Source organism: Actinomadura napierensis (genome assembly GCF_039529375.1).
Classification (GTDB): Bacteria; Actinomycetota; Actinomycetes; order Streptosporangiales; family Streptosporangiaceae; genus Spirillospora; species Spirillospora napierensis.
In genome coordinates this window covers 57,672-171,152 of the sequence record NZ_BAAAMR010000004.1, presented here as the reverse complement: position 1 = coordinate 171,152, position 113,481 = coordinate 57,672, and the positions used below count along the sequence as shown (strand labels likewise).

Genomic DNA, 113,481 nt, shown 5'->3' with positions numbered 1-113,481 from the left:
GGCGTGGCCGCCGTCGATGAACAGCAGCGCGAGGGGGGTGCGCCAGAACGCCGCGACCGTCCGGGACTGCCCGACGACGGCGACGACGTGCTCCTCCAGGCCGGCGGCGCCGACCGTCTTGCGGAAGGTCGGCAGCGTGTCCATCCGGCCGGTGCTCGGGTCGACCAGGGACGGGTCGTGGTGCTCCCAGCCCGCCTGGTTCTCCTCGGAACCGTGGTGGTGGTCGACGGTGACGACGACCGTGCCGGCCAGCCGGGCGGCGGCGCCGAGGTAGATCGCCGACTTCCCGCAGTACGTCCCGACCTCCAGCAGCGGACCGGTGGCGGCGAGCCGCGCCCCGTACTCCAGAGCCGTCTCGTAGAGGACGCGGCCCTCGTCGTCCGGCATGAAGCCCTTGGCGCAGCGGGCGGCGCGCAGGAGGTCCGCCGGCATCGCGGGAGGGCCGGCCGGGCGGTCCGCGGCCCCGGTCGTCCCCGGGAGGGTGGACGCCTCGTGAAAAGCGGACGGGGTTCCAGTCATCGGGGCACACTATCCGACGCCGAATGAGACTCGGGTCTCGGCCCGGTCTTGCCACCTCAGAATGGAACGTGTTCTACTTTTCCGGGCGGGCGACCGGCGGCAGAACCCCGTTCGGTAGGTTGGGCGCCGAGCACCGGGCCGGCGGGGCCGCGCCGCCGTGCGGACCTCCCCGGGACCGCCCGCCCATCCGGGAACGCGAACGGAGTAGCCGATGAGAGTACGAGTCGACCCGCTGGTGTGCGAGGCCAACGGCGTCTGTGTCGGGCTCGCCCCCGAGGTCTTCGACCTCAACGACGACGACGAGCTGGAGATCCTCAAGCCGGACGTGCCGGCGGACGAGGCCGACCACGTCCGGCATGCGGTGCGCTCCTGCCCGAAGGCCGCCCTGAGCCTGGAGGAGTAGGCGCCCCGCGGTTCGTCAGCGGCCCGGTCCGCGTGCCATCCTGCTGCCTGTCCGTCAGGCGACTAGACGATCGTGGAGTGCGGGTGGCGTTCGCAGCTGCAGCGGGCCGTCTCCGGACGGCCCGGACGCTCGCGTCCGTTGTGGCGGCGGCGCTGGCCGTCCCCCTGGCGGTGCCGCCGGCGGCGCTCGCGGCCGCGCCGCTCACCGGGCGGCACATCCGCGACGTCCAGGGGGCGGCGCACCTCTCGCCCCTGAACGGCGCGACGGTCGTCAACGTCCCCGGCGTCGTCACCGCCGTGACCGGCAACGGCTTCTGGATGCAGGACCCGCACCCCGACCGCAACGACGCGACGTCCGAGGGCGTGTTCGTCTTCACCCGCACCCGGCCGTCCGCCGTGGCCCGGGACGCGGTCCGGGTGAGCGGGAAGGTCAGCGAGTTCCGGCCGGGCGGCGCCTCGTCCGCCGGGCTCGCCCGCACCGAGATCGACGCCACCTCGACCGCCGTCGCCGGGCACGGCGCCGCGCTGCCCGCCCCCGTCGTGCTCGGGCCGGGCGGGCGCCGTCCGCCGTCCGCCGTGGTCTCGGCCCGGAGCGGGGACGTGGAGAAGGGCGGCGCGCTCGACCCGAAGCACAGCGGCCTCGACTTCTACGAGTCGCTGGAGGGGATGCGCGTCCGGATCGGCGACGCCGTCGCCGTCGGACCGTCCAGCGACGGGCAGGTGCCGGTGCTGCCCGCCAACGGCGCCGGCGCCGGGACGCGGACCGGGCGCGGCGGCATCCTGCTGCGCGACGGCGACGCCAACCCCGAGCGGATCGTCCTGGACGACGCGCTCGCGCCGCTGCCGGGGATGAACGTCGGCGACCGGCTGCCCGGCGCGAACGACGGCGTGCTCGACTACTCCTACGGCGACTTCACGCTGCTGCTCACCTCCACCCCGCGGCGCGCCGGGGGCGGGCTGCCGCAGGAGGTCGCCCGGCCACAGAGGCCCGGCGAACTCGCGGTCGGCACCGCGGGGCTGGCCGGCCTGAACCCCGACAGCCCGCCGCAGCGCTTCCGCGACCTCGCCGGCGACATCGTCCAGGGGCTGGGCTCCCCCGACCTCGTCGCGGTCAGCGGGCTGCAGGACAACAACGGCCCGCGCGACGACGGCACCGTCGCAACCGACCAGACCGTCGCGCAGCTGATCACCGCGATCAGCGAGGCGGGCGGCCCCGCCTACGACTGGCGCTCGGTGAACCCGCGCGACGGCGCCGACGGCGGCGGGAAGGGCGGCAACAGCCGGATCGGGTTCCTGTTCCGCACCGACCGGGGGCTGGCGTTCGTGGACCGTCCCGCGCCCGCCGACCCGATGGCGGAGGACCCGCCCGCCGGGCAACCCGACCCGTCCGTCACGGCGGCGAAGGCGGTGCGGCGGACGGGCGGCACGGCGGGCCTGTCACTGTCCCCCGGCCGGATCGCGCCGCGCGACGCCGCCTGGAGCGGCGCCCGCAAGCCGCTGGCCGGCGAGGTCACCTGGCGGGGCCGCCGCATCATCGTCGTCGCCGACGACTGGTACCCGCGCAGCGGCGACGACCAGCCCGTCTTCGGCCGGTTCCAACCGCCGTCCCGGCCCACCGAGTGGCGCCGCGACGCGCAGGCCCGCGTGGTCGCCGGGTTCGTCAGGTCGGTGCAGGCGGCGGGCGGGAAGGCCGACGTGATCGTGACGGGCGGCCTCAGCGACGGCGGGACGTCCGCGCCGGTCCGGACGCTGACGACGGGCACCGGGCTGACCGACCTGCCCGCCAGGCTGCCCGCGAAGGAGCGCTACACCACCGTGTCCGGCGGGAACTCCGAGGACCTCGACCACATCCTGCTCAGCCGGTCCCTGCAGAAGCGCAAGCACGAGTTCGACATCGTGCACCGCGGCTCGGAGTTCGCGGCGCGCGCCGGGGACCACGACCCGACCGTGGTGCGCATCGACCTGTCCGGGAAGTGACGGGCGCCACCCCTTTTCCGGCGGCACCGAAAGATCGTCTGGGAACGATCCGGAAACCCGCTGGTGTTTGTCTCCCCGGCCCGGGGGCAGCGACCGGTCGTCACACCCCCTCAGGGAGGAGACGCCCCCCATGGCGTACAGATATCGGTCGCGCCACATCAGCCTGATCGGCCTGATCTATCTCATCATCGGCGTGTTCGTCGCGTGGGACCGCGGCTACATCGACGTCCCGCTGCTCCGCCAGGTCGGCAGCGCGCTGCTGGCCATATTCCTCTGGTTCCTCATCCTGCTCGGCGTGGACCTGCACATCCGCGGCTGAGCCCGAGACCGCACGGGCCGCCCGCGCGTCCCCCCGCCGTCGGGCGGTCCGTGCCCTCCACCCCCGGCGACAGGTCCCCGTCGCGCCGGGGTCATAGACCGCAAAGCACTCGTCGGGTTACTTTCCGCTCATGACGAAAAAAGACTGCAGTTGCGGACATGGCGGCGGATGCTCGTGCCCGAAGGGCTGCTCCTGCGGCTGCAACGGGTGACCCCCTGACCGGGCGCCGCCCTAGGGCTCCGTCCTCGGCGCGGCGCTCGGCGCCGGCGCGGGCGCCCGCCACAGCAGCGGCGTCTCGGCGCCGTCCCGGACGCTGACGCCGGTGGCGAGCACCGTGCCGCCGGCCGGCGCCATCGCGGTCAGCCGCTGATCGCCGCGCCCGCCGAGCCCCCGCGCGGGGACCCGGCGCCACGCGGCGCCGTCCGCCGAACCGAACACGGCCGCCTCGCCCGCCGCGGTCGTCGCGCCGGCCACGAACCCCTTCGGCGTCGCCGCCAGCGCGGTCAACTGCCGCGCGCCCGCCGGGGAACGTCGTGCCCACGTCCGCCCCGCGTCGGCCGACACCAGCAGGCCCGCGCCCGTCCCCGCCGCGACCAGCATGTTCCCGCGCGCCGCGACCTGCCCGAGCGGGCCGGTGCCCGGCGGCACGGCGGCCGCCTGCGTCCACTTCGCGCCGTCCGGCGACGTCCAGACGGCGGGCTTGCCGTCCCGGCCGCCGACCGCCGCGTACCCCGTGCCGGTCGCCACCACGTCGGCGAGGTTGCCCGCCACCGGCGCGCGCCTCCACGTCCTGAGGTCGGTCGACCGCCAGGCGGCGCCTCCGCCGACCGCGACATAACCCGCCGGACCGGACGCGACGGCGGCCAGCGGACCCGCGGGCATCGGCGCCCGCTGCCACACCGTCCCGTCCTGCGACGTCATCGCGAGCGCGCCGGGACGGGCACCGGACGTCCGGCCGACCGCCAGCCACCCGCGCGCGCCGAACGCCACGTCCGCCAGCGCCCCGGCGACGCCCGGGAACCGGCCGCGCGTCCATCCGCGGCCGTCGGGCGAGCTCCACACCGCCACGCCGCCGTTCGTGCCACCCACCGCGACCGCCCGGCCCGGCCCGGCCGCGAGCGACCGGACGGTCCGCTCGGCGTGCACCGCGCCGGGCACCGCCGCGAGGTTCACCCCCGACAGGTACGCGTCACCGCCCTGCCGTCCCGAGACCATGACCGCGCCGCCCGCCGCGACCGCGAGCCCACTGCTGACCACGGGGCCCACGACCGTCCCGGACGGCTGCCAGCCGCGCCCGTCGGCGCTGCGCAGCACCGTGCGCCGACCCTTCACGCCCTTGACCAGGACGCCGAGCCCGGCCGCGGAGCCGCCGAACCGCTCCACGCCGGCGTAACCGGGCGCGGAGAACTGGCCCTTCGCCTGCCACCTCAGGCCGTCCGGGGAGGTGAACAGCACTCCGAACCGGGTCGTCCTGCGGTGCTTCTTCGGGCCCGTCGTCCGCTGCCCCTCGCGCACCGTCACGAACCCGCCCGGCCCCGCGACCAGGCCGTTCGTCGAACCGTACGATCCTTGGGCCTGCGGGACGTTCACCGCCGTCCACGTCCGCCCGCCGTCCGCGGACCGCCACAGGCCGTCGCCCCGCACCGTCCGGGTGACCTTCTTCTTGCCCTTCTTGCGGGTCACCTTCCGGCTGAACGTCCCGTGCGTCACCAGCACGTCCCCGGCCGCGGCGAGCCGGTCCAGCCCGGTGATCCCGGCCTGCAGGCCGTCGATCCGCTGCCACGCCCGGCCGTCCGCGGTGCTCCACACGACCGCCCGGCCGCCCGCCGACCCCACCGCGGCGTACCCGTGCGCGGTCGCGGCCAGCGCGTTCACCTGGTCGCCCGGCTTGAACGCGGACGTGTCGAGGTGCCGCGTCCAGGTCGCGCCGCCGTTGCTCAGCCACACCACCGTGCCCGCGGGCGACTGGCCGAGCGCGATCCAACTCCCGGACCCGGCCGCGACGAGCCGCGGGCGCTCCCCGGCCGGGGGCTCCGCGCCGCCCGCCCCGCGCACCTTCGCCGCCTTCCACGCGTGCCCGCCGTCCGCGGACACCAGGAACCGCGTGCGCTCCTGCCCCGGCGTGCCGTCGCCCTCCGTCCCGGCCGCGACGACCGTCCGCCCGGACGCGGCCACCACGGCGAGGTCCTGGACGAGCCCGTCCGACGCGGCCGCCGGATCGGTGGCGAACATCGCCCCCGCCGGAACCGCCGCAGGCACCCGCGGCTTCTTCGCTCCGTCGTCACTCCGGTCGAGCGCGAACAACACACCACCCGCGACGACCACCAGCCCGGCCGCACCCGCAATGACGACCCGCACCCCACGCGTCCGCCGCCCCCCAGCGTCCGGGACGACCGGCTCAGGCTCGACACTCGCCGCCTCCCCGGCCCCCGGCTCTACCACCTCGGGCTTCGCCGCTTCCGTATGCGGCTCGGGCGCGGTTTCGGCGGGGGTGCGGCGCTTGCGCTTTCTTGTGTTCGGCTTCTTGTTCGCGGGCTCGGCGGCGTCCGCGGGGATCGGGGGTTCGGTGGGCGGGGCGTCTGCGCGGATGGCGTTGCGGCTCGGGGGCGTCTCGGGCGCGGTCGCGCGGTCGCGCGGGGGTGCTCCGTGGCCCCAGCGGATGCCGGCGGTGCGCCATGCCTCGTAGGCGCGCTGCCAGGGCGACACAGCCGCCGGGAGGTCGGCGAGGTCGCCGGCGACGCCGAAGGTCAGGCGGCGCCTGACCTGGCGGGATCCGGTCGGCCGGTCGTCGGCAGGGGGCTCCGCGCCGGCCGGGGACGCGGTGCCGTCCCGCTCCGGGGTCCTCGCCGTCACGCATGCTCCTTCACGGTCCTGGGGCCACTATCAAACCGCGCCACGCCGGTGCCTGTTCGGACATCTGCGGGAACGGCGGCCGATCAGGCCGCTGGAGCGTTCTATCACCTCACGCCGGGCGGATCCGATCTTTCGCCTCGATCTCCCCCTTGTAGGCGAATCCCTGGATGTGCACGACCGGGGCGTCGGGGCCCGGAGCGCCGTGCAGGTCGGCCGAGACGCCCATGCCGCCGGTCTCCACGCGGACGCCCGGCGGGACGATGACGTCGACCGTCGACTTGTAGGCCAGGACGCGGATCGTCGTGACGGGCCCGTCGAGTTCGGCGGCGCGGAGGTCGAGCAGGGCGTGCCCCTTGTAGACGACGGTGGTGAACCGTTCCGGCAGGCGCCAGATGCCGGTGCGCCGGACGGTGCTCTTGTAGGCCATCTGGAAGCGCCCGGCGGGGCCGCGGTCGGTGGCGGGCGGGGACGCGGCGGCGCCCGGCAGGTCGGCCGAGACCTCGGCCAGGTCGTCCTCGGTGCGGGCGGCCAGGGCGAGGTCGATGCGCTGGTCCAGCTCGGTCTCGCTGAGCCGGCCCTCGGCGTAGGCGGTGTGCAGCCGGACGAGGACCCGGTCGCGGTCGCCGTCGGAGGCGCGCAGGCCCTTTCGCTGCTCGACGGTCATCTCGGCATCTCCTTCGCGGCGGTGTGCCCGCAGCCCGACTCGGGCTGAACGCGATGTATCTTAACTCGATCTCGCTCGGTTTGCGAGAGATTCGCCCGGATCCGACTCGCGATCATGGGATGCCGGGCTCGGGGGCGTCCGGCCGGTAGATTCGGAACCAGCCCGTTGATTGAGGGGGGACGGTCCATGGGCGGGACGCCGGGGCGCGCGCACGGCCCGTACACGCTGTACGACCTGGACGCGATGCCCGAGGAGGGCCGGCGTTACGAGCTGGCGGACGGCTGGCTGAACGAGCTGCCGGGCGACATGTGGCACGACCACGCCGCCGACACGCTGAAGTCGATCCTGAAGGACGCGGCCCGCCAGGCGGACGCGGACGTGCACGTGGCGGGCGCGCCGCAGGACGTCACCACCCCGTCCGGCGTCCGCAAGCCGGACGTCTTCGCCGTCGCCCGCGACGTGGCGCGCGCCGCGCTGGAGCGGCGGACCCGCACCTACTACGGCCCCGACCTGATGCTGGTCGCGGAGGTCGTGACGCCCCGCACCGTGAACGAGCAGATCGACCGCGTCCGCAAGGTGGACGAGTACGCGGCGACCGGCATCCCGCACTACTGGCTCGTCGATCTGGAGCCCCGCCCGTCGATCACGATGCTGGAGCTCACCGAGGGCCGCTACGAGCTGGCGGGCAAGGCCCGCTCCGGCGAGACGATCACGCTGGACGCGCCGTTCCCGATCAGCTTCGATCCCGTCCGCCTGTCCGAGATGGACTGACGCCGCCCCCGAATCGACAAGGCGACGGGTGGCCGGATTCTTTCAGTTGTTGGCGATCTCGCCACTTTTTGCCGCGGTGGCGGCGGGGCAGAGTGAGGGCGTCGCAACGGAGAGAGGGAGAAACGCCATGTCGGAGCGGATGCGGGCGGTCAGGCAGGACGTGCTGGGCGGCCCCGAGGTGCTGAGGCTGGTCGAGGTCGACCGGCCGGAGCCGGGGCCGACGGAGGTGCTGGTCCGGGTGCGGGCCGCCGGGGTGAACCCGACCGACTGGAAGCACCGGGCGATGAAGATCTTCCTCGGCGACCCGCCGTTCACGCTGGGCTGGGACGTGTCCGGCGTGGTGGAGGAGGCCGGGTTCGGGGTGACGGTCCACAAGCCGGGCGACGAGGTGTTCGGCATGCTGCGCTACCCGCACGGCGTGGGCTCGCACGCCGAGTACGTGGTGGCGCCGTCGCGGACGTTCGTGCGCAAGCCGGCCGGGATCGACCACGTGCAGGCGGGCGCGCTGCCGCTGGCCGCGCTGACGGCCTGGCAGGCGCTGGTGGACACGGCCGACCTGCGGGAGGGGCAGCGCGTGCTCGTCCACGCGGCGGCGGGCGGGGTCGGGCACCTGGCGGTGCAGATCGCCAAGGCGCGGGGCGCGCACGTCCTCGGGACGGCGAGCGGATCGAAGCACGCGTTCCTGCGGGGGCTCGGCGTGGACGAGCCGATCGACTACCGGAGCGTCGACTTCGCCGAGGCCGCCGAGGACGTCGACGTCGTGCTCGACACGATCGGCGGCGACTACGGGCCGCGCTCGCTGCGCACGATGCGGCGCGGCGGCACGCTCGTGACGGTCGCGGGCCGCGCCCAGCCCGAGGACATCGCGCAGCAGGCGGCCGAGCACGGCGTCCGCTTCGAGAAGCTGCTGGTCGAGCCCGACTTCCACGCGATGTCGCAGATCGCGGCGCTGGCGGCGGCCGGGCGGCTGCGCGCGGAGATCGACACGGTGCTGCCGCTGGAGGACGCCGCGAAGGCGCACGAGCGGGGCGAGACGGGACGGGTGTCCGGCAAGATCGTCCTCACCGTCTGATCACCGGCCGAGGCCGCGGAGGTAGGCGGCGCGGTCGAGCGGGTCGCCGCCGGTGCGGGGGCGCGACGGCGGCCTGCCGGTGACGGGGCGCTCGCCGGACGGCGCCGACCACCAGGTGCCCTCCCCGCCGGTGAGCGCGGGCAGGGACGTCTCGGCCTCGCGGACGCGCCCGGCGGGGATCTCCCCCTTGACCGTCCAGCCGCCGGGCCCCGGTGCGGGCTCGGCCGCCCCGGCGCCGAGCGCGGCGAGCGCGACGAGGACCCGGCTGAGCGCGTCGCCGGGGATCTCCGCCTCGAACGCGTGGCACGGCTCGTGGACGCGGGTGCCCGCCCGGGCGAGCGCGGTCATGAGGACGAGCGGGGTGAGGCCGCGGAAGTCGGCGGCGGTGCTGACCGGGCCGGCGTACCCGGACCGGGTCAGCACCACGGCGCAGTCGGTCACCGGCCAGCCGTGCAGGCCCTGCTCGAGGGTGCGGTGGACGGTCTCCTCGATCGCGCGGTCGAAGGCGTGCGGCAGCGCGCCCGGCTCGGTCTCGCGGCGGAACGCGTTGCCCGCGCCGTTTGGCGCGGGTTCGACGCGCAGGCCGACGGTCGCCCAGAAGTCCGGCACGCGGCGCCGCCAGTTCATCTCCTCGGCGGCCTCGCCGACGCCCGCGGGGCGTTCGAAGCAGACGGTGCGGCTCTCCTCGAAGACGGCCTCGATCCCGGCCTCGGCGAGCAGCCGCGCGCCGATGATCTCCTTCTGCACCTCCCCGTACAGCAGCACCGACGTCGCTCCGGACGGGGCGGGCCGCGCGCGGATCAGCGGGTCCTCGTCGGCGAGGTCGAGGAGCGCGGCGCGCAGCCGGCCCCCGTCGGCGGGGCGGCGGGCGCGGACGATCGTCTCCAGGGACGGCGGCGGGAACGGCGGGACGTCCCGGACGGGCGGGCCGATCCGGTCGCCGACGCGGACCCCGGCGAGCCCGCGGACGCGGGCGATGTTCCCGGCCGTCAGCGATGCGCCGGGGGTTCCGGCGACGTCCAGCCCGGTGATCTGCCCGCCGCGTCCCCCAGTGAAGACGACGTGCTGCCGCAGGCGCACCTCGCCGGAGAACAGCCGCAGGTAGGCGACCCGCTCGCCGGAAGCGGTGCGTTCCACGGCGAAGACGGAGCCGCGCGTCTCGCCGTCGTCGGAGCCGGGGCCTGCGGGCGGCAGCAGGGAGCCGATCCCGTCCAGCAGGTCGCGGACGCCCTCTCCGGTCGTCGCCGAGCCGAAGTACAGCGGCTGGACGGTCCCGGCGGCCGTCTGCGCGCGCAGCGACGCCCGCATGGTCTCCGGCGGGGTGTCGCGGCCCTCGACGAAGTCGGCGAGGAGGTCGTCGTCGCCGTCCGCGAGGATCTCCACCGACGGCCCGCACGGCACGGCGCGCCCGCCGCGGACCCGGTTCAGCGGCACCGCCCGGGCGCCGAGCCGGCGCCCGATCGCGGCGAGCACCGCGTCCGGGTCCGCCCCGGTGCGGTCGATCTTGTTCACGAAGACCAGGGTGGGCAGGGCCAGCGCGCGCAGCGCCCGCATCAGCACGCGGGTCCGCGCCTGCACGCCCTCGACCGCCGACAGCACCAGGACGGCGCCGTCGAGCACGCCGAGGGCCCGCTCGACCTCGGCGGCGAAGTCGGCGTGGCCGGGGGTGTCGATCAGGTTGACGTTCAGCGCGCCGAGCCGGAACGGCGCGACCGCGGAGCGGATCGTGATGCCGCGGCCGCGTTCCAACTCGCCGCGGTCGGTCTGGGTGTCACCGGCGTCGACGCTGCCGAGCCGGGCGATCGCGCCGCTGTCGAACAGCAGCCGCTCGGTCAGGCTGGTCTTTCCCGCGTCGACGTGCGCGAGGATGCCGAGGTTGAGCGTGGGCATGGGCGGTGGAGTCCTCGAAAGCTCTCGTCCGGAAGGGGCTCTGAGATTCCGAAGACCTGGCGCATTCCGCCTCCGCTGCTCGATGGACGTCCGGCAGGCCATGCTGCCAGCGCGCCCGCCGACGCGCGTACCGGTTTTTCTCTAGCCTGGGACGGTGCTGCTGCTGACGACGCTCGACGGCTGGCGCGCCCAGCCCGGGCCCCGGTTCGTCCTGTCCGACGCGGGCGCCGTGTGGGCGCCCGACTCCGAACCCGACCTGCTGGCCATCGCCGACGACGTGTACGGCGGCGGCGAGGCCGGCCAGCTCGTCGCGGTCGCGCTGGACCCCGAGCCGGGCCTGAGGCCGCCGCGCGGCGTCATCGACAAGGCGACCGCGACGGCGGTCCGGTACGTCCGGCGCGGGCCCGACGGCCGGCACGTCGCGCTGCTGGACCGTCCCGCCACCGCCGAGGCGCTCGACCTCCTCCCCCACCCCGAGGGCGGCTGGTACCGGGAGACCTGGCGGTCGGACGTGTCGTTCGCCCCGGACGGCTACCCCGGCGAGCGGGCGAGCGCGACCGGCATCTACTTCCTGCTGCCGCCCGGCGAGGAGTCGATGTGGCACGCGGTCCGCTCGGCGGAGATATGGCTGTGGCACCGGGGCGGCCCGCTGTCGCTCCTGCTCGGCGGCGCCGGCGACGAGCCCGGCTCCGACCCGGAGACGGTCACGCTGGGCGCCGACGTGGCGGCCGGCGAGGTGCCGCAGGCCGTCGTGCCGCCCGGCGTCTGGCAGGCGGCGCGCCCCGCCGGGCCCGACGAGGTCCTGGTCAGCTGCGTGGTCTCCCCCGGCTTCGACTTCACCGACTTCCGCGCCCGCCCCTGACGGATCGGCGCGAAGCGGCGCGCCGTCCCCGTGCGTGGCCTCAGGGGGGCGGCGCGCCGCAGGCTCGGGGGTCAGTCGGAGGAGAAGGCGGCGTCGAACGCGGCGGACGGCGGTTCCATCGCGTTCAGCGCCCGGACGAACTCCAGCGCCTCGGGGGCGCCCTGGAGGCGGTCCATGCCGGCGTCCTCCCACTCGATCGAGATGGGGCCGGAGTAGCCGATCGCGTTGAGGGCGCGGAAGACGTCCTCCCAGGGGACGTCGCCGCGGCCGGTGGAGATGAAGTCCCAGCCGCGCCGCAGGTCCGCCCAGGGCAGGTGGGAGGAGAGCCGGCCGCGGCGGCCGTCGCCGGTGCGGACCTTGGTGTCCTTGCAGTCGACGTGGTAGATCCGGTCGCGGAAGTCGAACAGGAACCCGACCGGGTCGAGCTCCTGCCAGACGAAGTGCGACGGGTCGAAGTTCAGGCCGAACGCGGGCCGGTGCCCGATCGCCTCCAGCGTGCGGACGGTCGTCCAGTAGTCGTAGGCGATCTCGCTGGGGTGGACCTCGTGCGCGAACCGCACGCCGACCTCGTCGAACACGTCCAGGATCGGGTTCCAGCGGTCGGCGAAGTCGGCGTAGCCGCGCTCGACCATCGCCTCGGGGGTGGGCGGGAACATCGCGACGGTGTGCCAGATCGACGAGCCGGTGAACCCGACGACGGTGTCGACGCCGAGGCGGGCGGCGGCGCGGGCGGTGTCCTTGATCTCCTCGGCGGCGCGGCGGCGGACGCCCTCGGCCTCGCCGTCGCCCCAGATCCGCTCCGGCAGGATCGCCTGGTGGCGCTCGTCGGGGATGTCGCAGACGGCCTGCCCCACGAGGTGGTTGGAGATCGCGAACACCTTGAGGTCGTGCTTGGCGAGCGTCTCCAGCTTCCGCGGGACGTAGGCGTCGTCGGCCAGGGCCCTGTCGACCTCGAAGTGGTCGCCCCAGCAGGCGATCTCCAGGCCCTCGTAGCCCCAGCCGGACGCCAGCCGGCAGACCTCCTCGAACGGCAGGTCGGCCCACTGGCCGGTGAACAGGGTGATCGGTCGCGCCATCACGGGCTCCCCTCGACGTCGGCCCAGCCGCCGGACGCGGCGCTCGCCTCCACGGCGGCGAGGACCCGCTGCACCCTCAGCCCGTCGGCGAACGACGGGCTCGGGTCGGCGCCGTCCGCGATCGCGGCGAGGAAGTCGGCCATCTGGTGGGTGAAGGTGTGCTCGTAGCCGAGCAGGTGGCCGGGCGGCCACCAGTGCCCGGCGTACGGGTGGACGGGCTCGGTCACGACGATCCGCCGGAACCCGGCGGTCTCGGCGTCCTGCGCGCCGTCGTAGAACCACAGCTCGTTCATCGACTCCAGGTCGAACGCCAGCGCGCCGGACGAGCCGCTGACCTCGATCCGGAGCGCGTTCTTGCGCCCCGTCGCCATCCGGGTGGCCTCGAAGGAGGCGAGCGCGCCGCCGTCGGTGCGGCCGACGAACAGCGCCGCGTCGTCCACCGTGACCTCGGCCGTCCCGCCGCCCGGCAGCGGGCGCTCCCCGACGAAGGTGTCCATCACGGCCGACACCCCGGCCAGCGCGTGGCCGGTGACGAACTGCGCGGTGTCGATGATGTGCGCGCCGATGTCGCCGAGCGCGCCCGTCCCGGCCCTGGCGCGGTCCATCCGCCAGGTGAAGGGGGCGGCGGGGTCGACCAGCCAGTCCTGCAGGTACTGGGCGCGGATGTGCCGGACGGTCCCGACGCGCCCGTCCGCGACCAGCCGCCGGGCCAGGGACACCGCCGGGACGCGCCGGTAGTTGAACCCGACCATCGACCGGACGCCCCGGGCCCGGGCGCGCTCGGCGGCGGCGGTCATCGCCTCGGCCTCGGCGACCGAGTTGGCCAGGGGCTTCTCGCACAGCACGTGCTTGCCCGCCTCCAGCGCCGCGACCGCGATCTCGGCGTGCGCGTCGCCCGGCGTGCAGATGTCCACGATCTGCACGTCGTCGCGGCGCAGCAGCTGCTTCCAGTCGCCCTCCGCCGCCGCCCACCCGAGCGTGCGGGCCGCGGCGGCGGCGCGCCCGGCGTCGCGTCCGGCGAGGGCGGCCATCACCGGGGTCAGCGGCGGGTCGAAGAACGGCCCGACGGTGCGCCACGCCTGGGAGTGGGCGCGGCCCATGAACGCGTGCCCGACCATCCCGACTCCGACGGTGGTCAATATGCTCACCTCTCTGTTGATCTCCGGGAGACGCCCCGGCCCGCGGCGGCGCGCCGCCCCCCGCTCAGGACTCGAAGCCGAGCGGCAGGTAGCGGCCCACGTTGTCCCTGGTGACGGTCTCGGACGCCAGGGTGAGCGACTGCGGCGGCTCCAGCTCCACCAGGTCGGCCATGCCCTTGCCCTGCGCCAGCAACCGGGCCAGCCGGACCGCGGACGCGGCCATCGTCGGCGGGTAGGTGACGGTCGCCTCCAGCACCCCGTTCCCCGACTTGATCTCGCGCATCGCGTTGGCGGACCCGGCGCCGCCGACCATGAAGAACTCCTTGCGGCCGGACTGCTTGATCGCGGCGAGCACGCCGATGCCCTGGTCGTCGTCGTGGTTCCACAGCGCGTCGATCTTCTTGTGCGCCTGCAGCAGGTTCGAGGCGACCTGGTTGCCGGTCTCCACGGTGAACTTCGCGTCCTGCTTGGCGGTGACGGAGTAGCCGTAGGACTTCAGCGCGTCCGCGAAGCCCTTGCTGCGGTCCTGGGTGAGCGGCAGCGTCGCGATGCCCTGGATCTCCACGATCACCGGGTTCGACACGCCCTTGGCCTTGAGCTTCTTGCCGATGTAGTGGCCGGCGGAGACGCCCATGCCGTAGTTGTCGCCGCCGATCCACGTCCGGTACGACAGCTTGTCGGGGAACACCCGGTCCAGGTTGATCACCGGGATGCCGGCGTCCATCGCCTTGCGCGCGACCTGGTTGAGCTGCTCGCCGTCGTTCGGCAGCATCACCAGCACGTTCACCTTCGCCGAGATCAGCGACTCGACGGCGGAGATCTGCTGGTTGATGTCGTTGGTCGGCTGGACGGGCTTGAACGTCACGTCCTTGTACTTCTTGGCCTGCGCCTCGGCGTTCTTGGCGATGGCCGCCGTCCAGCCGTGGTCGGCGGCGGGCGCGGAGAACCCGATGGTGACCTGCCTGCCGGGCTTGTCGTTGTCGCCGCCGAGCGCGCCGGCCTGCGCGGCGGGGGCGGGGTCGTCCTTCTCGCTGTTGCTGGTGCAGGCGGTGGCGAGGGCGCCGGCCGCGACGGCGGCGCCGCCGAACAGGACGCCTCTGCGGGTGGGGCGGGGGCTCTGGTCGCGCATGACGTGCTCCTGGTGTCTGGGGTGGGGGGCCGCCGGGCGCGCGCGTTCCCCGGGACGCGTGCGCCGGCGGTCGGACGGGCGGCGGGGGGCGGCGCGGCAGGACGGCCGGCGGGTCAGGTGGGCGAGCGCAGGCCGCGGCGCTGCAGCAGCACCGCGATCCCGATGATCACTCCCTTGGCGATGAGCTGGTCGCTGGTCTGCAGGCCGTTCAGGATGAACAGGTTGGTGATGACGGTGAACACCAGCACGCCGAGGATCGACCCGACGACGGTGCCGCGCCCGCCGGTCAGCAGCGTCCCGCCGATGATCACGGCGGCGATCGCGTCCAGCTCGTAGAGGTCGCCGTGGGTGCTGGAACCCGTGGTGGTGCGGGCCATGATGATGATCGCGGCGACGCCGCAGCAGAACCCCGACAGCGCGTACAGCAGCAGCGTGTGCCGCCGCACGTCGATGCCGGCGAGCCGCGCCGCCTCCGGGTTGCCGCCGACCGCGAACGTGCGGCGGCCGAACGTGGTGCGGTTCAGCAGCACCCAGCCCGCGATCGCCACGGCCGCGAAGATGTACACCACCAGCGGCAGCCCGAGCACCTTCGTGGTGGACAGCGACTCGATCGCGTCGTTCTCGGGCCGGACGAGCTGGGTCTTGCGGTCCGACATCCGCTGCGCCAGCCCGCGCGCCGACACCAGCATCGCCAGCGTCGCGATGAACGGGACCATCCGGCCGTAGGAGATCAGCAGACCGCTGACGACGCCCGCGCCCGTCCCGACGAGGATCGCGCACAGCGCCATCACCGCCGGTCCGTACGACTGGGTCGCGACGGTCGTCGCCCACACCGACGCCAGCGCCATCACCGAGCCGACCGACAGGTCGATCCCGCCGCCGATGATCACGAAGGTCTGGCCGACCGTGATCACCCCGATGGTGGCGGCCAGCGCCAGGATGCCGACCAGGTTGCCGGAGGTCGGGAAGTTGTCCGGCTCGGTGACGACGCCGACCACCGCCAGCAGCGCCAGCGCGGCGACGAGCCCGAGATGGCGGAACTCGCCGGGCCCGCGCCCCGCGCCCTCCCGCCGCAGCGGCCGCAGCGGCCCCTTCGCCCACGCTCCGCGTGCCGGGCCGCCGCGCACACCCGCATCCGTCTCGGTCACAGGGCGCTCCCTTCCATGATCATGTTGAGTACGGCGGCCTCGTCGAGGGCGGCGGCGTCGCCGCTGTGGACGACCCGGCCCTCGCGGACGACCAGCACCCGGTCGGCGAGGCCGAGCACCTCGGGCACCTCGCTGGACACCAGCAGCACCCCGATGCCGCGCGCCGCCAGGCCGCGGATCACCGCGTACAGCTCGGCGCGGGCGCCGACGTCCACGCCGCGGGTCGGCTCGTCCAGGATCAGCAGCCGCAGGTTTCGCGCCCCGGCCAGCCACCGGGCCAGCACGACCTTCTGCTGGTTGCCGCCCGACAGGGTCACCACCGGGCGGCGCGGGTCGGGCGGCCGGATGTCCAGCGCCTCGATCTGCTCGCGGACGTCCGCCAGCTCGCGGCGCCGGTTCAGCCAGCCGAGCCGCGCGTACCGGCGCAGGCCCGCGACCGTCACGTTCCCCGCGACGGTGTCGTTCAGCAGCAGCGCCTGGCTCTTGCGCTCCTCCGGCGCCATGCCCATGCCGCGCCGCACCGCCGCGCCCGTGTCGCCCGGGCGGACCGGGCGGCCGTCCACCAGCACCCGCCCGCGCGCCGGGCGCCGCGCCCCGTAGATCGTCTCCAGGATCTCCGAGCGGCCCGACCCGACGAGCCCGGCCAGCCCGACGATCTCCCCGGCGCGGACGGCGAAGGACACGTCCTCGAACGCGCCGGGCAGCGCGAGCCCCTCGACCCGCAGCACCTCGTCCCGGCCGCCGTCCGGCGCGGGCCGGTCGGGGAAGACGTACTCGATGTCGCGGCCGGTCATCAGCGACACGATGTGGTCGGTCTTCGTGGTCTTGGCGGGCAGTCCGTTCGCGACGGAGCGGCCGTCCTTCAGCACGGTGACCCGGTCGCCGATCTCGCGGATCTCCTCCAGCCGGTGCGAGATGTAGACGACCGCGACGCCGGCGGCGGTCAGCTCCCGGATGATCCGGAACAGGTTCGTCACCTCGTCGTGCGCGAGCGCGGCCGACGGCTCGTCCATGACGATGAGCCGGGCGTCGTGCGACAGCGCGCGGGCCATGCTGACGACCTGCTTGCCCGCCGCGGGCAGCCGGCCCGCCTCCCGGCGCGGCGGGATCTCGCCGTGCCCGAGCCGGGCGAGCAGTTCCCGGGCGGCCCGCTCGGCGTCGCCGCGCCGGGTGAACCCGAGCGTCGCGCGCTCGTGGCCGAGGAAGACGTTGTCGGCGACCGACAGCCCGTCCACCAGGTCGAGCTCCTGGTAGATGGTCGCGATGCCGGCCCGCATCGCGGCGGTCGGCCCGGCGAGGCGCACCGGTTCGCCGGCGAAGACGATCTCGCCCTCGTCCGGCTGGTGCGCGCCGGCCAGCACCTTGATCAGGGTGGACTTCCCGGCGCCGTTCTGGCCGAGCAGGCAGTGCACCTCGCCGGGACGGACGTCGAGGTCGACGCCGTCCAGCGCGCGGACGCCGGGGAACTGCTTGACGATGCCGCGCATGCGCAGCAGCGGTTCGGGGTCGGACGGGCCCATCGGGCCTCCACGGGTGAGGAGGGGCGCGGGTCGGGGACGGGGGTTCGGGGGACGCGGGGTCAGACGGGCCGCGGGTCGGGCGGCGGCGAGAACACGTGGTCGCTGATGAGCCGCGCGCCGCCCACCACCCCGGCGGCGCCGGCCAGTTCGGACAGCACGATCGGCAGGTTGCCGGTCGCCAGCGGCGCCGACCGGCGGTAGACGACGCTGCGGATCTCGGCGAGCAGGGTGTGGCCGAGCCCGGCGACGCCGCCGGCGATGATCACCAGGCCCGGGTTGAAGAAGCTGACGAGCCCGGCGAGGACCTGCCCGACGTGCCGGCCGCCCTCCCGGATGATCCGCACCGAGGCCGGGTCGCCGGCCGCCGCGGCCTGCGCGACGTGCTCGCCGGACAGCTCCCCGTGCGCCTCCAGCAGCGCCGCGAGCTGCGGCGACTCCCCCGAGCGCGCCGCCGCCCCCGCGTCCCGCGCGAGGGCCGCGCCGCCGAAGTAGGCCTCCAGGCAGCCGGCGTTGCCGCACGCGCAGATGGGTCCGTCGTCGTCGATCCGGATGTGCCCGATGTCGCCCGCGCTGCCGGAGACGCCGCGGTAGATGGCGCCGTCCACGACGATGCCGCAGCCGATGCCGGTGCCGATCTTCACCAGCAGGAAGTCGTCCACCGAGCGCGCGAGGCCGGCGTGCAGCTCGCCGAGCGCCATCAGGTTCACGTCGTTGTCGACCCGGACGGGGCAGCCGAGCTCCTGGCCGATCGCGTCGCGCACCGGGAACCGGTCCCAGCCCGGCATGATCGGCGGGACGACCGGCATGCCGTCGCGGAAGCTCACCGGCCCGGGGACGCCGATCCCGGTGCCGTGCACCCGCGGGATCAGGCCCTCGTCGCGCAGCTTGCCGAGCAGGTCCAGCGCCCGGTCGAGGACCGCCGTCGCGCCCAGCCGGACGTCGCACGCCTCGCTGACGTGGCCGAGCACCTCCAGCGCCCCGTCGGTCACCGCGACGTCGATCGAGGTGGCGCCGATGTCGAAGGCGACGAACCGCAGGCTCGGCGACAGCCGGACGATCCCGGACCGCCGCCCGCCGCGCGAGGCCGCGAGCCCCGCGCCCTCCACCAGCCCGAGCTCGACCAGCCGGTCCAGCTCGACGGCCAGCTTCGAGCGCGACAGCCGGACGACGTCGCCCAGCTCGGCGCGCGAGCGCGGGCCCTCGTCGCGCAGCAACCGCAGCAGGCGTGCCTGATGCACGTTCTGCGGGCGAGCCGGCATGCGCATCACGCCGTCCTCTCGGGTTCCGGTGCCGTGACCGGGCCGTGTGACCCCGGTCTCATGCGGAGACCGTAACCGGCTTTCGCCGCCTTGAGAAGACCTTTCGACCATCTCGATCGAACTTTTCACAGTCACAGGACAAAGTCGGCCGTGAAAAAGCCCCGGACCGGGTGTCCCCGGGCCGGGGCTCGTTCGCCGGCCGCCGTCCGGCCGGGTCTGGCGGGTGTCAGTAGGTGACGGCCTGCCGGGAGCCGCTCATCGTGCGCATGATGTGCTCGACGAGGGCGATGAGCACGCGCTTGGCGTCCTCGCGGTCGCGGACGTCGCAGTCGATGACCGGGATGTCGGAGGACAGGTCGAGGGCGTCGCGGACCTGGTCGGGCGTGTGCCGCCCGGCGCCGTCGAACCGGTTCACCCCGATGATGAACGGCACGCCGCGCCGCTCGAAGTAGTCCACCGAGGCGAAGCAGTCGGCCAGCCGCCGGGTGTCGACCAGCACGACCGCGCCGAGCGCGCCCTTGGCCAGCTCGTCCCACATGAACCAGAAGCGGTCCTGGCCGGGGGTGCCGAACACGAACAGCACCAGGCCGTTGGGCAGGGTGATCCGCCCGAAGTCCATCGCGACGGTCGTGGTGGTCTTGGACGACACCGCGGTGGTGTCGTCGATGCCGATGCTCTTCTCGGTCAGCGCCTCCTCGGTGCGCAGCGGACGGATCTCGCTGACCGCGCTCACCAGGGTGGTCTTGCCGACTCCGAAGCCACCGGCCACAAGGATCTTGACGGTCAGCGCGGAATCGCCCGCCTGGGCGGCCGCGTCAGAGCGCACGGATTCCATCGATCACTTCCTTGAGTACGCGCTCGCTGGGGAACTGCGCCACCGGCGCGGGGCGCCGGACCTGTATCAGCGAACGGTCGAGCAGGTCGCCGAGCAGGACGCGGACGACCCCGAGGGGAAGTTCCAGATCCGACGCTATCTCGACAACCGACAACGGGGTGCGGCAAAGCTCCAGGATCATGTCATGTTCCGGCTCCGGCGACCACGGGGACGCCGGAAGGGCCGGGTGCCGATCCGCGCCCTCCGGCGGATCGAGGGCCTCGATCAGCGCGACGAGGTCGAACTCGACGCCGTCGTAGTGGGTGCGGCCGCCGGTGAGCGCGTAGGGGCGCACGACCGGCCCGGCGGCGTCGTCGAACCATCCCGTGCCGCCCGCGGCGCCGACCGCCGCGCCGGCGTCGTGCCGGTGCGGCCACCCGGGCCCGGAACCCTCGGTCGCGTCCACCTCACACTCCGCCCTCGGCGGCGGTCACCCGCGGGTTGGCCGACAGGTGCTGGCCGACCCGGGTGACGAGCATCGCCATCTCGTAGGCGATCATGCCGAGGTCGGCGTCGGCGTCGGCGAGGACCGCCAGGCAGGCGCCGCGGCCGGCGGCGGTGACGAACAGGAACGCCGACTCCATCTCCACGATGGTCTGCCGGACCGGGCCGCCGCCGAACGACTCGCCCGCGCCGCGGGCCAGGCTCTGGAAGCTGGCGGCGACCGCCGCGAGATGGTCGGACGCCTCCTGGCCGAGCCCCCGGGAGGCCGCCATGCGCAGGCCGTCGCTCGACAGGACCACCGCGTTCTGCACCTGGGCGACCCGCTGGACCAGGCTGTCCAGCAGCCAGTTCAGCTCACCGCCGGCACCGCCCGCGGCATCCGCGCCGGAGTGCTGGGCTTCTGTCATGGGGCGTCGTCCTCCTGGTCACCTCGGTTGGGTGCGGCCTCCGCCTCGGCGTCGGCCGCGTCCCGCCTGCCGCGCTGCCAGCCGCGCTGCATGGCGGACATCATCGATCGCATGGTCTCGGGCGAGCGGGCCGCGTCCGGGACGTCCGGTGGAGCGGTCCCGGCACCGGGCGCGCCGGCGGGCGGCGCGGGGGGCGCGCCCGCGGGTTCGGCCGGCGCCATGTCGGCGGGGACGGGGGCGGCCATCGGCATGGACGGCTCCGGCGCGGACGCCGGTGTCTGCGGCCGGGGCGCGGGCTCCTGCGGTCCAGGGGCCTGGGGTGCAGAGCCTTGGGGTGCAGGGGCTTGGGGTGCGGGGTTCTGGGGTGCGGGGTTCTGGGGTGCGGGCGCAGTCCCGGCGGGCGGTGGCGCCTGCCCCCGCGCGGCCAGGTGCGCGTCCACCCGCTGTTTCAGTTGCGGTGCGAGGTGCGTCTGCCGGCGGCGCTTGGGAAGCTCGCCGTCCGTCAGCGGCGGCGCGGGCTCCTCCGCCTGGGCGGGTGCGGCCTCCGGCGGCGTGGCGTGCGCGGTGTCCGGTGCCGGCGTGGTGCCCGGTGCCGTCCGCGGCCGGTCGCGCCGCGCGTTCCTGCGCTCCGGCAGCGGCGTCGGCCCCGGCATTTCGGCCCGGACCGGCTCCGCCTGCACGGACTCGGCCCGAACCGGCTCCGCCCGCACGTGCTCGGCTTCGGCGACCAGCCGGACCACACCCTGCTCCACCGCGGGCGCGGCGGCCGCCGACAGGGCGCCGGCCGTGCTCGCGGCGGGCAGCCGCATCGGGCCGGTGTTGCGGCGCGAGACCGGCTCCTGCTCCGCGGTGTCCACGATGAGGGCGCCGGGGATCAGCGCGATCGCGGTGGTGCCGCCGTACGGCGACTGCCGCAGCGTCACCTTGATGTCGTGCCGCTCGGCGAGCCGCGCCACGACGAACAGGCCGAGCTGCGCGCTGTCGGACGGGTCGAACTCCGGCGGGTCCTCCAGCCGCGCGTTCGCGGCGCGCAGCGCCTCCTCGGTCATGCCGAGCCCGCGGTCCTCCACCTCGATGGCGAAGCCGTTGGCGACCGGGTGCCCGCTGACCCGCACCGGCGACTGCGGCGGCGAGAACGTGGTGGCGTTCTCCACCACCTCGGCGAGCAGGTGGATGACGTCGGCGACGGCGGAGCCGAGCAGCGCGATCCGCGGCAGCGGCTGCACCCGGACCCGCGGGTAGTCCTCGACCTCGGCGACCGCGCCGCGCACCACGTCCACCAGCGGGACCGGACGGCGCCAGCCGCGGCCCGCCGTCTTGCCCGCCAGGATGACCAGGCCCTCGGCGTGCCGGCGCATGCGGGTGGCGAGGTGGTCGAGGCGGAACAGGTCCGACAGCTCCGACGGGTCCTCGGTGCGGCGCTCCATGGTGTCGAGCAGGCTGAGCTGGCGGTGCAGCAGCGCCTGATTGCGGCGGGCGAGGTTGACGAACACCTCACTGATCCCGCGCCGCGCCGCGACCTCGCCGGCCGCGGCCAGCAGCACCGCCTCGCGGGCCCGGTCGAAGGAGTCGGCGATCTGCCGGATCTCCCGGATCCGGAAGTCGATGCCGGGCTCCGGCTCGGGCTCGGCGGGACGTCCCGCGCGGACCTGCTCGGCCAGCAGCGGAAGCCGCCGGCGGGTGAAGTCGACGACCGCGCCGGCCAGCGTGCGGCACTCGCGCAGCAGCCGCCGCGACACCCGGATCGCGATCAGCGCGGACAGCACGACCGCGACCAGGCCGAGGCCGCCGGCGATGCCGAGCCGGACGAACACGCCGACCGCGATGTGCTGGGCCCGGCCGGTGACGTCGTCGAGGCTGCGGTTCTCGAAGTCGTACAGGCGGTCGTCGGCGTTGTCGGCGACCGTCCGCCACTGGGACGGCTCGACGGGCTGCACCCGCGTGGTGCGCGCGGACCGTCCGGCCGTCGCGTTCCGGTTCCCCGCCACGGCGCCGGTCGCGGTCCCCGTGCCGGTGGCCGCCGCGCCCGTTGACGTCGTGTTCTTCTTCGTCGCCGCGGGCCGGGCCGGCTCGGTGCTCCGGATCACCTGGTCCTCGAGCTTGCGCAGCTGCGCGAACTGGGGGGTGGCGGTGAGGCGCTCGTAGCGGGCGCGGTCGACGGCGGGCAGGTTCGGGACGTTGTCCGCGTACGTCATCCGCTGCGCGCCGACGAGCTGCGCGAACTCGCCGCGCTCGGCGGCGCTCAGGTGCCCGGCGGCGAGCGCGCCGGTCAGCAGCGCGTCCTCGCGGGACAGGAACTCCCGGCCGCGGCCGACGGAGGTGAGCGTGCGGGCGTCGGCGGTGATGGTCCCGTTGGCCGGGGTCGTCGCGCTGTAGATCGCGAAGCCCGCGTCGATGACGGCGCTGTAGTCGGCGAGCACGTCCGCGCGGCCGGAGGCCCGGTCGTCCACGCCGCGCCGGGTCGCCTCCAGCGTGCCGAGCCTGGCCAGCAGGTCGTCCATCCGCTTGACGACGCCCGGCAGGATCGAGTCGCGCAGCCCGCCGTCCGCGAAGCCCTTCCGCACGTCCTTCACGGCGCCGTCGGTCGCCTGCCGCTGCGCGCGCAGCACGCCCGGGTCCACCGCGCGGGCCGAGCCGGCGTCCGCCATCGACAGCCGGCGCTCCTTCTGCAGCGCGTTCATCAGCCGCTGCGTGGGCAGCACCGCCTCCTGCTGGAACTTGCGGCTCTGCAGCAGCTGGTGGGCGTCCCCGTAGGTGATGCCGGTGAGGAACATCCACAGCGCGGCCAGCGCGAGCAGCGGCACGAGGACCAGAAGGGTGATCCTCGCCCGGATCGAGGAGAAGCGGGAGGCCATCACGGCTGGTGGACCATGCTCACATCGGTGGCTTTCGGCGATGGGGGGTGAGTCATGCGGGGGAAACCTCCCGAAGCGGGATGTACGGGGGTGTGCGGGACTCTACTACGTCGCGGGTCCGCGACGATCAGGTGACCGAGCGTCATCCGCGCGGCCGCCGGAGTCCGGCCAGCTCAGCACGTGCTCCATCAGCGCGATGAGCACCTGCTTGGACGAGTCGCGGCGGCGCGCGTCGCACAGCAGCACCGGGACGCCCGGGTCGAGGTCCAGCGCGATCGCCACGTCGCGGGGGTCGTGGCGCTGGGCGCCGTCGAAGCAGTTGACGGCCACCACGAACGGCAGGCGGCGCCGCTCGAAGTAGTCGATGGCGGGGAAGCAGCCGGTCAGCCGCCGGGTGTCGGCCAGCACGACCGCGCCGATCGCGCCCGCGGACAGCTCGTCCCACATGAACCAGAAGCGGTCCTGGCCGGGAGTGCCGAACAGGTAGAGGAGCAGCTGGTCGGAGAGCGTGATGCGGCCGAAGTCCATGGCGACGGTCGTGGTCGTCTTGGTGCGCACGCCGGTGACGTCGTCCACGCCGACGCCGCGGTCGGTCAGCGGCTCCTCGGTGTGCAGCGGCCGGATCTCGCTGATGGAGCCGACCATCGTGGTCTTGCCCGCGCCGAACCCGCCGGCGATGAGGATCTTGGTGGTGACCAGCGGGCGGGCGGCGAGCCCGGCCCCGGAGCCGGAACCTGGACCCGGCACGGGCCCCGCGCCGGGTCCCGTGCCGGGGTCAGAGGGCGCGTAGGCCATTGAGGACCTCCCTCAGCACGCCCCGCCCCGGGCGGCCGCCCGCGGGCGCGGCGGAGTCCACCACCGCGATCAGCCCCTCGTCGCGCAGGTCGCCGAGCAGCACCCGGACGACCCCGAGCGGCAGCCCGAACTCCGAGGCCAGGTCGACGACCGCGACGGGGCGGGCGCAGCCGCGCAGGATCCGCGCGTGGTCGGGGCTGTAGCGCAGCCGGTCGCCCGGCTGCGCGCCGGTGGCCGCGACCACCGCGATCAGGTCGAAGCCCGCACCCGCGGGACGGGTCCGGCCCCGGGTCCGCGCGTAGGGGCGGACGAGCGGGCCGGCCTCCCGGTCCAGCCACCGCTCCGCCGACGGGTTCATCGGTCAGCACCTCCCCGAGGGGCACGACCCCCCGCATCTCCCCGGACGGGCTCCGCCCGGGATCACCGCCCCTGCGGGACGGCACCCCCCGCACCGAATCCGCCGCCGAAACCGGCGCCGAAGCCGCCGCCGGCCGGCTCGGACCGCGGGGCGGCCTGCAGATGCTGCCCGACCCGCTTGACCAGCACCGCCATCTCGTAGGCGACCAGGCCCGCGTCGGCGTCCGCCTCGGCGATCACCGCCAGGCAGGTGCCGTCCCCGGCGGCGGTGACGAACAGCAGCAGCGCGTCCATCTCGATGATGGTCTGGCGGACGTTGCCGCCCGCGAAGTGCCGGCCGGCGCCGCGGGCCAGGCTCTGCACGCCGGACGCCAGCGCGGACAGGTGCTCGGCGTCCTCGCGGCCCAGCTCGCTGGACGCGGCGACCGCGAGCCCGTCGCGGGACAGGATCACCGCCTGCCGCACGCTCGTGACACGCTCGGCGAAGTCGTTGAGCAGCCAGTTGAGCTCACCGGTGACCGTGTTGTGCATCATCGGGTTCCCTCATCCTCCCCATCGGACGCGCGTCCGCGCCGCCATCCCTGCTGTACCGAGGCCATCAGCGAGCGCGCCTCCTCGGGGGACCTCGCGATCCCGCCGGCCGTGCCGCCGCCCACCGGAGGAGGCAGCGGCGGCGGCTCCTTGCGCAGCTGCGGTGCCAGGTTCTCCTGCCGGACCCGGCGGGGCAGCCCCGCGTGGGTCCCGGCGGGATGCCCGCCCTCCGCGCCCCGAGAGCGCTCGCCGCCGACGACGGTACCGTTCCCGGGCCCGCCGTTCACCGCCGCGTCATCGCCCGGACGCGCACCGTGCCGTTCCGTACCGTCCGGGAGCGCTTCGTCCGAGAGCGCACCGTCCGAGAACGCGCTGTCCGGGAATGCGCTGTCCGGGAACGCGCCGTCCCTCAGTGTCTCGTCGGGCCGTGCATCGTCCGGTGGTGTAGCGCGGACGCCGGACCCGTACGCGGGCGCGGGCTCCCAGCCGTCTGCGGCGGACCGGTCGTCCGCCGCGGCGCCTTCCATGCTCGCCGGCATGCCGTCTGCGAGGTCGTCGGACCACGGGTTCGCGGGCGCGCCGCGCGGCGCGCCGGGGTCGGTGGCCAGGCCCGGGTCCTCGGGGGTTCCCCACGGGTTCGCCGGCCCGGCGAGCTGCGGCAGGACGGGCGGCGCCTCGCGCAGCGGCACCGGCTCGGGCCATCCCGCGCCGGGACGCGCCGGCTCGCCGCGCGCCGGGTCCCGGCGGGCGAACACCCCGATGTCCGGGACGACCTCGGCGCGCGTGACGACCTCCGGGCGCGGCGGCCCGCCGAAGGGCACGTCGGTGTACGGGGTGCCCATGAACGCCGGCCCCGCGCCGGCGGGCCCCGCGTTGACCGGCTCGGCGTCGGCCGGTTCCGGAGCGGGGGCGCCCGGGACGTCTCCGTCCCGGTGGTCCGCCGGCTCGCCGGTGCCCGCGGGCGCCTCGACCGCCGGCGTGTCCGGCCCGTCGCCGTCGAGCGGGAGGTCCTCGTCGTTCATCCGGTCGGCCGGCACGACGAGCTCGTGCGGCATCAGCACGATCGCGGTCACGCCCCCGTACGGGGAGCGGTGCAGCGAGACGTCGATGCCGTGCCGGGCCGCCAGCCGGGCGACCACGAACAGCCCCAGCTGGTCGGTGTCGACCAGGTCGAACTCCGGCGGCTCGGCGAGCCGCCGGTTGATCCCGGCGAGCGCCTCCGGCTTCACGCCGAGCCCGCGGTCCTCGATCTCCACGACGAACCCGGTGCCGACGCGCTCGGCCATCACCCGCACCTCGGTGTTGGGCGGGGAGAACGACGCCGCGTTCTCCAGCAGCTCGGCCAGCAGGTGCACGACGTCGGTGACGGCGGAGCCGACCAGGCCGTCCTCGGACTCGGTCAGCACCACCGCCCGGGTGTAGTCCTCGATCTCGGCGATGGCGGCGCGCAGCACGTCGGTGATGTGCACCGGCCGCCGCCAGCCGCGGCCGGGGGTGGCGCCGGACAGGATGATGAGGCTCTCGGCGTGCCGCCGCATGCGGGTCGTGAGGTGGTCGATGCGGAACAGCGCCTCCAGGTCGTCGGCCTCGGCGCGGCTCTCCAGCCCGTCCAGCATCGTCAGCTGGCGGTGCAGCAGCGACTGGTTGCGGCGGGCGATGTTGAGGAAGATCCGGCTGACGCCGGCGCGCAGCTCGGCCTGCCCGACGGCGGCGTCCACGGCGGTGCGCTGCACCTTGGCGAACGACTCGGCGAGCCGGGCGACCTCGGTGGTGCGGCCGCGCGGCAGCGCGGGCGCCTCCGCCTCGACGTCCACCGGCTCGTTGCGGCGCAGCCGCTCGACGAGCCGCGGCAGCCGCTCGTCCGCCAGCTCCTCGGCGGAGCCGCGCAGCCCGACCAGCTCGCGGACGACGCCGCGGCCGAACCGCACCACCAGCAGCACCGACATGACGATCACCAGCAGGCCGGCGCCGCCGACGACGCCGAGCCGGACGTAGGCGTCCCGGCCGAGCCCGTTGGCGCGTTCCGCGGCCTGGTTCGTGTTGTCCATGATCATCTTGTTGACGGACAGCACCAGCGGCTGCGCGGTCTCCTGCCACTGCCAGGCGCTGATCGGCAGCGGCCCGCGGTCGTGCGCGGCGATCTGGTCCTCGATGTCCTTGTACGCGTGGTACTGGGTCGAGGCGAACACCGGCGCGGTCAGCCGCGCGTAGGTCTTCGGGTCGGCCAGCGAGCGCTGCCGCTGCCACTGCCAGCGCTGCTCGCCGAGCATCTCCAGGAACGTCCGGTGCTCGGCGGCGGTCATCCGGCCGTGCGTGACGAGCGCGCCGGCGACCAGCGCGTTCTCCCGCTGCAGCAGCTCCATCGCGCGCCCGGCGGCGCGGTCGGACAGCGTCCAGTTGTAGAGGGACGCGTCGTCGATGACGATCAGGCTGTCGTACAGCCGGTGCATGACGTCGACCATGCTGCTGTAGTCGTTGACGGCGGTCAGCCGGTCGATCCTGCGGCCGTCGACGGAGGCGCGCAGTTCGCCGAGGCCGCCGAGCGCCTTCAGCACGTCCGTGACCCGCGACCGCATCTCGGCCGTGGTGGCGCCGCGCGCGGCGTCGGAGGTGGAGGTGCGGCGGAAGGCGGCCACGGCCTTGTCGAGGCGGGCGCGCTGCGCGGTGAGGCTCGCGGGCGTGGCCGCGGCCCTGCGCGGCCCGCTGAGGTACACCACCGACGCCTGCCGCTCCTTGCCGAGCTCCACCAGCAGTCCCTGGCCGGACGCGGCGAACTGGTCGTTCAGCGTGTGGTACTTGCGCTGGGCGAGGGCGGCGCGGCCGGTGATGTCGGCGGCGTAGACCCAGATCGCGACCAGCGAGACGAGCGGAACGAGAAGGAGCGCGGCGACCTTGGACCGGATCGGGCGCGTGCGTGCGGTTCTCATGGGACCTCGGACGTTCCGGCACGTAGGGTGGCCCGATCATAGAGGCGCAACGCGACGCCTCCGCAACCCCTTGGCCACCTTTCGTCCATATTCCGAACTCGCATCAGTTAGCGACAAATCGGAACATCTGCGTCATTTCCCTCTGTTGCGGGGCGCCGATGGGCCATACTCTGCTGTTTCGCCCGCCGATCGCGGCCCGGCACGGGAGGGAGACCGACGATCAGTACAGGCAGCCACGGCGCGCCCGGATCGAACGGCCGGAGCGGGAGGCCGACTCCCGCCCCCGGGAGCGTTACCATTCCCGCCGTGAGTCCCGAAAGCCAGGCATCCGAGGCACTTCCGTCGCGACGCCGCCGCGCCCCCCGCGGCGGCCGACATCGCGGCGACGAATCCTTCCTGCTCCCCCCCGGATCCCCCGCGCTCATCCTGGCCGTACCCGGCCACGCCCGGCAGGGCGGCGCCGATCTCGCCGCCGAGCTCGCCAGGCTCGTCGAGATCGAGCACACCGGCCAGCCCGCCTACGTCGGGCATCTGGACGGCGACGAGGGGCACCTGCGCGCCCTCCTCGGCGGGATCCGCGCGCCGCAGGACGAGCTCGCGGCCGTGGTGGTGCCGCTGTCCACCGGGCCCGACCCGGCACTGGACGCCGCCGTCCGCGCCGCCGTCGCCTCCGCCCCGCTGCCCGCCGTCGCCGCCGAGCGGCTCGGCGCGCACCCGCTCATCGCCGAGGCGCTGCACGACCGGCTCGCCGACGCCGGCCTCGCCCGCGCCGACCGGATCCGGATGATGACGATGGTGACCGCCGCGACCGGCGTCATCGTCGCCACCCCCGGCGACGCCAACGCCGTCCGGCTGGCCGAGGTCACCAGCGTGCTGCTGGCCTCCCGGCTCGCCGCGCCCGTCTCCACCGCCTCCCTCGCCGACGAGGGCGGCGACCTCGCCGCCGCCGAGCAGCTGCGCGCCGCCGGCGCCGCGTCGGTCGCCGTCGCGCCGCACCTCATCGGCCCCGAGCCGGAGGGCCGTCTGGTGCCCGCCGCGGCCGCCGCCGTCGGCGCCGCCCACGCGTCCCCCCTCGGCGCCCACCCCGCCCTGGCCCGCCTGGCCGCCCTCCGCTACGTCGAGGCCCTCTCCATGGCCCTGGCCGACTAGCCCGGTTCGTACGCCTCCGGCCGGGTCCTTTCGGGGGCCCGGCCGGAGGTGTGGGATGGCTAGCGGTTCTTGAACTCGGGTGGGCGTTTCTGCAGGGTGGCGGTCATGCCTTCGGCGAGGTCCTCGGTGAAGAAGGCCAGGGCCTGGACGCCGGTCTCCGCGGCGATCTGCTGGCGCAGGCCAGGGACGTCCAAGGACATGTTCAGCAGTTCCTTGGTGCGGCTCAGCCCGTACGGGGACTTGGCCAGCAGCTCGTCGGCGAGGGTTTGCGCGGCGGCGAGGTCGGCGCCCTCCGCGCAGATCTCGGTGACGAGCCCGAGGGACTCGGCGCGGGCCGCGTCGAGGCGCTGCGCCCGGTAGGCGATCTCGGCGGCCTTCGCCGGGCCGACCAGGCGCGGCAGCAGCCAGGACAGCCCGCAGTCCCCCGCCGAGAGGCCGAGGTTGACGAATGGGACGACGAACCGGGTGGTCGGGTCGGCGACCCGCAGGTCGCAGGCGAGCGCCCAGGAGACGCCCATGCCCGCGACGGGGCCGTGCAGCGCCGCGATCACCGGCTGCGGGATCTCCCGCAGCCGCGCGGTGACCTCGCCGCCGCGGGCGATGCCGCGGTAGAGCCGCTGGGCGCGGCCCTCCTTGGTCTCCCGGCCCGGGTCGCCGCCCTGGATGTCCATGCCCGAGCAGAAGCCGCGGCCGTCCCCGGTGAGTACGACGACCCGGGTCTCCGGGTCGCGCGGCAGCTCGTTGAGGACGTCCAGCATCCGCTCGGTCAGCGCGCCGTCGACGGCGTTGAGCCGATCCGGGCGGGACAGGGCGATGGTGAGCACCCCGTCCCGCCGGTCGAGCCTGATCCCGTCCAACGGCTCAGGAGGTCAGCTGCTGGATGAGCGGGCCCATCTGCTCCATCGGGTTCTTGAACACCGCGAGGGGCTCGGCGGCGTTGATCGCGGCCCAGTTGTCCCGGACGGCCTCGACGGAGAGGGTCTCCTTCTGCCCGTAGCCGGGGCCCTCCGCCACGAAGATCTTCGCGATCCGGCCGCCGCCGACGGTGTAGACCTCGCCGGTGTCCTCGTTGGACTCGTGCACGAGGAAGGCGACGAGCGGGGTGACCTGGTCGACGCCGAGCTTGTCGGCGAAGTCGGCGGGCAGCAGGTCCTCGGTCATCCGGGTCCAGGCGACGGGGGCGATCGCGTTGGCCTTGATGTTGTACTTGGCGCCCTCCTGCGCGAGGGTCTTGGTGAGGCCGACGAGGCCCATCTTCGCGGTGGCGTAGTTGGCCTGGCCGAAGTTGCCGAACAGGCCGGCGGGCGACGAGGTGTTGACGATGCGGCCGTAGGCGTTGTCGCGCAGGTGCGGCCAGGCGGCGCTGGAGACCAGGAACGAGCCGCGCAGGTGCACGGCGATGACCGAGTCGAACTCCTCGACGGTCATGTTCTTGAACGACTTGTCGCGCAGGATGCCCGCGTTGTTGACGACGATGTCGAGCTTGCCGAACGCGTCCAGCGCGGTCTTGACGATCGCCTGCGCGCCCTCGGGGGTCGCCACGTTGTCGGGGTTGGCGACGGCCTCGCCGCCGTTCTTCTTGATCTCGTCCACGACCTCCTGGGCGGGGCCTGCGGAGGCGCCGACACCGGACCGGTCGCCGCCGAGGTCGTTGACGACGACCTTCGCACCGCGCGCGGCGAGCTCCAGCGCGTGCTGGCGGCCGAGGCCGTGGCCCGCCCCGGTCACGACCGCGACACGGCCGTCGTAGCGCAGTTCCGACATCTCTGTCTCCTCACATCGCACCGACTACGCCCCCAGGTAATCATCCGGGGGTTACCCAGTGGTACCACTAAACCGAATCCCGCTCGGCCGCGGCCCCCTCGGAGGCCTCCCCGCCGTGTGACGCGAGCAAGCGCCGGGGGCGCTGGGACTTCAGCGAAACTTGCGACAAATGCCGCATTTCCCGGGACCTACGGCGTAGTGTCCACACCCACCCGCGCAACCCGGCCCGGTCCGCACAGGCGCCGCCTCGACACCGGAGGTCCCGTCCCGATGAGCCCTGCCGACGCGCCCAGCACGAGCCCCCGCCCGTACCGCGTCGTGCAGTGGGCGACCGGGACGCTCGGCCGCGCGGTGATCCGCGGCGTGCTCGACCGGCCCGGCCTGGAGCTCGCCGGCGTCTGGGTGCACACCCCGGCCAAGGACGGCGCGGACGCCGGGCTGCTGGCCGGCCGCCCGCCCACCGGCGTCACCGCCACCCGCGACCTCGACACCGTCCTCGCCCTGGACGCCGACTGCGTCGTGTACGCGCCCGGACGGGCCGGCGACCCGCTCGGCGACCTCGACACCGTCTGCGCGCTGCTGGCGTCCGGCAAGAACGTGATCTGCATGAACGGGCTGGTCTACCCGCAGGCGCACGGCCCCGCCCTGGTGAACGAGCTGGAGCAGGCCTGCAAGCGCGGCGGCTCCTCCGTGCACGGGACCGGCTTCAACACCGGGTTCATGGCGGACGTGATGCCGCTGGTGCTGTCGCGGCTGACCCGCCGCATCACCCACGTCTACTCCCGCGAGTGCTCCGACTTCGCCCGCCACCCGTCCTGGCGGATGGTCCATCACATGCTCGGCTTCGGCCGGGACGAGGACGGGTACCTGCGCTCGCTGCGCCCCGCCCGCACCGCGATGCGCTCGCTCTACACCGAGAGCCTGCACCTGGTCGCCGCCGGGCTCGGCGTGGACCTGGACGAGATCGACGTGGACGTCGACCATCGGCTCGCCGGCACCGACCTGGAGGTCACCGCCGGCCGGATCCCGCGCGGCACGGTCGCCGCGGCCCGCTGGACGTTCAGCGGGCTGGCCGGCGGCCGCCCGGTGATCAGCGTCGAGGTGATCCACAAGGCGGACGCCGCGCGGATCCCCGACTGGGGGGACCCCGGCCACTCCGTGCGGGTGCACGGCCGGCCGTCCATCACCTTCACCACCGACGACGAGTGGGTGTCCGACGAGGTCTCGGCCGCCGCGGCGCACGCGCTCAACACGATCCCCGTCCTGTGCGCCGCCGAGCCCGGCATCCGCACCTACCTGGACCTGCCGCCGGTCACCGGCCGGATGGAGATCCCCGCTCCCGGCGGCCTCTGACCGCCAGGGCCCTGTGACCGCTAGGGCCCTGTAACCGCTAGGGCCCGGTGACCGCTACGGCAGGGTCTGCTCCACGCGGGACTCCGCCCCGGCGCCGTCGGCCTCCCCGGCCTCCCCGGCCTCCCCGGCCTCCTCCTGCGCGTCGCGGCGGTGCCTGCGGACGCTCCACACCACGATCGCGACGACCGCGATCACCGCGATCCCGATCGCCAGCCCGCGACCGGCCCACTGCGCGGCGCGGTCGAACGCCTCCCCGGCGAAGTAGCCGCCCAGCGTGAACGTGACCACCCAGGTCAGGCCGCCGAGGAAGTTGAACAGCAGGAACTTCGGATACGGGAGCCGGGAGCTGCCGGCCAGCGCAGGCATCAGCGCCCTCAGCAGCGCCGTGAAGCGGCCGATGAACACCGCCACGGCGCCGCGCCGCCTGATCAGGTCCTGCGCGGCCTCCACCTTCGCGCGGTGCTTGGACACCGCGCGGATGTCCAGCAGCCGCGGCCCGTACTTCTTGCCGATCTCGTAGCCGACCGAGTCGCCGGCGACCGCCGCGATGACCGCGATGACCAGCAGCAGCGGCAGCGAGAGCGTGCCCTGGCTGGCCAGCACGCCGCCGACCACCACCGCCGTCTCGCCGGGGAAGACGAACCCGACGAACAGCGCCGCCTCGGCGAACACCAGTGCGGCGATCAGGCCGTAGACCAGGCCCGGCGGCAGACCGTCCGTCAGGCTGTTGAAAGTCTCGAGCATGGTCCCCCGCCATCTCGTCCGTCCGGGGCCGTCTCCGGCGGCCGGCCCCCTGCTGCGTGCCATGCGGTCGGCGCCCGTTTGACGCGGGCCCCCGACGGTTATCGTATGCGCGGGGCCGGTGCGCCAGGATCCCCCGAAAGGACGACTTGCCGGTGGCCGAGGCGGTGCGCGGACCAGGCGCCCGTCTCCTCCCCGGGTCGCAGCCGCCGGGCGGCGCGCCTCCCCAGAGGTCGCACCGCGGCGCCGACTTTCGGAAGGAACCGGACATGACCGCACAGGAAGTCGAGCGGGGCCGCTTCGTCCGTCAGCCGAACCGGTTCACCGGCCGGATCACGGCGGACGGGTCGAGCGGCCACCCCGCCGAGCCCGGCCGCTACCGGCTGTTCGTCTCCTACGCCTGCCCGTGGGCGCACCGCTCCCTGATCGTCCGGGGGCTGCTGGGCCTGGAGGACGCACTGCCGGTGGCCGTCGTCGACCCGATCCGGGACGAGCGGGGCTGGCGGTTCCCCGACCGCGACCCGGTGACCGGCGCCGTGTTCCTGTCGGAGCTGTACCTGGCGAGCGACCCGTCGTTCGAGGGCCGCTACACCGTCCCGTGCATCTGGGACACCGAGACGGAACGCCTGGTCACCAACGACTTCCCCAACATCACCACGATGCTGGAGACCGAGTTCACCGCGTTCCACCGCCCCGGCGCGCCCGACCTCTACCCCGAGGCGCTGCGGCCCGAGATCGACGAGCTGAACGACCTCGTCTACAACACGGTGAACAACGGCGTCTACAAGGCCGGGTTCGCCACCGCGCAGGACGCCTACGAGGACGCCTTCGACGCGCTCTTCGCCACTTTCGACCGGCTGGAGGAACGGCTCGCCGGGCGCCGCTACCTGTTCGGCGACCGCATCACCGAGGCCGACGTCCGCCTCTACCCGACGCTCGCCCGCTTCGACGCCGTCTATTACGCGCACTTCAAATGCAACCTGCGCCGCCTCGTCGATTACCCGAACCTGTGGGCGTACGCGCGCGACCTCTACTCGGTGCCCGCGTTCGGCGGGACGACGAACTTCGACCACATCAAGCGGCACTACTACGTCACGCAGCGCAACATCAACCCGTCCGGCGTCGTCCCGAAGGGCCCGCTGACCGACTGGACGGCCCCGCACGGCCGCGACGCGCCGGACCGGGGCTGACGGCCGGGAACCGAACGCCGCTCACTTCACGTCGTACCGGTCACACACCGTCGTTATGCTGGCGGACCTCCGGAACGATCACGATGTGAGAGGCAGAACCCCCGACTATGCGCAGCCAGTTCTTCGGAAACATGGACCAGGGGCAGCAGCTCCCCGGTCACTTCGCCCTCCAGAACTCCAAGATGCTCCGCGTCCACCTCAACGGGGACGTCCTGGCCCGGCAGGGCTCCATGGTCGCCTTCCAGGGCCAGATGGAGTTCGACTACGAGGGCGCCGGAGGCATCGGCAAGTTCATCAAGAAGGCCGTCACCGGCGAGGGCGTCCCGCTGATGCGCGTGCGCGGGCAGGGCCTGCTGTTCGCCGCGCACGACGCCGCCGACATCCACCTGTTCTACCTGGAGAACGAGGGGCTGACCGTCAACGGCGCCAACATCCTCGCCTACGACTCGCACCTGCAGTCCGACATCCAGCGCGTCCAGGGCGCGGGCATCGCCGCGGGCGGCCTGTTCAACACCACTCTCCAGGGCACCGGTTTCGTGGCGCTCACCACGCACGGCACCCCGGTCATGCTCGACTGCGGCCGCGCCCCCACGTTCGCCGACGGCCAGTCCGCGGTGGCGTGGAGCACCAGCCTGCAGGTCGGCGTCAACCGCACCTTCAAGGCCGCCGCGCTCATCGGCCGCGGCAGCGGCGAGGCCATGCAGCTCGCCTACCAGGGCCAGGGCTTCGTCCTCGTCCAGGCCAGCGAGGGCCCCACGGTGCCCCCGCACACCCACTGAGTTGTCCTGCACCGCCCTCGGCGGTCGGGCCCTGGGGGGCCCTCCCTTCAACGGGCAGTGCGTGCGACCGCTGGGTGACCTCGGTCACCTTCCGGGGCGGCGGATCTTGTCGGAGGCGCGGCCCCGGCTTCGGCAAGATCCCTGTGGCCGCCGGGGAATGGAGCGCAATCGCTACGCGCTGGCATGGGAAGAGGTCAAGTGCGAGTAGCCTTGATAGGTCTCTTATCTCACCTGCGAGCTGCGGAAGAGGGCGATCTCCGCCGTGTCGACAGAGTCGTCGCAAACTAGTGCCGACCCAAAGATCACAGATTTCGGTGCCAACGAGTGGCTGGTCGACGAGCTGTACCAGAAGTACCTCGAAGACCCCAACTCGGTTGACGAAGCCTGGTGGAACTTCTTCGCGGACTACCAGCCGGACACCCGGCCGTCGTCCGTGACCCCCGCGTCCCCCGGCGCACCCCAGACGAGCACCGGAACGGCGGCCGGCGCGGCCGCCAACGGCACCGCGGCCGCTCCGCCGACACCGCAGCCGCCGGTTTCGCCGCCGAAGGCCCCCGCCAAGCCGGCGGCCAAGCCCGCGGCGAAGGCGGACAGGCCGGCGCCGCCGCCGGTCCCGGCCGGCGCCGAGGAGGTGCGGCTACGCGGCGTCGCCGCCCGGACGGCCACCAACATGGAGGCCAGCCTGGCGGTGCCGACCGCGACGAGCGTGCGCGCCGTCCCGGCCAAGCTGCTGATCGACAACCGCATCGTCATCAACAACCACCTCAAGCGCGGCCGCGGCGGGAAGGTCTCCTTCACGCACCTCATCGGGTACGCGATCGTCAAGGCGCTCGCGGCGATGCCCGAGATGAACGCCGCGTTCACCGAGGTGGACGGCAAGCCGGTGCTGGTCAGGCCGGAGCACGTCAACTTCGGGCTGGCGATCGACCTGCAGAAGCCGGACGGCTCCCGGCAGCTGGTCGTGCCGAGCATCAAGGCCGCCGAGACGCTGGACTTCCGCCAGTTCTGGGCCGCCTACGAGGAGATCGTCCGCAAGGCGCGCGGCAACAAGCTGACCATCGAGGACTACCAGGGCACCACGATCAGCCTGACGAACCCGGGCACCATCGGAACGGTGCATTCGGTGCCGCGGCTGATGCCCGGCCAGGGCACGATCATCGGCGTCGGCGCGATGGAGTACCCGGCCGAGTTCGCGGGGGCGTCGGAGGACACGCTGGCCCGGATGGGGATCAGCAAGGTCATGACGCTGACCTCCACCTACGACCACCGGATCATCCAGGGCGCCCAGTCCGGCGACTTCCTGCGCCGCATCCACCAGCTGCTGCTCGGCGAGGACGGCTTCTACGACGAGATCTTCGAGGCGCTGCGCATCCCGTACGAGCCGGTGCGCTGGGTCAAGGACATCTCCGCCGGCCACGAGGACGACGTCGCCAAGATCGCCCGGGTGCACGAGCTGATCCACGCCTACCGGGTCCGCGGCCACCTGATGGCCGACACCGACCCGCTGGAGTACAAGCAGCGCCGCCACCCCGACCTCGACATCCTCAAGCACGGCCTCACCCTGTGGGACCTGGAGCGCGAGTTCGCGACCGGCGGGTTCGGCGGCGAGCCGACCATGAAGCTGCGCGACATCCTCGGCGTGCTGCGGATGGCGTACTGCCGGACGGTCGGCATCGAGTACATGCACATCCAGGACCCGGAGGAGCGCGCCTGGATCCAGGAGCGCGTCGAGGTCCCGCACGAGAAGCCGTCCCGCGAGGAGCAGCTGCACGTCCTGCGCCGGCTGAACAGCGCCGAGGCGTTCGAGACGTTCCTGCAGACCAAGTTCGTCGGGCAGAAGCGGTTCTCGCTGGAGGGCGGCGAGTCGGTCATCCCGCTGCTGGACTCGGTGATCTCCGCGGCGGCGAAGGAGAACCTGGACGAGGTCGTCATGGGGATGGCGCACCGCGGCCGGCTGAACGTGCTCGCCAACATCGTCGGCAAGTCCTACGGGCAGATCTTCGGCGAGTTCGAGGGCAACCTCGACCCGCGCAGCGCGCAGGGCTCCGGCGACGTGAAGTACCACCTGGGCGCGTCCGGTGACTTCGTCGCCGACGACGGCTCGAAGATCCACACCGAGCTGGTCGCGAACCCGTCCCACCTGGAGACGGTCGACCCGGTGCTGGAGGGCGTCGTCCGCGCCAAGCAGGACCTCCTGGACGTCGGCGAGGCCGGGTTCACGGTGCTGCCGATCCTGATCCACGGCGACGCCGCGTTCGCCGGGCAGGGCGTGGTCGCCGAGACGCTGAACCTGTCGCAGCTGCGCGGCTACCGCACCGGCGGCTCCGTGCACGTGATCATCAACAACCAGGTCGGGTTCACCACCGCGCCGGAGTACTCGCGGTCCAGCGTGTACGCCACCGACGTGGCGCGGATGATCCAGGCGCCGATCTTCCACGTCAACGGCGACGACCCGGAGGCGTGCGCGCGGGTCGCGCGGCTGGCGTTCGAGTACCGGCAGACGTTCAAGAAGGACGTCGTCATCGACATGGTCTGCTACCGGCGCCGGGGCCACAACGAGGGCGAGAACCCCTCGTTCACCCAGCCGCTGATGTACGACCTGATCGACGCCAAGCGCTCGGTCCGCAAGCTGTACACCGAGGCGCTGATCGGCCGCGGCGACATCACGGTCGAGGAGGCCGAGCAGGCGCTGCGCGACTACCAGGAGCAGCTGGAGCGGGCCTTCACCGAGACCCGCGAGGCCGTGAAGAAGCCCCTGGAGCCGGGCTCGGTCGTGAAGCCGGACGTCGAGGAGCGCATCCCGATCGACCACGGCAAGGCCGGCTCGGCGATCCCGCAGGAGACCGTGAAGCGGATCATCGAGACGCAGGTCAGCCTGCCGGAGGGCTTCACCCCGCACCCGCGGCTGCAGCCGATCCTGCAGCGCCGCGCGCAGATGATCGAGGACGACGCGATCGACTGGGCGACCGGCGAGCTGCTGGCGATGGGCTCGCTGCTGATGGACGGCCACCCGGTTCGGCTCGTCGGGCAGGACACCCGGCGCGGCACGTTCGGGCAGCGGCACGCGGTGCTCGTCGACCGCAAGACCGGCGAGGAGCACACCCCGCTCAAGCAGTTCGGGCAGGGCGTGTCGAAGTTCTACGTGCACGACTCGCTGCTCAGCGAGTACGCGGCGATGGGCTTCGAGTACGGCTACTCGATGACCCGCCCGGACGCGCTGGTCGCGTGGGAGGCGCAGTTCGGCGACTTCGCCAACGGCGCCCAGTCGGTGGTCGACGAGTACATCTCGTCCGGCGAGCAGAAGTGGGGGCAGCGCTCCAGCCTGGTGCTGCTGCTGCCGCACGGCTACGAGGGCCAGGGGCCCGACCACTCGTCCGCGCGGATCGAGCGGTACCTGCAGCTGTGCGCGCAGGACAACATGACGGTCGCCTACCCGACGACGCCGGCGAACTACTTCCACCTGCTGCGCTGGCAGGTGCGGGCCTCCCGCGGCAAGCCGCTGGTGGTGTTCACGCCGAAGTCGCTGCTGCGGCTGAAGGCGGCGACGTCGCCGGTCGAGCAGATCACCTCGGGCGCGTTCCAGCCGGTCATCCCGGAGAGCAGCCCGGCGGTGGACCCGGCGGGCGTGAGGCGGGTGCTGCTGACCACCGGCAAGATCTACTACGACGTGGCGAAGGCCCGCGACGCGGCGGGCGCGAACGACACCGCGATCGTCCGGGTCGAGCGGCTCTACCCGCCGCCGGTCGACGAGATCAAGGCGGAGCTGGCCAAGTACCCGTCGGGCGTCGAGGTCGTCTTCGTCCAGGACGAGCCGGCGAACATGGGCGCCTGGCCGTTCATGGCGCTGAAGCTCCCGCACCACATCGAGGGCCTGAAGATGTCGCGGGTGTCGCGCCCGGCGTCCTCCTCGCCCGCGGTGGGCTCGGCCAAGCTGCACCAGGCCGAGCAGGAGGCTCTGCTGTCCAGGCTGTTCTGACGCCGTCACCGACGTAGACGGGCAGGCACATGCCGCTCCGCGTCCCCCCGCCGCGGCGGGGGACGCGGAGCGGCTGCGTTAGAGGGAATGAATCCGGATGTACTTCACCGATCGGGGCATCGAGGAGCTCACCGAGCGCCGGGGCGCCGAGGAGGTCAGCCTGACGTGGCTGGCCGAGCGGCTCCGCGAGTTCGTCGACCTGAACCCCGAGTTCGAGACGCCCGTCGACCGCCTGGCGACCTGGCTCGCCCGCCTCGACGACGAGGACGACGACTGACGCCGTCCGGCGGACCGGAATCGCGATACATCTTGACTTTTCGTTGACGCGACATATCGTGTCAGGGGACAGGACGCTCGGACGAAGGGCAAGAGGCGATGTCGCGCTGGACGATCGACGAACCGGCCACCCTGGACTTCGACGGCGTGGTCGCGCTGCGCACCACGCTGATCGCCGGGAACGTCTCCGTGCTCGCCTCCGACGAGCGGCCGTCCGTCATGATCGGCGAGATCGAGGGGCCGCCGCTGGCGATCGCGCACGAGGCCGGGATGCTGACGATCACCCATGAGCGGCTCTTCGAGGGCGTGCTGAGCTGGCTGCGCACCCACCGGGCCCGCGTCGCGATCACGGTGACCGTCCCGCACGACTGCCCCGTCACGGTCAACCTGGTGTCCGCCGACGCGCTGATCACCGGGCTGACCGCCCGCACGTCGATCAAGTGCGCGTCCGGCGGGATCACGCTCGACGGGGTGACCGGCAGGGTCGACGCCAACACGGTGTCCGGCGACATCGAGGCGCAGGGCCTGGACGGGACGGTGTCGTTCACCTCCGTCTCCGGCGACCTGGCGCTGGCGGGCGGCGCGGTCGAGCAGCTCACCGCCCGCACCGTCAGCGGCCGCATCGCCGCCGACGTCGACCTGGTCGGCGACGGCCGCGTCGACGTCAACACCGTCTCCGGGGAGGTCGCGCTGCGCGTCCCCGGGTCCGCCGGCGCCCGGGTGTCGCTGAACGCCGCCGCCGGCCGGATCGAGACGTCGTTCCCCGAGCTCGGCCGGGCCGACCGGGCCGTCGCCACCACCGTCTCCGGCAAGATCGGCGACGGGTCGGGGCGGCTGTCGGTCAACTCGGTGTCCGGCTCGATCACCCTGCTCGGCCGCGAGGACGACGCCCCGAAGATCCGCACCCCGCGAATGGAGAAGTGAGTTGAGCCCCGTTTTCGGCCACGGCCGGCTCCGGCTGTACCTGCTGAAGCTGCTGGAGGAGAGCCCGCGGCACGGCTACGAGGTGATCCGGATCCTGCAGGACCGGTTCCTCGGGGTGTACTCGCCCTCCCCCGGGACGATCTACCCGCGGCTGGCCCGGCTGGAGGCCGAGGGCCTGGTCACCCACGAGGTGGTCAAGGGCAAGAAGGTCTACTCGCTGACCGGCAAGGGCCGCGAGGAGCTGGAGCGCCGGATGGACGAGCTGGCCGAGCTGGAGGACGAGATCACCGCCTCCGCGCAGGAGTTCGCGCGCGGCGTCCAGCAGGACGTCCGGCAGACCGTCCGGTCGCTGCGCGAGGAGCTGACGGAGGCCGCGCGGACGATGCGCGACCAGGGCAAGACCACGTCCAAGGAGGCGTGGAAGGAGACCACCGGCCGGCAGAAGGACGAGTGGCGGCGGCAGAAGGACTTCTGGCGCGAGCAGAAGCAGGCGTGGAAGGAGGAGTGGCGGCAGAACTGGGAGGACGCCTGGAAGACGGCGACCGGCAGCCGCGACGACATCGCCCGCCTGAAGCTGGAGCGGCTGCTGCGCGGGTTCGTCGAGGACGTCCGCAAGGCCGCGAAGCCGTCCCGCCTCAGCGACGACGACCTGACCGCCGTCCAGGCCCTCCTGGACGAGACCCGCGACCGGCTCCGCACCGAGATCCTCGACCGCGACATCGACGCCCGCGACTGACCCGCCCCGTCGTCGACTTGCGGCGAGTCGTCGTTACGAGGCGTCCCATAACGACGACTCGCCGCAACTCGACGGCTACGGGGTGAAGACGATCTTGCCGAAGAGGTCGCCCTCGGCCATCGCGGCGAAGCCCTCGCGCGCCTGCGCGAGCGGCAGCGTCCGGTCGATCAGCGGGCGGGTGCCCGTCTTGACCAGGAACCGCGCCAGCCGCTCCAGCTGCTCCCGGGTGCCCATCGTGGAGCCGACGACCTGGAGCTGCAGGAAGAACACCCGGTTCAGCTCCGCGGGCGGCACCTGGCCGCTGGTGGCGCCGGACACCACGATCCGGCCGCCGGGCCGCAGCGACTTCAGCGAGTGCGACCAGGTCGCCTCGCCTACCGTCTCGATGACCGCGTCGACCCGCTCGGGCAGCCGCGCGCCGGACTCGACCGCGACGTCCGCGCCGAGCTCCAGGGCGCGCTTGCGCTTGGCCTCGCTGCGGCTCGTCGCGAACACCCGGAACCCGGCCGCCGACGCCAGCGCGATCGCGGCGGTCGCGACGCCGCCGCCCGCGCCCTGCACCAGCACCGTCGAGCCGGGCTGCAGGCCCGCCTTGTCGAACAGCATCCGGTAGGCGGTCAGCCACGCCGTCGGCAGGCACGCGGCCTCCGCGAACGACAGCTCCGCCGGCTTGCGGACGAGGTTGCGGCGCGGCACCGCGACCTTCTCGGCGAGCGTCCCCGGGTACTGCTCCGACAGCAGCGACCGCTTCGGGTCGAGGGTCTCGTCGCCGCCGCCCCGGTCCGGGTCGCCGATCACCGAGTGCACGATGACCTCGTTGCCGTCCTCGTCGACGCCCGCGGCGTCGCAGCCGAGGATCATCGGGAGCCGGTCGGCGGGGAGCCCGACGCCGCGCAGCGACCACAGGTCGTGGTGGTTGAGCGCGGCGGCCTTCACCGTGACGGTCGTCCAGCCGTCCGGCGCCTCGGGATCGGGCCGCTCCCCCAGCGTCAGCCCGTTCAGCGGATGGTCTGCGTCGATCTGTGTGGCCGTGACAGCGAACATGGACACACGCTAACCGCCCGCCGGAACGCCGGACGGCCCGCCCCCATGGCGGGGGCGGGCCGTCCGGAACACGCGCCGCGGCGCTCCGCGGTCAGAGCACCTTGGACAGGAAGTCCTGCGTGCGCTGGTGCCGCGGGTTGTTCAGCACCTCGCGGGGCGTGCCCTTCTCCACGATGACGCCGCCGTCCATGAAGACGAGCGAGTCGCCGACCTCGCGGGCGAATCCCATCTCGTGGGTGACGACGACCATCGTCATGCCGTCCACCGCGAGCTGCTTCATGACCTCCAGCACCTCGCCGACCAGCTCCGGGTCCAGCGCGGACGTCGGCTCGTCGAACAGCATCAGCGCCGGCTCCATGGCCAGCGCCCGCGCGATCGCCACCCGCTGCTGCTGCCCGCCGGACAGCTGCGCCGGGTAGCTCTGCGCCTTGTCGCCGAGGCCGACCCGGTCGAGCAGCGCGACCGCCTGCTCGCGCGCCTGCGCCTTGGCCTTGCGCTTCACCCGGCAGGGCGCCTCCATGACGTTCTCCAGCGCCGTCATGTGCGGGAACAGGTTGAACCGCTGGAACACCATGCCGATCTCGCGGCGCTGCGCGGCGACCTCCCGGTCGCGCAGCTCGTGCAGCTTCTCGCCGACCTGCCGGTAGCCGACGAGGTGCCCGTTCACCCACAGCCGCCCGGCGTTGATCTTCTCGAGGTGGTTGATGCAGCGCAGGAACGTCGACTTGCCGGACCCGGACGGGCCGATGACGCACATCACCTCGCCCGGCATGACCTCCAGGTCGATGCCCTTGAGCACCTCGAGCCGCCCGAACGACTTGTGCACCTGCTCGGCCCTGACCATGGGCCCCGCGCCGGCGGGCTCCTGCTTCGTGAGGTCGGTCACGGCGCCCCCCTTCACTGCGCGCCCCCGCCGCCGCGGAAGCGGAGCCGCTGCCGGGACGCCTCGCCCCGGCTCGTCCCCCGGCTGTAGTGGCGCTCCAGGTAGTACTGGCCGATCATCATCACCGAGGAGATCAGCAGGTACCACAGGCACGCCATCACCAGCATCGGGATGATCTTGTAGGTGCTGGCGTAGATGGTCTGCGCGGTGAAGGTCAGCTCCGAGTACGGGACGGCCGCCACCAGCGAGGTGTTCTTCAGCATCGAGATCGCCTCGTTGCCGGTCGGCGGGACGATCACCCGCATCGCCTGCGGCAGCACGATCCGGCGCATCGTCTGCGCGCGGGACATGCCGAGCGCGCTCGCCGCCTCCTGCTGGCCCTCGTCCACCGACAGGATCCCCGCCCGGACGATCTCCGCCATGTAGGCGGCCTCGTTGAGGATCAGTCCCAGCGCCGCGGCGATCGCCACGTTGATCAGCGACTGGGTCTTCCAGGTGTGGAACTCCGGACCGAACGGGACGCCGACGCTCAGGGTCGGGAACAGGCTGCCGATCGCGCCCCAGATCAGCAGCTGCGTGTACAGCGGGGTCCCGCGGAAGAACCACAGGTACACCCACGCCGCGCCGCTGAGCAGCGGGTTGGACGACATCCGCATGAGGGCGAGAATGATGCCGAGCACCACGCCACCGAGCATCGCCGCCAGCGTCAGCCAGATGGTGTTGCGGACGCCCTTCAGGACCGCGTCGGAGAACAGGTACTTCCACTGCTCCGACCAGTCCAGGGACTTGCTGGTGAGCAGGAAGTGGACGAACATCGCGACCAGGACCGCGATGACCGCCGCGCCCACCCAGCGGCCCGGGTGCCGGACCGGGACGGCCCGGATCGCTTCGGGCCGCCCCTTCTCGACCTCGTTGTCGACCGTCATCCGATCAGCTCGTCGCGCCGTTGATCACCGGATCGGTGATGCCGCCGCTCTCCACGCCGTTCTCGGTGAGGATCTTCTTGTAGGTGCCGTCGGCGATGAGCGCCTTCAGCGCCCCCTGCACGGCCTCCTTCAGCTGGCCGGAGTTCTTGCCGATGGTGTAGCCGTACGGCGCGGTGTCGTAGACCTGGCCGATGATCTCCAGCTTGCCGGTCTTCTTCACCGCGTCGCCGACGATCGGCGAGTCGGCGGCCATCCCGTCCACCTTGCCGGCGACCAGGTCGTTGTTGACCTCGGTCTGCTGCTTGCGGACGACCGGCTTGATCCCCGGCTTGCCCGCGGCGGCGCACTTCTGGCTGCGCTTCTTCAGGTCGTCGACCTGCACGGTGCCCTGCTGGACGCCGATGGACTTGCCGCACGCGTCGTCGGGGTTCACGCCCTTGGGGTTGCCCTTGAGCGTCGCCCAGGCGGTGCCGGCCGAGTAGTAGGTGACGAAGTCGACGGCCTGCTCGCGCTCCTTGGTGTCGGTGAAGGAGGAGACGCCCACCTCGTACTTGCCGGACTGGACGCCCGGGATGATCGTGTCGAAGCCCGCGTTCTGGAACTCGACCTTCAGCCCGAGCTTGCCGGCGACCGCGGTGAACAGGTCCACGTCCCAGCCGTGGATCTTCTGCGTGGCCGGGTCGACCGACTCGTTGGGCGGGTAGGACGCGTCCGAACCGACCATGATCTTGCCGTCGCTCTTGACGGCGGCCGGCACCAGGGCCGCGAGCTTGGCGTCCGCGCTGGTCTTCGGCGCGGTGCCGCCGCCGGAATCGTTGTCGTCGCCGCAGGCCGACAGGGCGAGGGCGCCTGTCAGCACGAGCGCGCCGGCCGCGATGGCCCGGCGGCGCAGAGAACCGGTGATCACAGGTCCCCCTCCAGTGGTTGCGTCGGATCCGCATGGATCCTGAGGTCAAGTGCACATTTTGGCGCACACACGACCCAATGCGGATAAAGGGTCCGACACAATCGGACAACGAGGCAGCCCGGCGCCCGCGCCGCCACCCTGCGTCCCAGCACTGTACGCGAAGATCACGTTACCGTCCGTGGCGATCAGTGACGGCCGCCACCGCCACGTCCCCCGGATCGGCGGCACCCCGTATGGCACAATCGGACAACGGGTGACCCCCGTACGTCGCGAGATGTCCACCAGGTGACGGCCACCAGACCACACCACCGCGGCGGCATCGCCCGAAAGCCAACTTTCAGACAGGGGTCGCTGTGGCTGCCGAGCCCATTCCCACCGAACCGCTCTCACTGGACGACGATCCGGCCTTCCCGCTGCACCGCGGCGGCAAGCTGGAGATGCGGTCGACCATCCCGGTCCGCAACAAGGACGATCTGTCCCTCGCCTACACCCCCGGCGTCGCCCGGGTGTGCACGGCCATCGCCGACAACCCCGAGCTCGCCTACGAGTACACCTGGACCTCCAAGGTCGTCGCCGTCGTCACCGACGGCACCGCCGTCCTCGGCCTCGGCGACATCGGCCCGGCCGCCTCCATGCCCGTCATGGAGGGCAAGTCGCTGCTGTTCAAGGAGTTCGCCGACGTCGACTCCGTGCCGATCGCGCTGAACTGCACCGGTGTCGACGAGATCGTCGACACCGTGATCCGGCTGGCGCCGAGCTTCGGCGGCATCAACCTCGAGGACATCAGCGCCCCGCGCTGCTTCGAGATCGAGGACCGGCTCCGCGAGGCCCTCGACATCCCCGTCTTCCACGACGACCAGCACGGCACCGCCATCGTCGCGCTCGCCGCGCTGAAGAACGCCGCCCGCTTCGTCGGCAAGCCGCTGTCGGAGCTGCGCGCCGTCGTCGCCGGCGCCGGCGCGTCCGGCATCGCCGTCTCCACGATCCTCATCGAGGCCGGCATCGGCGACATCGCGCTGTCCGACAGCAAGGGCCTCATCCACGAGGGCCGCGACGGGCTCAACCCCGTCAAGCAGCGGATCGCCGCGATCACCAACCGGTCCCACCTGAAGGGCTCCACCGAGGAGGCGCTGCGCGGCGCCGACGTGTTCATCGGCCTGTCCGGCAGCACCGTCCACGAGTCGTGCGTCGCCACCATGTCCGACAGCGCGATCGTGTTCGCCCTCTCCAACCCCACCCCCGAGGTGCACCCCGACGTCGCGCGCCGGCACGCCAAGGTCGTCGCGACCGGCCGCAGCGACTTCCCCAACCAGATCAACAACGTGCTCGCCTTCCCCGGCATCTTCCGGGGCGCGCTGGACGTCCGCGCGCACTCCATCACCGAGGGCATGAAGCTCGCCGCCGCGAACGCGCTGGCCGGCATCGTCGGCGACGACCTCACCGCCGACTACATCATCCCCAACCCCTTCGACGACCGGGTCGCGCCCGCCGTCACCGCCGCGGTCGCCGCGCAGGCCCGCGCCGAGGGCGTCAACCGCGTCTGACCCCGCGTCCCGCCAGATAGAGCGCGGCGTGATGCGCGGCCCGCGTCCCCACCACGGGACGCGGGCCGCGCCGCTACCGTCCGTCCGCGGCCCGACCGGCCCACGGGCGGACGGACACCCGCCGCCACGGCCAGTACCGCGCCACGACCCGGCCGAGGACCCGGCACTCCGGCACCGCGCCGAAGTCCCAGCTGTCGCGGCGGCCCCGGGCCCGCTGGTTGTCGCTCTCCAGCCACCAGCCGTCCCCGGAGCGGTGCGCCACCCGCTTGACGATCAGCACGTCCGCGCGCTCCGGGTGCCGCGCCACCACGACGTCCCCGGGACGCGGCCGGGCGCCCGCCAGCACCACCAGCCAGTCCCCCGGCGCCAGCCCCGGCAGCATCGAGTCGCCGGTCACCGCGACCGTCCGCAGCCGCCCGCGCGTCCCGGCCAGCGCCAGCAGCACCGCCCCGCCGAGCGTCCAGGCCACCGGGTGGCGCATCCGCATCGCTCTCCTCGCCTTCCTGCACGGCGCTTTCGCGCGTTCGGCCGCATAGTCGCGCGGCCACGGGTCACCATCACTGGGGAAGGGTTCCGGGTCGCGCCGCGGCCCGGTCCTAGGCCGAATTACCGAGCGCCCTGGCCGGACGGGCCCGGGAGCACAAGGGTAATGTCGGTGCCCTGAGCATGATCCGCAACGAGGGAAGGAATCGCAGGTGTTCAAGCTTCTGCGCCCGAAGACCACGGTCTCCGCGCACTGCGACCTGCCGTGTGGCGTCTACGACCCGGCGCAGGCCAGGATCGAGGCCGAGTCGGTCAAGGCGATCGCCGAGAAGTACCAGGCCAACGAGGACCCGGAGTTCCGCGCCCGCGCGATCCTGATCAAGGAGCAGCGCTCCGAGCTGGTCAAGCACCACCTCTGGGTGCTCTGGACCGACTACTTCAAGCCGCCGCACTTCGAGAAGTACCCGCAGCTGCACCAGCTGTTCAACGAGGCCACCAAGCTCGCCGGCGCCTCCGGCACCAAGGGCAGCATGGACCCCAAGATCGCCGACGACCTGCTCGCGAAGATCGACGAAATTGCGAAGATCTTCACCGAGACCAAGCAGGCCTGACCAGGCGCAACACCGAGGCCCGGTCCGTTGGGGACCGGGCCTCGGCCTTTCCGGATCGCATCCCCGCTTCCGCGGGGCCGACGTATCCCACAAGCTCTTGTCGATCTCGGCGATCGAACCATCCCCGCCCTCGGCGGGGCTAATGGCGTGACTGTACCAACACTCTCCGTCAGGAGCGGGCGGTCTTGGTGAGGGCTTCGCCGGTGAGGCGGTAGGTCGTCCACTCGTCCTGGGGGCGGGCGCCCAGGGACTCGTAGAAGCCGATGGCGGGCTTGTTCCACCCGAGCACTGCCCACTCGACGCGTTCGTAGCCGCGCTCGTCGGCGATGCGGGCGAGCTCGGTGAGCAGGGCCTTGCCGTAGCCGTGGCCGCGGACGTCCGGGTCGACGAACAGGTCCTCCAGGTAGATCCCGTGGGTGCCGTTCCACGTGGAGAACGTGAGGAACCACACGGCGAAGCCCGCGACGCGGCCCTCGTGCTCGGCGATGAGCGCGTGGACGCGCGGGTCGTCGCCGAACAGGCGCTCCTTCAGCTGCGCCTCGGTGGCCTTCACCTCGTGCAGGGCGCGCTCGTACTCCGCGAGTTCGCGGATGAGCCGGAGGATCGCGGGGACGTCGTCGGGGGCGGCAGGGCGGATCATGCCGAAAAGGCTATGCCAGGCCGCCGGGTGCGCCGGTCCGGGGCTAGAGCGCGGTGAGCGGCGCCGCCGGGTCGGCCCACCGCTCGTTCGGGACGAGCGGGTACCAGCCGGGGCGGCCCGGGTCGCGGTCGTACGGGTAGTCGCCGAGCTCCCGGTAGAGCTCCGCGTACTCGGCGACCTTGTCACGGTCCAGCGTGACGCCGAGGCCGGGCCCGGACGGCACCGCGATCCGCCCGTCCGCGTACTGGAACGGGCCGCCCTCGATGACGTCGCCGGCGAGGTGGTGGTAGTGCGCGTCGGCGGCGTAGGTGAGGTTCGGCAGGACGGCGCCGAGGTGCAGCATGGTGGCGAGCTGGATGCCGAGCTCTCCCGACGAGTGCACCGACACCCCGAGCTGGAAGGTGTCGCAGATCCCGGCGGCCTTCACGCACGCGCGGATGCCGCCCCAGAACGTGGTGTCGAGCAGGACCACGTCCGCGCTGCGGTGCAGCACGTTGGTGGCGAGCTGCTCGAAGTTGACGACGACGGTGTTGGTGGCGAGCGGGGTCGTCACCCGTTCGCGGACGAGCCGCAGCCCCTCCAGGCCCCAGACGGGGTCTTCGAGGTAGTCGTTGTTGAGGTGCTCGATGGCCTTGGCGAACCGAAGTCCTTCGTCGAGGCTCAGCACCGCGTTGGGGTCGTAGCGCAGCCGGTCGTCCGGGAACGCCTCGGCCAGCGCCCGGTAGCACTCCAGCTCGTAGGCGGGCGGGAAGACGCCGCCCTTCAGCTTGTGGACGGCGAAGCCGTGCCGCTCCTTGAGGTCGCGGGCGTGCGCGACGAGCTGCTCGGGGGTGCGGACCTCCGGCGTCCGGCCGTCCGCGCCCGGGTAGCGGTAGAAAAGGTAGGACGCGAACGGGACGCTGTCGCGGACCCGGCCGCCGAGCAGGTCGTGGGCGGGCACGCCGAGGTGCTTGCCGACCAGGTCGATGCAGGCGAACTCGATGGCGGCGAGCATCTGGGTGCGATTGTTGTAGAGGCTCGCCGTCGGGTTGGCGATCTTGAAGCGGAGGGCCTCCAGCTCGAACGGGTCGTGCCCCTCCAGGTAGGGCGCGAGCGCGCGGAACGCGTCCTCGGCGCTCTGCCCGCCGCCGCCCATCTCGCCCAGCCCGACCAGGCCGTTGTCCGCCTCGACCTCGACGATCGTGCGGACGAAGCGGCCCCAGTGCGCGCCGTTGCTGTGCAGCAGCGGTGCCTCCAGCGGGACCGCGACGGTGGTGGCCCGGATGTCGGTGATCTTCACTTGGCGTTCCCCTTCACCGTGACGGCGACGATCCCGCAGGCGGGCAGGCGGACGGTCGCGGCGCCGTCCCGGACGGGCGCCTCCGCGGCGTCGCGGCCGAGACCGGAGTCGACGAGCGCGCGGCGCATCCCGGGGACGGCCAGCGTCGTCTCGACGGGTGCGGCGGCGAGCGAGCGGAGCCGGACGACCAGGTCGCCGCCGTCCCGCCCGATCGAGGTGACGTGCACGTCGGGGTCGTCGACGGACGCGAAGGCCTCCATCGGCTCCGCCGGTCCGGTCCCGGTCGCCAGCGTCGCGACGAACGGGTCGGTGAGCCCGGCGGCGGCGAGGGCGCCGAGCCGCCGGCCCGGGAGCCCGCCGGCGGCGGACGCGACGGCGTACCGGAAGGTGGTCTCGCCCTGCTGCTGGGACGGGAAGTTGGTGTCCCAGATGTTGTTCAGCGCCCAGGAGTAGACGGTGGCGGGCTCGTCGTCGAGGGTGGGCGGGAACGGCGCGTACGGCATGTGGATGGAGCCGAACTGGACCAGGGGCGCCTCCAGCGTCGCCCACGCCACGGTCAGGTCGGGGTCCTCGAACGCGACCCAGTGCCGGATCGGGCGCATGTGCTCGGCCGAGCCGGGGACGCTCGGCACGCCGGTGCCGCCGACGCCGCCGGTCAGCTCCCACGCCGCGGGCGGGCCGCCGGCCGCGAACGGGAAGGCGAAGAAGACCGCCTCCTTGGTCGCCGTGGGCTGCTTGCCGAGCTGGAAGCGCAGGTCGAGGCGCGGTACGCCCGCGTGCAGGTCGAGGGTCGTGCGGATCCAGTCGACGCCCTTTCCGGTCAGCTCCACGATGAGGCGTTCTCCCACGGCGGTGCGTTCACACCTGACGACGGCGGCGTGCCGGCCGAGGGCGCGGTCGCCGAGGAGCGTCCTGTCGTGCACGAGCATGTGCCCGGACATGTGGTTGAAGTGGGGCGCGGTCGCGTACCGGTCGTAGACGTACTGGCCGAACCCGGCGGCGGCGTCGGCGTTCACCAGCTCGCGTCCGGCGGTTTTGTCGAAGATCGAGGAGAGGTGGCCTTCGGCGAGGTCGTAGGTGACGCGGTAGTACTCGTTCTCGATCACGCCGTCGCGGCCGAGGTCGACCGGTTCGGGCGCGGGGGCCTCGCCGCGCACGACGTCGAGGCGCACGCGGCCCATGCCGGGGACGTCAGGGACGACGGCCTCCAGGTGGCGGCCGATGGGGCGGGTCGGCCACTCGTCGGGGTCGACCTCCTCCTCGTGGTGCGGCAGCGGTTCGCCGGTGCGGGCGTCGAGCAGCGTCACGGGGACGTCCACGGGCACCACGTCGCGCGGCAGGAAGGCGCGGACGGCGTCGGTGCGCGTGGCGCTGCCGGGGTTCAGGACGGCGAACGAGGCGAGCGCGTCCGGCGCGGGCCCGAGCGTGGCGCCGAACCGCCGCGCCCCGGCCTGCAGCAGGTCGAGGGCGTCGTCGTAGGACTGGTAGCCGACCGCGGACTTGCGGGTCCACTGCAGGCCGCCGGAGTCGTTGCCCTCCTCGGCGTCCTCCCACGGGTTGGCCGCGCCCCAGGTGTGCTCGTCGAACAGGGCCGCCTTGTCGTAGGCGTCGTCCAGGCCCTCGGCCTCGGCGCCGGCGAGGGCGTGCAGCGTCTCGGCGGTGCGCAGGACGTTCTGGGCGCGCCGGACGTGGCCGAGCGGGCGGGCGCCGGAGCCGAGGCCGTCGGCCCACCAGTCGGTCCAGTCGCCCTCGTGGACCTGGAGCCGGTCGCGGTGGTGCTCCTCGACGTGCTCGAAGAACTCGGCGTTGGTCGCCGTCCGCAGCCGCGGGTACTCCCATGTCGCGTTCCAACGCAGCGCGATGTCGGCGGGCATGATCGACGGGCCGGCGTTGTCGGCGTGCGCGCCCTGCACCCGCAGGTGCACCGCGTCGAGGACGTCGGGGGCCTTGTCGGCGCCGACCTGGCCGGGCGCCGCGTACCAGCCGAAGGTGCCCGGCCCGTACGGGTAGGGCCGGTCGGCGAGGGAGGACAGGTAGCGCGGCAGCAGGTCCTCGGCGAGGTCGTAGCCGTCGACGAGCCCGACGGTGTTGCCCTCCATGTAGGCCATGCCGTGCGGGGTGTCGGTGAACCACACGATCAGCTCGCGGCCACTCGGCGCCCGCCAGCGGAACGGGCGGCCGAGCTTGTCGCCGCCGGTGATGTACGGGACGGACCGTCCCGCCCAGTTGTGCGCCGCCGCCAGGTAGCGGACGCCCGCGGCGTTCAGCGCGTCGACGACGCCGACCACCGCGCCCGGGATGTCGGTGTGCATCGCCGAGCGGACGTCGATGCCGTGCCGGCTGCGCAGGTCTTCCACGAACCGCAGCTGCCGGTACAGCTCGTCGGTCGAGCACGCCTCGGTGTGCAGCTGCATGGGGAACGCCGTGACCTCGATGTTCCCGCTGCGGGTCCGGTCGACGAACTCGGCGACCATGTCGTCCGGCCGGGTGGCCAGCCAGCGCAGCGCGGGCAGCGACGACTCCACCGACCAGCGGAACCGGGCGTCGTCGGGCCGGCCGTCGGTCTCCCGGGACAGCCGCAGGGCCGCGTCCAGGTAGTCCAGGTGGTGGCGCAGGACGGTGCCCTGGGTGTCGGTGTAGCCGATGTCCAGGTGCGAGTGGTGGACGACGAAGACGCTCCACTTGCGCTGCGGCGTGACGTCGAGGGGCGCGGCGCCGACGAGGCCCGCGCCGTCCCGCACCTCCAGCGTGAGGCGGCGCGGGGCGTCGACGGCCGGGACGAGCAGGGTCGCCCGGCCCGCGGCGTCGGTGCGCTCCTCGGCGTCGCCGAGCCGCAGCGCCAGCCCGGGGCCCGCCTCGATCCGGACGGCCTGCCGGAGCGCGCCGGCCGCGTCCCGCCTGAACAGCGGGACCACCGCCGCCCGCACCGACAGCCCGCGGACCGCGAGCACCTCGGTGGAGGTGTCGTGGCGGAGGGCGGCGCGGATTCCGTCGTAGTCCGGGGAACCGAGGCTCTCCGTCAGGAGCCGACTGGTCATCCATGTCCTTTCAGAACGACTGTGACCGAGGGGTCAGAACTGGGCGAGCGTCAGCCCGCGGGTGAACAGCCGCTGCGTCGCCAGGAAGAGCACGACCGTGGGGAGCGAGACCACGAGCCCGGCGGCCAGCGCGACCGGGACGGGCGTCCCGGCGTACACGTCGGTGGTGAGCGCCGACAGCTCCGCCCAGACCGGCCGGACGTTGTCGGACTGCGCCAGCGTCAGCCCGAACAGCAGGTCGTTCCAGACGTAGGTGAACTCGAGGATGAACACGGCGGCCAGCGCGGCCGACGACAGCGGCAGGTAGATGCGCCAGAAGATGCGGAACGTGGACGCGCCGTCCAGCCGCGCCGCCTCGAAGATCGAGACGGCCACCGAGCCGAAGAAGTTGCGCATCACCAGCGCGGCGAGGGGCACGCTGATCGCGGTGTGGACCAGCACCAGGCCCATCTGGTTGTCGTACAGCGACACCTTGCTGTAGCCGACGAACAGCGGCACCAGCAGCATCTGGAACGGCACGACCGTGCCCGCGAAGATCACGACGAACCAGAGGAACCCGAACCGGACCCGCAGCACCACGATCGCGTAGCCGGCGAGCGCCCCGAACAGCACGGCGAGCGCGGGCGCGACCAGGCTGTAGATCGCGGTGCTGCCGATGGTGGCGCCGACGTCGGTGCGGCTCCACGCCTCACTGACGTTGTCGAACAGGCCCATCGACCCGGGCGGCTTCACCGCGTCGGACGGGTCGTAGTCGCCGGCGGGGCGGACGGCGTTCGCGACGATCAGGTACGTCGGGAACAGCCACACCAGGCCGAGGACGATCAGCACGACGCGGCGCATCAGGAGCCCTCCCTGCCGAGCTGGTGGCGCAGGTAGACGTAGGAGGCGAGGCCGGTGACCGTGGTGAGCAGCACGGCGATCGCCGACCCGTAGCCGTACTCGTCGGCGACGAAGACCTGCCGGTACATGGTCACCGCGAGCGTCTCGGAGGTCCGGCCGGGGCCGCCCTGCGTCATCACCCAGACGATGTCGAACGTCTTCAGGCTCGCGACCAGCGCCAGCCCGAACACCACGGTGGTGAGCGGCCGCATCAGCGGCCAGATGACGTGCCGGAACAGCTGCCATCCCGACGCGCCGTCGATGCGGGCGGCCTCGATCGGGGCGCGCGGGATCGACTGGAGGCCGACCACGAACAGCAGCATGTTGACGCCGAGCTGCTGCCACGCCCACACCACGATCATCGCGAACGTGTTGCGCGGGCCGTCCTGGAGGAACTCGGTGTGGCCGCCGGGCATGCCGAGGAACGTCAGCACCTGGTTGGCCATGCCGTCGGGCTGCAGGATGAAGCCCCAGATGAGGCCGATGCCGGCGCCGGACATCGCGTACGGGATGAGGAACGGCAGCCGGAACCAAGCGCCGCCCTTGATGTTGTACGACAGCACCGCGACCAGCAGGCCGAGCCCGACGGGCAGGACCGTGGTGCCGGCGACCCACAGCAGGGTGTTGCGGATCGAGGTGAGCAGCGCCTCGTCCCGCAGCAGCCGCCGGTAGTTGTCCAGGCCGGTGAACTTCGGCGACCCGAGGCCGTCGTAGGTGGTGAGGCTCAGGTACGCGGTCCACAGGAACGGCAGGTAGATCAGCACCGCGACGAAGAGGACGGCCGGGGTGAGGTAGGCGTGCCGGAACCGGCCGTGCATCGCGAACCCGGCCGGGGGGCGCCCGCGCCTGCCGCTGCGCCGCTGCCCGCCGCGCGCGCGTCCGAGCGGGGTCCTCGCGCGCACGGCGGTCGTCTGGTCGGTCATCGCGGGCTCAGCTTCCGGCCTTGTGGGTCTTCCAGTAGTCCTCGTTGGCCTTCTGGATGTCCTGGAGCACCTTCATGTACGAGCCGGGCTTGCTGAGGAAGCCGTCGAACCCGCTGAGCGCGGCCGTCAGGACGGGCGCGGGCGCGGCCTCGAAGTAGCGCGGCACGAGCCGGTTCCCGCCGTTCGCGGCCTCCTTGGTGACCTTGTCCAGCTCGGGGTCGGCGATCTTGACCTTCGGGTTGCCGGACACGTCGCCGCGCGCGTTGGCCCACTTCTCCTGCGCGGCGGGGGTGATCCACCACTTCAGGTACTTGGTGCTGGCGGCCGCGTCGGGCGCCTTGCGCAGCGAGCACAGCGGCCCGCTCTCGAAGACCAGGGACCGCTTGGGCAGCGACGGCGCAACGTTGGGGATGAAGAAGAACCCGTAGTCGGCGCCCTGCTTGAGCCCGCGCTGGGTCATGCTCGTGTTGAACCAGGTGCCGCTGATGACCATGGCGGCGTCGCCGGCCTTGAAGTGGTCGGCGGGGTCGGCCTTGTCGCCGGGGTTGGAGAAGTAGCCGGCGTCGATCATCGACTTCCACTGCTCCATCACCTTGACCACACCGGGGTCGGTGTAGGAGGCCTGGCCGGTGGACAGCCGCTCGTACAGGTCGGGGTCGGTGCCGGCGAGCAGCTGCTCGAACCAGGCGAAGGAGAACAGCGAGGTGGGCGTGGTCTGGTTGAACGGGACCTGGCCCTTACTCTTCAGCGTCCGGGCGATCTTCATGAGGTCGGCCCAGGTCGTCGGTGGCGTCAGGCCGTACTTCGCGAAGATCTTCTTGCTGTAGAACATGCCCCAGTACGCGGTGTTGAGCGGCACGCAGTACTGCTTGCCGCCGACCGTGTAGTACTTGGCGAGGTCCTGGGTGAGGTCGCCGCTCCTGATGGCGTCCTGCCAGATCGACGTCGTCTCGGCGACCTGGTTCTGCTTGACGATCTCCTCGAGGCGTCCGCCGGTCGTCCAGGTGAACAGGTCCGGCTTGACCTTGGTGCGGAACGAGGACTTGATGAACGCGGTGTAGGTCGGCTCGTCGGTGTAGCCCACCGGCTTCATGTCGAGCCCGGTCTGCTGCTTGCCCAGCGCGCTCATCTGCTCGAAGAAGGGCTTCCACGCGCCCTTGTCGTTGTAGAGGCTGAGCCCGGACTTCGACCCGCCGGAGTCGTTGCCCGAGGCGCAGCCCGCGGCCGCGGCCAGCGCCGCGGCCGCCGCGAGGACGGCGGTCGTGCGCGTGCGCATCGACGGCATGGGGGCCTCCTTGGTTCATGGGGTGGGTGGGGAGGTCGGGGTGTGACGAGGGTGCGCCGAGGAGGACCGCCGGCCCCGCGGGGCGAGCGGCCTGTTCGGATGGACGCGTCGGCTGGGTGGGTCGGACGGATGCGGCGGACGGGTGGGTCGGACGGTGGGGTCAGGTGAGCCTGGACTCGATGACCTTCGTGACGTCGAGCAGGTGCGCCCGCATCAGCTCCTCGGCGTGCTCGCCGTCGCCGGCCTCGATGGCGCCGAGGATCGCCCGGTGCTCCTCGTGGTCGCGGCGCCGGTCGTCGAAGATCCGCAGGATCTCCCGCTGCTCGGCACCGTGCACCGACAGCAGCGAGTCGACGACCTCGCCGAGCACCGCGTTGCCGGACGCCTGCGCGGCGGCGCGGTGGAAGGTCCGGTTGGCCGCGTCCAGCTCGGCGTCCTCGCCCTCCAGGTGCCGGCCCGCCTGGTCCAGGACGGCGCGCAGCCGGTCCAGGTCGGCGGACGCGGCGCGGCGGGCGGCCATCGCGGCGAGCGGCGGCTCGATGAGCAGCCGGGCGTCCAGCAGCTCCAGCAGCCGGTCGCCCTGCAGCGGCCGGACGTTCGGGTTGGGGATGACGACCCGTTCGAGGTCGGCGCCCACGTAGATGCCCGATCCGTGCCGCATCCGCACGGCGCCGGTGGCCTCCAGCCGGCGGAGCGCCTCGCGGAGGGTGGGCGTGGTCACCGCGAAGCGCTCCGAGAGCTCCCGCGCCGAGGGCAGCCGGTCGCCGGGGCGCAGCCCGCCGGAGCGGATCAGCTCCAGCACGCGCTCGGTGAGCGCGTCGGAGAGACTGGGCCGGGCCACATCCTTGGACATCGTCTACCTCGCTCGCTCCCACAAGAAGTCAAGTCATCTAATCACTTGATGTACCGGGATGTCCAGGGTCGATGCCGAACGCGGCGCGCAGCGCCTCCCGCTGCTCGGCGAGCGCCCGGCGCGCCACCTCCGCCGAGAGGACGCCGTCGAAACCGTGGTAGGCGCCCGGCACGTGCCGCAGCTCGACCGGCACGCCCGCCTCGATCATCCGCCGCGCGTAGATCAGGTCCTCGTCGCGCAGCGGATCGGCCTCGGCGGCCAGCACGTAGGCGGACGGCAGCCCCGACAGGTCGCGTGCGCGGGCCGGAGCGGCGTACACCGGCGTCTCCCGGCCCGCCGCGCCCCGGTCCGGGCCGAGGTAATGCCGCCACATGTGCTCCACCTCGCCCCGGTTGAACAGCGGCGGCTCGGTGTGGGCGTGCATCGACCGGGTGTCCATCCGGTCGTCGAGCACCGGGTAGAGCAGCAGCTGGAACACCAGCGGCGGCCCGTCCTCGTCGCGGGCCCGCAGCGCTACGGCCGCCGCCAGCCCACCGCCCGCGCTGCCGCCGCCGACCGCGATCCGACCCGGATCGGCGCCGAGGGCCGGCGCGTTCCCATGCGTCCAGACGGTCGCGGCCCACGCGTCCTCGAACGGCGCGGGAAACGGGTGCTCGGGCGCGAGCCGGTAGTCCACCGACACCACGACGATGCCGAGCGCGGCGGCGAAGTCCAGGCAGCGGCGGTGCTCGTTCTCCAGGTCGCCGGTGACGAACCCCCCGCCGTGGAAGTACACCAGCGCGGGCCCCTCGGGGCGTCTCGGCCGGTAGACGCGGACGGGCACGCCGCCGGGGATGCTCCGGTCGGTCACCTCGACGCGGTCATCGGCCGCCTTCTCCCCCGACAGCACCTCCGCCAGTTCGCGCATGGCGGCCCGCGCCTTGACCGGGTCGGCCAGGCTCACGTACGGCATCCCGGCGAGCGCCTCGGACAGCTCGGGGTCCATCGCGTCAGCCCGCCACGGGGACGTCGACGAAACGCGGACGGTAGATGCTCACGTCGCGGTAGACGTCCTTCGTCGGCCCCTGCGTCGTGTCGAGGCTGTTGACGTTGTAGGACACCACCAGGTTGTTCGCCGTCGTGAGCGAGGCGTGCGCGTGGGCGTTGTAGGTGTAGACGTCGCCGTCGCCGTACGAGCCGAACGGCCCGCCCTCCGGCGTGTTGTACACCGTCTTCTCGCCGGTGAACGGCCCGGCCGGCGAGCAGGACAGGTACGTGTCGATTTGCGCGCTGAACGCGTCCTTCGTGTCCTGCGTCAGGAGGATGTAGAAGTTCCCGCGCTTGCTGACGCTGAACTCGTTCGACACGCCGCCCAGCACCTCCACCGCCGCCGCCTCCGACGCCGACCAGGTGCCGCCGGCGGCCAGGTAGCTCCACGTCCCGCGCAGGTCGGTGCCCGCCACCCGCGCGACGTACATGTGCTTGCCGCCGGAGCCGAGGTCCTCGGTGCCGTAGACGTAGGTGTAGCCGCCGTCCCGCAGCAGCGCCGATCCCCACATCACACCGGTGGCGGACGGCAGCGAGGTGACCGACGTCGGCCGGTTCAGGTCGCTCGTGGAGAACCGCGCGAGGACGTTGCGGTCCCAGGTGACGTTCAGGTCGCCGGACCCGACCTTGTACTCCCGGTACGGCTGCTGGATCTCGCTTCCGTTCACCGTCATGTCGCCCGCCCAGTAGACGTGCGAGGCGTCGCTCGGCGGCAGCAGGGCGGTCGGGTTCGCGGCGGTGCCGCCGTGCGCGGTGCCGGTCAGCGAACCGCCCGCCGACCGCACGACGAAGGTGTTGTTGACGAACGGGGTCGTGCCGCCGTCGGCGACGGTGAGCGGCCGGGAGCCGTCGGCGTTGACCTTGCCGAGGAAGGTGTCGGAGAAGCCGAAGACCGTCCGGCCGTCCGGCAGCTTCACCGAGTAGGTGCTGTCGCCGCCGGTCCAGTCGTCCAGCAGCGCGTTGCTGTTGCCGTAGGAGGTGAACTTGGCGTTCAGCGAGGCGTCGGGCGCCGCTGTGCCGAACGCGGGCGCGGCGCTCCCACCGCAGGTGAGCGCGGCGGCGTGAGCGGCGGTCGAGGGGGCGAGCAGAGCGGTCGCGGCCAGCGTCGAGGCCGCGGCAGCACGAGTGAGGAGACGCATACGGACCCTCCGGGGGTCTAGAGGTCGAACGCGCTGATGTGCCAGCGGCCCAGGTTCGCCACGAACGCCGTCGTGCCCCGGAACGCCAGGTTGGTCGGATGGCAGAGGAGGTGGGCGGTGGGGTCGCGGACGACGGTCTCCCGCCGCCCGTCCGGGGTGAGCCGCAGCACCTCGCTGGGCTCGTAGAGGCCGACGTAGAGCAGGCCGTCGGGGCCGAAGGCGATGCCGTCGGGGACCGTGCCGGGCAGCTCGGCGACCGTCGAGCGGCCGCCCGCGGTGCCGTCGGCCCCGATCTCGACGCGGGTGATCCCGGGCAGGAACGACTCCGCGACGTACAGGGCCGACCCGTCCGGCGCCAGGGCGAGGCCGTTGGCGAACGCCATCGGGCGCTCGTCCCAGACCTCCCCGGTGCCGTCCGGCGCGTACCGGAACACCGAGGGGCCGGGGTCGTCGATCTGGCGGCTGTCGGAGACGTAGATCCGGCCCTGCGCGTCGATCACCGGGTAGTTGGGGTTGGTGAAGCGGTGGCCGTCCGCGCCGTCGGCGAACAGCGACACCTCGCCGGCGGCGAGGTCGAGGCGGAACACGCCGGGGTGCTCGATGTCGCAGATGTACAGGTGGGAGGCGGACGCGTCGAAGGCGATGCCGAGTACGAAGCCGTTGGTCGTGGCGACCTGCTCGACGCTCTCGCCCGCCGGGTCCACGCGGAAGATCTGGCCGGCCTCCCCGCCGCACCACACGCTGCCGTCGGGGTGGACCGCCACGCACTCGGGGTGGTCCAGGCGGGGACTGCTGAACAGGCCGTCGAAGAAGACGCGGGCGGCGGGCATTCAGACCTCCGGGAGTGCGGCGGGGTTGCGGGCGAGCAGGCCGCCGTCCACGCGGTGCTCGGCCCCGGTGATGAACGAGGAGCGCGGCCCGGCGAGGAACGCCACCACCTCGGCGACCTCCTCCGCCCGCGCGACGCGGCCCAGCGGGTGCGCCCGGCCCCACTCGGCGACCTGGTCGTCCTGGGTGGTGCCGCCGCGGAACAGGTCGGCGGCCCAGCGCAGCATCGGGGTGTCGACCGAGCCGGGGCAGACGACGTTGGCGCGGATCCCGTCGGGCGCGTGGTCCAGCGCCATCGCGCGGGTGAGCCCGTTGATCGCGGACTTGCTCGCGGTGTAGGCGGCGACCCGGTCCTGCGACGCGAACGCCTGGACCGACGACATCGTGACGATCGTGCCGCCGCCGCGCCGCCGCAGCTCCGGGACGGCCGCCTTGCAGACGAGGAAGACGCCCTTGAGGTTGACGCCGAGGACCTCGTCCCACAGCTCCTCGGCGGTGTCCTCCACCGTCCCGTACCGCTGGATGCCGGCGCAGGTGACGACGGTGTCGAGGCCGCCGTGCGCGTCGACCGCGCGGCGGACGAGGCCGCGCGTCTGCTCCGCGTCGGTGACGTCGGCGACGACGCCGGTCACGTCCAGGCCGTCGCCGCGCAGCTCGGCCTCGGTGGCGCGGACGCCGTCCTCGCCGATGCCGCAGAAGACGACCGCGGCGCCGTCCCCGGCCAGCCGCCGCACCACCGCCCGGCCGATGCCGAGCGACCCCCCGGTGACGACGGCGACCTTGCCGCCGAACTCCTTCATCGCGCTTCCTCCCCCTCGATCACGGCCGCGCGCAGCCACAGCGGCCTCGTCTCGTGCGGCCGCAGGGTGAGCGCCGACTCGTTGCGCACCGCCTCGGCGAGGCCCTCGGTCGGCCGTCCGGCGAACGGCTCCAGCCCCACCACGTACGCGCGGCCCCACCAGGGCGCCTCGCGGGTGGCGCCGAGCTCCCGCCACAGCCACAGGTCCGGCAGGACGGCGGCGTCCCAGCGGACCCGCAGGCCGAGGCCCGCGTCCGGGTCGATGATGTCGTAGCGGCCGTCCTGGAACCCGGAGAAGTAGTGGATGTCGCTCGGCGCGCCGCGCTCGGGGACGACGGTCAGCTCCGGCCCAGCGGCCGCCCCGTCCGGCAGCCGGATGCGGTGGCCGGGCCGTAGGAAGGGGGCGCCGAAGACGATGTGGTGGCCCCACATCACCTCCAGCTCGATCTCCGACTCGTTCGCCAGCTCCTCGTCGACGCGCAGCTCGGCGTCGCCGGACGCCAGCCGGAACGTCTTCACCACGCGCAGCGGCATCCGCCGCGCCCGGACGGTCAGCCGCACCGCGACCTCGGACGGGTCGTCGGCCGCGATGTCGACGTCCCAGGGCAGCCCGGCGACCTCGCCGTGCTGCGCCAGCGCGGCGCCGCGGTAGGTGCTCGGCTCGCCGCCGTTGGGCAGCACCTCCTGCCAGCCGCCCTCGTAGTGGTCGAGGAACGCCGCCACGTCGTCGCTCGCGCCGCCCGCCACGTCGCGCGGGTTGCGGATCCCGTCCGGCGCGAGCCAGACGAAGTCCATGTCGCGCGGCTTGTAGCAGAACTCGGCGACGTCGCCGCCCTTGTCCGCCAGGACGGTCACGCGCAGCAGCTCGTTCTCCAGCACGACGGCGCGCATCCCGAACCAGGTGATCTCGTGCAGGCGCGCGCCCCAGTTGCGGGCCGGGCGATGCCGTCGGTACGCCATCGGTCAGCCGAACTTCAGGTCGACGAAGCGGGGCCGGTAGATGGTGACGTCCTTGTAATGGTCGGTGTTGACGAAGCTGTTGACGTTGTAGGAGACGACGAGGCTGCCGGGGCGGCTCAGCTCCGGATGGGCGTGCGCGTTGTAGGTGAAGATGTTGGGGTTGCCGTAGCCGCCGTTCGCGCCGGTCTCGGGTGTCGAGTAGACGGTGGTCTTGCCGGTGAACGGCCCCTGGGGCGAGCAAGAGAAGTACGCGACGATGTTCGTGCTGAACTTCTCGGTGGTGTCCTGGGTGATGAGCATGTAGGCGCGGCCCATGCGGGTGACGCTGTACTCGTTGGCGACGCCGCCCATGATCCGCGCGGAGTCGGCCTCGTCCCGCGACCAGGTGCCGTCGCCCGCGGCGAACTCCCACGGCCGGGCCAGGTCGCCGCCGCGGACGCGGGCCAGGTGCATGTACTTGGTGTCGCCGAGGTCCTCGACGCCGTAGACGTAGATCATGCCGTCCGACCGCTCCAGCCAGGACGCCCAGGAGATCCCCTTGGACGACGGGATCGGGGTCACGCTGACGGGCGCGGACAGCCGGTCCGGCCGGAACTTCGCGACGACGTTGCGGAGCCAGCGCCAGTCCCAGATGCCGGGCCCGAACCGCTCGTACTCCTGGTAGGTCACCTGGACCCTGCCGCCCGCGGTGATCGCGTCGCCGGCCCAGAACCAGTGCTCGTCGTCGCGCGGCGGCATGACGGCCTTCGGCCGCTCGCGGGTGCCGCCGTGCACGGTGCTCAGCCGGTCGCCGGACTTCACCACGAACGAGTTGTTGACGAACGGGGTGGTGCCGCCCTCCTCGACGACCGGCGAGCGCGTGCCGTCGGCGTTGACCTTGCCGAGGAAGGTGTCGGAGAACACGAACGCCACCCGGCCCCCGGGCAGGGTGGTGGAGAAGGTGCCGTCCGCGCCGGTCCAGTCGTCGGTCCGGCCGTTGTCGTCGCCGTAGCGGGTGAACAGGCCGTTCAGTCCGGCGTCGGGCGCCGCGCTCTGGAAGGCGGGGGTCGGGGTGCCGCCGCACGCCTGGGCGGCGGTCGCGGCGGCGCGGGCGGGGGCGGTGAAGGCCGTCGTGGACAGGACCAGGGTGAGAGCGCCGGCGGCGAGGCCGCGCCAGGGGGATCTTCTGCGCACGGCCAGAAGTCTGGTCATTAGATGACTTGTTGTCTAGATGTATCGTGCTGCCCGTGAATGTTCCCCGGGTCGCCCTCATCGGCGAATGCATGATCGAACTGCGGCATCTGACGCCGGACCGGCTCGCCCTCGGCTACGCCGGAGACGTCTTCAACGCCGCCGCCTACCTGGCGCGCAGCGCCGTCCCCGGCGCGCTGGACGTGCAGTTCGTCACGGTCACCGGCGACGACCCCTACAGCGTCGGGATGCGCGCGGCCTGGCACGCCCACGGTGTCGGCGACAGGTACGCGCGGGTGCGGCCCGGCGGCCGCGCCGGGCTCTACCTGATCCGCACCGACGAGCACGGCGAGCGGACGTTCCAGCACTATCGGAGCGAATCGCCCGCCCGCGACCTGTTCGGGCCGGACCAGCCCGCCTCGATCGACGAGGCCATCGCCGGCCACGACCTGGTCTACCTGTCCGGGATCACCCTCTCGATCATGACGGAGCGGGCCCGCGCCCGGCTGGCCGAGGTGCTGGCGGAAACCCGGCGGCGCGGCGGGCTCGTCGCCTACGACGGCAACCACCGGCCCAGCGGCTGGCCCTCTCCCGGCGCGGCGGCCGGGGCGGCCGCCGCGGTGCTGGCGCACACCTCCATCGCGCTGCCGTCCCTGGACGACGACCGGCTCGTGCACGGCGACGCGTCCGCCCGGGCCTGCGTCGGACGGCTCCGGGACGCCGGCGTGCCGGAGATCGTCGTCAAGCTGGGCGCCGAGGGCTGCGTCATCGCCGACCGCGACTCGATGGAGGCCGTGCCCGCCGTGCCGGACGCGCACGTGGTCGACACCACCTCGGCGGGCGACGCGTTCAACGGCGGCTACCTGGCGGCGCGCCTGGCCGGCGCAGGCCGGCGCGCCGCCGCCGAGGCGGGCGCCCGGCTGGCCGCGGAGGTGATCGGCCATCCCGGCGCGCTCCTCCCGCCGCTCGGGGCGTCCGTCACTCCCAGGCCGCCGAGCCCTTGAAGGGGTAGTGCTCGCCCTCCACGTAGCGGGGCATCGGCTGGTAGGCGTTGACGCCGGGTTCGCCGCGCAGCAGCAGCGCGCTCGGGAACGGCTGCGGCTCGGCGGTGATCCGGGTCGAGGTCGGGATGTAGCGGATCGTCAGGCCGCAGCGCCGGTGCGGCGAGGTGTTGGCGTTGCTGCCGTGCATGATCCCCGGATGGTGGACCTCCACGTCGCCGGGGCGCAGCACCATGTCGACCGCCTTCGACTCGTCCACGGCCACGTCGCTCTCCACGTTGAAGACCGCGTCGTCGCCGTCGAGCTCCCGGACGGCGTGAAGTTCCTCACGATGCGAGCCCGGGATGACGCGCAGGCAGCCGTTCTCCGGCGTGGAATGGTCCACCGAAAGCCACAGTGTCACGACCCGCATCGGGTCCAATGGCCAGAACGCCCCGTCCTGGTGCCAGCGGACGGCCTTGCCCGTGTGCGGCGGCTTGGCGATGTAGTGCGAGGCGAACAGCGCGATGTCGGGGCCGATGAACCGCTCGGCGACGTCGAGCAGCCGGCCGTCGGAGACGAGCCGCACCCAGAACGGGTCGCGGGCCACCAGCTCGGTCGACAGGTCCTCGCCGCTGCGTCCCGGATGGCGCTCCTGCAGCCAGCGGACGTGACCGTCCGCCTCGGCCACCAGCTCGGAATCCAGCACGCCGGGGAAGATCGCGTACCCGTCGGCCTCGTACTTCTCCATGAACTCCATGGCGGCAAGATATCTAGAGACCAAGTCATCTAGTCAATAGTTGGCCAACCGGAACAAACCTCTGCGCGGCGAAGTCTCGCAGTGGGCTCCGCAGGCGGTAGTTTCGGAGGCAGCGGGACCATCCTGCGAGGGAGTGACGTGACCGAGGAAACCGCTGCCATGCCTGCCAGTACACAGTTGTCCGTGCGCGACGTGGTGACAGTGAAGCTGCCCGCCGCGAGCGCCTACCTGTCGGTGCTCAGAACCGCGACCGCGGGGCTGGCCGCCAGGCTGGACTTCACGCTGGACGAGATAGAGGACCTGCGCATCGCGGTCGACGAGGCGTGCGCGATGCTGCTGTCCCAGGCCGTGCCCGGGACGGACCTGTCGTGCGAGTTCGAGCTGACCGGGGAGGCCATGCGCATCTCGGTGTCGGTGCTCACCGTGGACGGCGCGGAGCCCAGCCGCGACACCTTCGCCTGGACGGTCCTGTCGTCCCTGGCCGGCGAGGTCGACGCGCAGATCGGCTCCGACGACCGGGTGACCGTGACGCTGCAGAAGCGGCGCGGTACGGCGGGGGCCCCGTGACGGAGAAGACGACCATCGCCGGCGCGAGCAACGAGCGGTCCGAGAGCAGCGGCGTACCGGACCGCGCGCGGGCCCGTGCGCTGTTCGAGCGCCTCGCCGAGCTGCCCGAGGGCGACCCGGAGCGGCAGCGCATCCGCGACCAGCTCGTCGAGCTGCACCTGCCCCTGGTGGAGTACCTGGCCCGGCGCTTCCGCAACCGCGGCGAGTGGCTGGACGACCTGATCCAGGTCGCCACCATCGGGCTGATCAAATCGATCGACCGGTTCGACCTGGAGCGCGGCGTGGAGTTCTCCACCTACGCCACGCCCACGATCGTCGGGGAGATCAAGCGCCACTTCCGCGACAAGGGCTGGGCCGTCCGGGTGCCGCGCCGGCTGCAGGAGCTGAAGCTGTCGCTGACCAAGGCGATCAGCGACCTCGCGCAGCGCGAGGGCCGGGCGCCGACGGTCAGCGAGCTGGCCGCGCACCTGCAGATGAGCGAGGAAGAGGTGCTGGAGGGCCTGGAGTCGGCGAACGCCTACTCCACGGTGTCCCTCGACGCGCCCGACTCCGGCGACGAGGACGCGCCCGCCGTGGCGGACTCGCTCGGCATGATCGACGAGTCGCTGGAGGGCGTGGAGTACCGCGAGTCCCTCAAGCCGCTGCTGGAGAAGCTGCCCGCGCGGGAGAAGAAGATCCTGCTGCTGCGGTTCTTCGGGAACATGACGCAGTCGCAGATCGCGGCGGAGCTCGGGATCTCGCAGATGCACGTGTCGCGGCTGCTGGCGCGCACGCTCGCGCAGCTGCGCGAGGGCCTGACCGCCGACGAGTAGGACGGCCGAACGCCGAAGGGCCCCGGGGACGCTCTCCCCGGGGCCCTCGGCGTTGATCGCCGGTTGATCGCTGCGGGTGTTCGGTCAGTTCTTGGCGGACGTGCCCTTGGCGGGCTGCTCCTTCAGGCGGTCCATCAGCTTCTGCCCGAGGGAGCGGCCGTCCGCGGGGCGCGTGTCCGCGGCGCCGGTCGCGGGCTTCGGGTCGCGGGGCGGCGCGTCCGCGGCGTCCTCGTCCTCGTCCGGGTCCTCGACGAGCCAGGCGGTGCTCGGCGGGCTCAGCACCGTGACCAGCGCGAGCACGGCGACCACGCCCATCGGGACGGCGATGGCGGGACGGTCGCTCTGCCACAGCGACCAGGCGACCGGCAGCGCGAACAGCTGCGTCAGCACCGTCGGGGCGCGGCTCCACTGGGCGGCGCGCAGCAGGCCGCGGGCGCAGGCGAGCATGCCCAGCCCGCCGGCGAGGGCGAGGACGGTCACCCCGATCGCGCTCACCGGGTCGACGGCGGCGCCGGCGGCGGTCTCCACGCCGGTGTAGACGCCGAACGCGACGGCGCCGAGGCCCTCCGCGCCCTCCAGGACGGCGGCGGCCCGCACGGTGATGGGACGATCGGTCACATCGAAACCCTACTCGGCCGCGGCCGTGCCCGACGCGCGGGTAAACCCGTGGATGACCCTCGGTACGCTGGCGCCGTGCGCGCCATGCTCATCGCCAATCCCAAGGCGACCTCCACCTCCCGGAGGGCCCGCGACATCCTCGTGCGGGCCTTCGCCGGCGACCTCGACCTCGAGATCGCCGAGACCGCGCACCGCGGCCACGCGACCGAGCTGGCCCGGCTCGCCGCCGCCGAGGGCTACGACGCGGTGATCGCGCTCGGCGGCGACGGCACGGTGAACGAGGCGGTGAACGGCCTCCTCGCGGACGGCCCCTCGCCCGGCCTGCCGGCGCTGGCGGTGCTGCCGTCCGGGAGCGCGAACGTGTTCGCCCGCGCGCTGGGGCTGCCGAACGACCCGATCGGCGCGACGAAGGCGGTGCTGGAGGCGCTGCGCGCCGGACGGTACCGGACGGTCGGGCTGGGGGCGGCGTGCCTGCCGGACGGCGTGCGGCGGTACTTCACCTTCAACGCGGGCGTGGGGCTGGACGCGGAGGTCGTCCGGGAGGTGGAGCGGCGCCGCGGCGCGGGCGCGAAGGCCGACCCGTCGCTGTACGTGCGGGCCGCGGTCCGCCATTTCTTCGCGGGCACGGATCGGCGCCGTCCGGCTCTCACACTGGAAGTGCCGGGCCGTCCTCCGAAATCGGGCCTGTTCCTGGCGTTCGTGTCGAATACCGCGCCGTGGACTTTCATGGGCCGGCTGCCGGTGAATCCGAGTCCGAAGGCGAACTTCGGGCGCGGGCTGGACGTGTTCGGCATGCGTTCCATGGACGCCGTCCCCATCCTCGGCGCGCTCGGGCAGATGATGCTGGTGCGCACCCGCCCGGTGCAGGGACGGCACGTGGTGAACGTGCACGACGCGGCGGAGGTCACCCTGCGGGCGAGCCGCCCGGTCGCCTTTCAGCTGGACGGCGACTATCTCGGAGAACAGCGCAGCGTGACGTTCCGCTCGGTGCCGAAGGCGGTCCGCATCCTCATCTGAGACCGGCGTCACGCCATGCTGGAAGCCAAGTAACACGGCCGACCCACAGGTGTGACACATGCGACACCCATACTTTGAGAATCCCTTCTCAAAGGTCTTGCGTCTGCCCGTACCCGGCTGAAACGCTCGTAGTGCGCCAGCCGACAGGGGCCCCAACGTCGTCCGCCTCCTGCTCGCAGCGCCGCGGAACAATCACCCCTGGATCGCCGGCCACCGCCGCTCCGGGCGTTCGCGACATGTGAAGCCGTTCACAAACGTGGAGTGTCTCACACCACCTGACGAAGGAGTGGACCGCATGGACTGGCGCCACCGCGCTGCCTGCCGTGACGTGGACCCCGAGCTGTTCTTCCCGATCGGCAACACCGGGCCCGCGATCCTGCAGATCGAAGAGGCCAAGCAGGTGTGCCGGCGTTGCGACGTGACGGACGCCTGCCTGCGCTGGGCGCTGGAGTCCGGCCAGGACTCCGGTGTATGGGGCGGGATGGGCGAGGACGAGCGCCGCGCCCTCAAGCGCCGCGCCAGCCGCGCCCGCGCCCGCGCCAACGCGGGCCTGTAGAACCCCGATCGCACCGTCCGACGGCGCCGCTTCCGAACCCCCAGGGCCGGAAAGCCGGCGCCGTAGGCATTCCCGGCCCCGGCCGTGCCGCGAGATCAGAGCCGCGAGGTCAGGCTCGCGGGCCGGAGCGGTGGTTGTGGTCGAGCGGGACGTCCACCGTGACCTCGGTTCCGCCGCCGGGACGGTCGCGGAAGTCGAGGCGGCCGCCGAGCTCGCCGACGATGAGGGTGCGGACGATCTGCAGGCCGAGGCTGTTGCTGCTCTCCACGTCGAAGTCCGGGGGCAGGCCCACGCCGTCGTCGGTCACGATCGCGACGAGGCGGGGACCGTCGCCCGGCCCGCGGGGCGCCTCCTTCGGGGCGTGCGGCTCGGACGCGCCGGAGTCGGGCCATTCGCCCCAGACCCGGACGCCCGCCGGCTCGCTGGGCGCGCCGCCCTCCCCGTAGCGGCGGGCGACGACCTCCAGCGTGCCGAACCGGTTGGCGAGGCCGTGCTCCAGCGCGTTCTGCAGCAGCTCGGTGAGCGCCATCGCCAGCGGCGTCGCGACCTCGGCGGGCAGCACGCCGAAGCTGCCGGTCCGCTTCGGCTCGACCTTGGTCTCCGGGGTGGACACCTCCCCCGCCATCATGATCACGCGGTCCGCGATGTCGTCGAAGTCGATCAGCTCGTCGGGGGTGTGCGACAGGGTCTCGTGCACGATCGCGATCGACCCGACCCGGCGGACCGCCTCGTCCAGCGCCGCCCGCCCCTCCGGGATCCGCAGCCGGCGCGCCTGGAGCCGCAGCAGCGCGGCGACCGTCTGCAGGTTGTTCTTCACCCGGTGGTGGATCTCCCGGATGGTGGCGTCCTTGGTCATCAGCTCCCGGTCGCGCCAGCGCAGTTCGGTGACGTCGCGGCACAGCACGATCGCGCCGATCCGGGTGCCGCCGACGACCAGCGGGATCGTCCGCAGCTGCATGACCGAGCCGTTCGACTCGACCTCCACCTCGCGCGGGGCCCGGCCGCTGAGCACGACGCTGAGCGCCTCCTCCAGCGGCTCGCCGGTGTCGCACAGGTCGGCGGTGACCTTGCCGAGCGACTCGCCGACCAGGTCGGACGGCAGGCCGAGGCGCCGGTAGGCGGACTGGGCGTTCGGGCTGGCGTAGGTGACGCCGCCACCGCGGTCCAGCCGCATCAGCCCGTCGCCGACGCGCGGCGAGCGGACCATGTTCGGCTCCTCGCCCGGCACCGGGAACCGGCCCTCGGAGATCATCTTGGCGAGGTCGCTGGCGCTCTGCAGATAGGTCAGCTCCAGCCGGGACGGGGTGCGCGCCGAGCTGAGGTTGGTGCTGCGCTGGATCACTCCGAGGATCTTGGCGCCGCGGCGCACCGGGATCGACTCCTCCCGCACGGGGATGCCGCTGCCCCACTCCGGGTCGCCCTCCCGGACGATCCGCCGCTCCCGCCACGCCACGTCGATCAGCCCGCGCCGCCCCGTCCGGACGACCTTGCCGACGAGGTCCTCGGAGTAGGCGGTGGGACCGGTCGTCGGCCGCATCTGCGCGATCGCCACCCAGCCCTGCACGGCCGCGTTCGTGTCGAGCGCGCCGCCGCGCCGCCCGCCCCGGCCGCCCTGCTCGTCGGCCGGGACCGCCGCGCCGGACCGCAGCGGCACCCACAGCAGCAGGTCCGCGAACGACAGGTCGGCGAGCAGCTGCCAGTCCGACACCAGCGCGTGCAGCCACTCGACATCGGTCTCGGTGAGGTCGGTGTGGTCGCGGACCAGATCGGTCAAGGTAGGCACGCGACCATCATCGCCCATCCGATTTGGTGCCCCGCCTCCGTCCCCGCCGCACGCCACCTGGCAGGATTCCCGCATGACCGCTGCACCCGACGCGCCGGCGGGACCCCCGCCGAGCCGCCCCGACCCGCTCGCCCGGCTCCGCGACGCGGCCGCCCGGCGGGCCGAGGCGGGCCTGCGGCGGACGCTGCGCCCCCGCGGCGCCGACCACGACGGCATGGCCGACCTGGCGTCCAACGACTACCTGGGGCTGTCCGGCGATCCCCGGCTCGTGGAGGGCGCGGTCGCCGCGGCCCGCGCGTGGGGCACCGGGTCGTCCGGGTCCCGGCTGGTCACCGGCACGACCGCGCTGCACGCCGAGCTGGACCGGCGGCTCGCCGCGTTCACCGGCAGCACCGCCGGGCTGGTGTTCTCCTCCGGCTTCCTGGCCAACCTCGGCGCCGTCACCGCGCTGTCCGGCCCCGGCACCCTGGTGGTGTCCGACCAGGTCAACCACGCCTCGATCGTGGACGCGTGCCGGCTGTCGCGCGCCCGGGTCGCGATCGTCCCGCACCGGGACGCGGCCGCCGTCGAGCGGGCCCTCGCCGAACGTGACGAAGAGCACGCGGTCGTCGTCACCGACGCGGTGTTCTCCGTGGACGGCGACCTCGCGCCGCTCGCCGAACTGCACCGCGCCGCCCGCGCGCACGGCGCGCTGTTGGTGATCGACGAGGCGCACGCGCTCGGCGTCGTCGGCGACGGCGGACGCGGCGCCGCGCACGCCGCCGGCCTCGCCGGCGAACCCGACGTGGTCCTCACCCTCACCCTGTCGAAGTCGCTGGCCTCGCAGGGCGGCGCCGTCCTCGGCGCGCCGGAGGTCGTCCAGGCGCTGCTGGACACCGGCCGCTCGTTCATCTTCGACACCGGCCTGAACCCGCCCGCCGTGGGCGCCGCGCTCGCCGCCCTCGACGTCCTGGAGGCGGACCCGGACCTGCCCGCCCGGGCCCGTGCCACCGCCCGCAGGATGGCAAACCTCGCGGCCGGTTCCGGCCTGGAGACCGCCGACCCGGCCGCCGCCGTCGTCCCGGTGTTCCTCGGCGAACCGGACACCGCGGTACACGCCGCCGGGATCTGCGCTGAGCACGGGCTGCGCGTCGGCTGCTTCCGCCCCCCGTCCGTCCCGAAGGGACGGGCGTGCCTGCGGCTCACCGCGCGGGCGACCGTGAGCGAGGCGGACCTCACAAGGCTGCGGGCGGCCCTGGCGGAGGTCGTGCACTCTACCGGCCGTAGTCTTCACGCATAACATCGGGGGAAACCGATGATGAACGTGAGGAGATGCCGTGACGGAGGTCAGGGGCGGACCCCGGCACGGGGACGGATTCGAGCGCGGATTCGATCGGGCGGCGCTCGGCGACCTGGGTAAGCACCACACCAACCAGGCGCCGCGCATCCCGAAGTACTACAAGCTCAAAGAACTCCTCGTCGAGCTCATCCAGTCGCTGCCGCCGGGCAGCCCGCTGCCGCCCGAGCGGGCGCTGGCGGAGAAGTACGAGACGTCCCGGACGACCGTCCGGCAGGCGCTCGCCGAACTCGTCGTCGAAGGACGCCTGCAGCGCATCCAGGGCAAGGGCACCTTCGTCGCCAAGCCGAAGGTCTCGCAGGAGCTGCAGCTCGTCTCCTACACCGAGGACATGCGCCACCACGGCCTGCGCCCCGAGACCCGCATCCTGGACGCCGGCTACGTCAGCGCCGACGAGCGCCTCGCCACGCTGCTGTGCATCCGCCCCGGCGGGCGCGTCCTGCGCATCCACCGGCTCCGCCTCGCCGACGGCGAGCCGATGTCGATCGACACCTCGCACCTCCCGGCCCGCCGCTTCCCCGGCCTGCGCCGCGAGCTGCCCCGGCACCGCTCCCTGTACGAGACCCTCGCCACCGCCTACGACGTCCACCTGACGGAGGCGGAGGAGACCATCGAGACCGTCCTCGCCACCCCGCACGACGCGCAGCTCCTCGGCGTCGACGTCGGCCTGCCCATGCTCCTGCTGTCCCGGCACGCCTTCGACACCACCGGCCAGCCCGTCGAATGGGCCCAGTCCCTCTACCGCGGCGACCGCTACAAGTTCATCACCCGCCTCCGCCGCGACACCTGACCGCCACCCTCGCGGCCTCCTGATTTCGAGCACAGGTTCGAAGGTTCCGGCTACGCTGGGTGCATCCCTTCTCTACGATGACCGGAGCAGATCGTGAGGGAGGAGTCACAGGAAGTGAAGGTCTTGTCGGACGAAGAGGTGTCGATGCTGCCCGACGCCCCTTACAACCTGTGGGTGCGCGGCGAACTCGATGACCACCTCGACACCCCCGAAGGATCCCGAGTCGAGATCATCGGAGGAAGGGTCGTCGTGTCACCGCCGCCAGTGTTCGAGCACAATGCCGTCATCGGTGACATCACGATGGTCTTCAACCGAGCCTTCGGCCCTGACTTCCCCTGGAGGACCGACAGCGGGACCGGGATGTCGCTCGTCGGCGTCGGCGACGGGTTCGTCCCGGACCTGATGCTCCTGGACCAGGAGGTCTTCCAGGCCGCGCGACGCTCCAAAGTACGGACGCTGGTCCCCGATCAGGTCGAAATGGTCGTGGAGGTCACCTCTCGCGGCAACGCCCAGAACGACCAGGAGCCCTCGGGAAGGGGGCGTGGCAACAACAAGTGGAACGGCTACGCCAGGGCGGAGATCCCGTACTACCTGCTGGTCGACCGCTCCCCCAAGGCCGCGCGTTCCATCCTGTACTCGATCCCGGACCAGGCCCTCGGCGCCTACCTGCACCAGGAATCATGGGCATTCGGCGAGACGGTAGACCTTCCCGACCCGTTCGACATCGAGATCAGCACCGCCGAGTGGGAACCCTGGGAAGACTGAGAATGGGGTACTACGTCGTACACCAGTTCTATTGCATCGACCTCCCGGACACGCCCTACAACCTGGCCCGGACCCACGAGCTGTGGGATTACGTGAACGCCGAAGAAGGCGCCAAGGTCGAGGTGTTCAAGAACCTGATCTCCATCGACGGTGCGCCCCGTCCCCCCACACCGGACTCCCCACGCGCCCGCCCCTGGACGCTTCGGCAGGCGATGGAAGAAATGGAGGCGTTGAAGGCAAAATACCGGGCGAGGTGGGAATCGGAGCAGCACGAGGCCACAGCGAAGGCGTCCGAGGACTGACCAGGGTGGTACCCGCACGGCTCGGCTCCGGCCGGTTCGGCTCTCGTCGGTTCAGCTCGGGTCGGGGGTGTGGGTTTCGCGGAAGGCGGCGGGGTCGAAGGTGCCGCCGAAGGCGGGGGACAGGCCGCGGTGGGCGGCCGGCAGGAACTCGGCGGGGTCGAGGGCGGACGCCCCGGCGGGCAGCGCGCCGGACAGCGGGCGCGCCGCGATGGTCTCCAGGTCCCGGATGTTGCTGCGCATCGCCAGGTCCGGGTCGTCCGGCCAGGAGCCGATGACGACGCCGGCGAGCTGCACGCCGCGGTGCGCCATCGCCTCCAGGGTGAGCGCCGTGTGGTTGAGCGTGCCGAGGTCCGGACGGGTCGCGACGACGACGGCGGCGCCCAGCCAGCGGGCCAGGTCGGCGATGGTGGTGCCCTCCTCGTCGTAGCGGACGAGCAGGCCGCCCGCGCCCTCCACCAGCACCAGGTTGCGGGTCGCGGCGAGTTCCTGGACGTGCTTGGCGACGTCCGGCAGCCGGACGGGCGGGACGCCGGCGCGGCGGGCCGCGGCGGCGGGCGACAGCGGGTCGGGGAACCGCGCGGACTCGTGGACGTCGTCGATGCCGGCGAGCCGGCGCACCTCGTCGAGGTCGCCGGGCTCGCCGCCGGCCATCCCGGTCTGGCCGGGCTTGACGACGGCGACCGACGCGCCGCGCGCGGCGGCGACGGCGGCCAGCGCGGCGGTGACGATGGTCTTGCCGACGCCCGTGCAGGTCCCGGTCACTACGAGCACACTCACGCCCGGCACACTAGCGTGCGGAGCGGGGCCCGGTCGGTCGCGGATTCCCACAGTCTTCCGCCGCCGGATTTGTAGCGCGGGGAACCCGGGGGCGCGGCGGCGCGTCCAAGGCGCATGGCCGGTTCGCAGACACGTACCAGCTTGATCGTCGCGCTCGCGTGCGCGGGCACGCTGGCGGCCTGCGGCGACGCGTCCGGCGTGGCGAAGCCGCCGCACACGCTGGAGCCCGGCGGGTCCACCGCGCCCCCCGCGAAGGACGCCTCGGGCGCTGAACGGCTCGTGCTGCGGATGCGCGAGACCGGCGGCATCGCCGGCATGGGCGGACCGGGCGCCCTGCCCGGCTTCTCGCTCTACTCGACGGGCCGCGCGCTCACCGCGGCGCAGGGGGCGCAGGGGAAGGTCACCGAGTACCGGCTGACACCCGCGGCGCTGGACCGCCTGCTGGACGGGGCCCGCGCCGCCGGACTCGGCCGGTCGCACACCGTCAGCGCCGGGCAGGTCCCGGACGCGACGGTGCTGGAGTTCACGATGGGCGACGCGCGCACCAGGATCGTCCAGCCGGAGGGGCGGTCGGACCCGGCGGTGAGGTTCCGGGCACGGCTCGATCCGCGCACGTGGCCGGCGTCCGATCTCGCGTCCGGGCCGCGGCCCTACGAGCCGTCCCAGGTGGCGGTGCTCGCGTCGCCGGGCGCCGCGGCCGACGGCCCGGTCCGGGCGTGGCCGCTGGCGCCGCTGGGCAAGGGCACGACGGTCGGCGTCGGCGTCTGCACGCTCGCCGCGCCCGCGAAGGTCCCGGCGACGAGTCCGGGCGCCGCCTGGCGCAGCGGCGGCAAGATCTACAGTGTGCGGCTGCGGCCGCTGCTGCCCGACGAGCACTCCTGCGCCGACCTCCGCTGACCCGCCAGGGCGATACGGCGCACGTCAACGTCCGGCGGCGAGGTCGGCGGCGACTTCGCGGGTGACGGTCCGCAGGTCGGGGGCGAGCTGGTCGAGGCGGTCGTCGAGGTCGTCGGCGAAGCTCAGACGCTCCAGGTCGGGCGCCCGGACGGCCTCGGGCATCCACGCGGAGTGGATGAGGAACGGGACCGTGGTGCCGTGCGGCGGCGCCAGGACGGCGACGGGCCCGCGGCCGACGTCGGCGGCGTCGAACAACTCGATGCGGAAGCGGTCGTCGTTGTGGACGGCGACGACGAGGTACCCGTCGTGCCCGCCCGGGTCGGCCCCCGCGTACCGGCTGCCGCCGCGTCCGCGCGGCACGAACGAGGGTGACGTCGGGTAGTCGTCCAGCGCGAACGTCCATTCGGCGAGCGGCTTGAGGTCGTCGCGGTCGTGGCTGACGAGGACGGCCGGGGTCTCCTCCGGCGGGAACAGGTCGGCGTCGATGCGGCCGGTGTAGTTGCGCAGCGCCCGCTGGTTGATCGCCTCGGGATGGAAGCCCAGGTAGACGAGGTGGTGCCGGGTCGGGGCGGTCTGCCCCTCGATGCTCCAGTCGATGGCGGACAGCTCGGCCTGCCACCAGCGCGCCGGGTCGCCGGCGCGGGCGTGCTCGCGCACCGTCCCGGTCTCCGGGTCGAACAGCAGGACGGTGGTGAGCGCGGGCGTCATGCCGTGGCAGTACATCCCGCGCAGCGCCGGGTCGACCGGGCGGCCGAACGCGTCGAGGTCGTCCTCGCGCAGGTACATGCCGATGTCGACGCCGGGGGTGTGCTCCATGACGACCTGGACGCCGTCCGCGTCGTCGTACTTGGCGTAGAAGTGGTTGACCTCGGGCGCGATTCGGAACTCCTTGCAGGTCACGGTGCCGCCGCCGGGGCGCAGGTCGTCCTTGCGGATCAGCAGGACGGGCCCGTCGGGGTTGTTGGCGACGGTGCGGTCCGCGCCGAAGATCTCCTCGGCGTCGATCTTGTAGGCGGTGTCGGCGAGGACGAGCCAGTCGCGGGTCTGGGTGATGGTGTGCGTGGCCTGCGGCAGGACGGCGTCCGCGACATCCCAGCGCTCGACCCGGCCCCCCTCCCCCGCATACCGGATCACCGACACGGCGCCGGACATCACGTCGCGGCTGACCGTCCACAGGCAGCCACGCTCGGGGTCGATCACCGGGTGCGCGGACGTGGAGACCAGCGGCAGCACGGCCTGGTCGATGGCGGGCTTCCAGTCGTCGCGGTGGCCGACCTCGGCGACGAACCCCAGCGTGACGGGGTCGACCTCGACGGGCCGCCCGGCGTCCCAGGTGGCGAACAGCCGGTCGCCCCAGGGCAGCGGCGCGGTGTTGGCGGCGTTGACGAACCCCCACGGCGAGCTGGTGCCGACCGGGCCGGCGGTGAACAGGTCGGGGCGGGCGCGGCGCAGCCGGACGGACGGGGTGTCGATCACCCGGGCGCGCCAGCGGAACCGTCCGTCCGGGCCGGGCCGGAGCGGCAGCCGCGCGATGATCCCGTCGCCGAAGAAGGCGTGCAGGGGATGGGTGCGCTGGTCGGAGGTGCTGACGACGAAGTGGCCGCGGACGTCGTCCGGCCAGGCGCCGGCGACGACGTCCAGCTCCATGTCGCCGACGTCCTGCGTGCCGAGGATCGAGCGGGGAACCGGCATGGCGCCTCCTGGGGACGGCGGGGTGACAACGATCGGCGGGTGACAACGGTCGACAGGGCCAATCAACACGCGGCGGGCCCTAGTAGTCAACCCTCTAACGACTATCGCCCCGCGCCGGCGGCCCGGGCGGGTGCATGTCCGCGATGGATGCGGATAGCCTGATATGTCGCGGCCTTCTGGCCGCGGCGACCCGGCAACAACGGCTCCCCGGCCTGGAGAAACACCCGATGCAGACAGTTCCCCTCACCGTCCGCGACGCGCGCCCCCACGAGTACGACCTGATCGGTGAGCTGACCGTCGAGGTGTACGTGCACGGCGGCCTGGTCTCGCCCGCGTCGTCCTACGTCGAGACGCTGCGCAACGCCGCCGACCGGGCCGCCAAGTCCCAGCTGATCGTCGCCGAGGCCGCCGGCGAGGTCGCGGGCGCCGTCGCCTACTGCCCGCCCGGCAGCCCGTACGCCGAGCTGGCCGGCCCGGACGAGGCCGAGTTCCGCATGCTCGCCGTCCTGGCGAAGGCGCGGCGGCTCGGCGCGGGACGCGCCCTGGTCGGCGAGTGCGCGGCGCGAGCCCGCGCCGCGGGGCTGGTCGGGCTGCGGCTGTCCACGCAGTCGAACATGCAGGCCGCGCACCGCATGTACGAGCGGCTCGGCTTCGTCCGCACCCCCGACCGGGACTGGTCGCCGGTGCCCGGCCTGCTCCTGCTCACCTACTCCCTGACGTTCTAGACCTCCCTGACGTTCTAGACGGCCGGGGACGTCCAGAGGCGGGGGCCGGAGCGGGCGTCCAGGCGGCGCAGGAACGACAGGATGCCCGCCGTGCCGGTGCCCCAGGTGAACGCCTGGGTGTCGAGGTCGTTGCCGGCGAAGACCGGCCGTCCCGGCTCACCGCCGCTGCGCACGAGCATCAGCTCGACGATCTCCTCGGCTCCCCGCCAGTACGCGTCGTCGCCCGTGGCCAGGGCGACGTCGATGAGCGCCTCCCCCATGCCCGCGAGGCCGCAGCACTGGGACGACACCCATGCGCGCGGCGCGATCGCCAGGCAGGCGCGGGCACCGCGTTCGGCCAGGTCGAGGTAGTGCGCGTCGTCGTAGGCGCGGGCGGCGCGCAACATCGCGCCGACGACGCCGGACATGCCCTGGCACCACGAGGCGCCCATGGGACGCGCGGCCGGGCCGTCCAACTCGTCGACGAGCGCGGCCGTTCTCTCGGCGAGGGCGGCGAACGCGTCGCGGGCGGCGGTCCCGGCGGCGGCGTCGCCGGTGGCCCGGTGGTAGGCCAGCAGGAAGTCGGCGACGCCCGCGTCGCCGTGCGCGAACGCGGTGTCGACGGCGACGCCGGAGCCGGGCTGCTCGACCGACACGGCCGCGTCGGGCGCGGCGACGTCGCCCGCCAGCAGCCGCCGGGCGCACTCGGCCGCCATCGCGGCGTTGGCCGGATCGGGTGCGAGGGCGTCGAGGAGGAGGTGGCCGGTGCCGATGCCGGCGACGCCGTGCGCCTGGTCCGCGCGCTCGCCGCCGGACGTGCGGACGGGCCGCGGCATCGCGACCCCGGCGGAGGCCAGGAAGACGGCAGTGCCGGTGAGGCCGAAGTACAGCGAGGCGGGCAGGTTCGCGGCGGGCATGTTCGCGGCCGTCCAGCGGGCGAGGTCGGCGCCCGCGGCCTTGCCCTCGGGGTGCTGGAGCAGCTCCATCCCGACGCCCGCCGAACCGGCGTAGACGTTGGTGACGGGCGGGCTCGTCCGGCGGTCCTCCGGCTCGTCCATGAGCTGCTCGGCGAACCGGGCGCACTCGCGCACGGTGTGCGCGAGGACGGACGACAGCAGGCCGCCGGTCAGGCTCGGGGTGGACACCGGGGCCGTGGCCTTCGCGGTCGCGTGGCGTCCGGCCCGGATCTCGGCGGCGGCGCGCGTCCGGACGCCGGGGTCGAGGCTGAGCAGCCGCGGCACGAGCGCGACCACGCCGCCGCCCGGCGACATCCGCGCCAGGCATTGCAGCGACCGCTCGACGCCGCGTTCCGGGTCGGGGTCGATGATGACGGGGTTCATCCCGGTGGCCGCGAAGAACAGCGTCGCGCCGAGCGAGAACAGGTCGTCGGACGGCTCCGACGGGCGGCCGGTGCGCTGGTCGGGGACGCTGTAACCGCGGCTCCAGCCCGGCATCTGCAGGTCCCCGTGGCGGCTGGTGCCGAAGTCGATGATCGTGCAGCCGCCGTCCTCGCCGAGCACCACGTTCTTGGGCGACAGGTCGCGGACGACCACGCCCCGCGCGTGCACCGCGTCGAGGACGGCGAGCAGCCGGGACGCCAGGTCCGCGAGCTCGCGGCCGGTGAGCGCGCCGTGCTCGGCCACGTGCCGGTTGAGGTCGGTGGCGCCGGCGTCGCTCATGACCAGGAACTCGTCCTCGCCGTGCCGGAAGTGGTCGAGCGCCTCCGGGACGCCGTCGACACCGGCGAGGACGGTCAGGACGCGCAGCTCGTTGCGCAGGTACATCCGCAGGTCGTAGCCCTCGGGGTGCTCCCCGACGTAGGCGCGGGCCTCCTTGACGACGACGGGCCGCCCGCCCGCGTCCTCGGCCCGGTAGACGTTGCCGCGCGGCCCGCGCATCACCCCGGTGGTCACGCGGTAGCGGCCGCCGATCGTCCGGGCGCGCGGCGCCGCCGGGCCGGGGGGGGCGGCTGCGGCCGGTGCGGGCGGGCGGAACGGGTCGGTCGCCCACGACGGGCAGGTGAACTCGACGCCGGCCGCGCCGGGTTCGGCCTCACCGTCCGGGCCGACGACGACCAGCTCGAAGTCGCCGTTGTCGTCCACCTTGTACTGCGGCGCGAACGGGGCGTAGCGGTAGTAGACGGGGGCGTCGGGGCGGACGCGGCGGTCGCTGACCACGCGCGGACCGGCCATGCCGGTGAGGGCGGTGGCGAGCGCGTGCCCGAGCCGGGTGACCGCGTCCTGCGGCGGGTAGACGGTGACGGCCTTGCCGACGGACGCCGCGTCGAGGTCGCCGGAGTTCAGCTCGCGCAGCATCTCGGTGGAGCGCGCCACCTTGAAATCGCACGGTGTGGCCAGCAGCAGCGGAAGGATGCGTTCGAGCGTCTCCGCGAACGTGCCGGGCCGCGCGGACACGTGCAGTTTCCAGCCCTGCCGGGGCGCCGCGAAGCCGGGATCGCGCACGCTGATCCAGGTGTCGTCCGACCGGATTTCCCTACCACGCTCGTGGGCAATTGTGGAAATGCGCTGAAATACCGATGGTTCCATTGTCGCCCTTCGATCGCGGTGCGTGACCCGGCAATGGCGGACGCGCAGGAAGAGGCCACCGGTGGGAGCCAATGGCCTTTCCCGCGTGCGTCAGTGAGGGGTCAGACGATGGAGGGGCAGCACGGGTAACTGCTGCACACCGTGCGCTTGCAGGTGTTCACGCAGGCCTGCGGGCCGTGCAGCAGTTCCAGCAGTTCCATCTCGAAGTCCACGTCGAGGTCTTCCGGGTCGAGGACGCCGGCGTCGCGGGGCTCCAGGGCGAGCACGGACATGGGGGGCTCCTTCCTTGACCGCCGTTCGGGCGGCCGTTCGGGACCTGAGCGGGAAGCCGGCATCGGGTGGCGCCGGGTCCCCGGATCAAACGGACGCATTATGGGCAGATGATCAGCGGGCTGTCCAGACAGTGATTTGTCACCGGTGCGGCGGCGCCGAACACGGCGGGTGCAACGAGGCATTTACACCCGACATTCGATGATCTAGGTTGGCCCTGTGTTCCGACGTTCCCCGGCCCTCGCCGACGACAGGTCGGGGCTCGAAATCACCTATTGGGAAAGCCGCGACGAGGAACTGCTGAAAGCCGGTCTCCCGGCGATGCTGCGGCGGTTTCCGGCGCTGGTCGCGGCGGCCGTCCGGCTCGCCTGGCAGGCGACCCGGCGCGACACGGCGGTGGCGCTCGGCGGCAACCTCGCGGCCGGGGTGTTCACCGCGTTCGGCCTGCTGGCCACCTCCGACGTCCTGGCGTCGCTGTTCGCGGCCGGGCCGACGCCCGGACGGGTCCGCGCGGCGCTGCCCGCGCTCGCGCTGGTGGGCGCGGCGGCGGGGCTGCGGGGCGCGCTGCTCACCGCCGCCGGCTGGGCACAGACCCGGCTGAAGCCGCAGGTCGAGCGGCAGGCGGAGACGCGGCTGTTCGAGCTGACGACCCGGGTGGAGCTGACCGCGTTCGACGACCACGAGTTCCACAACGCGATGCGCCGGGCCCGCGACAACGGCGTGCCCGACACCGCCACCGTCGTGGAGATGACGGTCGGCGTGCTGACCGGCGCGGTCGGGCTGGCCGCGCCCGCCGTCGCGCTCGGCCTGCTGCATCCCGCGCTGATGCCGCTGCTGCTGGTCACGGCCGTGCCCGCGGGCTGGGCCGCGTTGAAGACGGCGCGGCTGCGGTACGCGGCGTTCTACCGGCTGTCGGCGGCGCGGCGGCGCAAGTTCATGCTGTCGGACCTGATGGCCGAGCGGCAGCCCGCCGCCGAGGTCCGCGCGTTCACCCTGCGCGGCTTCCTGCTCGGCGAGTACGACCGGGTCGCGGAGCTCGAGCAGCGCGTCCAGCTGGACGTCGCGCGCCGCCAGACCGGCGCCAAGGCGGCCGGCGACCTGCTCACCGGCGTCGCCACCGTCGGCGTCTACTGCGCGCTCGGCGGCCTGCTCGCCGGCGGCGTCATCGCGCTGTCGGTCGCGGGCGCCGCCGTGCTGGCGATCCGGGCCGGGCAGTCGTCGCTCGCGGCGTGCGTGCTGAGCCTGAACAAGCTGTACGAGGCGGGCCTGTACTTCGGCGACTACCTGAACTTCCGCGCGCTGGCCGCCGAACGGCTCCCGCCGCCGGACGGCGCCGCGCCGCCCGCCGGGGACTTCGGCCGCATCACCGCCGACCGGGTGTCGTTCCGGTACCCGGGCGCGAGCACGCCCGCGCTCACCGACGTCAGCGTCACTGTGGGCCGCGGCGAGGTGATCGCGCTGGTCGGCGAGAACGGCTCGGGCAAGACGACGCTGGCCAAGCTGCTCGCCGGGCTGTACCGCCCCGACTCCGGGACGATCTTCTGGGACGACGCCGACCTCGCCGGCCTGGACGGCGACGCGCTCCGCCGGCGCGTCGCGGTGATCGCGCAGGACCACACGCGCTGGCCGCTGACCGTCCGGGAGAACATCGTGATGGGCCGGCCGCTCGACGAGGACCTGCTCGTGACCGCCGCGGCGGCCGCGGGCGCCGACCGGGTCGTCGACGAGCTGCCGGACGGGTACGACGCGCTGCTGGACCGGCGCTTCCGGGGCGGCCACGACCTGTCGGGCGGGCAGTGGCAGCGCATCGCCGCCGCGCGCGGCTTCTACCGGGACGCCGCGCTGGTCATCTTCGACGAGCCGACCTCGGCCCTGGACGCCCGCGCCGAGCACGCCCTGTTCGAGCGGATCCGGCGGCACGCGGACGGCCGGACGGTCGTGCTGATCACCCACCGGCTGGCGAGCGTCCGCTTCGCCGACCGCATCTACGTGCTGGACCACGGACGCGTCGCCGAGAGCGGCGCGCACGCCGACCTGCTCGCGGCGGACGGCCTGTACGCCGATCTGTACCGGCTCCAGGCGTCGGCGTTCCAGCCGGATCCGCAGGAGGTGGCGTGACCGTCCTGGCGTCGGCGTGGCCGGGGCTGATCGCGGTGCTGCTGGTCGCGGCCGTCGGCAAGGTCCGCGACGTGCGCGGCTTCGCGGCGGCGATCGAGGCGTACCGCGTCATGCCCGGCCGGCTGACCCGGGCCGCGGCGGTGGCGGTGCTGTCCGCCGAGGTCGCGGCGGCCGTGCTGCTGGCGGTGCCCGCCACGCGGCGCTGGGGCGCGCTGGCCGCGGCGGCGCTGTTCGCGGCGTTCCTCGGCGCGATGGCCGCGGTGCTGCGGCGCGGCATGCGGATCGACTGCGGCTGCTTCGGCTCGGCCCGCCGCCCGACGCCGGTCGGCGCCGCGTCGGTGGCCCGGACGGCGCTGCTCCTGCTGCTCGCCGTCATGGCGGCGGTCGCCGGACCCGCGCCGTTCTCGCCGGTGCAGCCGGTCCTCGCGGCGGTCTTCCTGGGCGTGGTCGCCGGGGTGCCCCGGCCGCGTCCCGGGGTCCGCGAGCCGGAGGCTCCGACGCCCGCCGGCCCGCGTCCCGGAACGCCCTTCGCGCTGAACGCGGCGATCGAGGCCCCGACGGTCTTCGTGCTGATCTCACCGGCGTGCGGCACCTGCCGGACCATGCTGCCGGTGTTCGCCGAGGCCGCGTCCGGGCGGCGGGTGGTGCTGGTGAGCGCGGCGGACGAGCGGGACGTCCGGCGGCACCTGGACGAGCACGGCGTCACCCTGCCGCTGGTGACCGACCCCGGCGTCTACGACGCCAACGACATCCCGTGGCCGCCGTACGCCGTCGTCACCGACGCCGGCGGGACCGTCCTCGCGGCGGGCGGCGCGGACACGCCCGCGCGGTTCCACGCCCTCCTGCAGCAGGCGGAGTCGGCGAGGCCGCGCCCCGCCCGCTGAACCCGGCAGACCGGTGGTCAGCGGGCCCGCATGCGCGCCACCACGCCGGTGTCGTAGCCGCCGGCCGCGAACTCCGGATAGTCGAGCAGCTCCGCCAGGAACGGCAGGTTCGTCGCGAGCCCCTCGATGCGGAACGCGCCCAGCGCGGCGCGGGCGCGGGCCAGGGCGTGCGCGCGGTCGTCGCCGTGCACGCACAGCTTGGCCAGCAGGGAGTCGTAGTGCCCGGTGACGGTGTTGCCCTCGGCGTAGCCGGCGTCGATGCGGATGCCGTCGCCGACCGGCTCCTCCCACACCTTGATCTTCCCGGGGCCGGGGACGAACAGCTCCGGGTCCTCGGCGTGGACGCGGAACTCGATCGCATGCCCGCGCGGCGCGGCCCCGACCGCGGTGACGGGCTCGGCGACGGGTTCGCCCGCCGCGATCCGGAACTGCTGCTCGACCAGGTCGACGCCGGTGACCAACTCGGTGACGGGGTGCTCGACCTGCAACCGGGTGGTCATCTCCAGGAAGAAGAACTCCTGCGCGGACGGGTCGACCAGCCATTCGACGGTCCCGGCGCCGCGGTGCCCGACGGCCCGGCCCGCGCGGACGGCGGCGGCCAGCATCCGCTCGCGCAGCGCCGCGCCGACGCCGGGCGACGGGGTCTCCTCGACGACCTTCTGGAACCGGCGCTGGACCGAGCAGTCCCGCTCCCCCAGCGCGACGACGGTGCCGTCCGCCAGGCCGAGGATCTGCACCTCGACGTGCCGGGCGCCCTCCACGTACCGCTCCAGCAGGATGTCGCCGTGCCCGAACAGCCGCCGGGCCTGGGTGCGGGCCGTCTCGAACGCGGTGCGCAGCGACGCCTCGTCGTACGCGGCGGCCAGCCCGGCGCCGCCCCCGCCGGCGGCGGGCTTCACCATCACCGGGTAGCCGATCCGCTCGGCCTCCTCCAGGGCGGTCGCCGCGTCCGGGACGGGCTCCCACGCGCCGGGCGCGACCGGGACGCCCGCCTCCTTCATCAGGTTCCGGGCGTTGATCTTGTCGCCCATCCGGGCGATCGTCAGCGGCGGCGCCCCGACCCAGACCAGGTCGCGCTCGGCGACCCGCCCGGCGAACGCGGCGTTCTCGGCGAGGAACCCGTAGCCGGGGTGGACCGCCTGCGCGTTCGTGCGGTGCGCGGCCTCCAGGATCGCCGCCGCGTTCAGGTAGCTGCGGGCCGGGTCGGCGGGGCCGATCAGCACCGCCTCGTCCGCCTCGGCGACGTACGGCAGGTCGGCGTCGGCCTCGGAGTACACCGCGATGGCCTTGAGTCCCATGGCGCGGGCGGTGTGCACGACACGGCCGGCGATCTCTCCCCGGTTCGCCACGAGCACGGACTCGAACACCTGCGGACTCCCCTTCGGCGCGACGGCGGCGCGTCCGGTTCTCCCGCGCCCGACCCGGCCGACCCTAGCGCGTCCGGCCCGCCTGCGCGGCCGTCCGCGGACGAGAGGCGGTCAGGGGCGGGGGCGGCGGTCGACGACGCGGCTGAGCGCCTCCACGACCGTCGGGTCGTACTCGGCGGCCGAGTCCAGCCGCAGCCGCTCCAGCACGGCGGCGCCGCGGTCGCGGTCGGCGGAGTCGCCCACCAGGTCGTCGTAGGCGTTGGCGACCTTGATGATGCGCCCCGCCAGCGGCGGCGCCGTCGCGGGCCGCTCGTCCTCCCCGGGCCCGCCGGCCGTCTCCGGGCCCGTCCGGTACGGGTGCGAGGACAGCTGGACGATCTGCGCGACCCGGTCCAGCACGCCGGTCTGCTTGATGACCTCGGCGCCCAGCTCGGCGATGCGGCGCTGCTCGGCGGGCGAGGCCAGCACGGTCGCGCCGCCGGGGATCGGGTCGCCCAGCGACAGCTGCCCGATGTCGTGCATCAGCGCCGCGTACTCCAGCTCCAGCAGCTCCTCCTCGGACATGCCGAGCTCGCGTCCCATCGCCACCGACAGCCGCGACACCCGGCGCGAGTGCCCGGTCTCGACGTACCCGCCGACTTCGGTGACCCGCGACAGCGCCCGGACGGTCTGCAGGTACGTCGCGCGGATCCCCGCGTACCGGCGGAACGCGAACTGGGTGACCAGGATCGGCACCGTGAAGATCAGCAGCGCGGCCTCGCCCATCGCGGTGGTCGCGACCGCGATCAGCATCGCGGTGGCGCTGGTCGCCGCGCACAGCGCCATCTTCGCGTCGATCTCGTCGCGCAGCGCGATGCCGAACCGGGCCCGCACCGCCTCCGCCCGGATCATCGCGGCGATCAGCACGTCGGTGAAGCACGACAGCACGACGACCAGGCCCATCACCGCGAGGAGCAGCTGCCAGGGCAGGCCGAGCGACAGCATCGGCCGGAAGCACAGCGCCACGATCGCGACGGTGAACAGCCGCCGCGCCATCGCGTCGGGCCGCGGCGACCGGCCGACCAGGATGTGCGGCAGCGAGCCGACCAGCATGCCGACCGACGTCACCGCGACGACCTGCAGCGGGGAATGCTCGGCGGGGACGACGCCGAGCGGGGCGTCCGGCGGGGCGCCCTCGGGGCCGATGCCGACCAGCAGCGCGTAACCCATCGCGCCGGCGCTGGCGATCGGCGCGACCTCGCGGTTGCCGGGCATCACCATCCGGAACAGCTCGCCGAGCGCGATCAGCACGCCGAAGATGATCGCGACGTTGGGCTGCCGCAGCCCGGCCGCGGCGACCTCGGTGATCGCGACGATGACGAACAGCCCGGCGGTCGCGATCAGCAGCAGCTGGCCGGAGTCGATGGTCTGCCACGCGGCCCGCTCGCGGCGGGCCCGGATCTGGGTGCTGCTCATGGGGGGTCCGGTCACCGCCGTGCTTCGTCTCCGGCGACCCGCAGCGGGGCGCTCGGGTCGTCGTGGTCCTGCTGGGTGGTCTCGACGACGTCGTCGTCCGGCAGCACGACCGGCCGCGGCGGCTCCCAGCCGTCCCGGTCCAGCGCGCGCAGGAACGCCTCCACCATCGGCGGGTCGAAGTGGTCGCCCATGCCGCGGCGCAGCTCCGCCACGGCCTCGCCCACGGTGCGGGCGGCCCGGTAGGAGCGGGTGGAGGTCATCGAGTCGAACGCGTCCGCGACGGAGATCACCCGGGCGAACTCGGGGATCTCGTCGCCGGCCAGGCCCATCGGGTAGCCGCGGCCGTTCACCTTCTCGTGGTGGTGCATGATCCCGGCGAGCGCCTCGTCCAGGAACCCGATCTCCCGGACGATCTCCAGCCCGCGCATCGGGTGCAGCTGGATCGCGGCGAACTCCTCCTCGGTGAGCGAGCCCGACTTCTGCAGCACCTTGGTCGGCACGCCGAGCTTGCCGACGTCGTGCAGCATGCCCGCGTACCGGATCGCCTCGACCCGGTCGGCGCGCATGCCGATCTCCTGGGCGATCATCACCGAGCCGCGGGAGACCCGCTCGGAGTGGCCGCGGGTGTAGTAGTCCTTGGTCTCGACGGCCTGGCAGAGCGCGGCGAGGGTGGCGGCGTGCGCCTGCTGCTGCCCGTACGCCTGGTCCATCGCCCAGCGGGCGATGAACAGCGGCAGCAGCACCAGCACGGCGGCGAAGGCGCCGATCCGCGGCCACAGCCCGGCGATCAGCAGGCCGACCATGCCGTAGCCGAGGCAGCCGACGGCGAGCTGGCCGCTCTCGTGCAGCAGCTCGCGCGGGTCGGCCTGCCGGGACAGCAGCAGGACCCCGGCCATCAGCAGCAGGTTGACCAGCACGAAGGTGACCAGGGCGCCGAGGAACGGGCCGATCACGTTCTCCACCCAGCGGGTCTGCTCGGGATGGAAGCGGTCACCGCCGAGCAGGTCGAAGACCGTGCCGGCGCAGAAGCCGCTGAGCGCGAACTGGGCGCCGTTGAAGGCGCGCTTCTCGGGCGCGAAGAACCGCTGGCCGGTGACCAGGGCGCTGAGCCCGAGCAGCGCCGCGCCGGCCGGGCCGAGCAGCACGACCCCCGCCAGGCTGGCGGCGAAGCTCAGCGAGACCCGGGCCCGCTCCACGTTCAGCCGGGCGGGCGCCGAGTCGCAGATCAGGAACAGCAGTGCCAGTACGGCCAGCTTGGTCCAGTCCACCCCCGCGAAGGACGACGTGGCGATGACCGCGGCCGCGAGCGCGACCACACCGCACACGTACGCCCAGGCAGCGAGAGGTAGTCCACGCATTGCCGCCCCTTAGGGAGTGACGAACGAGCGGGCCGCCGCCGGGATCGAGCGTGCCTGCCGGCACTAGACCCAGGAAACGCCCTCGGGCATCGTCAGCGACATCGTGGCCTCCGGGCACCGGCCTCGCACGGCCGGAATCTCGCGCTTGAGCATGGCTTCCGCCTCCCCCGTCTGACCGGGTCGGCCGGCGCGCGGCCGGACCACCGGATCCGGACGGCCCCGGTCTCCCGGAACCGCACATACCCCGAATTCACGAGGCGTGCACGCGTTCCCGTCGCTGATTTCGGCACAAGCCTAACGCGAACTGCCCAGGTCACACAGGCATGCGGGGAATCGTGAGCAAAGCGTGAAGCAGGCGTCACTTTAAGTGATCAATTGCCGGGGATAATGCACCGAGCGTACCCGCACAATGCCTCTGCACAATCCCCATGCACGTGCATCTGCAAATGGCATTCTTAAACCGCCCCGAATCAACCCATCAATGGCACCAAACCCGCATTCCCACAGGTCTCCGGCATCAGGCGGTGCGTCCGCGGGCCCAGGCGGCCGTCTCGGCGAGGCCGTCCACGAGGCTCACCCGCGGCTCCCAGCCGAGCGCCGCGCGCGTCGGCCCCGGGTCCACCGCCATCGCGGGCAGGTCGCCCAGGCGCGGCGGCGCGAACTCCGGCTCGTCCGGCGCGCCCACCGCGGCGGCGACGAGCCCGTGCAGGTCGCGGTCGGTCGTCTGCAGGCCCGTCCCCACGTTGAACCGCCCGCCGCCGCCCGCCCCGCCCGTCGCGCGCGCGAACGCGTCCACCACGTCCAGGACGTACACGTAGTCGCGGGTCTGCCGGCCGTCCCCGAACACCCGCGTCGGACGGCCCGCCAGCAGCGCGTCGGTGAAGATCGAGATCACGCCGGCCTCGCCCTCGGGCGTCTGCCGCGGCCCGTACACGTTCGCCAGCGTCAGCGTCGTGTAGTCGAGCCCGTGCAGCGCCCTGTACATCCCGGCGTACACCTCGCCCGACACCTTGGACGCCGCGTAGGGCGACGCCGGACGCAGCGGCGCGTCCGGCGGGACGGGCAGCGCGTCCGGCACCCCGTACACCGCGCAACTGGAGGTGAACACGACCTTGCGGCTCCCCGCCGCGCGCGCCGCCTCCAGCACGTTCGCCGTCCCCACCGCGTTGACCCGCGCGTCGTGCAGCGGATCGGCCACGCTGGCGCGGACGCTCACCTGTGCCGCGAGATGGCAGATCACCTCGGGACGGCGCTCCGCGACGCGGTCGGCCAGCGCGGGATCGGCCACGTCCATCCGCCACAGCTCGACCGCCGGGTTGAGGTTGGCGCCCGACGACAGGTCGTCCACGCCGACGACCTCATGGCCGTCGGCGAGGAGCCGGTCGACGAGATGGGACCCGATGAAGCCGGCGGCGCCGGTGACGAGAGCGAGCACTCCAGCACGATACCCAGCCCGCCACCGGGCGATCATGCCCCGCGCGTCCGGCCCCGGACATCAGGGGCCGGCCCCGGGCATCAGGGCTCGGGCTCAGGCCGACTCGGACGCGCCCGCGCCGCCGGAGGCCTTGATCTCGCCGCAGATCTCCTCGATCCGGCCGAGCACCTTGGAGCGCAGCTCGACCGGCGCCTGCTCGCAGCCGCAGGACTTGTTCACGATCTTCTTGACGGCCTCCTCGAGGCCGTACTCGCGCAGGCAGGGCCCGCACTCGTCGAGGTGCTCGCGCACCTCGCCGCAGCCGCCCTGGTCCAGCTCGCCGTCAATGTAGCTGTAGACGCGTGCGAGGACCTCTTCGCAGGACGTTTCGTGGTGGTCGCCACAGCTCATGGCTCACGCACCCCTCTCGCTCACCGCGCCGCGCCCGGCCGCGGTGTCCGGCATGTCGCTCCGCTCTGCGCGTCCGGCGCGTCCCCGGCTCATGCCGGTCCCCCGGTGGTGCGCGTCAGGCCGCGGTCCTGAGCGTAGTCCTCCAGCATGCCCCGCAACTGCCGCCGCCCGCGGTGGAGGCGCGACATCACGGTGCCGATGGGCGTGCCCATGATGTCGGCGATCTCCTTGTAGGCGAAGCCCTCGACGTCGGCGAGGTAGACGGCGATGCGGAACTCCTCCGGCAGGTCCTGCAGCGCCCGCTTGACGTCGGAGTCTGGCAGGTGCTCCAGCGCCTCCGCTTCAGCGGACTTCAGGCCGCTGGAGGTGTGCGACTCCGCGCGCGCGAGCTGCCAGTCCTCGATCTCCTCGGTGGCCGACTGCTGCGGCTGCCGCTGCCGCTTGCGGTAGGAGTTGATGAACGTGTTGGTCAGGATGCGGTACAGCCACGCCTTGAGGTTGGTGCCTTCCTTGAACTGGTGGAAGGACGCGAACGCCTTGGCGAAGGTCTCCTGTACGAGATCCTCGGCGTCCGCCGGGTTGCGCGTCATGCGCAGCGCGGCCGAGTACAGCTGGTCCAAGAACGGGAGCACGTCGCGCTGGAACCGCTCCTGGCGCTGCTCAACGGTCTCCGTGGTACCCGGTACCTGACCCACCCCCTTGACTGTGGCGCCCTTGGCCTTGGCCGGCCTCGTGGCGTCGTATCCCACAGACGATATCGGGCCGCGCTGCCTCATCACGCCCTCGGGGGCGCGCGCGCCGCCGGGCGGGGACACTACCCCCGCGCCGCGCGGGTAATCGGCAACGGCTGTGGTCATCGGCCTGCACCTCCGCTGTACTCGTGCTTGGCGCCGCCCGCCGCACGGCCGGCGCGGCCTTGTCCGCCGCGCCCGCACCGCTTTATGCGGACGGTTATGAGACGGTGCAACGCCGGGACGCGCCCGCCGATTCCCCGACCGGGAGCCGTGCGCGGAAAAGGTTCCGGAACTTCCCGCGCGGGCCGGGCCACCTCCCCCCGGCCTGCACGGAGGGTGATGACCGGGCCCTGATGGGGAAGAACTGACATACACGGCGAGAACAGGAGCAAACGTTGCTACCGGTGCCGGCGCGACCTCCCGAGCCCACCATCGCCAGCCTGCGCGACTCCCCCGAGGGCGACGCGCTGGCGCGCTACTGGAGGTTCTACTGGGCGGTGGCCGACGCGCAGCTGGCGCGCTGGCTGCCGCGCAGGCCGTCGCGCGTCCTCGACATCTCCGGCGACCACGGCCGCTGCGCGGAGCGCGCCGCCGAGGCCGGCCACTCCGTCGTCGAGGTCCGCGACCCCCTGCTCGCGCGCCGCACGGCCGGAGCGCCCGCCGACGGGGCGTCCGGCGACGGGCGGGCCGGCCCGGGGAACGGGACGGTCAAGATCCTCGGGGACTCGGGGTCGCTCGCCTTCCTCGGCGACGCCTCCATGGACGCCGTCCTCGCCGAGAACCGGGTGCTGTCGCGGCATCTGGCCACCGAGGAGACCGTCGCCGAGATCGCCCGGGTGCTGCGGCCGGGCGGCCGCGTCCTGCTGTGCGTGGACTCCCTGACGCTCGGCATGGCGCTGCTGGCCGAGCAGAGCCACTGGGCGCACCTGTCGGACGTGCCGAGCGCGGAGGTCGTCCTGGTGCCCTGGCCGGACGGGACGATCACCCGCTGCTTCGGCGCGGACCAGCTCCGCGAGCTGCTCGCCGAGGTCGGGCTGGAGGTCTGCTGGATCAGGCCGCGCACGGCGCTGTCCCCGTCGACCGTCGAGCACGTGCTGTCCTCGTCCCCGGACGCGCTGCCCCGCCTCGTCCGCACCGAGCTGAACGCCCCGGCCGGGGACGAGTCGCTGGGCTTCCACCTCCTGGCCAGCGCCAAGCGGCTCTAGCGGCCCCGGCGGTCGTGCTTGGCCTGGCAGGGCACGCAGCGGGCGGCGTCCGGACGGGCCTCCAGGCGCCCTTCGGGGACCGGACGGCCGCAGCCGACGCACCGTCCGTAGGTGCCGGCGCCGACGCGGTCCAGGGCGGCCTGGACCGCGGCGCGGTGCCGGCGCAGGGAGTCGAGCGCGGCCTCGACGCGGTCGCGGTCGGAAAGGCCGGAGCCGGCGTCCGCCGGGGACGGGTCGCGCTCCGGGCCCTCCCCGCGCAGAATGGCGATGGAACGATCCAGGTCCTCGATCATGGCCTGCAGGCGGGAACGGGCTGCGGCTGCGTCCACGGGCTCCGAACTCCTCCCGGTGGGGGTCTCCGGGCAATGCCGACCGACAATGCCGTCCGGCAATGGCGGGCCGGGTTCCGGCCGCCGGAGCGGGGAAGGGCCGGGAGGGGCCGGGGCGGCGGTCGGAACCGGTCAGAACAAGGCGCCGGAATGGTTGCCGGAACTATCCCCATTACCGGACGGTTCTATGAGTTCCGGCCCGTTGTTTTTCACGCTGTTGACCGCTTTCGACACCGGAAAGGCGTCCATCGTGCCGGCCATGGCGGGAACGAGCAGCCCCCGCACCTGCTCCGGGTCGGTCAGCTCAGGGTCGAGCCAGGCGTCCCACCGCCCGGGCTCGACGACCATCGGCATCCGGTCGTGGATGCGGCCGAGGTCGTCCGGCGCGTTCGTGGTGATCACCGTGCAGGTCCACAGCCAGTCGGCGTCCTCGTCGTCGCGCGGCTTCCACAGCTCGTAAAGCCCGGCCATCGCCATCACGGCGCCGTCTTTCGGGCGGATGAAGAACGGCTGCTTCTGCGGCTTCCTCTTGGCCTTCTTCTCCCCCTCCGCCGGATCGTCCGGGGATTCGAGCGTGTACCACTCGAAGTAGCCGTCGGCGGGCAGCAGGCAGCGCCGCCTGCCGAACGCCCGGCGGTACGACGGCTTCTCGTGGACGGTCTCGACCCGCGCGTTGATCATGCGGGAGCCGATCGACAGGTCCTTGGCCCAGGACGGGACGAGCCCCCAGCGGAGCGTGCGGAGCTGGCGCACCGCCTCCTCCTCGTCGGCCGCGTCCTTCGGGCGCCGGTTCAGGACCGCCGGGACCTGTTTCGTCGGAGCGACGTTGTAGTCGGGCTGGATCTCCCCGCCGGCCGCGTCGACCTGCACCTGGAACTCGTCCAGGAGCTCCTGACGCGCGCGGGTGGTGGCATATCGACCGCACATGGTCCCCATCCTGCCGCGCTTGAGGCGCCTTGTGGCGGGCATGTAGCGGGTCATGCGACCCATCGAGACCCTGGCCCGCCCCCTGGTGGCGGCCCCGTTCATCATGACCGGTCTGGAGGCGGTCCGCGATCCGCGCCCGCGCGCCGAGCAGGTCGGGCCGTCGGTGAAGCCGATCGCCGACCGGATCGACTGGATGCCGAAGGACCCCGAGACCCTCGTCCGGATCGAGGGCGCGATCAGCATCGGCACCGGCGCCCTGCTGGTCATGGGCAGGTTCCGGCGGCTGACGACGCTGCTGCTGGCCGCCCAGATGGTGCCGACGCTGGCGACCGAGCACCGCTACTGGACCGAGGACGACCCCGAGCGCCGCGCCGGCGAGCGCTCCCACCTGCTCAAGAACGCCGCCCTGTTCGGCGCGCTGCTGATGTCGGCGACGCAGCCGCGCCGCCAGCCGCGCACGGCGGAGCTGCGCCGCGCCGTCCGCGAGTCGCAGATCAAGTCCGGCGCCGAGGCCAAGGCGATGCGCCGGGAGGCCGCGGTGACGCTGCGGGAGGCCCGCCGGGAGGCGGCCCGGCAGGTCCGCGTGGCCCGCGCCGAGGGCGGCCGGAAGGCGGCCAAGGGGGCCGCGAAGGTCGGCGGTGGCGGCGGCGCCCTGTTCGGCACCAAGCTGACGAAGGCGTCCGCCAAGGCCGGGAAGGCGTCCGGCAAGGCGTCCGGCCTGATGTCGCAGGCCGGCAAGTCCATCAAGGCCGGCGCCGCGACGCAGGCCGCCAAGGCCGCCAAGTCGCGCCGCGGCGGCGGCGCGAAGCTCGGCATGAAGCTGGGCAGGACGTCCGGGAGGGCCTCCGGCCGGGGCGGCGCGCTGCTCGGCGGGCTGAAGCTCGGCAAGGCGTCCGGCAAGGGCGGCCGGTTCGGCCTGAAGGGCGGCAAGGCCGCCGGGAAGGCGGGCTGGGCCTCCGGCAAGGCGACCGGCATGGCGTCCCAGGCCGGCAAGACCGTGAAGGCGCAGACCGCCGCGCAGGCCGCCCGCGCCGCCAAGGCCGGCAAGACGGTCAAGGCGGGCACCGCGACGCAGGCCGCCAAGGCCGCGAAGGCCGGCAAGACGGTCGGAACCGGCACGGCCGTGCAGGCGGGCAAGGTGTTGCAGTCCGTCAAGCACTGAGCCTCCGGGCGCCGGCTTCCCGAAGGGAGCCTTAACGCGGTCTCAAATCCGTTGAACCGCGACCCGGGTCGCCCGCGTACTGCCAGGTGACCGCCCCCCGACGTGGGTTCTTCGACCGACACGGAGACGCCCGGCCATGGCAGTACCCGGATCGACCCGCCGGACCGGCGGCCTGCGGAGCCTGCTCCGCAGGCCCGGCCCGGACGGCGGCCCGCGCCCCGCACCGGACGGCGAGGAGCTGGTGGCGGAGCTGTACCGGGAGTACCAGCGGCCGCTGCTGTCGTTCGTGCTGCGGCTGACCGGCGGCGACCGGCAGTGGGCGGAGGACGTGGCGCAGGAGACGATGATCCGGGCGTGGCGCAGCGCCGGCCGGCTGGACGCCCGCTCGTCCTCGCTGATGCCCTGGCTCGCCACGGTGGCCCGGCGTATCGTGATCGACGACCGGCGGCACCGCGACGTACGGCCGCCCGAGGTCGGCGACGCCCCCCTGGAGAACCTCCCGATGGCGGACGAGATGGACGGCCTGCTGCGCAAGGTCGTCGTGACCGAGGCGCTGGCCTCGCTGTCGCCCGCGCACCGGCAGGCGCTGACCGAGACGGTGCTCCGCGACCGGACGGTGAACCAGGCCGCCGAGCACCTCGGGATCCCGGTCGGCACAGTGAAGTCCCGCGTCTACTACGCGCTGCGCGCCCTGCGCGTCGCCTTGGAGGAGAGGGGGGTGCGGGACTCTTGACTGACATACGGACGAACGTGCGCATCTGTGGATGTGTGTCATCCGAGCTCTGGCGCCGCCCGGGTTTTACCGACCGGGGTTTGTCGGTGGCCTCGGTTACGGTGCGGGTTGTGATGGTGACGCAAGCGTACCGGTTCGCGCTGGACCCCACTCCTCGGCAGAAGCAGGCATTGTGCTCGCATGCGGGGGCGGCGCGGTTCGCTTGGAACTGGGGCCTGGACGCCTGCCGGGACCGTCACGACGCCGAGGGCAAGTGGTGGTCCGGGGTGGAATTGCACCGGTTGTGGAACCAGGTGAAGAAGACCAACCCGGCGCTGGGGTGGTGGAGCGAGAACTCCAAGTGCGTGTACCAGGAGGCGTTCCGGGACCTGGACCGGGCCTTGCGTGACTTCGTCCGCTCCCGTAATGGCACCCGCGAGGGGCGTCGGCTGGGATTTCCCCGGTTCAAGAAGCGGGGCCGGTGCCGTGACTCCTTCCGGTTCGGCTCCGGGGCGATGCGCTGTGCAGGCCGGACCGTCACGCTGCCGCGTCTGGGGACGATCGCCACGCACGAGTCCACCCGCAAACTGGCCCGCCGGCTGGGGAACGGGACGGCGCGGATCCTGTCGGCCACGGTGTCGCGGGCCGCGCACCGCTGGTTCGTGTCGTTCACCGTGCAGGTCGACCGTACGGTTCCCGGGCGGCACGCCCGGCCAGGCAGCGCCGTGGGCGTCGACCTGGGCGTGAAGACGCTGCTGACCGCCGTCGACGACCACGGCGGCGTGACCGAGATCGCCGGGCCGAAGGCCTTGCGGGCCGGGCTGCGCAAACTCCAGCGGCTGAGCAAAGCCCACTCCCGCGCACAGCGAGGGTCGGCCAACCGCGCCAAGGCCGCAGGGCGGCTCGCCCGCCACCACGCCCGCGTCGCCAACGTCCGCGCGGACGCGCTGCACAAGGCCACCACCGCCCTGGCGGCCCGCTACGAGACCGTCGTGGTGGAAGACCTGAACGTCACGGGCATGGTCGCCAACCGGCGGATGGCCCGCGCGGTCGCCGACCAGGGGTTCGCAGCCGTCCGGCGGATGCTGAAGTACAAGACCGGATGGAACGGCGGGCGGCTGGTCGTGGCCGACCGCTGGTTCCCCTCCTCTAAGACCTGCTCGGGCTGCGGTGGGCGAAAGCCAAGCCTGTCGCTGTCCGAGCGGACCTTCCGGTGCGAGGCGTGCGACCTGGTGCTGGGCCGGGACGTCAATGCCGCAATCAATCTGCGTGACCTCGCCGCCAGTGGGGCGGAGAGACGAAACGCCTGTGGAGGCGATGCCAGACCCGGCCCCGCCGGGCAGCCGCCCGGGAAGCAGGAACCCGGCAACCGCGAACGCGGGCAAGACCGGGACCGCCGCCGCGCAAGCGACGGCTACCCGAACAGCGGATACCCGTATCCGCTCACGTTCCAGGTAACGGTGACCTCATGAGTTTTCAGGTCGAGCACACCGACGTCGGCGCCTATGCGCTAGGGCTTCTCGAAGCCGATGATCGGCGGGCCTTCGAGGCGCATCTGCGGGGGTGCGGCGTCTGCCGGGCCGAGTTGGGCGAGATGGGCGCGCTGGCCGAGGCGCTCTCCGGGGTCGATCCGGCGGAGGCCGAGCCCCCGGGGGAGCCCGCGAGACCGCCCGCGCCGGTGATCGACCTGGTCCGGCGCAAGCAGGCCAGGGACCGGCGGGTGCGGCGCGTCGCGTACGCGGCCGGCGCGGCGGCGGCCGCCGCGCTGTTCCGGGCCGGGGTCGGCGTCGGGACGACGCTGGGCGGCGACGACGAGCAGAAGCCGCCGCCCCAGGCGCAGGCGATCGTGGGCGAGCGGCACCAGGCGACCGACGCGGGGACCGGCGCGTCCGGCACGGTCGGGCTCGTGAACAAGAAGTGGGGCACGCAGATCAGCTTCGAGCTGGCCAAGGTCAAGGGCCCGCTGAAGTGCCATCTGGAGGCGGTGTCGACTTCGGGCGCGCGGACGGTCGTCGGCGGCTGGCGCGTCCCGGCGCCCGGCTACGGCGTCCCCGGGTCGCCGAAACCGCTCACCATGCAGGGCGCTACGGCCCTGTCGCGCGACGAGATCAGCCGCTTCCAGGTGGTGGTGGACGGCGGCGGGACCCTGCTCACCATCCCCGTCTGAGCGGGAAATCCGCTCGCCGCGCTACCGGGTGCGCCCGATAACCTTGGGGCATGCCCTCTCCGCACTGGAAAGCCCCGGTCGCCGGCGGCCCGGTCGACGCCACGGTCCGGCTGCCCGGCTCCAAGTCGATGACCAACCGGGCGCTGATCCTGGCGGCGCTCGCCGAGGACCCGGTGTGCATCACCCGGCCGCTGCACAGCCGCGACACCGAGCTGATGGCGGACGCGCTGCGCGCGCTGGGGGCGAACATCGGGGAAGACTTCGCTGACTGGCAGACCGTTCCGGGCGAGCTGCGCGGGCCCGCGCGGGTGGACACGGGGCTCGCCGGGACGGTGATGCGGTTCGTCCCGCCCGTCGCGGCGCTGGCCGCCGGGGACGTCGCCGTCGACGGCGACCCCTACGCCCGCAAGCGGCCGATGGGCCCGATCATCGCCGCGCTGCGCGCGCTCGGCGTCGCGATCGACGACGGCGGGCGCGGCGCGCTGCCGTTCACCGTGCACGGGACCGGCTCGGTCGGCGGCGGCCCGGTGACGATCGACGCGTCCGGGTCGTCGCAGCTGGTGTCGGGGCTGCTGCTGGCGGCGCCGCGGTTCGACAAGGGCGTGGAGGTCCGGCACGAGGGGCCGCCGGTGCCGTCCGCGCCGCACCTGGCGATGACCGTGGCGATGCTGCGCGAGCGCGGGGTGGCGGTCGAGACGGAGGAGAACCTCTGGCGGGTCGCGCCGGGGCCGGTCCGCGGCGGCGAGTGGGTGATCGAGCCCGACCTGTCGAACGCGGCGCAGTTCCTCGGCGCCGCGCTGGTCACCGGCGGCCGCGTCACCGTCCCGGACTGGCCGGCGGAGACGACGCAGCCGGGCGACGCGCTGCGCGACCTGCTCGCCCGGATGGGCGCGGACGTGGCGCTCGGGCCGGACGGGCTGACCGTCCGCGGGCCCGGCGGGTTCTCCGGGCTGGACGCCGACCTGCACGACGTGGGGGAGCTGACCCCGGTGCTCGCGGCGCTCGCCGCGCTGGCCGACTCCCCGTCCCGGCTGACCGGGATCGCGCACCTGCGCGGCCACGAGACCGACCGGCTGGCGGCGCTCGTCACCGAGATCAACGGGCTCGGCGGGGACGCGCGGGAGCTGCCCGACGGCCTGGAGATCCGGCCCCGCAAGCTGCACGGCGGCGTCTTCCGCACCTACGACGACCACCGGATGGTGATGGCGGCGGCGGTGCTGGGCCTGGCCGTCCCGGGCGTCGAGGTGGAGAATCCGGGCACGGTGGGCAAGACACTGCCAGGCTTCACGGAGCTGTGGACGTCGATGCCGGCGTCCGCCTGAGAGCGGGGACGGACCACTGGCACGACGAGTACAGGACTACGACGAGGACGACGTCCGGGTGCGGCCCGGGCGCCGCGGGTCGCGGCCGCGCACCCGCCGCCGTCCGGCGCACGAGGACGCCTCCGCCGGGTTCGTGACGGCGGTGGACCGGGGCCGGTACCGCTGCCTGGTGGGCACCGGGACCGGCGGCGAGCGGGCCGTCGTCGCGATGCGCGCCCGCGAGCTCGGCCGCAAGGGCGTGGTGGTCGGCGACCGGGTCGCGCTGGTCGGGGACGTGTCCGGCGCGCCGGACACCCTCGCCCGGATCGTCCGGGTGGAGCCGCGGACGTCGTCGCTGCGCCGCACCGCCGACGACACCGACCCGTTCGAGCGGATCGTCGTCGCCAACGCCGACCAGCTGGTGATCGTCACGGCGCTGGCCGACCCGGAGCCGCGGCCCCGGATGATCGACCGGCAGCTCGTCGCCGGCTACGACGCCGGCATGGACCCGCTGCTGTGCCTCACCAAGGCCGACCTCGCCGACCCGGACGAGCTGGTCGCCGAGTACGCGCCGCTCGGCGTCCCGTACGTGGTGACGCGGCGCGGCGACGACCTGGCGGAGCTGCGCGGGCACCTGTCCGACCGGATGAGCGTGCTCGTCGGCCATTCGGGGGTCGGCAAGTCCACGCTGGTCAACGCGCTGGTCCCGGACGCGGAGCGGGCCGTCAGCCACGTCAACGCGGTGACCGGGCGGGGCCGGCACACCTCCTCGTCGGCGATCGCGCTGGAGCTGCCCGGCCGCGACGGCTGGATCATCGACACCCCGGGGGTGCGCAGCTTCGGGCTGGCGCACGTCGAACCGGGGAACGTGATCAACGCGTTCGAGGACCTGGCGGAGGGCGCGGCGGAGCGCTGCCCGCCGCTCTGCGACCACCTGCAGGAATCCTGCGGCCTGGACGGATGGGTCGCGGACGGGCACGCCAGCCGGGCCCGGCTCGAGTCGCTGCGCCGGCTGCTCGCCAGCCGCGAGGGCGAGCCGGAGTAGCCCTCCGCCGCCACCGGGCACGGAACGATCCGGGCGAAAACGGCGCTTCACAACGCGGGCGGCATCGGTATCGTCGCCTGCATGCCGCAGACCATCCACGAAGGCCGCTACGAGCTCCTGGAGGAGCTGGGCCGGGGCGGGATGGGCGTCGTGTGGCGGGCCCGCGACACCGTGCTGCACCGCGAGGTGGCGCTCAAGGAGGTGTCGCCGCCGCGCGGCCTGGACGAGGCGCAGGCCGAGCGGATGTACGCGCGGACGATGCGGGAGGCGCGGTCGGCGGCGGGGCTCGACCACCACGGCATCGTCACCGTGTACGACGTCGTCCGGGAGGACGGCCGGCCCTGGATCGTGATGCAGCTGGTGCGGGCCCCCGCCCTGGACGAGGTGATCCGGCGGGAGGGCCCCCTCGCGCCGGACCGGGTCGCGCGGATCGGGCTCGACCTGCTGGAGGCGCTGCGGGCGGCGCACGGGGCGGGCGTCGTGCACCGCGACGTCAAGCCGGGGAACGTGCTGCTCACCGACCGGCGCGCCGTCCTCACCGACTTCGGCATCGCGACCATCGTGGGCGACGAGACGCTCACGCAGACCGGCGCGATCGTCGGCTCGCCCGCCTACCTGTCGCCCGAGCAGGCCCGCCGGGAGGACGCGACCCCGGCGTCCGACCTGTGGTCGCTCGGCGCCACGCTCTACGCGGCGGTCGAGGGCCGCCGCCCGTACGAGCGCCCCGACATCTTCGGCCTGATGGGGGCGCTGCTCAGGGACGACCCGGACCCGCCGCGCCGGGCCGGTCCGCTGGAGCCGGTGCTGCACGGGCTGCTGCGCCGGGACGCGCGAACCCGGATCGGCCACGACGAGGCGGAGCGGCTGCTGCGCCTCGTCGTGCCCGGCGCGCCCCTTCCCGCGTCGCCGCCGGTCCCCGGACCGCAGCCGCCGCCCGAGCCGATCGGGCTCAACACGACCCTCGGCGGCGGCGGACAGGACACTCTGCCGCCGGCCCCGGTCCCCGGTCCCGGCCCCTCGCCGCAGCCGTCCGGCCCGCATCCGCCCGGCCCGCGGCCACCGGAACCGCAGCCGCAGCCGCCTCGTCGGCGCCGATGGGAGCTGATCGTCCCGGCGGGCGTCTTCGCGGCCGCCGTGGTGGCGGCCGCGGTCGCGTTCGCGGTCTTCGTCGACAACGGCGGTAACGGCGGGCCGACCAACGGTTCCACCCCGTCCGCCTCCGGCAGCGCGGGCACCGGCGCCGCGAGCACCGGCATCCCGTCCGGATACCACCGGTACCAGGGGTCGGCGTTCGTGGCGGCCGTCCGCGACGGGTGGAAGGCGGACGGCTCCGGCGACGACGTCACCTTCTCCGACCCCGCGAAGGGGGCGACGCGCGGCGTAGCCGTCTCGCGGGTGCAGCCGGGCCTGCTCGACACCCGCGACCCCGGGGACGCGCTGGCGTCGGCGGCCGAGGGCTTCGACGACAAGGACTCCGGCTACACCGACTACAAGCAGGTGTACTTCCGCCGGAACGTCCCCTACAGGGACCGGGACGCCGCGGAGATCGACTTCACGTTCGTCAAGAACGGGAGGCCGAGCCAGGCCCGCGTGCGGGTGTTCGCGTTCGACGGCGCGCTGTACCAGGTCCTCGCGGCCGCCGACCAGGCGCACTGGGACGCGACGCTGCCCGTCTACGACACCTTCCTCAACACCTTCCAGGCCCCCGGCTGACCCGGCCGCCGGCCCGGCTCACAGGCGGGCTCACAGGCGGGCTCACGGGCCGGGCTCACGGGCCGGACGCGGCGTCCCGGGGCTCCTCGAACAGGCTGCGGGCCCGGGCCTCGGCCTCGTTCAGCGCCCGGACGTGCTCGGGCGCCAGCTCCTCCACGCACCGGGTCATCTCCTCGGTGACCCCGCTGAACGCGCTCTCCTCGGCGGCGCGCAGCGCGGCCCGCACGCTCGCGGAGCGGGCGCCGAGCGCGGCCCACTCCAGCTCCAGCCGCGCGACGGCCTCGTCGAACGCGCGGGCGGTGTCGGCGCCCGCGTCCCTCAGCCCGTCCGGGATCGGGCCGCGGCCGGACTTGCGGGCCTGCGCGGAGAGCGTGGAGATCCGGCTGGCGAGCACCAGCCCCTCGCGGGCCAGCGGCAGCACCTCGGTGATCAGGTCCGTGACGGCCTTGGCGAGCTCCTCCACCCGGGTCAGCAGAGTCTCCGTCGCGTCCTCCAGCGCGGCGGAGGAGCGCGCGGCGACCCGTTCGGCCACGTCCTGGCGGCTGCGCGCCAGCACGGGGACGACGTCGCGGTCCAGCCGGCGGCGCAGGTCCTGCTCGCGGGCGTCGCGCTCGCCGGTCCCGGCGCGCTGCGCCCAGTCGGCCCAGAGCCGTTCGAGGCGCTCGTCCCCGGACGCGGCGATCTCCGCGGTGATCTCCTCCAGCGCCTCGCCGGCCCGGGCCTTCAGCCGCTCCACGCGCCCGTACAGCGCCTCCCGTTTGAACGGGTCGTTCAGCTCGTTCAGCTGGGCCTGCAATCGGCGGGAGACGTCGATGGCGTGCTCGGCCAGGGGGACGAGGCGGTCGGCGAGTTCGTCGAGCGTCCGCGCGCGGCGCGGGTCGGTGAGCTCGGCGACCCACCCGGGTAGGTCGTGGGCCATGCGCCCCATGCTGCCAGGTGCGCGCCGCGCGGACCGGCCGCCGCGCCTCACGGGCGGACCGAAAAGCCGTAACGGCCCGGGGTGAGTGTGTCGGCGCGGGGCGTGATCGCGGTAGCGTGGCACGCCGTGGCGGGCTATTCCGATGACCTGCGTCTCGCGCACGTGCTGGCGGACGGGGCCGACGACATCACGACCAGGCGTTTCCGCGCCCTCGACCTGAGCGTCGAGACCAAGCCGGACCTGACGCCGGTCAGCGACGCCGACCGCAGCGTGGAGGAGCAGATCCGCGGCACGCTGAAGCGGGCCCGGCCGCGGGACGCGGTGCTCGGCGAGGAGTACGGCCGCACCGGGTACGGCAACCGGTGCTGGATCATCGACCCGATCGACGCGACGAAGAACTTCGTGCGCGGCGTCCCGGTGTGGGCGACGCTGATCGCGCTGATGGAGAACGACGAGATCGTCGTCGGGGTGGTGTCGGCGCCGTCGCTGAGCCGGCGCTGGTGGGGGGCGCGCGGCGGCGGTGCCTGGACGGGCCGCAGCCTCACCCGGGCGTCCCGGATGACGGTGTCGGCGGTGACGGACCTGTCGGACGCGTCGCTGTCGTTCTCCAGCCTGAGCGGCTGGGAGGAGCAGGGGCGCCTGCCCCATTTCATCGACCTGACCCGGCAGGTGTGGCGGACGCGGGCGTTCGGCGACTTCTGGTCGCACATGATGGTGGCCGAGGGCGCGATCGACATCTCCACCGAGCCGGAGGTGTCGCTGTGGGACCTCGCCGCCCTCCAGGTGATCGTGGAGGAGGCCGGCGGGATGTTCACCGACCTGTCCGGCGTGCCGGGCCCGGACGGCGGCAGCGTCGTGTGCACCAACGGGCGGCTGCACGGCGAGGTGCTGCGCACCCTGGGCGGCGGGCAGCTGTCCCTGCGGGTCTGAGCGCTGGTTTCCCGCGGACTCGCGACATATCGTGGAACAGCGGTCGGCGGACGGCCGTTGAACCATGTGAGCGGCCCGCAAACGGAGGTATCGGATGTCGACCCAGACCAAGATCGCGATCGGCGGCGTAGTCGTCGGCCTGATCACCCTGTTCATCCTGCCCGCGTGGATGAGCCTCATCATCATCCTGGTGGCGCTCGGCATCCCCGTGGCGGGGTACCTGATGCTCGACCCGTCGCAGCGCAAGCGGCTGCGCGCCCAGGGACGCAAGCGCCTGGGCAGCTGACGCGCGCCCACCTGACGGGCGCCCGCCCGACGCCCGCGCGCCCGACGGGCCGTAGCATTCCGCCGTGGCGGAGATACGGGTCGGTGTCGTCGGGGCCGGGATCCTCGGGCTGGCCATAGCGCGCCGGCTGACCCGGACGCGGCCGGACATGAAGGTGACGGTCCTGGACAAGGAGGCCCGCGTCGCGGCCCATCAGACGGGCCACAACAGCGGCGTCGCCCATGCGGGCCTCTACTACGCGCCGGGATCGCTCAAGGCGACCCTGTGCCGCCGCGGCATCGGCCTGCTGAAGGACTACTGCGCCGAGAAGGGCTTGCCGTACGAGGAGTGCGGCAAGCTCGTCGTGGCGCGCGACGCGGGCGAGATCGGCCCGCTGGAGGAGATCGAACGGCGCGCGACCGCCAACGGGGTGCCGGGGCTGCGGCGGCTGGCGGGCGCCGAACTGCGCGAGATCGAGCCGCACGCCGCCGGCGTCGCGGCGCTGCACTCCCCGACCACCGCCATCGTCGACTTCCCGGCCGTGGCGCGCGCGTTCGCCGCCGACGTCACCGACGGCGGCGGCGAGGTCCGGCTGGGCTTCGATGTCGTCCGGCTCGGCCGGGCGGGCGGGCGCGTCCGGGTCGGCTCGCCGGACGAGGAGCTGGTCTTCGACCTGCTGATCGTCTGCGCGGGCCTGCAGTCGGACCGGGTCGCCCGGCTGGCGGGCGACTCCCCCGACCCCGCGATCGTCCCGTTCCGGGGCGAGTACTACCGGCTCGTCCCGTCCCGCACGGGCCTGGTGCGCGGCCTGATCTACCCGGTGCCCGACCCGCGCTACCCGTTCCTCGGCGTCCACTTCACCCGCCGCGTGGACGGCGGCGTCGACGTCGGCCCGAACGCCGTCCTGGCGCTGGCCAGGGAGGGCTACCGGCGCCGCGACGTCCGTCCCGCCGACCTGTGGGAGACGCTGCGCTCCCCCGGCTTCCGGCACCTCGCGCGGCGGCATTGGCGGACGGGCGCGAAGGAACTGTACGGGTCGGCGGTCAAGCGGGCGTTCGTCGCGCAGGCGCGCGGTTTCGTGCCCGAACTGACCGCCGACGACGTCGTCGCCGCGCCCGCGGGCGTCCGGGCCCAGGCCGTGGACCCGGACGGCTCGCTGGTCGACGACTTCCGCATCGGCCGCATCGGCCCGATCGTGACCGTCCGCAACGCGCCCTCGCCCGCCGCGACGTCCTCCCTGGCGATCGCCGAGCACGTCACCGCCGGCCTCTGACGCGTCAGGACCAGAGCTTGCGGTCGTCGCCGCGCGGGTCGTGGACCATCTCGTCCGACGGGTGGCCGAACAGCTTCACCGCGCGGGTGGAACCGTCGAACCGGTCCCAGCCGGGGTCGCCGTCCACCGCGAACGACACCCAGGCGCGGTGCATCCGGTCGGCGAGGTCCTGCGGCGGGTTCGGGCCCGCGAGGCCCTCGGGCTCGGCGGTGAGGTTGTCGAAGACGAACCCGAGCTCCAGCGCGTGGCAGGCGCCGAGGCCGTGGTTCGGGGACCGCCAGCCGAACTCGTACATCCAGGTCCCGCCGGCGCCGCCGGACGCGGCGTGCCGCTCGGCGAGCCGGTTGGCCGGGACCCGGAACAGGCTGTCGGTGATGATCGTCGCCATCAGCTCGCCGGGCGCGGCCTCGGGGTGCCGCTGCCGGTAGGCGGCCGACACCGCCGGCGGCACGCCCATCCCGGCGGTCGCGGCGAACACCAGGTCGTCGTTGACGGCGGCGGCGATCCCGGTCGGCATCAGGAACAGCCGGAACTCCTCGGAGGTGTAGCCGGTGAGCAGGTCGACGTCGCGTCCCGCGCCGTCGCCGACCGCGTCCTCGGGCCGCCGGGAGAGCAGCTCGCCGTCCAGCACGGGGGTGAGCGACATGCCGCCCGCGGCGGTCGTGACGCCCCACCGGCCGGGGTCGGGCAGCGCGGTGACCTCGGCGGCGACGGCGGACTGGATCGGCAGGATCGCGGCCGGATCGAGCTTGGCGAACCCCTCGGCGGTCGGCTCGACGCCGAGCCGCGCGGCCATCTCCTTGGTGACGAGCAGCGCGTCCGCCGGGTCCTGCGCGATGGATCCGGCGCCGCTCTGCCCGATCGCGCGGTGGAACAGGCCGAGGTCGAGGGAGAGCAGGGTGCTGACGCTCATCGCGCCGGCCGACTCGCCGAACACCGTGACGCGGGCGGGGTCGCCACCGAAGCCGGCGATGTTGTCGCGGACCCACTCCAGCGCGAAGATCTGGTCGAGCAGCCCCCGGTTGGCGGGCGCGCCCGGAAGGTGCGCGAAGCCTTCGACGCCGAGCCGGTAGTTGATGCTCACGCAGACGACGCCGTCGCGGGCGAAGTTGCGGCCGTTGTAGACGTCGACGGCGCCGGACCCGTTGCGGAACGCGCCGCCGTGGATCCACACCATGACCGGCAGTCCGGAGCCGCCGGGCTCGGGCGTCCAGACGTTCAGGTTGAGGCAGTCGTCCCCCGGAACGACCGGGTCGGGCAGGAGCCGGTCAAAGGGGCGCGGGTAGCCGGGCTTGGGCGCCGTCGGCCCGTACTCGACGGCGTCCCGGACGCCGTCCCAGGGCTCGGGCGGCTGCGGCGCCTGGAACCGGTTCGCGCCGAACGGGGGCGCCGCGTAGGGGATGCCGAGGAAGGCGGTGACGCCGTCCCTGGTCGTGCCGCGAACTTCGCCGTACGCCGTCCGAACGACCGCCTCCATGCCGCGCCTCCGATTCTAGAACGAAATTCGACAAATCAGAGAGTACGGGACGGGCACCCCTGGGCGGAATGGGCGGATCAGCGGGTGCCGTCGTCTCCGGAGCGCAACATCCGGGTGAGGTAGTCGCGGGCGAAGGCGCGGATGGCGTCCTCGTCGTCCAGGGCGAGCCCGCCGCCCGGCACGAGCAGCAGCGACACCGCGACCCGCAGCAGCACCTCGGCCACGGCGTTGTGCTCCTCGGCCCGCTCGGGACGGGCGCGGCGCAGCCGGTCGGCGAGGACGTCGCGGGCGGCGAGCATCACCGCGCCGCCGTTCATGCTGAGCTGCGGCAGGAACGCCTCCGGCTCGCTCTGCAGGACGCGGGTCATCAGCGGGTGCGTGCGGGCGCTCTGCAGGCCGGCCACGAAGCCCTCGACCACCGCGTCCTCGGGCGACGCCAGGCCCTCGGTCGCGCGGGCGATCCCGGTCAGGAAACGGCGGCACTCGCGCAGGATCACCGCCTGGAGGAGCTGCTCCTTGTTGCTGAACCGCCGGTAGATGGTGGTGCGCGCGACACCGGCCCGCTTGGCCACGTCCTCCACGCTGACCCGGCGCAGCCCGTAGGTCTCGAACTCCCCGAGCGCGGCGTCCAGGATCCGGGCGTCGAGGTCGTCGCCGTCGGCGGCGGGATCGGAGAGGCGGGCGAGCAGCCCGTCCGCGCGGTCGGACGGCCGGGCGCCGGTCAGGGAGGTCGCGTCCGTGGTCATGGACGCACCCTAACCGCCCGAAGGCCCGGTCCGTGCCCGTCCGCGCAACATAGCTACAATTATCGTTGTTCTGTTCCACGCTCGTTTCCCCTCGGCGGTGCCCATGCCCGACCCAGCGCCCACACCCCTCGGCCCCGGCTCGCTGACCTGGCGGTACTTCGGCGACACCCGGATGCTGCTGGTCGGCCCGCGCGCCGCCGTCCTGCAGAACATGCTCCCGGCGCTCGGCCAGGGCGTCCTGGACCACTCGGTGTTCTTCTCCGAGACGTTCGCGCGGCTGAAGCGCTCCGCCGGCCCGATCCTCGACACCGTCTATGGCGGCGACCGCTCCCTGGAGACCGGACGGCAGGTCCGCGACTTCCACGTCGACATCAAGGGGACGATGCCGGACGGCTCGCGCTACCACGCGCTCGACCCCGAGACCTACTACTGGGCGCACGCGACCTTCCTCGACAGCATGCTCTACTGCATCGAGACGTTCGTCCGGCCCCTCGGCGAGGCGGAGAAGCGCCGCATCTACGAGGAGTCCAAGACCTGGTTCCGGATGTACGGGGTCAGCGACCGGGCCATGCCGGACGACTGGGAGGCGTTCCAGGCGTACTGGAAGCGGATGCTGGACGAGGAGATCGTCGCGCACAAGACCGCCCGGTACGGCGTCGGCTACGTCACCAAGGGCCTGCCCGCGCCGCCGAACGTCCCGGCGCCGGTGTGGCGGGCGGTGTCGCCGCCGCTGAACGCGGTCGCCCGGTTCATCACGGTCGGCGGCCTCCATCCCCGGATGCGCGAGCTGCTGGACCTCCCGTGGAGCGAGGCCGACGAGCGCCGCCACCGCCGCTTCGCGGCGATCGTCCGCCGCGGCAACGCGCTGTGGCCGCTGCTCCCGGAAACCGTCCGCTACCTCCCCCAAGCCCGGAAGGCCTTCCGCCGCGCCCGAGCCACCCACCGCACACGTTGAGTTGCGGCGAGTCGTCGTTATGAGGCGCCTCATAACGACGACTCGCCGCAACTCAACGAAGTCACGGGGTGGAGCGGATTCTGGCGTCGTAGGTCTTGCGAGCCTCGGGGTCGTAGTCGAGGAAGATCGTGTCGAGGCCGTAGCGGCGGGAGACCGCCTGCTTCAGGCGGTCCGGCAGCAGCGCGCCGAACCGGATCTGCCGGCCGAGCGCCTTCGGCACCACGACCTGGGGGCGCGGGCGCGCGATCAGCCCCGCGACCGCGGCGGCGATCTCCTCCGGCTCGCAGTTGCGCATCCCCTTCGGGCTGCGCGTCCCCGCGATCAGGTCGGTGTTGGTGAACGTCGGCAGCACCGCGCTGACGTGCACACCCTTGCCCTGCACCTCCAGCCGCGCCGCCTCGGTGAACGCCACGACGGCCGACTTGCTGGCGTTGTAGAGCGCCAGCCCCGGCGTCGGCATCACCCCGGCGACGGACGCGATGTTGATCACGTGGCCGCGCCCGCGCGGCAGCATCCGGGCCAGCGCGAGCTTGGTGCCCAGCATGACGCCGTGCACGTTGATGTCCAGGCAGCGGCGGGCGTCGGCGTCGCTCTCGTCCGTGACCGGCCCGATCGGCATGATCCCGGCGTTGTTCACCAGGACGTCCAGCAGCCCGGCCGCGTCCTCGGCGTTCGCCAGGAACGCCTCGAACGACGCGCGGGACGTCACGTCCAGCGGGAACGCGGCGACGCCCAGCGACTCGCCCGCCTCCTTCACGGCGGCCTCGTCGATGTCGCCGATGACCACCACCGCGCCCCGCGCCTTCAGCGCGCGGGCGGTGGCCAGGCCGATGCCGCGCGCCGCACCGGTGATCGCGATGACCTTGCTCATGGGGCCTCCTGCAGGCGGTCGATCCGGACGGGCAGGCCGTCCTTCGGGGACGGCAGGGACGTGGTGTCCAGCGGCCATTCGTACCGCGCGGGCACGCTCCACCGGTACCGCTGCAGCACCTGGTGCAGGATCGTCTTCACCTGCATCCCCGCGAAGTACATCCCGATGCACTTGTGCGCGCCGCCGCCGAACGGCGACCACGCGTACTTGTGCACCTTGTCCTCGCGGCGCTCCGGCGAGAACCGCTCGGGGTCGAAGACGTCGGGGTCCTTCCACCACTGCGCCATGTGGTGGTTGCTGAGCATCGGGACGACGACGGTCGTGCCTGCGGGGATGTGATAGCCGAGGATCGAGGTGTCCTTGACGACCCGGCGCGGCAGCGCGGGGACGGGCGGGACCATCCGCAGCGACTCCTTCATCACCATGTCGATGCCGGTCAGCCCGTCCAGGTCCTCGTACTCCAGCGACGGCCGGCCGAGCCGCTCCGCCAGCGCGAACGACTCGTCGCGCAGCCGCTCCTGCCATTCGGGGTACTTGGCCAGGTAGTACGCCATCGTGGTGAGCGTGATGGTCGTGGTGTCGTGCGCCGCCATCAGCGCGAAGATCATGTGGTTGACGACGTCCTCGTCGGTGAAGCGCTGCCCGTCGTCGGTCTCCGCCTCGCACAGCGCCGCGAACAGGTCGTCGCCGCCGTCGCGCCGCTTGGCGGGCAGGTGCTGGTAGAAGAACGCCTCCAGCTCCTTGCGCGCCCGCAGGCCCTTGTTCCAGCGCAGGCCGGGAAAGTTGAACCGGACGTAGGCGGTGCCGGCGCGGACGGCGTCGATGAACGCGCCGTTGACCCGGTCGGCCTCGGCGCGGTCCAGCTCGACGCCCATGAAGACGTCCGTCGCGAGGTCGAGGGTCAGCTGCTTGACGTGGTCGTAGACCTTGAAGCCGGACCCGGGGTCCCACGCCTCGACGCCCCGGACGATGCCGGGCGCCATCGCGTCCATGTAGGCGCGCAGCCTCGGCCGGGTGAACGCCTGCTGCATGATGCGGCGGTGGTGCAGGTGCTCCTCGAAGTCCAGGAGCATGATGCCGCGGTGGAAGAACGGCCCGATGAAGTAGCTCCAGGCGGGCCCGTTCGCGAACGCCTTGTCCCGGTTGACCAGCACCGCCTCGGCGGCCTCCGGGCCCTGGACGGTGCAGGTCCGCATGCCGAGCAGCCAGCCCCACGCGATCGGCCCGTACTCCTCGTAGCGGCGCCGGGCCATCCCGATCGGGTCGCGCATCACGCTGAGGGTGTTGCCGACGTACGGGATTCCGGGGACGCCGGGGACCGCCTTGAGGCCGCTGCCCTCCGGCGGCGGCGCGAGCACGCTCGTCATGAACCCTCCGGACGCGCCGCCCGGACCGATGCCGGGCGTGCAACAAAAGTGCAGTTTCTGTCGCTTTGTTGTAACGCAGCGGACGTCCGTAAGTCCAGGCTTACGCCAGGTTAGTTACGCCTCCGAACCGGAGCCGGAGCCAGATCCGGCGCTCAGCGCGCCTCGCGGGCCGCGGGCGCGCGCAGCAGCCGCCGCCGCGCCGCCTCCGTCAGCGGACGGTACGCGCCCGACCGGTCCCGGTAGTACACCCGGCCGTCGTCCGCGGCGGGGATGCCCTCTTCGCGCAGCGGGGCCGTCCGCAGCCGCCGCCCGGCCGTGACGGGCACCTCGTCCACCACCCGGACGATCGACGGCCGCAGCCCCGGATCGACCCGCAGCAACGCCTCCGAGAGGTCCACCGGCTTCAGCCCGGCGCCCTCCGGAGCCGATCCGGCGCCGCCGCGCAGGCCGACCGCCGCGGCGGCGAGCTCGCGGTCCCCCGCCGGGATGCCGTAGACGGCGACGGTGTCGATGTAGGGCAGGTCGCCGAGCGCGTCGCGGATCGGCCCCGGCGGGACGATCCCCTCCGCCGTATGGATCAGCTCGGCGTCCCGCCCGACCAGCCAGAAGTCGCCGTCGGCGTCCCGCCGGAACAGGTCGCCGGTAATCGTCCACGCGTCCTCGGGGCGGAACACCCCGCGCACCGGGCGCGCCGCCGACCCCACGGCCGACGGCCGGACCCGCGCGAGCAGCATGCCGATCTCGCCGGGCTCGCACTCGACGGCGAATCCGTCCGCGCCCTGCACGAGCCGTCCGCTCTCCAGGTCGTAGCGGGCCAGCCGCACCTCGGCGCTGCCGGGCAGCGGCCGCCCCAGCGAACCGGGCTTCTTGCCGCTGAGGTTCACCAGGACCGCCTCGCCCTCGGTGGAGGCGTAGAACTCCAGCACCCGCGCGGGCGCGAACCGGTCCTCGACCCGCCGCCACAGGTTGCGCGGCATCCCCGACCCGATGAACAGCCGGACGGCGTGGTGCCGCTCCGCCGGGTCCGGCGGCGCGTTGACCAGGTCGCGCAGCAGCGTCCAGGTGTAGGACGCGACGGTCACCCCGTAGCGGCGCGCCTCGTCCCAGAACGTCTCCGGGTCGTAGCCGCCGGCGAGCGCCAGCCGCGCGCCGCCCGCGACCGCACCGCCGAGGCTCATCAGCAGCGCCGACGGGTGCTGCAGCGGCGTGATGCTGTAGACGGTGTCGGCCGGGGACAGCGCGGCCGACGAGGCCGTGCCGAACGCCGACAGCGCCCACCGCCGGTTGGTGATCCGGCTCGCCCGCAGGTGCCCGCCGTCCCCGCTGAAGATCACGAAGGCGAGGTCGCCGGCGCGGCCCGGGTTCGGCCGGTACCACTTCGGCGGCTCGACCGCGTCCGGGTCGATCTGCTCCATGTCGGTCAGCGGGCCCCGGTCGCCGCGTCCGGCGCCGCCGAGCACGTAGCCGTCCACGCCGTCCAGCCGGGCGGCGCGCGCCGCGTGCTCGGGGTCGGCGATCACCCGCGTGACCCCGCTCAGCGCCGCCTCCGCCGCCGGGTCGCCGTCCGGGCGCAGCAGCACCGCGACGGCGCCGAGCCGGCTCAGCGCCGCGACCAGCGCCAGCGCCGTCGGCCGCGTCCCCATCAGCACGCCCACCGCGTCCCCGTGCCGGACGCCGACGTGGATCAGCCCGCGCACGATGGCGTCGATGCGCCGCTTCGCCGCGTCGTGGGTGTGCGCGCGCCCCTGGTAGAGGAAGAAGACCTCCTCCGGCATGCGCCGGGCCTGCTCGTCCAGCAGCAGCCCCATCGACATGCGGGTGTTGGAGTGGATCCGCTCCAGCCGGGCGAGCCGCGGCAGGTTCTGCGCGGCCTCGCCGGTCAGCTGCCGCGTCCCCTGGACGGCCCGCGCCGCCGTCCGGAACGCCGAGCGCGCGGCGTTCGTCCCGATCCCCATCGCCAGCTGCAGCCCGTAGCCGGCGGGCCCGCCGGGCAGGGCGGCCGGCGGCACCTCCTCGTCCCCGGCCACCGGCGCGATGATCTCGGGCAGCTCTCCTTCGCCCTCGCGCCAGCGCACCCACGCCGCCACCGACGGCCACGTCCGCGAGATCGCGAGGCTGCCCACGACGAGCCCGAAATGCCCGGCCCGCAGGCACGCCTCGTACACCTGGGCGCGCGGTGCGGCCCGCCGGATCCCGCGCACCATCGGCGGCGCGGCGATCTCGTCGACCTCGCCGACGAAGGTCAGCACCGGGCAGGTGATGTCGGCCAGCGTCACCAGCCGGTCGCCGATGACGAACCCGCCGGTGAGCATGCGGTTGTGCTGGATGAACTGCCGGATGAACTCCGCCAGCGCCGGGCCCGGCCACGACACCCAGCCCTCGCGTTCCAGGAACCGGCGCTGCCGCTCGCGCGGCGCGAGGCGCTCCCGGTCGTGCAGCTGCATGATGAACTCGGCCCGCGACCGCACCGACTTCACCGGGCTGAGCAGCTGGAACCCCAGCCGCGTCACCCACCCCGGCACCGCGAACCCGCCGAGCATCCAGTCCGGGATACGCTCGGCGCCCTCCGTCGCGATCCAGCTCGGCAGCCCGAACGGCAGCCCGACGCTGGTGTCGGACGGGCTCCCGAACGTCACCACCGACGCGACGCCCTCGCTGCGCCGGTACGCGGCCGCCTGGTAGACGAACATGCCCCCCTGCGAGTACCCGGCGAGGTGGACGTCCCGCCCGGTGATCGCCCGGATCCGGTCGACGGCGTCGCTGACCGCCACCACGTGGTCGGTGACGGTCCGCTCCAGCCCGCCGGGCTCGCGCTCGGGGGCGCCGAAGTCGACCACCCACGGGTCCACGCCGAGGTCCCGCAGCACCCCGACCGCGCTGACCCGCGAGGAGATGTCGTACACCTCCGCCGTGATCATCAGCGGCGGGACGAGCAGCATCGCCGGACCGTCCGCCGACTCCGGGAAGTAGTGCCGCAGCCGGTACACCCGCTGCTCGGTCACCACCTCGAACGGGGAGGCGTCCTCCTCGGTGTCGAGCCCGCCGAACCGGGCGACCTCCAGGGCGTTCTGGGCGGTGGAGCCCAGGCGGGACCCCAGACTCAGGAGCGCAGCGACCCGGGGGGCGTGGGGGGTCGTCCCCCCTCGAACCACACGGAACAGGGACTTGGCAACCGGCATCGTCGACCCTTCAGGAGCGTCAACGCCATGTTGTCCGTTATCACCGGCATTAGCAATTGGACGGCGTGTTCAGCGGCTCACTTCACCACGCGGGCGCCGTCCATCTGCCCGTCCTTGAGCCGTTCCCACATGTAGCGGCGGCGCGGCTTGCCGCTGGACGTCCGCTGGATCAGCCCGGCGCCGACCACGATCGTCACCTCGACGTCCTCGCCGACCCGGCGGCGCAGCATCTCCCGCACCTCCGGCACCCACGCCTCGTCCTGCGTCTCGGCGAACAGCGCCAGGCCCTTCTGCCCGGCACCCGGCACGCCGACCACCACGATGCGGCCCTTCCCGAGCCCGCTCACCTCGGCGATCTTGGACTCGAGGTCCTCCACGTAGACGGACCGGCCCCGCACCTTGATGCTGTCGCCCATCCGGCCGAGCACGAACAGCTGCCCCTCGTGGAAGAAGCCCGCGTCGCCCGTGTAGACCTTCCCGTCGATGAACCGCGTCGACTTGGCCTCGGCGCCCGCGTAGTACCCGGGGCACGCCGACGCGCCGCCGACCACGATCTCGCCGAGCACGCCCTCGGGCATCTCGCGCCCGTCGTCGTCGACGATGGTGACGGGGACGTCCTCCTCCGGCGTCCCGCACCCGACGATCCACCCGGCCTTCGCGCCGCGCGACTGGGGACCGAGCGTGTGCTGCTCCAGGATCCGCACCGGCTCCCCGAACGACAGCGACTGCGGGTCGGGCCGGATCGCCAGCGGATCGCGCAGCTCCTTGTCCATGGTGACCAGCAGCGTCGTCTCCGCCATCCCGTACGCCGGGCGGAACGCCGTGCGCGAGAACCCGAACGGCTCCAGCAGCTCAGCGAACACCTCCAGCGAATGCGGGTCGATGGGCTCCGCGCCGATCAGCGCCATCTTCCAGCCCGACAGGTCGAGCCCCTCCAGCTGCTCCGGCTTCACCCGCCGCGCACAGTAGGCGTAGGCGAACGGCGGCGCCGCCGTGTGCTGGGCGTCCGCGAAGCACCGGATCCACCGTGCGGGGTCGCGGATGAAGTGGTCGGGACGCATCAGCCGCAGGTTCCCCTGCCGCGCGATCGGGGTGATGAACGTCCCGATCAGCCCCATGTCGTGGTACAGCGGCAGCCACGACGCGACGACGTCGGTGTCCTCGAACCCGGCCGTGCGCGCGATCAGCTCGCTGTTGGCCTCCAGGTTGTCCCAGGTCACCATGACCCCGCGCGGGGCGCCGCTGGACCCGGAGGTGAACTGCAGCAGGGCCAGCTCCCCCGCGGGCTGCACCGCGGCCTCGGCCTCGGCCTGCCGCGGCAGCCACGGGCTCCCGTCGAGCCCCGCCTGCGCCATCGCGCGTCCCGCGTAGTCCGAAAGCCCCTCGGAGGCCACGACCAGCGCCGGACGGGCCTGCGCCAGGATCGCCGCCACATGCGCGACGTAGTCGTCCCCGTCCTGGAAAAGCGGCGGCGTGATCAGGCACACCGTGGCGCCGGCCGCCCACACCGCGAAGTAGGTCTCGACACAGGTGAAGTCCGTGGGCAGGATCAGGCAGACCACGTCGCCGGGCCGGACGCCCTCCTCGATCAGCGCTCCGGCCGTGCGGCGCGCCGCGGAGGCCAGCTCACCGTAGCCGCGGAAGTCCCAGCCGCCGTCGTCGGCCGCCAGGTGGACGCCGCGACCGGTGTTCGGCTTGTCCAGCCAGTCCCGCAGCGCAGATGCCATCGTGTCCCCTTCGACATGCTTGCTCGGTCACCCACGTGACTCGCGGGTAACTTCACCAGCACCTCGCATCCGGCGTCAACCGGCCCGATCGGCAAACAGACCGCCCGGTCATTTGGAGAGATCCAACAACTCAGACACGCTCGGGTTTGTCACGCCGGACGGCCTCCAGGCCCCGCGCCGCACCCCGCCAGCCGACCAGCACCAACCCCAGGAACACCAGCGCGACCAGCACGAACGTGAACGCGATCCCCTGCCCCGACACGACCCGCAGGACCATCCCCACCACGACCGCCGACAGCCAGACGCCGACCCCCACCGGCACCGCGTCGCCCCGCCGCCGCCACACCCGCAACAGGGCCCACCCGACCGCGACCCCCACCAGGAACGGCCAAGCGGTGTTCAG

The 113,481-nt window shown here is 73.4% G+C and carries 103 protein-coding genes (2 of these 103 running past the window's edge); 41 read left to right on the top strand and 62 right to left on the bottom strand.

The features are described 5' to 3' along the window. A protein-coding gene (locus ABD296_RS04475; protein ID WP_344261739.1) for a class I SAM-dependent methyltransferase crosses the window boundary here: on the bottom strand, positions 1–432 show its 5' portion. 249 nt of this gene lie to the left of the window's left edge; only the first 432 of its 681 coding nucleotides appear in the window; it begins with the start codon at positions 430–432; its stop codon lies beyond the left edge, outside the window. 298 nt (positions 433–730) lie between these two features. On the opposite strand from ABD296_RS04475, the gene ABD296_RS04470 reads away from it, so the two are divergent. From ABD296_RS04470 to ABD296_RS04460, 3 genes are all read left to right on the top strand, one after another. Further along, a complete protein-coding gene (locus tag ABD296_RS04470; RefSeq protein WP_344261698.1) occupies positions 731–922 on the top strand; it encodes a ferredoxin in 192 nt (63 codons plus the stop codon). Positions 923–1,005: 83 nt separating this feature from the next. Continuing rightward, positions 1,006–2,898 carry an endonuclease/exonuclease/phosphatase gene (locus tag ABD296_RS04465; protein WP_344261696.1) on the top strand — a complete coding sequence of 631 codons (1,893 nt, stop codon included), beginning with the start codon at positions 1,006–1,008 and terminating at the stop codon, positions 2,896–2,898. 130 nt (positions 2,899–3,028) lie between these two features. After that, a complete protein-coding gene (locus tag ABD296_RS04460; protein ID WP_344261694.1) occupies positions 3,029–3,217 on the top strand; it encodes a hypothetical protein in 189 nt (62 codons plus the stop codon). Positions 3,218–3,448: 231 nt separating this feature from the next. Here the strand turns inward: ABD296_RS04460 and ABD296_RS04455 are convergent, their stop codons facing one another. Together ABD296_RS04455 and ABD296_RS04450 are read right to left on the bottom strand one after the other, a co-directional pair. Next, on the bottom strand, positions 3,449–6,070 hold the full coding sequence (locus ABD296_RS04455) for a hypothetical protein (RefSeq protein WP_344261692.1): 2,622 nt from the start codon (positions 6,068–6,070) through the stop codon (positions 3,449–3,451). A gap of 109 nt (positions 6,071–6,179) precedes the next feature. After that, a complete protein-coding gene (locus tag ABD296_RS04450; RefSeq protein ID WP_344261690.1) occupies positions 6,180–6,734 on the bottom strand; it encodes a DUF1707 SHOCT-like domain-containing protein in 555 nt (184 codons plus the stop codon). A 186-nt stretch (positions 6,735–6,920) separates the two neighbouring features. Here ABD296_RS04450 and ABD296_RS04445 point away from each other — a divergent pair, with 186 nt between their 5' ends. Together ABD296_RS04445 and ABD296_RS04440 are read left to right on the top strand one after the other, a co-directional pair. Continuing rightward, on the top strand, positions 6,921–7,505 hold the full coding sequence (locus ABD296_RS04445; protein ID WP_344261688.1) for a Uma2 family endonuclease: 585 nt from the start codon (positions 6,921–6,923) through the stop codon (positions 7,503–7,505). A gap of 127 nt (positions 7,506–7,632) precedes the next feature. Then, entirely contained in the window at positions 7,633–8,577 is a 945-nt protein-coding gene (locus tag ABD296_RS04440; RefSeq protein ID WP_344261686.1) for an NADP-dependent oxidoreductase, read from the top strand. Here ABD296_RS04440 and ABD296_RS04435 read toward each other — a convergent pair whose 3' ends face one another. Next, positions 8,578–10,467 (bottom strand): translation factor GTPase family protein, encoded by a 1,890-nt coding sequence (locus ABD296_RS04435; protein ID WP_344261685.1) that lies wholly within the window; start codon positions 10,465–10,467, stop codon positions 8,578–8,580. 154 nt (positions 10,468–10,621) lie between these two features. Here ABD296_RS04435 and ABD296_RS04430 point away from each other — a divergent pair, with 154 nt between their 5' ends. Beyond that, positions 10,622–11,329 (top strand): cupin domain-containing protein, encoded by a 708-nt coding sequence (locus tag ABD296_RS04430; RefSeq protein WP_344261683.1) that lies wholly within the window; start codon positions 10,622–10,624, stop codon positions 11,327–11,329. 71 nt (positions 11,330–11,400) lie between these two features. Here the strand turns inward: ABD296_RS04430 and ABD296_RS04425 are convergent, their stop codons facing one another. The 14 genes from ABD296_RS04425 to ABD296_RS04360 form a co-directional block, all read right to left on the bottom strand. Then, entirely contained in the window at positions 11,401–12,405 is a 1,005-nt protein-coding gene (locus ABD296_RS04425) for a sugar phosphate isomerase/epimerase family protein (protein WP_344261681.1), read from the bottom strand. Beyond that, the gene (locus tag ABD296_RS04420) at positions 12,405–13,553 is read right to left on the bottom strand and encodes a Gfo/Idh/MocA family protein (RefSeq protein ID WP_344261679.1); all 1,149 of its coding nucleotides are present in this window, start codon (positions 13,551–13,553) and stop codon (positions 12,405–12,407) included. Before ABD296_RS04420 ends, ABD296_RS04425 begins: the two co-directional genes overlap by 1 nt. A 55-nt stretch (positions 13,554–13,608) precedes the next feature. Then, the gene (locus ABD296_RS04415) at positions 13,609–14,673 is read right to left on the bottom strand and encodes an ABC transporter substrate-binding protein (protein WP_344261677.1); all 1,065 of its coding nucleotides are present in this window, start codon (positions 14,671–14,673) and stop codon (positions 13,609–13,611) included. 113 nt (positions 14,674–14,786) lie between these two features. Next, the gene (locus tag ABD296_RS04410; RefSeq protein ID WP_344261675.1) at positions 14,787–15,821 is read right to left on the bottom strand and encodes an ABC transporter permease; all 1,035 of its coding nucleotides are present in this window, start codon (positions 15,819–15,821) and stop codon (positions 14,787–14,789) included. Beyond that, complete coding sequence (locus ABD296_RS04405) at positions 15,818–17,341, bottom strand: sugar ABC transporter ATP-binding protein (RefSeq protein WP_344261673.1); 1,524 nt, start codon at positions 17,339–17,341, stop codon at positions 15,818–15,820. Before ABD296_RS04405 ends, ABD296_RS04410 begins: the two co-directional genes overlap by 4 nt. 59 nt (positions 17,342–17,400) lie before the next feature. Continuing rightward, positions 17,401–18,606: an ROK family transcriptional regulator gene (locus tag ABD296_RS04400; RefSeq protein ID WP_344261671.1), complete on the bottom strand. Its 1,206-nt coding sequence runs from the start codon at positions 18,604–18,606 to the stop codon at positions 17,401–17,403. A 220-nt stretch (positions 18,607–18,826) separates the two neighbouring features. Then, positions 18,827–19,435: a GTP-binding protein gene (locus ABD296_RS04395; RefSeq protein ID WP_344261669.1), complete on the bottom strand. Its 609-nt coding sequence runs from the start codon at positions 19,433–19,435 to the stop codon at positions 18,827–18,829. After that, complete coding sequence (locus tag ABD296_RS04390) at positions 19,416–19,769, bottom strand: DUF742 domain-containing protein (RefSeq protein WP_344261737.1); 354 nt, start codon at positions 19,767–19,769, stop codon at positions 19,416–19,418. Before ABD296_RS04390 ends, ABD296_RS04395 begins: the two co-directional genes overlap by 20 nt. Before the next feature lie 112 nt (positions 19,770–19,881). Further along, entirely contained in the window at positions 19,882–20,325 is a 444-nt protein-coding gene (locus ABD296_RS04385) for a roadblock/LC7 domain-containing protein (RefSeq protein ID WP_344261667.1), read from the bottom strand. Then, positions 20,322–23,180, bottom strand: coding sequence for a nitrate- and nitrite sensing domain-containing protein (locus ABD296_RS04380; protein WP_344261735.1), 2,859 nt, complete (start codon positions 23,178–23,180; stop codon positions 20,322–20,324). The genes ABD296_RS04385 and ABD296_RS04380 overlap by 4 nt, the downstream gene beginning before the upstream one ends. A 105-nt stretch (positions 23,181–23,285) precedes the next feature. Further along, positions 23,286–23,975, bottom strand: a complete 690-nt coding sequence (locus ABD296_RS04375) for a GTP-binding protein (protein WP_344261665.1) — start codon at positions 23,973–23,975, stop codon at positions 23,286–23,288. Then, positions 23,956–24,333 carry a DUF742 domain-containing protein gene (locus ABD296_RS04370; RefSeq protein ID WP_344261663.1) on the bottom strand — a complete coding sequence of 126 codons (378 nt, stop codon included), beginning with the start codon at positions 24,331–24,333 and terminating at the stop codon, positions 23,956–23,958. The genes ABD296_RS04375 and ABD296_RS04370 overlap by 20 nt, the downstream gene beginning before the upstream one ends. A 62-nt stretch (positions 24,334–24,395) precedes the next feature. Then, the gene (locus tag ABD296_RS04365; RefSeq protein ID WP_344261661.1) at positions 24,396–24,866 is read right to left on the bottom strand and encodes a roadblock/LC7 domain-containing protein; all 471 of its coding nucleotides are present in this window, start codon (positions 24,864–24,866) and stop codon (positions 24,396–24,398) included. Next, positions 24,863–27,790, bottom strand: coding sequence for a nitrate- and nitrite sensing domain-containing protein (locus ABD296_RS04360; RefSeq protein ID WP_344261659.1), 2,928 nt, complete (start codon positions 27,788–27,790; stop codon positions 24,863–24,865). Before ABD296_RS04360 ends, ABD296_RS04365 begins: the two co-directional genes overlap by 4 nt. A gap of 306 nt (positions 27,791–28,096) precedes the next feature. On the opposite strand from ABD296_RS04360, the gene ABD296_RS04355 reads away from it, so the two are divergent. After that, entirely contained in the window at positions 28,097–28,939 is an 843-nt protein-coding gene (locus ABD296_RS04355) for a hypothetical protein (protein WP_344261657.1), read from the top strand. A gap of 59 nt (positions 28,940–28,998) precedes the next feature. Here ABD296_RS04355 and ABD296_RS04350 read toward each other — a convergent pair whose 3' ends face one another. Further along, positions 28,999–29,796: an enoyl-CoA hydratase/isomerase family protein gene (locus tag ABD296_RS04350; RefSeq protein ID WP_344261654.1), complete on the bottom strand. Its 798-nt coding sequence runs from the start codon at positions 29,794–29,796 to the stop codon at positions 28,999–29,001. A 4-nt stretch (positions 29,797–29,800) separates the two neighbouring features. After that, entirely contained in the window at positions 29,801–30,703 is a 903-nt protein-coding gene (locus ABD296_RS04345; protein WP_344261652.1) for an SDR family oxidoreductase, read from the bottom strand. A 270-nt stretch (positions 30,704–30,973) separates the two neighbouring features. Between ABD296_RS04345 and ABD296_RS04340 the strand changes: the two genes are divergently transcribed. Further along, positions 30,974–32,056 carry an NAD(P)H-dependent amine dehydrogenase family protein gene (locus ABD296_RS04340; protein WP_344261650.1) on the top strand — a complete coding sequence of 361 codons (1,083 nt, stop codon included), beginning with the start codon at positions 30,974–30,976 and terminating at the stop codon, positions 32,054–32,056. Positions 32,057–32,110: 54 nt separating this feature from the next. On the opposite strand, the gene ABD296_RS04335 is transcribed toward ABD296_RS04340, so the two are convergent. Next, complete coding sequence (locus ABD296_RS04335) at positions 32,111–32,800, bottom strand: DedA family protein (RefSeq protein ID WP_344261648.1); 690 nt, start codon at positions 32,798–32,800, stop codon at positions 32,111–32,113. Positions 32,801–33,066: 266 nt separating this feature from the next. Here ABD296_RS04335 and ABD296_RS04330 point away from each other — a divergent pair, with 266 nt between their 5' ends. From ABD296_RS04330 to ABD296_RS04305, 6 genes are all read left to right on the top strand, one after another. Next, on the top strand, positions 33,067–33,987 hold the full coding sequence (locus ABD296_RS04330) for a glutathione S-transferase family protein (protein WP_344261646.1): 921 nt from the start codon (positions 33,067–33,069) through the stop codon (positions 33,985–33,987). 107 nt (positions 33,988–34,094) lie between these two features. Beyond that, the gene (locus ABD296_RS04325) at positions 34,095–34,766 is read left to right on the top strand and encodes an AIM24 family protein (protein WP_344261644.1); all 672 of its coding nucleotides are present in this window, start codon (positions 34,095–34,097) and stop codon (positions 34,764–34,766) included. Positions 34,767–35,028: 262 nt separating this feature from the next. Further along, a complete protein-coding gene (locus ABD296_RS04320; RefSeq protein ID WP_344261642.1) occupies positions 35,029–38,742 on the top strand; it encodes a multifunctional oxoglutarate decarboxylase/oxoglutarate dehydrogenase thiamine pyrophosphate-binding subunit/dihydrolipoyllysine-residue succinyltransferase subunit in 3,714 nt (1,237 codons plus the stop codon). Positions 38,743–38,839: 97 nt separating this feature from the next. Then, complete coding sequence (locus ABD296_RS04315) at positions 38,840–39,019, top strand: DUF6104 family protein (protein ID WP_208241248.1); 180 nt, start codon at positions 38,840–38,842, stop codon at positions 39,017–39,019. 98 nt (positions 39,020–39,117) lie between these two features. Next, entirely contained in the window at positions 39,118–39,942 is an 825-nt protein-coding gene (locus tag ABD296_RS04310) for a DUF4097 family beta strand repeat-containing protein (protein WP_344261639.1), read from the top strand. Between the two features lies 1 nt (position 39,943). After that, entirely contained in the window at positions 39,944–40,678 is a 735-nt protein-coding gene (locus ABD296_RS04305; RefSeq protein WP_344261637.1) for a PadR family transcriptional regulator, read from the top strand. A 75-nt stretch (positions 40,679–40,753) separates the two neighbouring features. Here the strand turns inward: ABD296_RS04305 and ABD296_RS04300 are convergent, their stop codons facing one another. The 4 genes from ABD296_RS04300 to ABD296_RS04285 form a co-directional block, all read right to left on the bottom strand. Beyond that, positions 40,754–41,722 carry a zinc-binding dehydrogenase gene (locus tag ABD296_RS04300; protein ID WP_344261635.1) on the bottom strand — a complete coding sequence of 323 codons (969 nt, stop codon included), beginning with the start codon at positions 41,720–41,722 and terminating at the stop codon, positions 40,754–40,756. Positions 41,723–41,813: 91 nt separating this feature from the next. Further along, positions 41,814–42,566, bottom strand: a complete 753-nt coding sequence (locus tag ABD296_RS04295) for an amino acid ABC transporter ATP-binding protein (RefSeq protein WP_344261733.1) — start codon at positions 42,564–42,566, stop codon at positions 41,814–41,816. 53 nt (positions 42,567–42,619) lie between these two features. Next, positions 42,620–43,531, bottom strand: a complete 912-nt coding sequence (locus ABD296_RS04290) for an amino acid ABC transporter permease (RefSeq protein WP_344261633.1) — start codon at positions 43,529–43,531, stop codon at positions 42,620–42,622. Positions 43,532–43,535: 4 nt separating this feature from the next. After that, complete coding sequence (locus ABD296_RS04285; protein ID WP_344261631.1) at positions 43,536–44,438, bottom strand: ABC transporter substrate-binding protein; 903 nt, start codon at positions 44,436–44,438, stop codon at positions 43,536–43,538. A gap of 353 nt (positions 44,439–44,791) precedes the next feature. Here ABD296_RS04285 and ABD296_RS04280 point away from each other — a divergent pair, with 353 nt between their 5' ends. Next, the gene (locus ABD296_RS04280) at positions 44,792–45,982 is read left to right on the top strand and encodes an NAD(P)-dependent malic enzyme (RefSeq protein WP_344261629.1); all 1,191 of its coding nucleotides are present in this window, start codon (positions 44,792–44,794) and stop codon (positions 45,980–45,982) included. A gap of 73 nt (positions 45,983–46,055) precedes the next feature. On the opposite strand, the gene sodX is transcribed toward ABD296_RS04280, so the two are convergent. Beyond that, positions 46,056–46,469, bottom strand: coding sequence for a nickel-type superoxide dismutase maturation protease (sodX, locus tag ABD296_RS04275; RefSeq protein WP_344261627.1), 414 nt, complete (start codon positions 46,467–46,469; stop codon positions 46,056–46,058). A gap of 208 nt (positions 46,470–46,677) precedes the next feature. On the opposite strand from sodX, the gene sodN reads away from it, so the two are divergent. Further along, positions 46,678–47,076, top strand: a complete 399-nt coding sequence (gene sodN / locus ABD296_RS04270; RefSeq protein WP_344261625.1) for a superoxide dismutase, Ni — start codon at positions 46,678–46,680, stop codon at positions 47,074–47,076. 169 nt (positions 47,077–47,245) lie between these two features. Here the strand turns inward: sodN and ABD296_RS04265 are convergent, their stop codons facing one another. The 13 genes from ABD296_RS04265 to ABD296_RS04205 form a co-directional block, all read right to left on the bottom strand. Then, the gene (locus ABD296_RS04265) at positions 47,246–47,716 is read right to left on the bottom strand and encodes a GNAT family N-acetyltransferase (RefSeq protein ID WP_344261623.1); all 471 of its coding nucleotides are present in this window, start codon (positions 47,714–47,716) and stop codon (positions 47,246–47,248) included. Between the two features lie 43 nt (positions 47,717–47,759). Then, positions 47,760–48,995, bottom strand: coding sequence for an enolase C-terminal domain-like protein (locus tag ABD296_RS04260; RefSeq protein ID WP_344261621.1), 1,236 nt, complete (start codon positions 48,993–48,995; stop codon positions 47,760–47,762). After that, positions 48,992–52,033 (bottom strand): glycoside hydrolase family 38 N-terminal domain-containing protein, encoded by a 3,042-nt coding sequence (locus ABD296_RS04255; protein WP_344261619.1) that lies wholly within the window; start codon positions 52,031–52,033, stop codon positions 48,992–48,994. Before ABD296_RS04255 ends, ABD296_RS04260 begins: the two co-directional genes overlap by 4 nt. A 33-nt stretch (positions 52,034–52,066) precedes the next feature. After that, positions 52,067–52,873 carry a carbohydrate ABC transporter permease gene (locus ABD296_RS04250; protein WP_344261617.1) on the bottom strand — a complete coding sequence of 269 codons (807 nt, stop codon included), beginning with the start codon at positions 52,871–52,873 and terminating at the stop codon, positions 52,067–52,069. Next, positions 52,873–53,835, bottom strand: coding sequence for a carbohydrate ABC transporter permease (locus ABD296_RS04245; RefSeq protein WP_344261615.1), 963 nt, complete (start codon positions 53,833–53,835; stop codon positions 52,873–52,875). The genes ABD296_RS04250 and ABD296_RS04245 overlap by 1 nt, the downstream gene beginning before the upstream one ends. A 7-nt stretch (positions 53,836–53,842) precedes the next feature. Then, positions 53,843–55,120, bottom strand: coding sequence for an ABC transporter substrate-binding protein (locus ABD296_RS04240; protein WP_344261613.1), 1,278 nt, complete (start codon positions 55,118–55,120; stop codon positions 53,843–53,845). A gap of 160 nt (positions 55,121–55,280) precedes the next feature. Then, entirely contained in the window at positions 55,281–55,973 is a 693-nt protein-coding gene (locus tag ABD296_RS04235) for a FadR/GntR family transcriptional regulator (protein ID WP_344261611.1), read from the bottom strand. A 37-nt stretch (positions 55,974–56,010) separates the two neighbouring features. Beyond that, positions 56,011–56,958, bottom strand: coding sequence for an alpha/beta hydrolase (locus tag ABD296_RS04230; RefSeq protein ID WP_344261609.1), 948 nt, complete (start codon positions 56,956–56,958; stop codon positions 56,011–56,013). A gap of 4 nt (positions 56,959–56,962) precedes the next feature. After that, the gene (locus ABD296_RS04225; RefSeq protein WP_344261607.1) at positions 56,963–58,138 is read right to left on the bottom strand and encodes a DUF4185 domain-containing protein; all 1,176 of its coding nucleotides are present in this window, start codon (positions 58,136–58,138) and stop codon (positions 56,963–56,965) included. A gap of 17 nt (positions 58,139–58,155) precedes the next feature. After that, the gene (locus ABD296_RS04220; protein WP_344261605.1) at positions 58,156–58,968 is read right to left on the bottom strand and encodes an SMP-30/gluconolactonase/LRE family protein; all 813 of its coding nucleotides are present in this window, start codon (positions 58,966–58,968) and stop codon (positions 58,156–58,158) included. After that, the gene (locus tag ABD296_RS04215) at positions 58,969–59,766 is read right to left on the bottom strand and encodes an SDR family NAD(P)-dependent oxidoreductase (RefSeq protein WP_344261603.1); all 798 of its coding nucleotides are present in this window, start codon (positions 59,764–59,766) and stop codon (positions 58,969–58,971) included. Beyond that, entirely contained in the window at positions 59,763–60,725 is a 963-nt protein-coding gene (locus ABD296_RS04210; protein WP_344261601.1) for a DUF4432 family protein, read from the bottom strand. Before ABD296_RS04210 ends, ABD296_RS04215 begins: the two co-directional genes overlap by 4 nt. A 3-nt stretch (positions 60,726–60,728) precedes the next feature. After that, positions 60,729–61,898, bottom strand: coding sequence for a DUF5005 domain-containing protein (locus tag ABD296_RS04205; RefSeq protein ID WP_344261599.1), 1,170 nt, complete (start codon positions 61,896–61,898; stop codon positions 60,729–60,731). 53 nt (positions 61,899–61,951) lie between these two features. Here ABD296_RS04205 and ABD296_RS04200 point away from each other — a divergent pair, with 53 nt between their 5' ends. Then, positions 61,952–62,899, top strand: coding sequence for a sugar kinase (locus ABD296_RS04200; protein ID WP_344261597.1), 948 nt, complete (start codon positions 61,952–61,954; stop codon positions 62,897–62,899). On the opposite strand, the gene ABD296_RS04195 is transcribed toward ABD296_RS04200, so the two are convergent. After that, the gene (locus tag ABD296_RS04195; RefSeq protein ID WP_344261595.1) at positions 62,874–63,635 is read right to left on the bottom strand and encodes a phytanoyl-CoA dioxygenase family protein; all 762 of its coding nucleotides are present in this window, start codon (positions 63,633–63,635) and stop codon (positions 62,874–62,876) included. The genes ABD296_RS04200 and ABD296_RS04195 overlap by 26 nt on opposite strands. A gap of 138 nt (positions 63,636–63,773) precedes the next feature. Here ABD296_RS04195 and ABD296_RS04190 point away from each other — a divergent pair, with 138 nt between their 5' ends. Together ABD296_RS04190 and ABD296_RS04185 are read left to right on the top strand one after the other, a co-directional pair. Next, positions 63,774–64,202 carry an ATP-binding protein gene (locus tag ABD296_RS04190; RefSeq protein WP_344261593.1) on the top strand — a complete coding sequence of 143 codons (429 nt, stop codon included), beginning with the start codon at positions 63,774–63,776 and terminating at the stop codon, positions 64,200–64,202. Beyond that, entirely contained in the window at positions 64,199–65,014 is an 816-nt protein-coding gene (locus ABD296_RS04185) for an RNA polymerase sigma factor SigF (protein ID WP_173099279.1), read from the top strand. Before ABD296_RS04190 ends, ABD296_RS04185 begins: the two co-directional genes overlap by 4 nt. Positions 65,015–65,098: 84 nt before the next feature. Here ABD296_RS04185 and ABD296_RS04180 read toward each other — a convergent pair whose 3' ends face one another. Next, positions 65,099–65,632, bottom strand: coding sequence for a hypothetical protein (locus ABD296_RS04180; protein ID WP_344261590.1), 534 nt, complete (start codon positions 65,630–65,632; stop codon positions 65,099–65,101). A gap of 75 nt (positions 65,633–65,707) precedes the next feature. Here ABD296_RS04180 and ABD296_RS04175 point away from each other — a divergent pair, with 75 nt between their 5' ends. Together ABD296_RS04175 and ABD296_RS04170 are read left to right on the top strand one after the other, a co-directional pair. After that, a complete protein-coding gene (locus ABD296_RS04175) occupies positions 65,708–66,649 on the top strand; it encodes a diacylglycerol/lipid kinase family protein (RefSeq protein WP_344261588.1) in 942 nt (313 codons plus the stop codon). A 295-nt stretch (positions 66,650–66,944) separates the two neighbouring features. After that, the gene (locus ABD296_RS04170; protein ID WP_151541468.1) at positions 66,945–67,205 is read left to right on the top strand and encodes a WhiB family transcriptional regulator; all 261 of its coding nucleotides are present in this window, start codon (positions 66,945–66,947) and stop codon (positions 67,203–67,205) included. A gap of 109 nt (positions 67,206–67,314) precedes the next feature. On the opposite strand, the gene ABD296_RS04165 is transcribed toward ABD296_RS04170, so the two are convergent. Continuing rightward, complete coding sequence (locus ABD296_RS04165; RefSeq protein WP_344261583.1) at positions 67,315–68,988, bottom strand: sensor histidine kinase; 1,674 nt, start codon at positions 68,986–68,988, stop codon at positions 67,315–67,317. A 73-nt stretch (positions 68,989–69,061) separates the two neighbouring features. On the opposite strand from ABD296_RS04165, the gene ABD296_RS04160 reads away from it, so the two are divergent. The 4 genes from ABD296_RS04160 (at position 69,062) to ABD296_RS04145 (ending at position 72,181) form a co-directional block, all read left to right on the top strand. Beyond that, positions 69,062–70,267 carry an 8-amino-7-oxononanoate synthase gene (locus ABD296_RS04160; protein WP_344261581.1) on the top strand — a complete coding sequence of 402 codons (1,206 nt, stop codon included), beginning with the start codon at positions 69,062–69,064 and terminating at the stop codon, positions 70,265–70,267. Between the two features lie 37 nt (positions 70,268–70,304). Next, positions 70,305–71,114: a GntR family transcriptional regulator gene (locus ABD296_RS04155; RefSeq protein WP_407061440.1), complete on the top strand. Its 810-nt coding sequence runs from the start codon at positions 70,305–70,307 to the stop codon at positions 71,112–71,114. Between the two features lie 114 nt (positions 71,115–71,228). Continuing rightward, positions 71,229–71,879, top strand: a complete 651-nt coding sequence (locus tag ABD296_RS04150; RefSeq protein WP_344261579.1) for a Uma2 family endonuclease — start codon at positions 71,229–71,231, stop codon at positions 71,877–71,879. A 2-nt stretch (positions 71,880–71,881) separates the two neighbouring features. Beyond that, positions 71,882–72,181 (top strand): hypothetical protein, encoded by a 300-nt coding sequence (locus ABD296_RS04145; RefSeq protein WP_344261577.1) that lies wholly within the window; start codon positions 71,882–71,884, stop codon positions 72,179–72,181. A 51-nt stretch (positions 72,182–72,232) separates the two neighbouring features. Here ABD296_RS04145 and bioD read toward each other — a convergent pair whose 3' ends face one another. Further along, a complete protein-coding gene (gene bioD / locus ABD296_RS04140) occupies positions 72,233–72,958 on the bottom strand; it encodes a dethiobiotin synthase (RefSeq protein WP_344261574.1) in 726 nt (241 codons plus the stop codon). Positions 72,959–73,099: 141 nt separating this feature from the next. On the opposite strand from bioD, the gene ABD296_RS04135 reads away from it, so the two are divergent. Then, positions 73,100–73,855, top strand: a complete 756-nt coding sequence (locus tag ABD296_RS04135; protein ID WP_344261572.1) for a hypothetical protein — start codon at positions 73,100–73,102, stop codon at positions 73,853–73,855. 24 nt (positions 73,856–73,879) lie between these two features. On the opposite strand, the gene ABD296_RS04130 is transcribed toward ABD296_RS04135, so the two are convergent. Then, positions 73,880–75,547 (bottom strand): carotenoid oxygenase family protein, encoded by a 1,668-nt coding sequence (locus tag ABD296_RS04130; protein WP_344261570.1) that lies wholly within the window; start codon positions 75,545–75,547, stop codon positions 73,880–73,882. 227 nt (positions 75,548–75,774) lie between these two features. On the opposite strand from ABD296_RS04130, the gene ABD296_RS04125 reads away from it, so the two are divergent. Continuing rightward, positions 75,775–76,272 (top strand): GNAT family N-acetyltransferase, encoded by a 498-nt coding sequence (locus tag ABD296_RS04125; protein ID WP_344261568.1) that lies wholly within the window; start codon positions 75,775–75,777, stop codon positions 76,270–76,272. Between the two features lie 14 nt (positions 76,273–76,286). Here ABD296_RS04125 and lanL read toward each other — a convergent pair whose 3' ends face one another. Continuing rightward, positions 76,287–78,797 (bottom strand): class IV lanthionine synthetase LanL, encoded by a 2,511-nt coding sequence (gene lanL, locus ABD296_RS04120; RefSeq protein ID WP_344261566.1) that lies wholly within the window; start codon positions 78,795–78,797, stop codon positions 76,287–76,289. Positions 78,798–78,898: 101 nt separating this feature from the next. Further along, positions 78,899–79,069 carry a hypothetical protein gene (locus tag ABD296_RS04115; RefSeq protein ID WP_192808868.1) on the bottom strand — a complete coding sequence of 57 codons (171 nt, stop codon included), beginning with the start codon at positions 79,067–79,069 and terminating at the stop codon, positions 78,899–78,901. A gap of 217 nt (positions 79,070–79,286) precedes the next feature. Here ABD296_RS04115 and ABD296_RS04110 point away from each other — a divergent pair, with 217 nt between their 5' ends. Together ABD296_RS04110 and ABD296_RS04105 are read left to right on the top strand one after the other, a co-directional pair. Continuing rightward, positions 79,287–81,185 carry an ABC transporter ATP-binding protein gene (locus ABD296_RS04110; RefSeq protein ID WP_344261562.1) on the top strand — a complete coding sequence of 633 codons (1,899 nt, stop codon included), beginning with the start codon at positions 79,287–79,289 and terminating at the stop codon, positions 81,183–81,185. Then, positions 81,182–82,069 (top strand): TlpA family protein disulfide reductase, encoded by an 888-nt coding sequence (locus ABD296_RS04105; RefSeq protein ID WP_344261560.1) that lies wholly within the window; start codon positions 81,182–81,184, stop codon positions 82,067–82,069. Before ABD296_RS04110 ends, ABD296_RS04105 begins: the two co-directional genes overlap by 4 nt. A gap of 17 nt (positions 82,070–82,086) precedes the next feature. Here ABD296_RS04105 and ABD296_RS04100 read toward each other — a convergent pair whose 3' ends face one another. From ABD296_RS04100 to ABD296_RS04075, 6 genes are all read right to left on the bottom strand, one after another. Beyond that, complete coding sequence (locus ABD296_RS04100; protein WP_344261558.1) at positions 82,087–83,436, bottom strand: acetyl-CoA carboxylase biotin carboxylase subunit; 1,350 nt, start codon at positions 83,434–83,436, stop codon at positions 82,087–82,089. Positions 83,437–83,547: 111 nt separating this feature from the next. Further along, the gene (locus ABD296_RS04095) at positions 83,548–84,891 is read right to left on the bottom strand and encodes an HD-GYP domain-containing protein (RefSeq protein WP_344261556.1); all 1,344 of its coding nucleotides are present in this window, start codon (positions 84,889–84,891) and stop codon (positions 83,548–83,550) included. 11 nt (positions 84,892–84,902) lie between these two features. After that, positions 84,903–86,249 carry an HD-GYP domain-containing protein gene (locus tag ABD296_RS04090; protein WP_344261554.1) on the bottom strand — a complete coding sequence of 449 codons (1,347 nt, stop codon included), beginning with the start codon at positions 86,247–86,249 and terminating at the stop codon, positions 84,903–84,905. A 517-nt stretch (positions 86,250–86,766) separates the two neighbouring features. Further along, the gene (locus tag ABD296_RS04085; RefSeq protein ID WP_344261552.1) at positions 86,767–87,684 is read right to left on the bottom strand and encodes an NAD-dependent epimerase/dehydratase family protein; all 918 of its coding nucleotides are present in this window, start codon (positions 87,682–87,684) and stop codon (positions 86,767–86,769) included. Positions 87,685–87,777: 93 nt separating this feature from the next. Then, on the bottom strand, positions 87,778–88,074 hold the full coding sequence (gene rsrA, locus ABD296_RS04080; protein WP_344261550.1) for a mycothiol system anti-sigma-R factor: 297 nt from the start codon (positions 88,072–88,074) through the stop codon (positions 87,778–87,780). Positions 88,075–88,163: 89 nt separating this feature from the next. Next, positions 88,164–88,769, bottom strand: coding sequence for a sigma-70 family RNA polymerase sigma factor (locus ABD296_RS04075; protein ID WP_344261548.1), 606 nt, complete (start codon positions 88,767–88,769; stop codon positions 88,164–88,166). 443 nt (positions 88,770–89,212) lie between these two features. Between ABD296_RS04075 and ABD296_RS04070 the strand changes: the two genes are divergently transcribed. Beyond that, positions 89,213–90,013, top strand: a complete 801-nt coding sequence (locus tag ABD296_RS04070) for a class I SAM-dependent methyltransferase (protein ID WP_344261546.1) — start codon at positions 89,213–89,215, stop codon at positions 90,011–90,013. Here the strand turns inward: ABD296_RS04070 and ABD296_RS04065 are convergent. Beyond that, on the bottom strand, positions 90,010–90,342 hold the full coding sequence (locus ABD296_RS04065; protein WP_344261544.1) for a TraR/DksA family transcriptional regulator: 333 nt from the start codon (positions 90,340–90,342) through the stop codon (positions 90,010–90,012). The genes ABD296_RS04070 and ABD296_RS04065 overlap by 4 nt on opposite strands. A gap of 132 nt (positions 90,343–90,474) precedes the next feature. Next, the gene (locus ABD296_RS04060; RefSeq protein ID WP_344261542.1) at positions 90,475–91,269 is read right to left on the bottom strand and encodes an SOS response-associated peptidase; all 795 of its coding nucleotides are present in this window, start codon (positions 91,267–91,269) and stop codon (positions 90,475–90,477) included. Between the two features lie 52 nt (positions 91,270–91,321). Here ABD296_RS04060 and ABD296_RS04055 point away from each other — a divergent pair, with 52 nt between their 5' ends. The 7 genes from ABD296_RS04055 (at position 91,322) to ABD296_RS04025 (ending at position 99,369) form a co-directional block, all read left to right on the top strand. Beyond that, entirely contained in the window at positions 91,322–92,431 is a 1,110-nt protein-coding gene (locus ABD296_RS04055; RefSeq protein WP_344261540.1) for a DoxX family protein, read from the top strand. Between the two features lie 136 nt (positions 92,432–92,567). Then, the gene (locus ABD296_RS04050; RefSeq protein WP_407061439.1) at positions 92,568–93,164 is read left to right on the top strand and encodes a sigma-70 family RNA polymerase sigma factor; all 597 of its coding nucleotides are present in this window, start codon (positions 92,568–92,570) and stop codon (positions 93,162–93,164) included. A 113-nt stretch (positions 93,165–93,277) separates the two neighbouring features. Then, the gene (gene tnpB, locus ABD296_RS04045; protein ID WP_344261728.1) at positions 93,278–94,615 is read left to right on the top strand and encodes an IS607 family element RNA-guided endonuclease TnpB; all 1,338 of its coding nucleotides are present in this window, start codon (positions 93,278–93,280) and stop codon (positions 94,613–94,615) included. Continuing rightward, a complete protein-coding gene (locus ABD296_RS04040; protein WP_344261538.1) occupies positions 94,612–95,310 on the top strand; it encodes an anti-sigma factor family protein in 699 nt (232 codons plus the stop codon). The genes tnpB and ABD296_RS04040 overlap by 4 nt, the downstream gene beginning before the upstream one ends. A 50-nt stretch (positions 95,311–95,360) precedes the next feature. Further along, on the top strand, positions 95,361–96,632 hold the full coding sequence (aroA, locus tag ABD296_RS04035; RefSeq protein ID WP_344261536.1) for a 3-phosphoshikimate 1-carboxyvinyltransferase: 1,272 nt from the start codon (positions 95,361–95,363) through the stop codon (positions 96,630–96,632). Positions 96,633–96,690: 58 nt separating this feature from the next. Continuing rightward, the gene (gene rsgA / locus ABD296_RS04030; protein WP_344261534.1) at positions 96,691–97,656 is read left to right on the top strand and encodes a ribosome small subunit-dependent GTPase A; all 966 of its coding nucleotides are present in this window, start codon (positions 96,691–96,693) and stop codon (positions 97,654–97,656) included. An 81-nt stretch (positions 97,657–97,737) separates the two neighbouring features. Then, positions 97,738–99,369, top strand: a complete 1,632-nt coding sequence (locus ABD296_RS04025) for a serine/threonine-protein kinase (RefSeq protein WP_344261532.1) — start codon at positions 97,738–97,740, stop codon at positions 99,367–99,369. A 55-nt stretch (positions 99,370–99,424) separates the two neighbouring features. Here the strand turns inward: ABD296_RS04025 and ABD296_RS04020 are convergent, their stop codons facing one another. Then, positions 99,425–100,288, bottom strand: coding sequence for a hypothetical protein (locus tag ABD296_RS04020; protein ID WP_344261530.1), 864 nt, complete (start codon positions 100,286–100,288; stop codon positions 99,425–99,427). A 126-nt stretch (positions 100,289–100,414) separates the two neighbouring features. Between ABD296_RS04020 and hisN the strand changes: the two genes are divergently transcribed. The 3 genes from hisN to lhgO all read left to right on the top strand — a co-directional run bounded on the left by hisN (position 100,415) and on the right by lhgO (position 102,756). Beyond that, positions 100,415–101,218 carry a histidinol-phosphatase gene (gene hisN / locus ABD296_RS04015; protein WP_344261528.1) on the top strand — a complete coding sequence of 268 codons (804 nt, stop codon included), beginning with the start codon at positions 100,415–100,417 and terminating at the stop codon, positions 101,216–101,218. Between the two features lie 94 nt (positions 101,219–101,312). After that, positions 101,313–101,504, top strand: a complete 192-nt coding sequence (locus tag ABD296_RS04010) for a hypothetical protein (protein WP_344261526.1) — start codon at positions 101,313–101,315, stop codon at positions 101,502–101,504. 64 nt (positions 101,505–101,568) lie between these two features. Beyond that, the gene (gene lhgO / locus ABD296_RS04005; RefSeq protein ID WP_344261524.1) at positions 101,569–102,756 is read left to right on the top strand and encodes an L-2-hydroxyglutarate oxidase; all 1,188 of its coding nucleotides are present in this window, start codon (positions 101,569–101,571) and stop codon (positions 102,754–102,756) included. A gap of 4 nt (positions 102,757–102,760) precedes the next feature. On the opposite strand, the gene ABD296_RS04000 is transcribed toward lhgO, so the two are convergent. Further along, entirely contained in the window at positions 102,761–104,233 is a 1,473-nt protein-coding gene (locus tag ABD296_RS04000; RefSeq protein WP_344261522.1) for a carboxylesterase/lipase family protein, read from the bottom strand. Between the two features lie 77 nt (positions 104,234–104,310). Continuing rightward, positions 104,311–104,979: a TetR/AcrR family transcriptional regulator gene (locus ABD296_RS03995; RefSeq protein WP_344261520.1), complete on the bottom strand. Its 669-nt coding sequence runs from the start codon at positions 104,977–104,979 to the stop codon at positions 104,311–104,313. 103 nt (positions 104,980–105,082) lie between these two features. Between ABD296_RS03995 and ABD296_RS03990 the strand changes: the two genes are divergently transcribed. Then, a complete protein-coding gene (locus ABD296_RS03990) occupies positions 105,083–105,934 on the top strand; it encodes an oxygenase MpaB family protein (RefSeq protein ID WP_344261518.1) in 852 nt (283 codons plus the stop codon). 61 nt (positions 105,935–105,995) lie between these two features. Here ABD296_RS03990 and ABD296_RS03985 read toward each other — a convergent pair whose 3' ends face one another. From ABD296_RS03985 to ABD296_RS03965, 5 genes are all read right to left on the bottom strand, one after another. Beyond that, the gene (locus ABD296_RS03985) at positions 105,996–106,805 is read right to left on the bottom strand and encodes an SDR family oxidoreductase (protein WP_344261516.1); all 810 of its coding nucleotides are present in this window, start codon (positions 106,803–106,805) and stop codon (positions 105,996–105,998) included. Continuing rightward, positions 106,802–108,172: a cytochrome P450 gene (locus ABD296_RS03980; RefSeq protein WP_344261514.1), complete on the bottom strand. Its 1,371-nt coding sequence runs from the start codon at positions 108,170–108,172 to the stop codon at positions 106,802–106,804. The genes ABD296_RS03985 and ABD296_RS03980 overlap by 4 nt, the downstream gene beginning before the upstream one ends. Positions 108,173–108,324: 152 nt before the next feature. Beyond that, positions 108,325–111,351, bottom strand: a complete 3,027-nt coding sequence (locus tag ABD296_RS03975; RefSeq protein WP_344261512.1) for an AMP-binding protein — start codon at positions 111,349–111,351, stop codon at positions 108,325–108,327. A 77-nt stretch (positions 111,352–111,428) separates the two neighbouring features. Then, a complete protein-coding gene (locus ABD296_RS03970; protein ID WP_344261510.1) occupies positions 111,429–113,078 on the bottom strand; it encodes an AMP-binding protein in 1,650 nt (549 codons plus the stop codon). 130 nt (positions 113,079–113,208) lie between these two features. After that, positions 113,209–113,481, bottom strand: the 3' portion of a protein-coding gene (locus ABD296_RS03965; protein ID WP_344261508.1) for a DUF3054 domain-containing protein. The gene runs 102 nt beyond the window's last position; only the last 273 of its 375 coding nucleotides appear in the window; the start codon falls outside the window, past its right edge; the stop codon is at positions 113,209–113,211.

Excerpts from the sequence above, each read along its gene's own strand:
- ABD296_RS04365 (WP_344261661.1), bottom strand. The coding sequence starts at position 24,866 with ATGATGCACAACACGGTCACCGGTGAGCTCAACTGGCTGCTCAACGAC.
- ABD296_RS04020 (WP_344261530.1), bottom strand. The coding sequence starts at position 100,288 with ATGGCCCACGACCTACCCGGGTGGGTCGCCGAGCTCACCGACCCGCGC.
- ABD296_RS04240 (WP_344261613.1), bottom strand. The coding sequence starts at position 55,120 with ATGCCGTCGATGCGCACGCGCACGACCGCCGTCCTCGCGGCGGCCGCG.
- ABD296_RS04425 (WP_344261681.1), bottom strand. The coding sequence starts at position 12,405 with ATGGCGCGACCGATCACCCTGTTCACCGGCCAGTGGGCCGACCTGCCG.
- aroA (WP_344261536.1), top strand. The coding sequence starts at position 95,361 with ATGCCCTCTCCGCACTGGAAAGCCCCGGTCGCCGGCGGCCCGGTCGAC.
- ABD296_RS04195 (WP_344261595.1), bottom strand. The coding sequence starts at position 63,635 with ATGGAGTTCATGGAGAAGTACGAGGCCGACGGGTACGCGATCTTCCCC.
- ABD296_RS04225 (WP_344261607.1), bottom strand. The coding sequence starts at position 58,138 with ATGCGTCTCCTCACTCGTGCTGCCGCGGCCTCGACGCTGGCCGCGACC.
- ABD296_RS03970 (WP_344261510.1), bottom strand. The coding sequence starts at position 113,078 with ATGGCATCTGCGCTGCGGGACTGGCTGGACAAGCCGAACACCGGTCGC.
- ABD296_RS04245 (WP_344261615.1), bottom strand. The coding sequence starts at position 53,835 with ATGACCGACCAGACGACCGCCGTGCGCGCGAGGACCCCGCTCGGACGC.
- ABD296_RS04315 (WP_208241248.1), top strand. The coding sequence starts at position 38,840 with ATGTACTTCACCGATCGGGGCATCGAGGAGCTCACCGAGCGCCGGGGC.
- ABD296_RS04170 (WP_151541468.1), top strand. The coding sequence starts at position 66,945 with ATGGACTGGCGCCACCGCGCTGCCTGCCGTGACGTGGACCCCGAGCTG.
- ABD296_RS04250 (WP_344261617.1), bottom strand. The coding sequence starts at position 52,873 with ATGCGCCGCGTCGTGCTGATCGTCCTCGGCCTGGTGTGGCTGTTCCCG.
- ABD296_RS04375 (WP_344261665.1), bottom strand. The coding sequence starts at position 23,975 with ATGGCCTACGCGCCCTCTGACCCCGGCACGGGACCCGGCGCGGGGCCC.
- ABD296_RS03990 (WP_344261518.1), top strand. The coding sequence starts at position 105,083 with ATGCCCGACCCAGCGCCCACACCCCTCGGCCCCGGCTCGCTGACCTGG.
- ABD296_RS04335 (WP_344261648.1), bottom strand. The coding sequence starts at position 32,800 with ATGCTCGAGACTTTCAACAGCCTGACGGACGGTCTGCCGCCGGGCCTG.
- ABD296_RS04340 (WP_344261650.1), top strand. The coding sequence starts at position 30,974 with ATGAGCCCTGCCGACGCGCCCAGCACGAGCCCCCGCCCGTACCGCGTC.
- ABD296_RS04300 (WP_344261635.1), bottom strand. The coding sequence starts at position 41,722 with ATGTTCGCTGTCACGGCCACACAGATCGACGCAGACCATCCGCTGAAC.
- lanL (WP_344261566.1), bottom strand. The coding sequence starts at position 78,797 with ATGGAACCATCGGTATTTCAGCGCATTTCCACAATTGCCCACGAGCGT.
- ABD296_RS04380 (WP_344261735.1), bottom strand. The coding sequence starts at position 23,180 with ATGGCCTCCCGCTTCTCCTCGATCCGGGCGAGGATCACCCTTCTGGTC.
- ABD296_RS04220 (WP_344261605.1), bottom strand. The coding sequence starts at position 58,968 with ATGCCCGCCGCCCGCGTCTTCTTCGACGGCCTGTTCAGCAGTCCCCGC.
- ABD296_RS04055 (WP_344261540.1), top strand. The coding sequence starts at position 91,322 with ATGCGACCCATCGAGACCCTGGCCCGCCCCCTGGTGGCGGCCCCGTTC.
- ABD296_RS04435 (WP_344261685.1), bottom strand. The coding sequence starts at position 10,467 with ATGCCCACGCTCAACCTCGGCATCCTCGCGCACGTCGACGCGGGAAAG.
- ABD296_RS04370 (WP_344261663.1), bottom strand. The coding sequence starts at position 24,333 with ATGAACCCGTCGGCGGAGCGGTGGCTGGACCGGGAGGCCGGCCCGCTC.
- ABD296_RS04470 (WP_344261698.1), top strand. The coding sequence starts at position 731 with ATGAGAGTACGAGTCGACCCGCTGGTGTGCGAGGCCAACGGCGTCTGT.
- ABD296_RS04060 (WP_344261542.1), bottom strand. The coding sequence starts at position 91,269 with ATGTGCGGTCGATATGCCACCACCCGCGCGCGTCAGGAGCTCCTGGAC.
- ABD296_RS04125 (WP_344261568.1), top strand. The coding sequence starts at position 75,775 with ATGCAGACAGTTCCCCTCACCGTCCGCGACGCGCGCCCCCACGAGTAC.
- ABD296_RS03975 (WP_344261512.1), bottom strand. The coding sequence starts at position 111,351 with ATGCCGGTTGCCAAGTCCCTGTTCCGTGTGGTTCGAGGGGGGACGACC.
- tnpB (WP_344261728.1), top strand. The coding sequence starts at position 93,278 with ATGGTGACGCAAGCGTACCGGTTCGCGCTGGACCCCACTCCTCGGCAG.
- ABD296_RS03985 (WP_344261516.1), bottom strand. The coding sequence starts at position 106,805 with ATGAGCAAGGTCATCGCGATCACCGGTGCGGCGCGCGGCATCGGCCTG.
- ABD296_RS04255 (WP_344261619.1), bottom strand. The coding sequence starts at position 52,033 with ATGACCAGTCGGCTCCTGACGGAGAGCCTCGGTTCCCCGGACTACGAC.
- ABD296_RS04445 (WP_344261688.1), top strand. The coding sequence starts at position 6,921 with ATGGGCGGGACGCCGGGGCGCGCGCACGGCCCGTACACGCTGTACGAC.
- ABD296_RS04145 (WP_344261577.1), top strand. The coding sequence starts at position 71,882 with ATGGGGTACTACGTCGTACACCAGTTCTATTGCATCGACCTCCCGGAC.
- ABD296_RS04330 (WP_344261646.1), top strand. The coding sequence starts at position 33,067 with ATGACCGCACAGGAAGTCGAGCGGGGCCGCTTCGTCCGTCAGCCGAAC.
- ABD296_RS04010 (WP_344261526.1), top strand. The coding sequence starts at position 101,313 with ATGTCGACCCAGACCAAGATCGCGATCGGCGGCGTAGTCGTCGGCCTG.
- ABD296_RS04095 (WP_344261556.1), bottom strand. The coding sequence starts at position 84,891 with ATGAGCAGCACCCAGATCCGGGCCCGCCGCGAGCGGGCCGCGTGGCAG.
- ABD296_RS04405 (WP_344261673.1), bottom strand. The coding sequence starts at position 17,341 with ATGGGCCCGTCCGACCCCGAACCGCTGCTGCGCATGCGCGGCATCGTC.
- ABD296_RS04325 (WP_344261644.1), top strand. The coding sequence starts at position 34,095 with ATGCGCAGCCAGTTCTTCGGAAACATGGACCAGGGGCAGCAGCTCCCC.
- ABD296_RS04215 (WP_344261603.1), bottom strand. The coding sequence starts at position 59,766 with ATGAAGGAGTTCGGCGGCAAGGTCGCCGTCGTCACCGGGGGGTCGCTC.
- ABD296_RS04385 (WP_344261667.1), bottom strand. The coding sequence starts at position 20,325 with ATGACAGAAGCCCAGCACTCCGGCGCGGATGCCGCGGGCGGTGCCGGC.
- ABD296_RS04160 (WP_344261581.1), top strand. The coding sequence starts at position 69,062 with ATGACCGCTGCACCCGACGCGCCGGCGGGACCCCCGCCGAGCCGCCCC.
- rsrA (WP_344261550.1), bottom strand. The coding sequence starts at position 88,074 with ATGAGCTGTGGCGACCACCACGAAACGTCCTGCGAAGAGGTCCTCGCA.
- ABD296_RS04210 (WP_344261601.1), bottom strand. The coding sequence starts at position 60,725 with ATGGCGTACCGACGGCATCGCCCGGCCCGCAACTGGGGCGCGCGCCTG.
- ABD296_RS04360 (WP_344261659.1), bottom strand. The coding sequence starts at position 27,790 with ATGAGAACCGCACGCACGCGCCCGATCCGGTCCAAGGTCGCCGCGCTC.
- ABD296_RS04025 (WP_344261532.1), top strand. The coding sequence starts at position 97,738 with ATGCCGCAGACCATCCACGAAGGCCGCTACGAGCTCCTGGAGGAGCTG.
- ABD296_RS04295 (WP_344261733.1), bottom strand. The coding sequence starts at position 42,566 with ATGGTCAGGGCCGAGCAGGTGCACAAGTCGTTCGGGCGGCTCGAGGTG.
- ABD296_RS04290 (WP_344261633.1), bottom strand. The coding sequence starts at position 43,531 with ATGACGGTCGACAACGAGGTCGAGAAGGGGCGGCCCGAAGCGATCCGG.
- ABD296_RS04415 (WP_344261677.1), bottom strand. The coding sequence starts at position 14,673 with ATGCGCGACCAGAGCCCCCGCCCCACCCGCAGAGGCGTCCTGTTCGGC.
- ABD296_RS04440 (WP_344261686.1), top strand. The coding sequence starts at position 7,633 with ATGTCGGAGCGGATGCGGGCGGTCAGGCAGGACGTGCTGGGCGGCCCC.
- ABD296_RS04395 (WP_344261669.1), bottom strand. The coding sequence starts at position 19,435 with ATGGAATCCGTGCGCTCTGACGCGGCCGCCCAGGCGGGCGATTCCGCG.
- ABD296_RS04130 (WP_344261570.1), bottom strand. The coding sequence starts at position 75,547 with ATGCCGGTTCCCCGCTCGATCCTCGGCACGCAGGACGTCGGCGACATG.
- ABD296_RS04400 (WP_344261671.1), bottom strand. The coding sequence starts at position 18,606 with ATGCGCATGCCGGCTCGCCCGCAGAACGTGCATCAGGCACGCCTGCTG.
- ABD296_RS04450 (WP_344261690.1), bottom strand. The coding sequence starts at position 6,734 with ATGACCGTCGAGCAGCGAAAGGGCCTGCGCGCCTCCGACGGCGACCGC.
- ABD296_RS04090 (WP_344261554.1), bottom strand. The coding sequence starts at position 86,249 with ATGCGTGGACTACCTCTCGCTGCCTGGGCGTACGTGTGCGGTGTGGTC.
- ABD296_RS04050 (WP_407061439.1), top strand. The coding sequence starts at position 92,568 with ATGGCAGTACCCGGATCGACCCGCCGGACCGGCGGCCTGCGGAGCCTG.
- ABD296_RS04345 (WP_344261652.1), bottom strand. The coding sequence starts at position 30,703 with ATGTCGGAACTGCGCTACGACGGCCGTGTCGCGGTCGTGACCGGGGCG.
- ABD296_RS04310 (WP_344261639.1), top strand. The coding sequence starts at position 39,118 with ATGTCGCGCTGGACGATCGACGAACCGGCCACCCTGGACTTCGACGGC.
- ABD296_RS04115 (WP_192808868.1), bottom strand. The coding sequence starts at position 79,069 with ATGTCCGTGCTCGCCCTGGAGCCCCGCGACGCCGGCGTCCTCGACCCG.
- ABD296_RS04040 (WP_344261538.1), top strand. The coding sequence starts at position 94,612 with ATGAGTTTTCAGGTCGAGCACACCGACGTCGGCGCCTATGCGCTAGGG.
- ABD296_RS04230 (WP_344261609.1), bottom strand. The coding sequence starts at position 56,958 with ATGGACCCCGAGCTGTCCGAGGCGCTCGCCGGGATGCCGTACGTGAGC.
- ABD296_RS04000 (WP_344261522.1), bottom strand. The coding sequence starts at position 104,233 with ATGGAGGCGGTCGTTCGGACGGCGTACGGCGAAGTTCGCGGCACGACC.
- ABD296_RS04235 (WP_344261611.1), bottom strand. The coding sequence starts at position 55,973 with ATGTCCAAGGATGTGGCCCGGCCCAGTCTCTCCGACGCGCTCACCGAG.
- ABD296_RS03995 (WP_344261520.1), bottom strand. The coding sequence starts at position 104,979 with ATGACCACGGACGCGACCTCCCTGACCGGCGCCCGGCCGTCCGACCGC.
- ABD296_RS04265 (WP_344261623.1), bottom strand. The coding sequence starts at position 47,716 with ATGATCCGCCCTGCCGCCCCCGACGACGTCCCCGCGATCCTCCGGCTC.
- ABD296_RS04460 (WP_344261694.1), top strand. The coding sequence starts at position 3,029 with ATGGCGTACAGATATCGGTCGCGCCACATCAGCCTGATCGGCCTGATC.
- ABD296_RS03980 (WP_344261514.1), bottom strand. The coding sequence starts at position 108,172 with ATGACGAGCGTGCTCGCGCCGCCGCCGGAGGGCAGCGGCCTCAAGGCG.
- sodX (WP_344261627.1), bottom strand. The coding sequence starts at position 46,469 with ATGCGGATGCGCCACCCGGTGGCCTGGACGCTCGGCGGGGCGGTGCTG.